Raw genomic sequence first — 112,031 nt, 5'->3', positions numbered from 1 at the left:
AGCCATCGACAAGCGCCGGATGGGGGAGCTGGCGGTGGCCGAGGTGCAGCGGCTGCTGGCGGGCGAGCCGGGCGGGCTCGCGCTGGTGGAGACCGAACTGCTCATCCGCGGGTCCGCCTGAGGCCGGTCCGCCGGTCTCAGTCGACGACCGTGACCAGGGTGCCGTGTCCGATGTGTTTCAGCAGGGTGCGCTGAGCCTCCCGCGGCATCCGTACGCACCCGTTCGACGCGCTCCGGCCGAACGCACCCTCGTCGTACCAGCCGTGGATGCCCGTGTGCGCGCCCCGCAGCGCCGCCGGCAGGGACCGGCGGTTCTCCGGCACCGAGCTCAGCGCCAGCGCGTCCACGTTCGCGTACGCGGAGCCGCTGGTCGGGGTGCGGCCGAGCACGAAGCTGCGGCCCAGCGGAGTGGGCGTCGCCGCCGCGCCCGTGGTCACGGTCCAGGCCGCCTTGCGGATGCCGTCGCGGCGCCACGTCAGTTTGTGGGTGCGGCGCTGGACGATGAGGTGGTCGCGCAGCGGCCGCGACGACCAGCCCTTCGGGGGCAGCCAGCCGATCCGGCGGTTCGCCGTGGGCAGCAGCACCGCGACCCAGCCCGAGCGCCGGTCGGTGATCGGCAGGATCAGGGGCATGCCGCTGATCTCCGGGGTGAGCCGGGCGCGGGGCCGGCCACCGGGCGCGTCGTAGACCGGGATCGACCGGGCCGGCTGCAGGCCCTCGGTGACGGCGGTCAGGGACATCGCCGCCGGGTCGGCCGGGAAGCCGCGCGGGGCCGTCCAGTAGTCGATCACCGGCAGGCCGGCCGGGGCCGGTGCCGCGGACAGGGTCGGCTCCGGGGTCCGGGCGGCGACGCTCGGGGCGGGCGCGGCGGGTGCCGGCGCTGCCGCCGGGTGGTCGTCGGTGCTGGTCAGGAAGCCGGCGCCGGCGGCGACGCAGGCGGCCAGACCGATCAGCCCTGCTCTGGTACGGGTGACACGCAGGGCTCGGAACACCCGCCCACCGTATGCGCAGCAACCGCTCGAGCCTCCGGATAGCGGGACCGTCCACCGGAACGGAGGAATCTCAGCCGAACGCCGGGCACCCGTAACCCGGTCGACCTCCGGGGTGTCCCCTTCTAGCATCGGCGACCATGAACACGAGCTGGATGGACGGAATCTCACGGATCGCGGTGCTGACCGGCGCCGGCGTCTCCACCGATTCCGGGATCCCGGACTACCGGGGGCCGGACGGCGTCTGGACCCGTGATCCGGCGCTGGTCGACGCCTTCACGTACGGGTCCTTCATGGCCGATCCGGGTGTCCGCGAGCGGTTCTGGCGCACGTACCTCGGGCACAGCGCGTGGCGCGCGGAGCCGAACGCCGCCCACCGGGCGCTCGCCGCACTGGAACGCACCCCGGTGGCCGTGCGGATCCTGACCCAGAACGTCGACGGGCTGCACCAGCGGGCCGGTTCCAGCGCGCGCAAGGTGCTGGAGCTGCACGGCAGTATGCACGAGGTCGTCTGCACCGGCTGCGGGCAGCGTTCGCCCAGCCGGCCGGTCCTCGACCGGGTGGCCGCCGGGGACGGCGATCCCCGGTGCCCGGCGTGCGGCGGGATCCTCAAGCTCGCGGTGGTGCTGTTCGGGGAAAACCTCGACCCGGGTACGGCGGGACTGGCCGAGCGGATCGCGGCGCACAGCGAGGTGCTGCTGGTGATCGGCAGCTCCCTGCTGGTCGAGCCGGTGGCGTCGTTGTGCGCGGTGGCCCTCAACGCCGGCCACCGGCTGGTGATCGTCAATCGGGACCCGACGCCGTACGACGAACTGGCCGCCGAGGTGATCCGTGAGCCGATCGGCGTCGCGGTGCCCCGGCTCTGCGCCGCCCTCACCGAAGCTGCCGGCTCCCCGGTCCGCGGCTGATCAGTCGTCTCAGTCGTCTCAGTCCTCGAGGGGTTCGACGACCATCGTGCGGGCGTGCTGGTAGATCACCGAGCTGCGGAAGCCGAGGATCTCCCGGCGCTTGCTGAACTTGTCCATCAGGAACGCGTGCAGCGCGTCGACGCTGGGCACCGCCACGTGCACCAGGAAGTCGTCGGCGCCGGCCACCACGAACACCGACAGCACCTCGGGCAGCGAGGTGATCGAGGTCTTGAAGCTCTCGATCACCTCGCGGCTCAGCGGGCGTACCTGGACGTGCAGCAGCGCCTGCACGGTCCGGTTCAGGGCGGCCAGGCTGATCTCCGCGTGGTAGCCGGTGATCACGCCCCGGGCGCGCAACAGCCGGACGCGTTCGAGACAGGTCGAAGGTGCGATGCCGACCGCCCGGGCCAGCTCCCGGTTGGTCTGCCGGGCGTCCTGCTGCAGATGCCGGATGATCGCCGCATCAAGTTCGTCCACGGTCGCCGCCTTGCTTCATCTGCCGAATATAGTTCGGAGGTCGGGCCGGCGGACGGAACGAGCTCCTATGGTCCGGGCATGACCACCGCAGCAAATTTCGACGAGTTCGAACGGGTCGTGGCCCGCCGGGGTGTCCGCAGCGGGCTGCCGGTGATTGTGGCTGTGCATGCGAGTGCCCTCGGTCAGGCGATCGGCGGGTGCCGGCTGGCCCCGTACCCGGATTGGCGCGACGGCCTCACCGACGCGCTGCGGCTCTCCGCCGCGATGACCGCCAAATGCGCGGTCGCGGGCCTGCCGCACGGCGGCGCCAAGACCGTGGTGGCTCTGCCACCGGGAACGACGCTCGACGCCGGGCTGCGCCGGGCCGTCCTGCACGACGTCGGCGACACCATCGAGTCGCTCGGCGGCGACTACGCGACCGGACCCGACGTCGGCACCGGCCCGGACGACATGGCCGTCATCGGCGAACGCACCGACCACGTCTTCTGCCGCCCGCTCGGCGCCGGTGGCAGCGGCGACTCGTCCGGACCGACCGCCGAGGGCGTGCTGGCCGCACTGGCCGCGCTCGCCCCGGTGGCCGGACGGCGGTTCGCCATCATGGGCCTGGGCCGGGTCGGCGCGCACGTGGCCCGCGAACTGGCCGCGTCCGGCGCCGAGCTGGTGGTCACCGACGTGGACGACAGCCGCCGGCAGCTCGCGGCCGAGCTCGGTGCGACCTGGACCGACGACATCCTGACCGCGGAGGCGGACGTGCTGGTGCCGGCGGCCCTCGGCGGGGTCCTGACCGCGGCGACGGTGGCCCGGCTGCGCTGCGCCGAGATCTGCGGGCCGGCCAACAACCAGCTGGACCGGGCGGCGACGGCGGACCTGCTGCACGAGCGGGGCATTCTGTGGGCGCCCGACTTCGTCGTGAGTGCGGGCGGCGTCATCCACGCGACCGGGGTGGAGCTGCGCGGGGAGACGGAGACGCAGGCCACGGCCCGGGTACGCGGCATCGCCGTCACGTTGACCACGGTGCTGGACTCGGCCCGGCGTCGCGGCATCACTCCGCTGGCGGCGGCGCACGAGCTGGCCCGGGCACGCATCACCGGCGCCCGGCAGGCGACGATGGCCGCATGAGCAAGCCTTTCCCCGACGCCGGCCCCCGCCCGAGCGACGACGGACTGCGCGACACCTATGACAGGGTCGCCCGCGCCTACGACGCCGAGCTGGCCGACGAGCTCGACCACAAACCCCTGGACCGGGCGCTGCTGGTCGCGTTCCTGGAACTGGCCGGTCCCGGCCGGGTCGCGGACGTCGGCTGCGGTCCTGGGCACGTCACCCGTTTCCTGGCGGCCCGGCACCCCGACGTGACGGGCCTGGACCTGTCGCCCGAGATGATCGCGATAGCCCGGGAACGCGCGCCGGAGATCCCGTTCACGGTGGCGTCGATGCTGTCTCTGCCGGTCGCCGACGGTACGTGGGCGGGGGCCGTGGCGATGTACTCGATCATCCACCTGAGCCCGCCGGACCGCGCGGCGGCGTTCGGTGAGCTGGCCCGGGCCATCCGCGGCGACGGCCGGCTGCTGGTGTCCTTCCACGTCGAGGGCCCGGACGTGCCGGCCGGCGGTACCAGCCATCTGACCAGCTGGTTCGGCGCGCAGGTGGACGTGGACGTGCACTTCCTGGACCCCGACGCGGTGCGCGGCGACCTGGTGGCGGCCGGGTTCCGGATCGAGTCGGTGATGCTGCGGGAGCCGCTGGACCCGGCCGAGTTCCCGAGCCGCCGGGCCTACCTGCTGGCCAGCCGCGTCCGGTGATCCGCATAGGGTGAGCGGGTGGTGGCGGCGATCGAGCTTTATCTGGACGTCGACGCGTCCCGCCGGGTACGCAAGCTGTGGCAGGCCCTCGAGGAAGAGGGAGTGCAGACACTGGCGTCCCTGCTCGACGAACGCCACCGCCCGCACGTGTCACTGGCGGCCGCCCGGCGGCTGGAGCCGAAGGCGGTGACCGCGGCGCTGGCCGGGCACGCGGTGGGGCGCGGGCTGACGGTGGAGCTCGACTTCGTCGGCCAGTTCATCGGACGGGTGCTGTGGCTGGGGGTCACCCCGACCTTGGAGCTGCTCGAACTGCACCGCGCGGTGCATGACCGGCTGGCCGGGCACGGCATCGAGGTCTGGGAGCACTACCGGCCGGGGCGGTGGGTGCCGCACTGCACGATCTCGATGCGGGTGCCGAACCCGCTGATGGGCGCGGCCGTCCGCCGCTGCCTGGAATTCCTGCCGATCCGGGCCACCGTGACCGGCGCGGCCGTCACCGACCACGCCAACGACGTCGCCCAGACCCTCACCCCCTGAGCCCGCCGCGTGCTCCGGCCCGGCACCGTGCTTCGGCGCGGCCGTGGTGAAGCCTGGCGGTGGTTGGGCGTCGGTGCGGTGGCCGGGTCGTGGTCCGGCCCGGACGTGGTCCGGCCCGGACGTGGTCCGGCCCGGACGTGGTCGAACCTGGTGGCGGTTGGGCGCCCGTGCGGTGGTCGGGCTGTGGCCGCGTTCCGGAGCTGGGCTATGTCTGGCTGTGCACCGCCTCCGGTGCTGCCGGGGCCGGACCGCGGCGGGACGGCCGCCACCAGTTGGCCGGGCCCAGCGCCGCCACCAGGGCCGGGGCCAGCACCCCTCGGACGATCGTCGCGTCGATCACGATGCCCAGGGCCAGGGCTGTGGCGAGGATCTTCACCTCTGTCGTGGGGACCTGGGCCAGGGAGATGAAGGCCAGGAACAGGATCAGCGCCGCCGAGGTGACCAGGCGGCCGGTGCGCGCCACACCGTGCACGGTTGCGGCGTCGGTGTCGTGGCCCTGGTCGTACTCCTCGCGGATGCGGGCCAGCAGGAACACCTCGTAGTCCATCGACAGGCCGAACAGGAACGCGAACACCGCGATCGGGATCCACACGGTGATCGCGCCCGAGGCGGTGCGGTCGAACAGCAGCTCGGTGAGGTGGCCGTCCTGCCAGATCCAGACCGTGATCCCGTACGCGGCCCCGAGCGAGATCACGTTCAGCAGCAGCGCCTTGAGCGGGAGCACCACCGAGCGCAGCGCCCGCAGCAACAGCAGGAACGTGACCACCACGATGGCCAGCACCACCCACCACGCGTTGCCGTAGACCGCGGCGATGAAGTCCGCGTCCTGCGCCGGTGTGCCGCCCACCCGCGCACCGGCCCGCTCGGCCGCCTCCCGGACCGTGGCGGCAGCGTCCGCGCCCTCCGCGGAGGAACTGTCCGCGCGGGTCCACACGTCCACCACCGACAGGCCGTCGCGGGTCCACGTCGCCGGTGTCACCACGGCGGCCACCCCGTCGATGTCCTGCACCGCGGCGCGCACCCGGGCCGGGTCCGGGGTCAGGATCTCGATCGGCGTGGTGAGGCCCGAGCCGATGCCGGAGGCGTCGAGCCGCGTGACCGCGGCCGCCGCCGTGCCGCCCTGTGAGGCCAGCGACTCGTTGGTCGGCCGGCCCAGCCGCAGCCCGAGCACCGGCGCGGCCAGCACCAGCAGGGCGAGCGTGGCGAGGGCGATCGACACCCAGCGGCGCCGGACCACCGCCGCGCCGATCCGCCGCCACAGCCGGCTCTCCGGGTCGGTCGAGCGGCGGTGCGGCCAGTCCAGCCGGGGGCCGATGACCAGGAGCAACGCCGGCAGCAGGGTGAGCGCGGCCAGCACGCTGACCACGGGGATGAGCAGGCCGGTGAAGCCGACGCTGCGCAGGAACGGCACCGGCAACGCGATCAGTGCCGCGAGGCTGACAGCGACGGTCACCCCGGAGAAGAACACCGACCGGCCCGCCGTGCCCATCGCCCGGCTGACCGCGTCGGCGTTGCTGTGGCCGTGACCGCGCTCCTCCCGCCAGCGGGTGACGATCAGCAGCGCGTAGTCGATGGCCACGCCCAGGCCGATCAGCGCCAGCAGGTACTGCACGATGAAGGACACGTCGGTGACCCCGGTGAGGCCCCAGACGATCAGGAACGTGGTCAGGATCGAGGCGGCGGCGATCAGCAGTGGCATCAGCGCCAGCACCGAGCCGAAGACCAGCAGCAGCACGAGCAGCGCACCCGTGCCGCCCGCGATCGTCTCGACCAGCACGTCGGCGCCGCCGCTGTCGCCGTCCTCGCCCGACTCCAGCACGTCCTTGCCGGTCACGGTCACCGGCACGGCGGCGGACGCGGCGACCTGGCGCAGGGCCGGCAGGGCGGCCAGATAAGGCTCCGGGCCGGGCACGGGCGCGGGGTAGACGACGACCACGCTGGTGCGCCCGTCCGGCGCCCGCAGTGCCGGCTCATCGGCGGGGGACAGGATCCGGGCGCCCGGCACGGCCGCGGTCGCCGCCCGCACCACCGGCGCCGGATCGCCGGCGTCGGCGACGACCAGCAGGACCGGCGACAAGTCGCCGCCCGAGCCGAACCGCTCGGTTATCACTTTGTTGGTCTCGTAGCCGTCCTGGCCGGGCAGGGAGAAGTCGTAGCTCAGCGCGGCGGTCGCCTTGGGCGCGGCGAATCCGCCCACGGCGGCGAGGAGCAACCAGGACACCAGCACCCACCAGCGGTGCGCGACGACGAACCGCGACAGAGCGTTCATCCCAGGCACGCTAGTCACTCACCCCGGCCGTCGCTGACCGGCTGTGGAAAACCCGCGCTCGGCCACCGGCTGTGGACAAAGGAAGGAGCGGACGGCGGCGAGGAGCTCAGACCGCGCGGAGGGCAGCCCGTACGTCGGTCCAGCTCCGCAGCTCGTCCCGCACCTCGGGCCGGCGCTCGTCCCGGACGGCCTGCTCGTGCGCCCGCGCCAGCACGTCGTCGATCAGCACCGGCCGTCCCCGCGCCGCCGAGTCGACCGCGGCCTCCACCATGGCCAGACTCAGCACGTTGCCGTGCACCTCACCCATCGGTGTGACCCCGCTCTGCAGGGCCTCCGTGAACACCCGCAGCGCCCCGCCGATGCCCGAGTACCGGTCGTCCGGCGCGTCGACCGGCGGCCCGGCCGGATCGTGGTCGCCGTCCCAGCGGGCCGTACCCTCCTGCGCGCTGACCCGCCACTCGCCGTTCCAGGAGGTCTCCGCGCCCGGGCTGCACCAGCTGCCGTGATAGACGTAGCGGGCGCCGCCGGTCATCTCGAAGACCGCGGCGGCGCAGGCGTCGCCGGCGTACCAGCTCCAGGGCGGGTTCCAGGTCTGGCACGAGACCGACAGCGGGTCGTCGCCGAGCAGGAACCGGGCCGCGTCGAAGGCGTGGATCGCCATGTCGACCAGCAGCGGCTGCGCCATCTGCTCGCGGAAGCCGCCGAAGCGCGGCGCCCGGTGGAAGCCGGTGCTGAGCGAGCCGACCGGGCCGAGTTTCCCGGTCATCGCCCGCAGCGCGAACAGCTGCGGGTTCCAGGTGCGGGACTGGCTGACCATGAACAGCCGGCCGCTCACGTCCGCCGCCGCCACCAGCGACAGCGCCTGGGCCACCGTGTCCGCGACCGGCTTCTCGCCGAGCACCGGCAGCCCGGCGAACAGCGCGGCCGTGGTGACCTCGTGGTGGGCCACCGGTACGGTCACATCGATCACCGCCTCAGCTCCGGTCTCGGCGGCCAGCGCGGCGACGTCGGTGCCGACCGGCAGTCCGGGCGCCGCCCGCCGGGCGGCCGCCAGGTTCAGGTCGACCACCCCGGCCAGTTCGACGCCGGGGTCGGCGTCGATCGCCGCCAGCCAGGCCTGGCCCATCGCGCCGGCGCCGGCCAGCAACACCCGGGTCACGCGGCCGGGCCCTGGTGCGTGGGCGCCGAGAAGGTGTCGTAGCGCCGCAGCTCGGGCGGCTCCCGCCGGGGCCGGTCGGTACGGGCCCAGCGCACCCCGTTGGCGATCACCCGCCGGATGTCCGGGTGGTGGTAGACCGGGTAGTCCTGGTCGCCGGGCTTGAAATAGAAGATCCGGCCGTGCCCGCGGCGCCACGTGCAGCCGCTGCGGAACACCTCGCCACCGCTGAACGAGCTGATGAAGACGAGCTCGTCCGGGGGCGGGACGTCGAAGTACTCGCCGTACATCTCGTCCTCGGGGAGCACGATCGGGTGCGGCACACCCCGGGCGATCGGGTGGGTCGGGTCGACGGTCCAGATCAGCTCGCGGTCGTGCTCGTTGCGCCAGCGCAGGGTGCACGTCGTACCCATGAGCTTGGTGAAGATCTTGGACCAGTGCCCGGAGTGCAGCACGACCAGGCCCATCCCGGACAGCACGTGCCGGTGCACCCGCTCGACCACCTCGTCGGCCACCTCGCCGTGCGCGGCGTGCCCCCACCAGGTCAGTACGTCGGTGCCGGCCAGCACCTGCTCGGTCAGGCCGTGCTCGGGCTCGTCCAGGGTGGCCGTCCGGACCACCGCGGCGTCGCCGAGGTGCTCCCGGATGCCGGCGGCGATCGTCTCGTGCATACCGTCCGGGTAGAGCTTCGCGACGTGTTCCTCGGTGCGCTCGTGGCGGTTCTCGCCCCACACGGTCACGCGGATCTGGTCCATGCTGCGTCCCTCCTGAGCGGATGCGGTGCCGGCGGGTCAGCCGGGCAGTGTGGTGCGGCGCCGGATGGGGCGCGGCGTGATCAGCTCGACGGCCTCGGCCGCGTGGGGGTCCCGGTCGAGCAGCCGGAACAGGGTGCCCATGGCCGGCCGGGACACGTCCCGCGGTTCGAGCGGGACGTCGGTGACCGGGGGAGCCTCTCGAGGGCGCGGGCGCCGGTGTCGGGCTGGAAGGCGAGCTCCGCGATGGCCGCCTCCACGTATCGACTGCCTGCGGTGAGCCTAGCCGGGGCCGGTCCGGGCGCTCAAGAGCACACCGTCGCCCGCCGGGTCATCACGGCGCTCAGGTCGTTGTGCAACTGAGCCTGGTCGTCGCCGGGCGACGACGCTGCCACCGCCGGCCCACCTGCGCCGACGGTACGCACGTCGTTGCTGACCGTCAGAGTCGCTTCGATCGGCAGTGATCCGACTCGCCTGCGGATCCCGCGACACCCGGCGGCGCGACAGGACGGATTACCGTGCAGCGATCGGGTACACCCGGACCCGATGCGAACCGAAGGGAAGTGCGGGCATGAAGGTGTGCGTCGTAGGAACCGGCTACGTGGGTCTCACCACCGGCGTCAGCCTGGCGTTTCTCGGGCACGACGTCACCTGCGTGGACCTCGACCAGGCCAAGGTCGACCTGCTCAGCGGGGGCCGCTCGCCGATCTACGAGCCGCACATGGACGCCCTGCTGGCCGACTCGGCCGAGCGGATGACCTTCACCACCGACTACAGCGCGGCCGTGCCCGGCGCCGACGTGGTGTTCATCGCCGTGCAGACCCCGTCGCTGCCGGACGGCAACCCCGACCTGCAGTACCTGCGCTCGGCCGCGGAGAGCGTGGGGCAGCACATCGACGGCGAGTTCACCGTCGTGATCAACAAATCGACCGTGCCGATCGGCAGCAGCAACTGGGTCGACTCGATCCTGCGCGAGTCGTTCGAGCGCACCCACGAGCGGCGCAGCGACGGTGAGTTCTCGGTCGCGTCGAACCCGGAGTTCCTGCGCCAGGGCGCGGCGATCCAGGACACCCTCTACCCGGACCGGATCGTGGTCGGCTCGGACAACCCGCGCAGCCTCGACGTGCTCAACCGGCTCTACCGCACGATCCTGAACCAGACGTTCACGCCGCCGACCTACCTGCCGCGCCCGGCCGAGCTCGGCGCGGTGCCGATGGTCTCGACCGACCTGGCCTCGGCCGAGCTGATCAAGTACGCCGCCAACGCCTTCCTGGCCCTCAAGATCAGCTTTGCCAACGAGATCGGCCAGCTGGCCGGCAAGGTCGGCGCGGACATCTCCCAGGTCACCCGGGGCATCGGCCTGGACACCCGGATCGGGCCGCGCTTCCTCCAGCCGGGCATCGGCTGGGGCGGCTCCTGCTTCGGCAAGGACACCGCCGCGCTGATCGCCACCAGCGCCGAGTACCACCACGCCATGCCGATCGTCACGGCCGCCCGCGAGGTCAACCAGATGCAGCGCCGGCTGGTCGTGGACCGGCTGCTGGACGAACTGCGCATCCTCAAGGGCCGCAAGATCGGGCTGCTCGGGCTCGCGTTCAAGCCGAACACCGACGACATGCGCGACGCGCCGGCCCTGGACATCGCGCGGATGCTGCTCGACCGCGGCGCCCGGATCCGGCTGCACGACCCGGTCGCCGCCGAGCGGTTCCGCCGCGAGCAGCCCGACCTGGTGCCGTACCTGGCCGGCGAGGTCGAGGAGATCTTCGACGACAGCGACGCGGTCGTGCTGGTCACCGAGTGGTCGGAGTACCTCGACCTGGACTGGGCGAAGTTCGCGTCGCTGATGCGGACCCCGGTCGTGCTGGACGGCCGGCACTGCCTGGACCCGGAGCGCCTGGCCAAGCTCGGCTACCGCTACCTGTCGGTCACCGGCCGCTGATCGGCGGCGCAGGGCAGCTCAGGGCAGGGCGGCGCGCCAGGCCTCGACGAGCGCGGCGTCCACCGGTGCGTCCCAGCGGCCGCCGGGACGCACCGCGCTGCCGGTGTGGAAGGCGTCCACCCCGGCGGCCAGCAGCGGCGCGAGGTGGTGCCGGCGCAGGCCGCCACCGGCCAGCACCCGCGGCGGTGAGGCCGCTTCCGCGGTGAGCGTGGCCAGGCCCTCCTCGACGGTCGCCGGGCTGCCGGCGGTGAGCACACAATCCAGGCCGGGCAGCCCGGCCAGCGCGCGGCGGGCGGCCGGTCGGTCGGTGGTGTGGTCCAGTGCGCGGTGGAACGTCCACCGGCAGCCCTCGATGGCGCCGAGCACCGCCTCGACGGCGGCCAGGTCCACCGCGGCGCGGGCGTCGAGGAAACCCAGGACGAACTCGTCGGCACCGGCGGCGCGCAGGCCGGTGGCCGCCTCGACCAGGGCGCCGGGGTCGCTCAGCGCGTACCCGTCCTCGGCCCGCAGCATGACCCGGACCGGGAGGTCGACCGCCGCCCGGACCGCCGCGAAGGTCGCGACCGGCGGGGTGAGACCCTGCCGGCGCATGTCGGCGACCAGCTCGATCCGGTCGGCGCCGCCGGCCTTCGCCGCCCGCGCGTCCGCGGCGTCCAGCGCGATCACTTCCAAGATCGATTGAGGCACCGCGGCATCGTCGCACATCAGTCTGAACGGGTTGCCCCAGCGGGCACGACCATCGAGCTTCTTCCATCCAAGCCTTGACGGACTCTGAGCAATCTTGTTGAACTGTGTTTACTACTGGGTGGTCCCGCCAAGCGCTTGCCGTATGTCCGAACGCGACGGCCGAGTGCGGATCGGTGCTGCCCGTGTTCTTTCCCACCGAGAGGACCACAGCGCATGACCACACCCCGGACAGCGCGGCGGGCCGTCACCGCCGCCGCCGTCACCCTTCTCGCCATCGGCACCGCGGGTGCCGCCGGCGCCGGCCCCGCCGCAGCCGCCGAACCGCAGTGGCACAAGGGCATCCCGCCGATCGCCACCCCGTGGACCGCCCAGGTCGGCCCGCAGAACGCCCTGCCCGAATACCCCCGCCCGCAACTGGTCCGCAGCAAGTGGCAGAACCTCAACGGCGTCTGGCAGTTCGGCAAGGCGGCGCCCGGCCAGGCCCCGCCGGTCGGCCAGGAGCTGGGGGAGCGGGTGCTGGTGCCGTACCCGATCGAGTCCGCGCTGTCCGGCATCCAGCGCCACGAGGACCGGATGTTCTACCGCCGCACGTTCACCGTGCCCGCCGGCTGGCAGGTCGGGCGGGGGCAGCGGCTGGTGCTGCACTTCGGCGCGGTCGACTACGACGCCAAGGTGTGGGTGAACGGCACCGAGGTGGCCACCCACCGCGGCGGCTACGACAAATTCGACGTGGACGTCACCGCCGCGCTCAAGGGGACCGGCCCGCAGGAGCTCATCGTCTGGGCCGAGGACCTCACCGACGCCACCGGCCAGCCCATCGGCAAGCAGCGCCGGGTCTCCGACCGCGGCATCTTCTACCAGGGCAGCTCGGGCATCTGGCGCACGGTCTGGATGGAGCCGGTCGCCGACTCCAGCATCTCCGGGCTGGTCACCACGCCGGATCTGGCGGCCTCGGCGCTCAAGCTGACCGCCGAGACCGTGCGCGGTGAGGGACTGACGGTCCAGGCCGTCGCCAAGGCCGGCGGCAAGGTGGTCGGCAAGGTCACCGGAGCCACCGGTACGGAGCTGAGCCTGCCCGTCCCCAAGGCCAAGCTGTGGTCGCCCGACAACCCGTACCTGTACGACCTCGAGGTCACGCTGCTGAACGGGCGCCGGACCGTCGACACCGTCAAGTCGTACTTCGGCATGCGGGCCATCGGCACGAAGAAGGGCACCGACGGCAAGCTGCGGATCGCCCTCAACGGCAAGATCCTGTTCAACATGGCCACCCTCGACCAGGGCTTCTGGCCCGACGGCCTGAACACCGCGCCCACCGACGCCGGGCTCAAGTTCGACCTCCAGCAGCACAAGGAGATGGGCTTCAACGCCGTCCGCAAGCACATCAAGGTCGAGCCCGACCGCTGGTTCTACTGGGCCGACAAGCTGGGCCTGCTGGTCTGGCAGGACATGCCGGCGGCCAACACCGGCCCGATCCCGCCGGAGTGGCGCGACCAGTTCGAGGCCGAGCTGCACGAGATGGTCCGCGAGCACCGCAGCTGGACCTCGGTGATCGCCTGGGTGCCGTTCAACGAGGGCTGGGGCGAGTGGGACCGCACCGCCACCGGCCGCATCGCCGACGACGTCAAGAAGCAGGACCCGAGCCGGCTGGTCAACGCGCACAGCGGCGTGAACTGCTGCAACTCCAAGGGCGACTCCGGCCGCGGCGACGTCATCGACTTCCACCAGTACCTCGGCCCGGCCTCCCCGGCGCCGGACGACGACCGGGTGTCGATCGACGGCGAGCACGGCGGTTTCGGGCTGAAGACCTCCAACCACATGTGGTTCGGCGACGGTCAGGCGTACGAGATGGAGCCGGACTCGGCCACGCTGACCCGCAAGTACGTCGAGAACCAGCGGGCCGTGCTCACCTCGGCGCGCTCGTGCGGGATCAGCGCCGCGATCTACACCCAGATCACCGACGTCGAGGGGGAGCTCAACGGCTTCTGGACCTACGACCGGCAGGTCGCCAAGATGGACTTCCGGCAGGTCCGCGCGATCAACCGGGAGATCATCGCCAAGGCCGACGGCACCCCGGGTGACACCCCGCAGCCTGCGCCGGGCACGCCCGGGCTGACCGGCGTCGCGTTCTACCCGCTGGACGGCAACGCCGAGGACGCCGCGGGCGACCACGACGCCACTCTGGTCGGTGGCCCCGGCTATGTGGACGCCAAGAAGGGTCAGGGCGTCGAGCTCAACGGCTCCAGCCAGTTCATCGACACCGGTGCGTCGGTGCTCGACACCGCGTCGGACTACACCGCCTCCGCGTGGGTGAAGCTCGACAAGGCCGACGGCGCGTTCCAGACCATCGTCAGCCAGGACGGCGCGAGCGTCAGCGACTTCTTCCTGCAGTACTCCGGGGCCGACCAGCGGTTCGCGATGAGCTTCGCGGGCGTCCGGGCGCTCGGACCGGTCAAGCCGGAGGTCGGCCGCTGGTACCACCTGACCGGAGTCCGCGACACCGTACGCGGTGAGCTGCGGCTCTACGTCGACGGTGAGCTCGCCGGCCGGGTCGGGGCCTGCCTGCCGCAGGCGGCGCCCACCGGCAACACGGTGATCGGCCGCGGCAAGTACGGCGGCAACCCGGTCGACTACCTGGACGGCACCGTCGACCAGGTGCACCTGTACGACCGGGCCCTGTCCGCGGCGGAGATCAAGGAGCTCTACGCCTCGGGCAACTAGCGACAGTGCCGGCGGCGGGCTCCCACGGGAGCCCGCCGCCTGTTATCCGGTCCAGGGATCGGCCGGCCGGCACGGGCCCGGTCCGTCGTAGATCACCTTGCCGGCCGGGTCGGTGTAGCAGTGCGGGAACTGGCCGAGGTAATCCAGCAGTCGCCGCCGGTCGATCTCCCGGCCGGTCGCGTCGTAACTGACCAGCTCCGCGTCCTCGCCCACGTCGTCCGTGCGGGAGATCAGCCCGAACGCCCCGCCGTGCAGCCGGGCCGTCGTGGTCCGTCCGTTGCCGTGCTCGAGGATCAGGCGGGCGACCCGGGCGCTCACCCGTCCCAGCACCGAGACCGAGCCGCCATCAACGTCCGTCGAGGACAGGCTCAGGCGCTGGACCGGGCCCGGCAGCCAGCCGCGGTGCGGCCAGGCCTCGCCGCCGACGCTGCCCGACGACAGCCGGCCGGACTTCAGCTGCAGCTCGCACGCCATGTACCCGGTCCGGTTGAGGAACAGCACCTGGATCCACGAGCCCCGCCGGGCCGCGATCGCGACGTCCGCCGCGGACACGGGCACGAACTCGGGCTCCGGCGCCCCGTCGTGGCGCGGTGCCATCAACTCCAGGCAGCGCTGCACGGACCGGCGCAGCGACAGATCCAGCTCGCCCGGACTCATCGCCAGGATGCGGGTGCGGTCCTCCTGCCGTACCTCCAGGGTCACGGCGACGGCCGCGACCAGGGTGAGCACCGCCGCGGCCGTGACCAGCAGCCGCCGGGAGATCCGCGGGCGCGGGCCGCGGGCCGCCGCGAGCAGCTCCGCGCGCATCCGCGCGGCCCGGGCCGGCGGCAGGTCGCGCTCGGCCGGGGGTTCGATCAGGTCGGTCATCGCTGGTCCTCCTTGACTGCGGGGCCGAGCAGGGCGGCGAGCCGGGCCCTGGCCCGGCTCACCCGGGAGCGGACCGCGACCTCGGTGACGCCCAGGGCGGCGGCGGCCTCGGCGTAACCGACGCCGGACCACAGGCACAGCGCGACGGCCTCGCGTTCCGCCCGCGGCAGCCGCCGCACGGCGGCGAGGATCCGGCCCATCGCGCGCTCGTCGTCGAGCCGGCCGGCGACGTCGTCGGCCGGATCGGGATCGTGCTCCACCGGTACGCGCCCGAGCAGCGCCCGCCGCCGCCGGGCCGAGCGCCACTCGGTCCGCACGTGGTTGCCGGCCACCACCAGCAGCCATGGCAGGACCGTCCCGTGGGTGAGCCGGACCGACCCGCGTCTGCGCCACGCGACCACGAACGTCGCCTGGGTGACGTCCTCGGCGACACTCCACGAGCCGCTGAGCCGGAACGCGTGGTTGTAGACGGCCCGCGAGTGCCGGTCGAACAGCGTCCCGAAGGCGGCCTCGTCGCCGGCGGCCACCGCGGCCCAGAGGTCCTGGTCGGTCGGCCCGGTCTGCGTCATCACATCCTGCTGTGTCCGGCGGGCCGCTATTTGTTGCAGCAATTTTCCCGCGGGTCGATGATGAGCCTCGATAGATCATCACCAGGTCAGGGAGGCGCCGCATGCTGTCCGCGCTCGACCGTCAACACTCCGTGGCGCCGCCCGGGTTCAGCCGCTGGCTGATCCCACCGGCCGCGCTCTCCGTGCACCTGTGCATCGGCCAGGTGTACGCGACCAGCGTCTACAAGAATTCGTTCGTCGCCCACTTCGACGCCAGTGCGACGTCGGTGGGCATCATCTTCAGTATCGCCATCGTCATGCTCGGCCTGTCCGCGGCCGTCGGCGGCACCTGGGTCGAGGCGAACGGCCCGCGCAAGGCGATGTTCGTCTCGGCCTGCTTCTGGGCCGCCGGCTTCCTCGTCGGCGCGCTCGGCATCAGCACGAAACAGCTGTGGCTGGTCTACCTCGGGTACGGCTTCCTCGGCGGCATCGGGCTCGGCATCGGCTACATCTCGCCGGTCTCGACGCTGATCAAGTGGTTCCCGGACCGTCCCGGCCTGGCCACCGGCCTGGCCATCATGGGCTTCGGCGGTGGCGCGCTGATCGCCAGCCCGCTGTCGCGGCAGTTGCTGTCGTTCTACGACTCCGGTTACGACCCGAACGTGTCGACCTCGGTGGCCGGCGGTGGTGCGCTCGTGGCGCTGTTCCTGACCCTGGGCATCGGCTACTTCGTGGTGATGATGTTCGGCGTCGTGAACATGCGCGTACCGGCCGAGGGCTGGGTGCCCGACGGCTGGGATCCGGCCTCGGTCAAGGAGAAGCCGCTGGTCACCACGGCCAGCGTGTCGGCGGCCAACTCGATCCGGACCCGGGCCTTCTGGCTGCTCTGGATCGTGCTGTTCTGCAACGTGACGGCCGGCATCGGCATCCTGGAGCAGGCCAGCCCGATGATCCAGGACTTCTTCCGGGACTCCGGCGGCAAGTCCGCGGTCGCCGTGGCCGCGGCGGCCGGCTTCGTCGGGGTGCTCTCGCTGTTCAACATGGCCGGCCGCTTCGTCTGGTCGTCGACCTCCGACCTCATCGGGCGCAAGCGGATCTACATGGTCTATCTGGGCGTCGGCATGATCCTGTACGCGCTGCTGGCCTCGGTCGGGCACGTCGCCGTGGGCCTGTTCGTGCTGCTGGCCGGCGTGATCCTGTCGTTCTACGGCGGCGGTTTCGCCACGGTGCCGGCCTACCTGCGGGACCTGTTCGGCACCTACCAGGTCGGCGCCATCCACGGCCGGTTGCTGACCGCCTGGTCGGCCGCCGGTGTGGCCGGCCCGCTGATCGTCAACGGCTTCCTGGACGCCCAGGGCAAGCCGGGCACGCTGACGGCGTCGGCGTACCAGCCGGCGCTGTTCACCATGGTCGGGGTGCTGGCCGTCGGCTTCATCGCCAACCTGCTGGTGCAGCCCGTGCCGGAGCGGTTCCACGAGCCGCGCAGCGAGGAGAAGGAGGCGGTGGCATGAAGACGTCGACCGTACGGCTGGCCCTGTCCTGGGCGCTGGTCGTGGTGCTGCTGGGCTACGGCGTGATCCAGACGGCGATCACCGCGGCGAAGCTGTTCCAGTAGGGAGCACGGGTGGCCGCCGCCGCGCGGCGGTCACCCACCGGCGGTCCAGGACCGGTTCCACGGCCAGGGCCGCGATGACCGCCGCCGTGGCCGCGGCGAGCACTGTGCAGCCGGCACCGGCCCGGGCGGCGAGCACAACGCCGCCCACCGCGACGAACGGCCGGGCGAAGGTGAACGGGCCGAGGATGACCGCGCTGGCCAGAAACCTGCGGCGCCAGCCCAGCACGGCGTAACCAGCCAGGGCGGCCAGCACGGTGGCCCCGAACGGCAGATAGAGCGCGAGCATCGCCCGGCCCGCCACCACGTAGTCGTCCCATCGCGGCGGGTGGGCGAGCACGTCGGCCAGCACGACCGCGGCCACCGGGCTGAGCAGCAGCGCCGCCGTGGCCAGGCCGCGCAGGTGCGCCCGGACGTCCTCGCGGCGGTGCCGGATCAGGCCGGTGCGCCCGCACGAGGACCGGAAGCCGGCGAACGCGCCGTCCAGTGCGGCGAGCACGACCAGTGCGACCGGCACCCACCACCCCGGGGTCACGGCGCTGTTCCGGTGACCGGCCGCAGCACCTGCGACAGGCGCGGCCACCAGCGCGGTCCGTCGGCGCAGACCGGCCGGTGGTCCGGTGCGCCGGCCCGGGCCGCGGCCAGCAGCACGGACGCCGGATGAGCGCGCCGGGCCGACAGCACACCGTCGTGGCGGGACACCGGCTCGCGCATCCGGGCCCGGTGGAAGATCCACGCGCCGGCCGTCGTCCAGGGGCCGGGGTCGATGTCCCAGTGTGCGAATGCTGCGACTCGGAGGTCGCGCTGGGCGGCGAAAAAACCCGGCAATGCGGTCGCCGGCAGGTGGTGCAGCAGGCCCGAGGAGATGACGACGGTGGTCATGCCGTCGTCCCCGGCAACCCCGGGGGCGAGCGCGTCGCCGGCGATGAACCGGCAGTGCAGACCCTCGGCGGCGGCCAGCTCGGCGGCCCGGGCGACCAGTGCCCGGTTGAGGTCGACACCCACCAGGTCGGCGCCCGGGCCCAGCGCGTCGTACGCCGCCAGCCAGCGCACCACGTGCCCCAGCCCGCACCCCACGTCGACCACCCGGATCGGCTCCCCAGGCCGCGTGGCGCGCCACCGCAGCAGCCACTCGGCGATCCGGCGGGGCAGTTGCAGCTCCTCGCCCAGCCGCTGAAGTTCACAGTGCACCCGGATCTGCAACGCGTCGATCTCCTCGGCGATCAGGACGCCGTCGTGGACCGGCAGCCGCCGCGCCAGCCGGGCCGCCCGATTCTGCCCACCGGCTCTGAGCTGGGCGATCATCGCGTCCAGGCGGACCGGTAGGCGGGCGCCGGAGACCGGGTCGGTGGCCACCATCAGGTCCGTCAGCTCATCCACGGAGATCATCATCGGCAACGCTCCGGGAAATCCACAAAAAGTTTCGCGGCCATTACGTATTGATGTCATGGGAGCGCTCCCATAGTGTGGGCCTCACGCGGTGGTCAGCGACAGCGATCGATCCCCGCGCCGGAAGTTCGTTCCCCTCGGCACGCCTGCCCCGGGCGTCGCCATGTCTTCCAGGAGCGCTTGCGCATGAGTCCACGTCCCCACTCGCTGGTGCGAGGCCTGACGGCCGCCACCGCGATCACCCTCCTCACCGGCGCCGGCATAGCCGTCGCGGCGCAGCAGGCCAGCGCCGCCGCGGGTTGCCGGGTCACCTACTCGGTAAATCAGTGGAGCACGGGCTTCACCGGCAATGTCTCGGTGACCAACCTCGGCGACCCGATCTCCGGCGGCTGGAACCTGACCTGGGACTTCGCGGGCAACCAGCGGATCACCCAGGGGTGGAGCGCCACCATCACCCAGAGCGGGCAGCGGGTCACCGCGGCCAGCCCGTCCTGGGCCGGCAGCCTGGGCTCGAACGCGTCGGCGACATTCGGCTTCAACGCCGACTACTCCGGCACGAACGCGACCCCGGCCTCGTTCTCGCTCAACGGCACCGCCTGCACGGGCAACCCGACCACCCCGGGCAGCCCGTCGGCCACTCCGTCGACGCCGGGCAGCCCGTCCGCGACCCCGTCGACGCCGACCAGCCCCAGCACCCCGCCGCCGCCCGGCACCAAGGTCGACAACCCGTACGCGGGGGCCAAGGGCTACGTGAACCCGGAGTGGAAGGCCAAGGCCGACGCCGAGCCCGGTGGCAGCCGCGTCTCCAGCAACCCGACCGCCGTCTGGCTGGACCGCATCGCGGCCATCGAGGGCACCGCGGACAGCAGCTCCAACGGCGCCATGGGCCTGCGCGACCATCTGGACGAGGCACTGGCCCAGGGCGCCGGCTACATCCAGTTCGTCATCTACAACCTGCCCGGCCGGGACTGCTCGGCGCTCGCCTCCAACGGTGAGCTCGGCGTCAACGACCTGCCGAAGTACAAGAGCGACTACATCGACCCGATCGCGGCGATCCAGTCCGACCCGAAGTACGCGAGCCTGCGGATCATCGACATCATCGAGATCGACTCGCTGCCCAACCTGGTGACCAACACCAACGTCGCGACCTGCGCCACCATGAAGTCCAACGGTGGTTACGTGCAGGGCGTCGGCTACGCGCTGAACAAGCTCGGCGCGATCGGCAACGTCTACAACTACGTGGACGCCGCGCACCACGGCTGGATCGGCTGGGACACCAACTCCGGCCCGACCGCGCAGATCCTGCTCGAGGCCGCCCGCGCCTCCGGCAACGTCAACAACGTCACCGGCTTCATCGTCAACACGGCGAACTACTCGGCCCTGCGTGAGCCGTTCTTCCAGGCCAACTCGACGGTGGGCGGCCAGTCCGTGCGCCAGTCGAAGTGGGTCGACTGGAACTTCTACGTCGACGAGCTGAGCTTCGCCCAGGCGTTCCGCCAGCAGCTGGTCTCGGCCGGTTTCAACTCGAACATCGGCATGCTGATCGACACCTCCCGCAACGGCTGGGGCGGCGCCAACCGGCCCGCCGCGGCGAGCACGTCCACCGACGTGAACACCTTCGTCAACCAGTCGCGCATCGACCGCCGGATCCACGCCGGCAACTGGTGCAACCAGTCCGGTGCCGGTCTGGGCGAGCGCCCGAAGGCGGCCCCGGAGACGGGCATCGACGCCTACGTCTGGGTCAAGCCCCCGGGCGAGTCGGACGGCTCCAGCTCTCTGATCCCGAACAACGAGGGCAAGGGCTTCGACCGGATGTGCGACCCGACCTACACCGGTAACGAGCGCAACGGCAACAGCATGACGGGCGCCCTGTCCGGCGCTCCGATCTCCGGCGCGTGGTTCTCCGCTCAGTTCCGTGAGCTGATGGCCAACGCGTACCCCGCACTCTGACCCTCTCCCAACACGGACGGCCCGGTTGTCACAACCGGGCCGTCCGGCTCGTCCTGGGGTCATGACAGCGAAAGTGCGCCGTACGCTCCTGCTCCTGCAAGCCGCCACCGCTCTGTTCGTGGGGGCCTGGGCGGCCGCGGCGCCGGCCTTCTGGTGGCGGTCCTTCCCCGGCGCCGGCCACCACTGGCTGCCGATGCTCGGCACCTACAACGAACACCTGGCCCGCGACGTCGGCGCCCTCTACCTGGCCCTGGCGGTGATCACCCTGGGCGCGGCGGCCCGGCCCGCCGACGACTTCCTGGTCCGGCTGACCGCGCTGGCCTGGCTCGCCTTCTCCGTGCCGCACCTGATCTACCACCTCGGCCACCTCGCCCACTACGCCCCGATCGACCAGGTCGGCAACGTGGTGACCCTGAGCCTGGTGACCCTCGTGCCGGCCGTGTTGCTGGCCCCCCGCCGAGCACCCCGCGGGGCTAGCGTGTCCCGGTGACGACCGACAGATGGGCGAACTGGCTGCTGCGGCACCGCGACGGCGGCTCGGCCGGCCTGCGTTCCCAGTTCGCCCCCCGGCTGACCGCCTACCGCGACGGCGTCCTGGACCGCGCGGCGATCGCCCCCGGGGACACGGTCCTCGACGTCGGCACCGGCACCGGGCTGATCGGCCTCGGCGCCCTCGACCGGGTCGGACCGGCCGGCCGGGTCGTCTTCAGCGACATCTCCGAGGCCCTGCTGGACGAATGCCGCCGGCAGGCCGACCCGGCCCGCTCATCGTTCGTACGGGCGGCCGCCGACGACCTGAGCCCGATCCCGGACGCCTCGGTGGACGTGGTGACGACCCGGTCGGTGCTGATCTACGTGACCCGCAAGCCGGCGGCCTTCGCCGAGCTGCACCGGGTGCTACGCCCCGGCGGCCGGCTGTCCGTCTTCGAGCCGATCAACAACTTCCCGGCCCGGATGGGCCGCGACACCCTCCTCGGCCTGGACCCGGCACCGATCGCCGAGCTGATCGACAAGATCCGCACGGCCTACCTGACGGCCGCGCCGGCCACCGTCGCCATGCTCGACTTCGACGAGCGGGACCTGGTGCGCTGGGCGGCGGAGGCGGGCTTCGCCGGGGTACGGCTGGACTACCACGCGGAGGTCGACATGCCGGGCCCGCCGATCGAGGACTGGCCCGCCGTCCGCCGCACGGCGCCGAATCCGTTGGTGCCGACCTACGGCGAGGTGCTCGACTCGGTGCTGACCCCGGCCGAGCGGGATCGCTTCGACGCGCACGTCCGGTCGCTGGCCGACGTCCCGACCCGGCACACGGCGGCCACGGCCTACCTGAGCGCGACCCGGGCCTGACCCGCCCGCCCCGGCGGGACGAATAGCACTTTCGGGGTGTCCGGCGCGATTCGGTGTGATTCGCTGAGCCGCATGTGGATCTTCACCCGGCGGCTCGCCGGGGTCGTCGCGGCGGCTGCCCTGGTACCACTGTGGCCCGCGGCCGGGGCGGAAGCCGACCCCGGACCGGACGCCGTCCGTGCGGCCCAGGCCGAGGTGCTCCGGCTGGCCGGCCTGGCCCTCCGCCCGCTGCCCGGGCCGCTCACCGGCTCGCCGGCAGCACGCAGCGTGGGTCCGCGCGGCGAGCGGGCGGTCGGCCCGAGGGGTGGGTCCGCGGTTGCTGCGCAGGACGAGCGGGCGGTTGGTCCGAGGGGTGGGTCCGCGGTTGCTGCGCAGGACGAGCGGGCGGTCGGCTCGGAGGCCGGCTCGGCGGCCGGCAAGGAGGCCGGCAAGGGGACCGGCTCGGCGGGTGAGCCAGAGGCCGGCTCATCGAGTGAGTCGCCGGTCGATCCAGCGGTCGGGGCGGTGACCGGCTGGGCTCCCGGCCCGTCCGCCGCCGAGGCCGGCCCCGGCGCCGGCCTCACCGCCGTCGGCGGCCGGCACACCTGTGCCGTCGTGCAGTACTCCGATCTCTGGTGCTGGGGCGGCAACGACCACGGCCAGCTCGGCGACGGCACCACCCGCGACTCCGCCCGGCCGGTGCGGGTCACCGCGTCCGGCAAGCTGACCGAGGCCGCCCGCATCCTCGCTGTGCATTCCGGCCGGGTGCACACGTGCGCCCTCACCCTGGAGTACGCCGCCATGGGCCTGGTCGTCTACTGCTGGGGCGGCAACGACGAGGGCCAGCTGGGCGACGGCAGTTTCGCCGACCGGCCCCGGCCCGCGCAGGTCGCCGGGAACGCCGTGCAGGTCGTCACCGGGGCCGAGCACACCTGCGTGCTCGATATCGAGCTGACCGTCTCCTGCTGGGGGCGTAACGACGCCGGCCAGCTCGGCTTCGGCACCCTCGGCACCAGTGAGGCCAATCCGCAGCAGGTACCCGGCCTGACCGGGGTCATCGATCTGGCCGCCGGGGAGGAGAGCACCTGCGCGCTGGAGCAGAGTGGCAAGGTCTGGTGCTGGGGTTCCGACTCGGACGGTCAGCTCGGGGACGGCGGCGGCGCCGGTGACCCCGCGCCGAGTCCGGTTGCGGTCGGCGGCGGGCCGTACACGGAGATCAGTGTCGGGCGGCGGCATGCCTGCGCGCTCGGGCCGAAGGGGGCCGCCTACTGCTGGGGCGCCGGTGACCGTGGGCAGCTCGGCCGGGGTGGTGATCGCTCGGCACCGCGACGGGCCGGCTCGCGGGTCTATTCCGGTCTGCGGGCCGGTGGGGATTCCACCTGCGGGCTCACCGGTGGCGGGGCCGCGTACTGCTGGGGCGCCAATGATCATGGGCAGCTGGCGGTCGGTGGCAGCACCGACCGGGCTTCGGCGGCGCCGGTGGACCGTAGTGGGATCCGGACGTCGACGTTGGTGCGGCTGTTGCTCGGGCGTCCCGCTCCGATCGTCACCGATCTGTCGGTCGGGGCCGATCGCAGTTGTGCCGTGGACGTCTCGCAGGCCGTCTACTGCACCCGTGAAGGTGTGCTCCGGGCCGTACCGCTGGCTCCGGGTGCTGTCACCGGGGTGCGGGCCTTGGCCCGGCCCGGTGGTCTGCAGGTCAGCTGGGCCGCGCCGGCCGCGCCGGGGGCCGACCGGATCGCGGCGTACGTCGCCGTCGCGTTCACCGGCCGGACCCTCGACGGTGGCCGGTCCTGCACCGCCCGGCCCGCCCGGACCTGCACCGTCACCGGCCTGACCGGCGGCCGGCGGTACACCGTGGTGGTCGCCGCGGTCAGCCACGGCGGGGTCTCCTTCAGCGCTCTGGGGCACGGCACGCCGCAGGCCGCCGGGGCGGGGTTGCCGGTCACCGGGCCGGGCCCGCTCGCCGCGGCCGGGGTCGTCCTGCTCGCCGCCGGCTGGACAGTGCGCAGGGCCGGTCGTTCGGTAGGCTGCCGCCACCGGATCCCAGGTGCGGTGGTGACCGGGCCCGGCGGCGACGACGCGACGGCGCGGTGATCCGGGCCGGGACAGGAGCGACGGATGGCGGAGATCGGCCTGCGCGCGGTGCGCGACGACGATCTGGACCTGATCTACGACCAGATGCGTGATCCCGTCGCGGTGCGGATGGCCGCGTTCACCGCCGACGATCCCGACGACCGGGCCGCCTTCGACGCGCACTTCACCCGGATTCGCACCGATCCGGAGATCCTGCTGTTCGCGATCACCGTCGACGGCGGCCTGGCCGGCACGGTGGCCAGTTTCCCGGTCGGTGACGACACCGAGATCACGTACTGGCTGGACCGGGCCCGGTGGGGGCAGGGCATCGCCACCCGGGCCGTGGAGCTGCTGCTCGACCTGGTGCCGGTGCGGCCGATCACGGCCCGGGCGGCCAGCGACAACGCCGGCTCGCTGGCGGTGCTGCGCAAGGTGGGCTTCCGGCCGGTCGGCAAGGAGGTCGCGTACGCGACCGCCCGCGGCGCGGAGATCGAGGAGACGGTCCTGCGCCTCGACGAGCCCTGACCGAGAGATGCCGGTGCACCGCCGCGTCGGCGGGGCACCGGCATCCGGCCCCTCGGAAAGGTCAGTGTTTGGCGGCGGTCAGCTCTTCTTGAAGAAGCGGTAGACCGCCTGGTACGACACCGAGGCTGTCGCGCCGGTGGTGCAGGCCGTGGCCGGGGCGACGCCGCCGACCGTGGCCAGGCGCTGGATGAAGGTGACGTCGCCGAAGACGCCGGGGCCGCGGCTGGCCTTGGCGGTGATGAGCAGCTGCGGGATGCTGTTCGGGGTCGCCGACGGGGCCGAGACCGGACCGGTGCCCTCGACCAGCGAGCCGTCGTCGGGCGACTGCCAGCTCGGGCCGCGATAGTGCAGCGCGGAGGCCATCTTGACCGGGTTCAGAGCGATGCCGGTCAGCGACGCGGCCGGCTCGATCAGGGTCCACTTGGTGTCCGTACAGCCGTAGATCTGCACGCCCTTGGCCCGGAAGACCGAGGTCAGGGTGTTGCCCGTCGGCGGGACGAGGTTGGCCGGCACGGTGGTGGCGCCGCCGAGGAAACGGTCCGCCGCGCTCGCCGCGGAGACGGGGGCGGGCTTGTCGTCGGCGAAGGAGACACCGGCGGAGATTCCGACGAGCGCCAGAGCGGCCGCGCCGACCCCGGCCGAGATACGGACAGACTTGGTCTTCAAGGATCCTCCACAGTAGGGCGTAGCGCCCGACCCACCCTAGGGCTACTGTCCGCGACGGTGTCTTAACTGCGGTTGAAGTCTTCCGCAGGTTTACCCCAGAAAGTTGTGGAGGAAGATCAGTTGGTGGGGTAGAAGCCGGTCGGCAGTTCGGTGCCGTGTTTCGGCGCCCGGCCCCGCATGCGCAGCCGCAGCAGCAGGCCGACCCCGAGGAAGACCAGGATCCCGCCGACGATCAGGCCGGCCCCCAGCAGGCTGGGGGTGCCACTGTCGCTGCCGGTCGGCACCGCGGCGACGTCCACGTCCGGGTCGGTGGGTTCCGGCTCGGCGGTGGCCTCGTCGCCCGCCTCTTCCGCTTCGGCTGACTCGCTCGGTGACGGGCTGGCCGAGGGGCTGGGCGACTCGCTCTCCTCCGGTTCCTCCCGCTCGCCCTTGACCTCGCTGCGCGAGCTCGTCTCCTGCAGCAGGGTGCGGCCCGCGTTGAAGGCCTGCGCGCGGAAGGTGACCCGGCCGGGCTCGGCCTCGTCGTCGAAGGCGATCTGGTAGCGGGCGGTCACCGTACGGCCCCGGCAGAGCAGGCCCGGGTCGAGCTGCACGTCGGTGATCCGGGCGGTGCCGGCGGCCACGTTCTGCACCTGTACGGGGAAGTCGCCGTCCTCGTCGCGGGCCACCTCCACCTCGTCCAGGCCCGGCCCGTCCACCTCGAGCAGCAGCGACCAGCGCACCTTCACACACCGGTTCCGCTCGCTGGTGGCGACCACGGTGACCTGTCGCGCGCCGGCCCCGGCGGTGAAGGTGCGGGGCAGCTCGGTGATCTCGACCTGGAAGCCCGGCTCGACCGCGGAGGCCCGGCCGGGCATGATCAGGGTCGCGGCCGTGGCGGCCAGGAGGGCGCACAGCAGAGCAGCGCGATGCCGCACAGCAATCATCTCCTCACGCTATGGCGTCAACTTGCACGCACGTGAGGTAGTTCGGCGGGGCCGGGCGAAAGGTTCACCCCGGACCGGTGATTCCCACCTCGATAACACTTTATTTTTGTCTCAGCCTCGGGTTTCCGGGCAGTGTCCTGCCTGGTCAGAGCACTTCCGGGCGAGATCGCTAGCATGCTCGCGCAAACTTCGCCGCAAAGAACTTCCCGAACGTTCATCCGAACCCCGGCCGCACACGTAGATGGGGGAGGGCAGGAGACCGGCTTTCACTCAGGGTGAGGAAGGGCAGGCCGCCGGTAGACCGGCCCGACAGTAACGAGCGCGGGGCACCCCCCACGGATGCCGGCGTCCCGACCGCCCAGGACGGACGCCGTACCGCTGCGGAGAACGAGGAGTTATGGCCCGGACGAAGATGAACCAGCGATCCGCCAGTCGTGTGGACGTCCCGATGAGCGCTACCGGCGGCCGGACACCGCCGTCGATGATCACCTACGCGGTGCTCGGCGTCTCCGTCCTCGCCGCGCTCTGGGCCGCCGCGATGCTGACCCGCGCCGGTCAGAAGGCATACGTGTACGTCTTCGCGTACACCGAGTTCTACGTGGGTGTCGTCTCGCTCGTCTCGCTCTCGATCACCATCATGGTGGGACTGGTCGCCACCGACCGGCTGGTCCTGTCGATCCGCCAGCGGGTGCTGCTGCAGTCCGCGCACCGCACCACCGGCGTGATCGCGGTCGTGGCCCTCTTCTTCCACGTGTGGACGAAGGTGGCGATGAACTACATCAGCGTGGTCGACGTTTTCGTCCCGTTCCTGGCGCCGTACAAGACGATGCTCATCGGCTTCGGCACCCTCTCCGGTTACATCATGGTGATGGTGATGTGGACCGGTATCGCCCGGTCCCGCTTCGTCGGCAAGGGCAAGCCCTGGATGTGGCGGGGCATCCACGCGATCTCGTACCTGATGTGGCCGATCGCCCTGCTGCACGGCCTCGGCGCCGGGCGCGCGGCCAAGCCGTGGGTCATCGTCTCCTACATCATCTGCATCCTGCTGGTGCTGGTCGGCCTGGCCGTGCGCCTCTCGGTGCGGCTGAACCGCCGCAAGGACTTCGCGTCGCAGGCCGGCACCGGCACCGGCAAGATCCAGCCGGTCGGCAAGCTGGTCCCGACGACGACCCCGAGCGTCAAGGGCCGGGGCAAGAGCCGCCGCGACGACGCGGTCGTCGTCGACGGTTCCGCCGCCCTGGCGACCTGGTCGCCGGCCGCCCGGGCGACCGGCGCGCCGCCGCTGACCGAGACCGCCGCCAAGCCCGTCAGTGCCCCCGCGAGCGCGCCGACCAGCGTGCCGCCGGAGCCGGCGCGCCGGCCGCGCCGCGGCGTCGACGACGAGGAGCGGGTCCGCCGCCGCCGTGACTTCGACGACGCCCCCACCCAGCGGTGGGAGTTCGAGGAGGACGACCTGCCGGCGCCGCGCTCGCGCGGCTATGCCGAGGAGGACGCCCCGGCGCCCCGTCAGCGCCGCGCCGCCGAGCGCTTCGACGAGCCGACCAGCGCCATGTCGCGCCGGGCGCTCGACGAGGGGCTGCGCGGCTACGCCGACGAGGACGAGGTGCCCGCGCCGCGCGGCCGCCGGCGGGCGGCCGGTGACCCGTACGCCGAGGAGCCCCCGGCCCGCTCGCGCCGCTACGCCGGCACCGAGTTCGAGGACGAGGCCCCGGCGCGGTCCCGGCGCTACGCCGGCACCGAGTTCGAGGACGAGGCCCCGGTCCGCGGCCGGCGTTACGCCGACGAGGACGAGATGCCCGCGCCGCGTTCCCGGCGCGTCGTCGAGGAGGAAGCGCCGCGCTCCCGGCGTTACGCCGACGACGACGACGTCCCGGCACCGCGGCAGCGGCGCTACGTCGAGGACGACCGGTACGAGGAGGCGCCGCCCCCGCGGCGGCGGTCCGCCCGCTACCCGGACGACGAGCCGCCGCGGCCGTCGCGCTCGTCGCGCTACGCCGACGATGGCGAGACTGCGCCCCGGACCCGGCGCGACCGGGGCGCCGACGTCGACAGCGCCGACTCGGGACGACACAGTCGCAGTGAGTTCGTGGACCTGGCCGGGGCGCCGCGCGCCGTGGCCGGTCCGGACCTGGAACCCGACGAGACGCCGACCCTGGTCGACATGGCGTCGCGCCGGGCCCGCCGGGCCACCCAGCAGGAACCCGCCCGGGCAGCGAGCCGGGGGGCTCGCCGCGGCAGCCGGGGCAGAACGGACGAATCGGCTGACGACGTGTACTGGCGTCAGCTGCGAGGGGAAGCACAGTGACTGAGCGCGCCATCGACCGGATCGCCCGCCGCGGCGCTGCCACCCGTAGCGGGGCATCGTCTTGAGCGCCGATCTGGTCCCTCCGGTCACCAGCATCGGGACACCGCGGATCACCGCGGGCTTCGACGAGTACGGCCGCCTGGACCTGATCGCGCACCAGGAGGTGCACGGCGGCTTCGCGGCGCTGTCCAGCGGTGAGCTGATCGGGCTGGCCGACCGGATCGAGCTGCGCGGCCGCGGCGGTGCCGGGTTCCCGTTCGCCCGCAAGGTGCGCGCGGTGCTCGACTCCTGCCAGCGTCAGGACCTGCCGCCGGTGATCGTGGTCAACGCCACCGAGGGCGAGCCGCCGTCCTGGAAGGACAAGGCCGTGCTGACCCGCGGCCCGCACCTGATCCTGGACGGCGCGGCCCTGGCCGCCGCCGCGCTGGACGCCGAGGAGATCGTGATCGGCATCGCCGACGACGGCATCGGGCAGGAGTCGCTGGCCGCGGCCCTGGCCGAGCGCCGGATGCCGGTGCCGACCCGGATCGTCACCGTCCCGCACCGGTTCATCTCCGGCGAGGGCGGCGCGCTGGTCCGCGGGATCAACGGCGAGGCGCACATCCCGCCCGGCCGCAAGGTCCGTTCCAGCGACAACGGCGTCGGCGGGCTGCCCACCCTGCTCTCCAACGCAGAGACGTACTCGCAGCTGGCCATCGCGGCCCGGCTGGGCCCGTGGGAGTACAACGCGGTCGGCATCCCCGAGGAGCCCGGCACGGTCATGCTGACCGTCGGCGGCTCGGCCACCGCGCCCGCCGTGGTCGAGGCACCGACCGGCACGCCGCTGATGGACGTGCTCACCATGTGCGGGGCCGACATCGGTCCGGGCCTGCTGGTCGGCGGCTACCACGGCAAGTGGATCACCGCCGAGGCGGCGAAGACGGTGACCATCTCCCGCAAGGGCTTCGCCAAGGTCGGCGGCACGCTGGGCGCCGGCATGCTGATCCCGATCGGCTCGACGACCTGCCCGCTGGGCGAGGTCGCCCAGGTCACGCAGTACCTGGCCGGGGAGTCGGCGGGTCAGTGCGGCCCGTGCCGGCTCGGCCTGCCCGACCTGGCCCGCGCGGTGACCCTGGTGGCGCTGGGCGGCAGCGCGCTGGAGAACGTCCGGCAGGCGGCCGGTGTGGTGAAGGGCCGTGGTGCCTGCAGCCACCCCGACGGCACGGCCCGGTTCGCGCTGTCAGCGCTCGAGGTCTTCGCCCGTGACGTGGAGCTGCACGCCAACGGGGAGGGCTGCGGCAAGCAGGTGCGGGGCATCCTGCCGCTGCCGTACCACACGGATCAGGGGGCGCGGAAGCTCGCGGTGGACTGGTCGCGGTGCGACGGTCACGGTCTCTGCTCGGCGGTCGCCCCGGAGATCATCCGGCTGGACGCGAACGGCTTCCCGGCGTTCCCGCAGACGCCGCTGCCGCCGTGGCTGGAGAACGGTGCCCGCAAGGCGGTCAACGTGTGCCCGGCGCTGGCGCTGCGGCTGACGGAAGCGGTGAAGAAGTGACCCGGCTGCTGTCCGGGCTGGTCGCCGGGGTCTGCCTCGGGCTCCTCGCGGGGTGCGGCCCAGCGGCCTCCGAGCCGGTCGCGGCGTCGCAGCCGGCGCCGGCCGCACCACCGGCGAGCGCTGCCGCGGAGCCGGCCGCGCCCGTGCCGGTGCCGGCGTCGCTGAAGTTCACGGGTAGGACCCTGGACGGCAAGGCGTTCGACGCGGCGACCATGGCCGGCAAGCCGACCATCCTGTGGTTCTGGGCGCCCTGGTGCGCGACCTGCGCGAGCGAGGCCATGTCGATCGCCGACCTGCAGCAGGAGTACGCGGGCCGGCTCAACATCCTCGGCATCGCGGGCCTGGGCAACAACAAGGACATGCACGAGTTCGTCGCCGACCTGGAGGTGGGCGCGGTGCCGCACCTGGACGACGAGCCGGGCAAGCTGTGGAAGAAGTTCGGCATCACGCAGCAGAGCACCTACGTGATCCTCGACCGGGCGGGCAAGATCGTCACCACCGACTATCTGGACGACCTGCAGCTGACCACCAAGGTCAAGTCGCTGGTGGCGTGAGCCGTGCGGGCCCCGCTGCTGCTCGCGCTGACCGCCGGGATGCTCGGTGCGGTGAATCCGTGCGGCTTCGCGTTGCTGCCGGCGTACCTGTCGGTCCTGGTGGCCGGCGACGAGCCGCGGGCCGCGGGCGGAGGTCCGGCCGCGGTGGGCCGGGCGTTGCGCTGCACGGCCGCCCTGACCACCGGTTACGTCCTGGTCTTCGGGGTGTTCGGGCTGCTGCTGGCCCCGCTGACCGGGTGGCTGATGCCCCGGCTGCCGTGGCTCACCGTGGTCTTCGGGGCCGGGCTGGTGGTGCTCGGCGGCTGGCTGCTCGCCGGGCGGTCCCTGCCGACCCCCGGCCGGGGGCTGCGCGCGCCGCGCCTGACCGGGACGGCCGCGTCGATGGTCCTGTTCGGCATGGCGTACGCGATCGCGTCGCTCGGCTGCGCGATCGGGCCGTTCCTCGCGATCGTCGTCTCCAGCCTGCGCGCCGGCTCCACCGTCGAGGGTGTGGCCCTGTTCGTCAGTTACGCGGCCGGGATGGGTCTCGTGATCGGCGTGACCGCCCTCGCCGTCGCTCTGGTCCGGGTCTCCGCGGTGTCGCGCCTGCGCCGGGCGGCGGCCTTCGTGCCCCGGATCGGCGGCGCGGTGCTGGTCGTCGCCGGAGCGTACGTGGCCTACTACGGATGGTATGAGCTGCGCCTTGTCAAGGATCTGAGGACTTCCGGGCAGGATCCGATCGTAAATCTTGCCTCGAATCTCCAGCGCGAGTTGAGTGGTGTGGTCGGCCGGCTCGGCGCGGGATGGTTCGTGCTCCTGCTCGCCGCGCTGGTCCTGACGGCGCTCCTGCTGTCGCGGCGCCGTCGTACCTCTGTGGGGAGTTGACCGTGGACACCGCGTACCGCGTGACTCCGCTGCGCCGTGGGGACCCGGAGCAGCTGGGCGAGTACTGGCTCACCGGCCGGCTCGGCTCGGGCGGCATGGGCGTGGTCTACCTGGCGACCGACCGCGACGACAACTACGTGGCCATCAAGCTGGTGCACGCCGCCCTGGTCCACGACCCGGAGTTCCGCGGGCGCTTCCGCAGCGAGGTGGAACGGGCCCGGCAGGTGCCGTCGTTCTGCACCGCCGAGGTGCTCGACGCGGACCTGGACCACAACCCGCCGTACCTGGTGGTCGAGTACGTCGACGGCCCGAGCCTGGGCGAGGTGGTGGAGGAACGGGGCCCGCTGCGCGCGGCGGCCCTGCACTCGCTGGCGGTGGGGGTGGCGACCGCGCTGACCGGCATCCACGGCGCCGGGGTCATCCACCGCGACCTGAAGCCGGACAACGTGCTGCTGGCGCCGGGCAGCCCCAAGGTCATCGACTTCGGCATCGCCCGGGCCTTCGAGGCGACCAGCCAGCACACCCGTACGGACCAGATGGTCGGCACAGTCGCCTACATGGCCCCCGAGCGCTTCTCCTCCGAGCCGGGCACGCCCCTGACAGCCGCCGCGGACATCTTCGCCTGGGGCTGTGTCGTGGCCTACGCCGGCACCGGGCGCACGCCGTTCCACGGTGACTCGCCGCCGGCGACCGCGGCCCGGATCCTCACCCAGCCGCCGCACCTGAACGGGCTGCCCGAGTCGCTGCGGGAGGTCGTCGCCCTGTCGCTGTCGAAGGACCCGCAGGACCGGCCGACCGCCCGCGAACTGCTCGACATGCTGCTGGGCGACGACCAGAACGGCCCGCGCCCGCCGGCCCGGCAACGCACCACGGTGTTCAGCGCTCCCGTCGTCCCGGCCCCGCCGGTCGTGCGGCAGTACGCCGGGTCCGACGACAACTACCCGCCCCGCCCCTACGCCACCGACCACTACTCCCGCGGTGAGGTGCCCGTGGGCAGGGGCCGGCCGCGGGGCCATCGGCTGCTCGCCGTACTGGCCGTCCTGCTGGTCGTTGCGGGCGTGGCCACGGTGGCGCTGGTCCTGAACGCGCAGCGCGGCACCGGCGATCCGTCGGTCACCGGAGGATCCCCGCGCGGTGGCGCCGCCGCGGGCGTCGAGCAGTCCACCGGCCAGGACGGGGCAGCCGCTCCGGAGAGCCCGCCACCCACCGAACCGGCCGATTACGAGGACGACGACGGCGCGGACCAGACCCCGGTGGAGCCGGACGGCGGCGAGCCGATCATCCAGGACGCGCTGAACCGGCCCGGCCAGTGGCTGGACAGCGAGATCCGGGAACAGAACGCCAACTGCTCCACCCGGGGCGTGATGCGCGCCGCCCGGGTGGACCGAGGCACGTACCAGTGCGTCGGCCCGGACGAGTCGATCGCGGACGACTTCGGCGTGGAGGTGACCACCGCGCTGCAGTCGGCGGGCAGCTGCGCGGCGATCTGGTTCCACTGGGACCCGCGACGCGGCGGGCAGGTGCTGCGCGTCTGCCAGAACGAGATGTCGGTGGCGGCGGACCGGCCGGACGAGCGCCGGGTCTACGGGCGGATCCCGCTCGAGCAACGGATCGACCTGCGCGAGTCGGTCCGCGTGCACCTGGTGGTCCGCGAGGGGGAGGCCCAGGTCTTCCGCGGCGGGGACTTCGCGGGCTCGGTGCGGCTGCCCGAGGACGGGCCGGAGCAGGGCCAGGTGCTGCTGGGCCTGAGCGTCGAGGCCGTCGACACCGACCCGCCGTACGCGGTGACCTTCGCCGACGTGGACATCCGGTCCTTCTGACGGTCGCCCGCTCATCGGGCCGCCGATGGTGATCTGTGTCGGTTGTGCGCCAACCGGCGGACAGGTATTCGCAGCCGATGACAAGGCCCTATAGGGTGACCTTTCCTGTCGGGGGTGGGGCGGCGTCATGCCGCGGGGGCGTAGGAGTAAACGGCATGCCGGACGAGCGGACCAGCCCGCTGCGCCCGCGTGACCCTCGTCGGCTCGGGTCGTACGAACTGCTCGGCCGGCTCGGTGAGGGCGGCATGGGCACGGTCTATCTGGCCCGCAGTGCCGCCGGTGTGCTCGTCGCGGTCAAGATGGTCCGGGCCGACCTCGCGCCGGACGACGCGTTCCGGCGCCGGTTCCGCAGCGAGGTCAACCGGGTCCGCCAGGTGCCGCCGTTCTGCACCGCCGAGGTGCTCGACGCCGATCCCGACCACGAGCAGCCCTACCTGGTCGTCGAGTACGTCGACGGGCCGAGCCTGGCCGAGGTGGTCGAGGAGCGCGGCCCGCTCACCGCGTCCAATCTGCACAGTGTGGCGATCGGGGTGGCGACCGCGCTGACCGCCATCCACGGCGCCGGGGTCATCCACCGCGATCTCAAGCCGCGCAACGTCCTGCTCGCCCCGGGCAGCCCCAAGGTCATCGACTTCGGCATCGCCCGGGCGATGGAGGCGACCAGCGCGCACACCAGCACCGACCAGATGGTCGGCACGGTGGCGTACATGGCGCCCGAGCGGTTCGGCCCCGACCTGGACGTGCCGCTCACCCCGGCCGCCGACGTGTTCGCCTGGGGCGGCGTCGTGGCGTACGCGGGCACCGGCCGCACCCCGTTCAGCGCCGACTCCCCGCCGGCGACCGCGGCCCGGATCCTGACCCAGCCGCCGGACCTGTCCGGGCTCAGCGGCCCCCTGCGCGACCTCATCGGGCACGCGCTGGAGAAGGACCCGGCCAACCGGCCCAGCGCCCGTGAGCTGCTGGATCTGCTGGTCGACGGCCCGCAGCGACCGGCCGCCTCCGGTGCCGCGCTCGACCATCAGCCCGGCCTGCGCTTCGCCGCGCAGGAGGCGCAGGCGGTCACCGGCGTGCACCCCGCGGCGCTGCTCACCGAGGTCACGGCCGCGCCCACCCTGGTCGGCTACTCGGAGAACTCGATCGTCACCCAGCCGGTGCCGACCTCACCGGCCGCGCCGGACACGCCGTTCTCCCACGACCCCACGCCGCGCCGGCCGTGGGTGCTGCCCGCCGCGGTGTTCCTGCTGGTCCTGGCGATGCTGGCGGTCGGCGGCGTGGTGGCGACGCTGTGGCCGGGCGGCACCGGCACCGGCGCCTCGATCGACCCGCGCGTCGAGGAGCCCGAGCAGCCGGTGCTGCTCTCCGACCCGCTCACCGGGCAGCGCCTCTGGCAGGCCACGTCGCTGGAGGACGAGCAGGCCGGGTGCGCGTTCGACGGGGGCCTGGTGGTCAGCCGCGCGACCCGCGGCGTCTTCCGCTGCCGCGGGCCGGAGGACTACGAACCCCCGGACGTGCAGGCCGAGGTCAAGGTCCGGCTGCTGACCCCGGACAGCTGCGCGTCCATCTGGATGCGCTTCGCGCAGTATCGCGGCTATCAGGTACGCGTCTGCGAACGCAACGTGTACGTCGGCACCCACAAGTCGACCGCCACCGAGGTCTACAAGACGTTCCCGCTCGACGACCGCCCGATCGACGTCGGCGCCCCGGCGACCGTGATCACGGTGAGCATCGTCGGCGAGACCCTCGAGGTGCTGCGCGACGGCGAGCTGCTCGGCGCCGTACCGGTGCAGGACAAGGACATCCGCGGCGGGCGGGTCGTGCTCGGCATCTTCACCGAGCGGAGCGCGCCGGTGAAAGGGCCGTACCAGGTCGCCTTCAACGACATCAAGATCTGGCCGATCGACCGCTGAGCGGAGGCCCGGCGCGGTGGAAGCGCGCCGGGCCCTCGTCGCGGGGTCAGTCCTTGGCGAGGCCGGCGCGGCGCAGGGCGTCGGCCATCGCGCTGTTGCCGAAGCTGTTGCCGCCGGCGGGCGCCTGGCCGCCGGAGCGCTGACCCCCGCCGCCCGGCCGCTGACCGCCCTGACCTCGACCGCCCTGACCGCCCTGACCGCCTTGCCGGGGCTGACCGCCCTGGCGGGGCTGACCGCCCTGCCCGCCCTGCCGCGGCTGGCCACCCTGCCGGGGCTGACCGCCACCCGGCCGGGCCTCCCGCGGCTCTCGCGGCGCGCGCTGCTCCGGCTTGTCCTCGAGTTTCATGGTCAGCGAGATCCGCTTGCGCGCCTCGTCGACCTCCACCACCCGCACCTTCACGACGTCGCCGGACTTGACCACCTCGCGCGGGTCCTTCACGTACGTGTTGGACAGCGCCGACACGTGCACCAGACCGTCCTGGTGCACGCCGACATCGACGAACGCGCCGAAGGCCGCCACGTTGGTCACCACGCCCTCCAGGATCATGCCCGGGCGCAGGTCGGCGATCTTCTCGACGCCGTCGGCGAACGTCGCCGTGGTGAACGCCGGGCGCGGGTCCCGGCCCGGCTTCTCCAGCTCGCGCAGGATGTCCGTGACGGTCGGCAGGCCGACGGTGTCGGTGACGAACTTCTCCGGGCGCAGGGCGCGCAGCAGCGGGCTGTTGCCGATCACCGTCTTCAGGTCGCCGCCGGCGGTGGCCAGGATGGTCCGGACCACCGGGTACGACTCGGGGTGCACACTGGACGCGTCCAGCGGGTCGTCGCCGTCCGGGATGCGCAGGAAGCCCGCGCACTGCTCGAACGCCTTCGGGCCGAGCCGGGCCACCTTCTTGATCTGGGAGCGGTTCCGGAACGGGCCGTTGGCGTCGCGGTGCATGACGATGTTCTCCGCCAGCCCGGCGCCGATGCCCGACACCCGGGTCAGCAGCGGGGCCGAGGCCGTGTTGACGTCCACCCCGACGGCGTTCACACAGTCCTCGACCACCGCGTCCAGCGACTTCGACAGCTTCACCTCGGACAGGTCGTGCTGGTACTGCCCGACGCCGATCGACCGGGGGTCGATCTTGACCAACTCGGCCAGCGGATCCTGCAGGCGGCGGGCGATGGAGACCGCGCCGCGCAGCGAGACGTCCATCCCGGGCAGCTCCTGCGACGCGTACGCCGAAGCGGAGTAAACAGACGCACCGGCCTCGGAGACCATCACCTTGGTCAGCTTGAGCTCCGGGTGCAGCTTGATCAGGTCCGCCGCCAGCCGGTCGGTCTCCCGCGAGGCGGTGCCGTTGCCGATCGCCACCAGGTCGACCTGGTGCTCTCTGGCCAGCGTGGCCAGGGTGTGCAGCGACTGGTCCCACTTGTTCTGCGGGACGTGCGGGTAGATCGTCGAGGTGGCCACGCACTTGCCGGTCGAGTCGACGACGGCCACCTTGACGCCGGTGCGGAAGCCGGGGTCGAGACCCATCGTCGTACGGCTGCCGGCCGGGGCCGCCAGCAGCAGGTCGCGCAGGTTCGCCGCGAAGACGCGTACCGCCTCGTCCTCGGCCGCCTGCCAGAGCCGGACCCGCAGGTCCGCGCCCAGGTGGATGAGGATCCTGGTCCGCCACGCCCACCGCACGGTGTCGAGCAGCCAGCGGTCGCCGGGGCGGCCGTGGTCGGAGATGCCGAACCGGCCGGCCACCGAAGCCTCGAAGCTGGACCGCTCGCCCTCCTCGGCGCCCTCCTCGGGCTCCATGGTCAGGTCGAGCACGTCCTCCTTCTCGCCGCGGAACATGGCGAGGATGCGGTGCGAGGGCAGCTTGGTGAACGGCTCGGCGAAGTCGAAGTAGTCCGCGAACTTGGCGCCCTCGGTCTCCTTGCCCTCGCGCACCTTGGCGCTCAGCCGGCCCTTGGTCCACATGCGTTCGCGCAGCTCACCGATGAGGTCGGGATCCTCGGCGAAGCGTTCGATCAGGATCGCCCGGGCACCGTCGAGCGCCGCGGTCACGTCCGCGACGCCCTTGTCAGCGTCCACGTAGGCCGCTGCCTCGGCCTTGGGGTCCCGGGTCGCGTCGCCGAGCAGCAGGTCGGCCAGCGGTTCCAGGCCGGCCTCGCGGGCGATCTGGGCCCGGGTCCGGCGCTTGGGCTTGAACGGCAGGTAGATGTCCTCGAGCCGGGCCTTGGACTCCGCGGCGAGGATCTGCGCCTCGAGGGCGTCGTCGAGCTTGCCCTGCGAGCGGATCGACTCGAGCACGGCCGCGCGCCGGTCCTCGAGCTCCCGCAGATAGCCGAGCCGCTCCTCGAGCGTGCGCAGCTGCTGGTCGTCGAGGGTGCCGGTGACCTCCTTGCGGTAACGGGCGATGAACGGCACGGTTGCTCCGCCGTCCAGCAGGTCGACCGCCGCGGTCACCTGTCCCTCGCGGACCCCGAGCTCCTGGGCAATGCGCTGATGGATGCTGGTCGTCACGCCGACGATTGTGACCGAGGCGCCCGGTGCTTGTCGCGCCGCCCCGCGAATCCCGCGCGGATGATCACCCGGCCCTTGCGCGGGTAAGGTCGGGGGAATGCACGCCGCGATGTGGTACGCGCCCCGTGACATCCGCTGGGAGCAGCGTCCGGACCCGACCATCCAGCTGCCCACGGACGCGATCGTGCGGGTGGTCGCCGCCTGCGTCTGCGGCTCCGACCTGTGGACGTTCCGGGGTGCGCGGCCGCCGGCCGACCCGCACCCGATCGGCCACGAGTTCGTCGGCGTGGTCGAGGAGACCGGCGCCGGCGTCACCACCCTGCGGGCCGGTGACTTCGTCATCTCCCCGTTCTCGATCAGCGACGGCACCTGCGTGCCCTGCCGGCAGGGCGTCACCACCTCGTGCGTCCAGGCCCAGTGGTACGGCGGCACCGACCGCGACGGCCGCACCCTCGACGGCGGCCAGGGGCAGTACGTGCGCGTACCGCTGGCCGACGGCACCCTGGTCGCCACGCCGGAGCATCCGGACCGCGCGCGGATCCCGGCGCTGCTGGCCCTCTCCGACGTCCTGGTCACCGGCCACCACGCCGCTGTCTCCGCGGGTGTGGGCCCGGGCAGCACGGTCGCGGTGGTCGGTGACGGCGCGGTCGGCCTGTGCGCGGTCCGGGCGGCCGTCCGCCTCGGGGCCGACCGGGTGATCGCCTTCTCGTCGTACACCGACCGGCAGAACGTCGCGACCGGCTTCGGCGCCTCCGACGTCATCTCCGCACGCGGCGACGACGGCGCCGCGGCCCTGCGCGACCTGCTCGCCGACCAGGGCGCGGACGCCGTGCTCGAATGCGTCGGCAACAAGGAGTCGATGGCCCAGGCGATGGCGTCGGTGCGCCCCGGCGGCCGGATCGGCTACGTGGGGGTGCCGCTGGGCGGGGCCGAGCTGCCGATCAGGAAGATGTTCGCCGACAACATCGCGGTGGCCGGTGGCGTCGCGCCCGTGCGGCCGTACCTGCCGGAGCTGCTCGCCGACGTGCTGGGCGGCACGCTGGACGCCAGTGCGGTGTTCGACCTGCAGCTGCCGATGGAGAAGGTGGCCGAGGCCTATGCGGCGATGGACGAGCGCCGCTCGATCAAGACGCTGCTGTGGCCTTGAGATCACGCTGAACGGCCCACAGCGCGGCCTCGGTGCGCGAGGCGGCGCCGGTCTTGCGCAGCAGATTCGACACGTGCACGGTGACCGTGCGCACCGAGATGCCCAGCGCGCGGGCGATCTGCTTGTTGGACATGCCCTCGGCCAGGCAACCGATCACCTCCCGCTCCCGGGCGGTCAGCTCGGGCTGCTCCTGGAGGTGGGCGGGCAGCGGCGCGTCGGCCAGCGCCTCCGGTCCCCCCGCCATGGCCAGCAGCTCACTCAACCGGTACGGGTTACCACCGGTGCGGCGCCACACCGCCTCGGCGACCTGCGGGGACGGGCAGCTGGCCCCGTACACGTGGGCCAGGATGCGGCTCACCTGCCCGGCGGTCAGCGCACCCAGATGCTGGCGCACCGCGCCGGGCGCACCCGACAGCCGGGCCAGGACCCGGGCCGTGAGCAGCGGGGAGACGGCCGCCTCGGGCGGCCGGCTGGTCACGACCAGCAGGGCCGGAAGATCCGCGGCGGCGAGCTCACCGATCAGGTTCAGGCTGGCCGGGTCCAGCGCGTGCAGATCCTCGACCACGAGTACGGCGGGACGACCGCCCACCAGCGTCCGCACGGTCGTGACGGCCAGCCGCAGCAGCGCGTCCGGCGTGTACCGCTCCCGGGGGACATCGGGATCCTGGGCGAGCCAGGCCAGGGCGTCCGGCGGCACCGGCAGCCCGGGGCGCGGCCCCAGCCCGGCCAGCACGGCGGCGAGCCAGTCGTAGGGGGCGGGCGAATGCAGCCGCGCGGAGCCGGACAGGATGACCTGAGGGGTCGTGAGCTGCAATGCGGCCGAGACCAGGGTGCTCTTGCCGGTGCCGGGCAGCCCGGTGATCACGGCGGGCACGCACCTGCGGGTGGCGCCGACACGCTCCCAGGCGCGCCGGAGCTCGTCCAACGCGTCCGTTCGTCCCACCATCGGTACCGGCATCACCACCCAACACTACGTACTACGTACTACAGACACCGCCGCAGCCCTTTGGCAGTCTTGTGCCATGAGTGTCGTGCTTCGTGCGGTCGCCGCCTCCGATCAGGGCCTGGTCCGGTCGAACAACGAGGACGCGGTCTTCGTCGGCGACCGGTTGCTGGTCGTGGCGGACGGCATGGGCGGCCTGCCGGCCGGAGAGCTGGCCAGCGACATCCTGGTCACCGCCCTGGCCGACGTGGACGCGAAACCGGACACGGGTGAACCGCTGCAGGACCTGATCGCCGCGCTGGAGACAGCCAACAAGCGCATCGAGGAAGCCGTCGCCGACGACGAGGCCCGCGACGGCATGGGCACCACGGTGACGACTCTCATGCTGTCCGGCGACCGGGTGGCGGCCCTGAACGTGGGCGACTCCCGGTGCTACCTGAGTCGTGACGGTGAGTTGACGCAGATCACGCGGGATGACACTTATGTGCAGGCGCTGGTGGATCAGGGGGTGCTGACCCCGGACGACGCGCGACGGCATCCGCAGCGGGCGCTGGTGACCCAGGCGGTGCAGGGTGGGCCGTTCCGGCCGGCGGGGCGGATGGTGCCGGTGCGGGTGGGGGACAGGTTCCTGCTCTGCAGCGACGGGCTGAGTGACTACGTCGAGGACGAGGTGATCGCCACCACGCTGCGGTCGTACGCGGACCGGCAGGTGTGCGCGGCGGAGTTGATCGCGCGGACGTTGGAAGCGGGGGCGCCGGACAACGTCACGGTGATCGTCGCGGACGTGGCGGAGGAGTAGGCCGCTCCGGGCCGGCTGCGATCTCGCGGCTGGCTGTTGTGCCTGGTCGAGGGTCCGCCTGGCTGGCTGTTGCGCCTGGTCGAGGGTCCGCCTGGCTGGCTGTTGTGCCTGGTCGAGGGTCCGGCCAGCGGGCCGTTGTGCCTGGTCGAGGGTCCGGCCGGCGGGTTCCCGGCCGTGGCCGGCCGTCGACGGCTGTGCAGATGCCGTAGACCCGCGCGTAGCCGGTCCATCCGTTGATCCGGCCGCGGTTGTTGCTGATCTGCACGCGGCCCTTGACCGGGTCGACCGCGGAGACGAGATGTAGATAAACGGCGCCGGCCACGCGGGCCAGCACGATGTCCCCGACGACAACCTCCGCGGGATCGACGGGCGCGACCGTGACGAGCTGCCGGCTGCGGATCAGCGGCACCATCGACGAGCCGGTCGGCCGGAAGTCGACGGTGGCGCCGGCGGCCACCCGGGCGGCGATGGACGTGAGATTGCTCATGCCGGCTCATCATCGGCCGCTCGGCCCGGCCCGGCCACTCCATTTCGCGCGGCTGGAGCGGGGCCCGTGACTTGATCTCGCGCGGCCGGAGCAGGTCCGGCCACTCCATTCGCGCGGCCGGGGCAGGTCCGGCCACTCCATTCGCGCGGCCGGGGCAGGTCCGGCCACTCCATTTCGCGCGGGCGGAGCGGGGCCTGTGACTTGATCTCGCGCGGCCGGAGCTGGCCCGGCCACCCCATTTCGCGCGGCCGGAGCGCGGCCGGCCACTTGATCTCGCGCGGCCGGCCCGGCCCCGGAGTATGTCGAGCTCGCGACGGGCCGGCCGCCGCCCGGCAGGATCCCGCGTCAGGGTCCCTCACGGGTTCGGGCCGTCCAGACCGGCTGCTGGGGATCGTCGTTGTGCACGATGATGTCGGCCAGATCGGTCGGCCGGGCCGTCGTGAAGTAGAGCCTCTGCGACGGGATGTAGCGTTCGCGCCAGCGCCGCTCGACGTCGGCCCGGGATGACCCCCGGCCCTCTCGGATCACCGCACGGTGCACGGTCTGCTCGAGCGCGGTCGACACGAAAATGCGTACGTCCCACTGACCGATCAGTTCCGGGCGCAGGAGGAAGACGCCGTCGAAGACCAGCACGGTGTCGGCGGGGGCGGTCGTGGCCGGTGGAGACAGCACAGCATCCGTCGGGTGGTCGTAGACCGCGGGCCGGAAGCGTCGGTCTCCGGCCGGGCCGAGCGGATCGAGCAGAACCCGGTTCAGTGCTTCGTAGTCGTGGGTGTCGTAGTAACAGCCTTCGGCGGAGAACTCACCGCGTCGGTAGCGCTGGGCGCGAGGGAGCAGGAAGTCGTCGATCGTCGCGCGGACGACCTCCCGGCCCTGGTCCCGCAGGACTCCGGCCAGCTCATCGGCGAGGGTGGTCTTGCCGGCGGCGGGCGGCCCGTCGACGGCCACCCGAACCGGATGGGTGACGGAGACTGCCCCGACTGCCTCAGCCAGGTGGCGGAGCAGCGCGGCGCGGTCGCCCAGGCCCATATTCCGTCCTCCTGATCCCTGCGTACGCTCGAACCCGTGCTCCTCACGTCCGAACGGCTGGTGCTCCGCCGCTTCCGCCCAGCCGACGCCGAGACCCTGGCCGCCTACCGGACGGATCCCGCGGTCGCGCGCTACCAGTCCTGGAATTCGCCGTACCCGGTGGAGAAGGCCCGCTACGCCATCGAGTCCATGGCCGCCGCGGATCCCGATCAGCCGGGCTGGTTCCAGTACGCCGTGGAGCTCACCGCCGAGCGGGCGCACATCGGTGACGTCGCCGTCAATCTGCACGACAACCGGATGCAGGCCCAGCTCGGCTACAGCCTGGCCCCCGCCCGGCAGGGGCACGGCTACGCCACCGAGGCCGTCCGGACCGTGCTGGAGCATCTGTTCCGGGTCAAAGGGCTGCACAAGGTGTCGGCCGAGTGCGACGCCCGCAACGTCGCTTCCTACCGGTTGCTGGAGCGGACCGGCTTCCAGCGCGAAGGGCTGTTGCGCCAGCACACCTGGAGCAAGGGCGAGTGGACGGACGACCTCCTTTACGGCCTCCTGGCAGCTGACTTCTTCGGCGTCGCGACGGTTTCGTAGGCGTCCTGGCACAGCTCGGCCATCTCGGCCCAGTCGACGTCGCCGTCCAGGCGGACGCCGAGCCAGCCGCGGTGTCCCACGTACGGCGGGCGGAAGAAGCGCTCCGGAGCCGCGGCGATCAGCTCCTGCTGGGCCCCGGGCGGCGCCGCACACCACAGGTGCGCGAACTCGTTGTCATGATGGCCGTGCTCCCACAGCGTCACGAAGGTCCGGCGGTCACGCACGAACCACGTGGGCGCGCCGTGGCTGGGCCGCTCGGTGACCTCGGGCAGGGCCATGCAGATGCCACGAAGCTCGTCCAGCATCAGGACTGCGGCGCGGCGATGTTGACCATCCATTCCACGCCGAAGCGGTCCGTGCAGGTGCCGAACTCGTCGCCCCACATCTGCTTCTCCAGCGGGGTGCTGACCGCGCCGCCGTCGGCCAGCTTGGCCCACCACTCGCGCATCACGTCGGCCTCGTCGCCGCTGAGGCTGATCGCGATGTCGTTGCCCGGCACGTGCTCCAGGCCGGGCGGTGCGTCGGCGCCCATCAGGACCATGCCGGTGTCGGTGACCAGCGTGGCGTGCATGACCTTGTCGGCCAGCGTCGGGTCGTCGGCGCCGAAGTCACCGAAGGTGTTGACGGTGAGGTCGCCGCCGAGGACGGAGTGGTAGAACTCCATCGCGGCGCGGGCCTTGCCGTCGGTGAACGCGATGTACGGATTGAGGCGCACTGCCATGGCCGGCTCCTTCGCCGAGAATGAACAACTTCTCGCACCTTAGACCCGGCCACCGACAGTTTCGCCGCCTCCCCGCAAAGAGCGGCTCAGCCCTCGAGATGCAGCCAGACCGCGCCCAGCGGCGGCACGCGCAGCGACGCCGACGCGTTGAGCCCGTGCCACGGCATCTCCTCCGCGTGCACCTCGCCGAGGTTGCCCACGCCCGAGCCGCCGTACAGGGTGCTGTCGGTGTTGACGACCTCGCGCCAGACGCCGGCCCGGGGCAGGCCGATGCGGTAGTTGTCGTGCGGGACCGCGGCGAAGTTGACGACGCAGGCCAGCGTGTCGCCGTTCGGGGCCAGCCGCAGGAACGAGAACGTGTTGTGCTGCGAGTCCTCGCTGGTGATCCACCGGAAGCCGCTGGCTGTGGTGTCCTGCGTCCACAGCGCCGGGATGTCCCGGTACGCCTTGTTCAGGTCCTTGACCAGCTTGTGGATGCCGCCACCGCGGCTCTCGTCGGCCAGCAGGTCCCAGTCGAGGCCGCGTTCCTCGCTCCACTCCCGCTCGTCGCCCATCTCCGCGCCCATGAACAGCAGCTGCTTGCCGGTGAAGGCCCACATGAAGCCCAGCAGCGCCCGGGTGTTGGCCAGCTTCTGCCACTGGTCGCCGGGCATCTTGCCGGTCAGCGAACCCTTGCCGTGCACGACCTCGTCATGGCTGATCGGCAGGATGTAGTTCTCGCTCCAGGCGTACACCGTGGCGAAGGTCATCTGGTGGTGGTGCCACTGCCGGTAGATCGGCTCCTTCTCCATGTACGAGAGGGTGTCGTTCATCCAGCCCATGTTCCATTTGAAGCCGAAGCCCAGCCCGCCCAGGTGGGTGGGGCGGGTGACGCCCGGCCACGCCGTCGACTCCTCGGCGATGGTGACCACGCCGGGGTTGTTGCGGTAGACGGTCGCGTTCATCTCCTGCAGGAAGCTGATCGCGTCCAGGTTCTCCCGGCCGCCGTACTGGTTCGGGGTCCACTCGCCGTCCTTGCGCGAGTAGTCCAGATAGAGCATCGAGGCGACCGCGTCGACCCGCAGGCCGTCGGCGTGGAACTCCTCGCACCAGTAGTTGGCGTTGGCGACCAGGAAGTTGCGGACCTCGCGCCGGCCGAAGTCGAAGACGTACGTGCCCCAGTCCGGGTGCTCGCCGCGCCGCCAGTCGCCGTGCTCGTAGAGCGGGGTGCCGTCGAAGCGGGCCAGGGCCCATTCGTCCTTGGGGAAGTGCGCGGGCACCCAGTCGAGGATGACGCCGATGCCGGCCTGGTGCAGCTTGTCGACCAGGTGACGGAACTCGTCGGGGGAGCCGAAGCGCGAGGTCGGTGCGAAGTAGCCGGTGACCTGGTAGCCCCAGGAGCCGCCGAACGGGTGCTCCATCACGGGCATCAGCTCGACGTGGGTGAAGCCGGTCTCCACCACGTACTCGACCAGCTGCTCGGCCAGCTCGGTGTAGGACAGGCCGGGGCGCCACGAGCCGAGGTGCACCTCGTACGCGCTCATCGGCTCCTGGTGCCACTGCTTGGTCGCGCGCTGGGCCATCCAGTCGGCGTCCTGCCACTCGTACGAGGACTCGTAGACGACCGACGCCGTGCGCGGCGGCACCTCGGTGTGCTGCGCCAGCGGGTCGGCCTTCTCGCGCCAGACGCCGTCGCGGCCGAGGATCTTGAACTTGTACTTGGTGCCGGAGGACGCGCCGGGCACGTACAGCTCCCAGACGCCGCTGCTGCCCAGCGAGCGCATCGGCAGGCCGTCGAACGGACCCCAGCCGGCGAAGTCGCCGATCAGCTGCACGCCGCGGGCGCTGGGCGCCCACACGGCGAAGGCCACGCCGTCGCCCTTGGCCTGGGCGCCGAGCACCTTCCAGAGCTTCTCGTGCCGGCCCTCACCGATCAGGTGCAGGTCGAGCTCACCCAGGCTGGGCAGGTGCCGGTACGGGTCGTCGCAGACGGTGCCCTCGACGTCGATCCGGTAGTCGAGCACCGTGCCGGGCACCGAGGCGGCGAAGATGCCGTCGGGGTGCACCGCCGTCATCGGGACGCGTTCGTCACCGATGACCAGGGTGACCTCCTTGGCGCCCTTGCGCAGCGTGCGGATCACCGTGTGGTGGCCGCTCGGGTGCGTGCCGAGCAGGCTGTGCGGGTCGTGCGTGTCGCCGGCCATCACGGCGTTCATCGCGCGCTGATCGCCGGCCAGGGACGGCGACGGGGTGGTCTGCATCGGTACTCCTAGAAGAAAATCTTCAGTCCGGTCAAGGGCGGTGGCGGGGCGGTCGGATGGGGGCCGGACGGGGGCATCAGCCGACGAGCCGCGCGATCGACCGCAATGGGATGCGCAGCCAGCCGGGCCGGTGCCGGGATTCGTACGCGGCCTCGTAGACCGCCTTGTCGAGCTCGTACGCCGCCAGCAGCGCACCCTGCTCCCGCGGGTCGTGGCCGGAGGCGGCCGCGTACCCGTCGCAGAAGGCGGTGCGGTTGCGGTCGACCCATTCGCGGGCCCGGGCGGCCAGGTGCTCGTTGTCGTCCTGGTCCACCAGCAGCTGGTAGGCGGCGTACTCGTAGCTGCGCAGCACGCCGGCGATGTCGCGCAGCGGCGAGTCGGGCAGCCGCCGCTCGTCGAGCGGCTGACCGGGCTCGCCCTCGAAGTCGATGAGCAGCCAGGCCTCCGGCACCCGCAGCACCTGGCCCAGGTGCAGGTCACCGTGCACCCGCTGGACGGTGACCTGCTCGCCGGTGAGCTTGCGGAAGCGTTCCTCGATGGCCGGCACGTACTCGGCCAGCTCGGGCACGGCCGCGGTCGCGCTGCCCAGCCGGGCGATGACCGCGTCCACCGGGAACGGCGACGGGCCCGCGCCCAGCTCGTCGGCGAGTGTCTTGTGCACCGAGGCCACCGCTTCACCGAGGCGGTAGGACTCACCCGCGAAGTCGCCGCCCACCTCGTCGGCGCCCATCTCGGCGTCGGCGAACAGGTCCCGGGCGCTGGCGGTGGCCATCGCCCAGCCCTCGGCGGAGTTCAGTGCGTACGCCGTCACCATGCCCAGCGGGCACGGCTCGCCGCCCTCGGTGGTCTCGAACGAGCCGAGCAGCTTGGCCACGTGCGGGTTGCCGGCCCGGCCGAGCACCCGGTTGAGCTCGATGTCGGGGTTGATGCCGCAGTCGACCCGGCGGAAGACCTTGAGGATGGCCTCCTGCTCGAAGATCACGCTGGTGTTGCTCTGCTCGGCGTCGAAGACCCGCGACGCGTGCTCCAGCGGGAAGGTCGCCCCGGGCTCGGAGGAGAACACGATGTCCCCGGCCGTGGCGTCGGAGGAGATCAGCGAGAGCAGGTAGGTCGCGGCGTCCGGGTCGTACAGGCCGTCGTAGCCGGTGCGGTCGCCGTCCGTGCCGATGGTCGCCACGGTGCTGTATTCCGAGATCGGGCCGGAGTCCCAGGCCACCAGCACCTGATAGCGCTCGGTGCTGCCGTCGGTGTACGAGACGTCCAGCAGCACCAGGTCCAGGTCGTCCTTCAACGGCGTGGACGACGCCTGCTTGACGTCGGCGAGGGTGCGGCTGCGACCCGCGTACCAGCGTTGCTGGGGCAGCCATTCGGCGTAGGGCAGCGTCATTGCTTCTCCTCGGACCCGCACAGCTGGAACCAGTAGAACCCGTGTCCCGGCAGGGTCAGCAGGTACGGCAGCTGGCCGATGCGCGGGAAGTTCACGTGCCCGGTCAGCTCGACCGGCGTGTACCCGTTCCAGTGCTGCAGGTTCAGCTCGATGGGCTGGGGGAACCGCGAGAGGTTGTTGACGCAGAGGACCACGTCGTCGCCGTCCTCGCGCAGGAAGGCGAGCACCGACGGGTTGGAGCCGCCGAGCTCACGGAACGTGCCGGTGGCGAACGCCTCGTGGCGGCGGCGGACCGCCAGCATGGTGCGGGTCCAGTTGAGCAGCGACGTCGAACTGTCCCGCTGGGCCTCCACGTTGACCGACTGGTAGCCGTAGATCGGATCCTGGTTGGCCGGCAGGTAGAGCCGGCCCGGGTTCGCGGTGGAGAAGCCCGCGTTGCGGTCGGGCGTCCACTGCATCGGGGTGCGGACGCCGTCGCGGTCACCGAGCCAGATGTTGTCGCCCATGCCGATCTCGTCGCCGTAGTACAGCACCGGCGAGCCGGGCAGCGACAGCAGCAGGGCGGTGAACAGCTCGATCTGGTTGCGGTCGTTCTCCAGCAGCGGGGCGAGCCGCCGGCGGATGCCGACGTTGGCCTTCATCCGCGGATCCTTGGCGTATTCGGTGAACATGTAGTCGCGCTCTTCGTCGGTGACCATCTCGAGCGTCAGCTCGTCGTGGTTGCGCAGGAAGATGCCCCACTGGGCCATGTCCGGGATGGCCGGCGTCTGGGCCAGGATCTCGGAGATGGGGAAGCGCGACTCCCGGCGCACCGCCATGAAGATGCGCGGCATCAGCGGGAAGTGGAACGCCATGTGGCACTCGTCGCCGCCGGTGTCGGCGTCACCGAAGTACTCGACCACGTCGGCCGGCCACTGGTTGGCCTCGGCCAGCAGCACCCGGCCGGGGAACTCGTCGTCGATGACCTTGCGGCAGTGCTTGAGGAACGCGTGCGTCTCGGGCAGATTCTCGCAGTTGGTGCCCTCCCGCTCGAACAGGTACGGCACCGCGTCCAGCCGGAAGCCGTCGATGCCGAGGTCCAGCCAGAAGCGCAGGACGTCGATCATCGCTTCCTGCACGGCCGGGTTGTCGTAGTTCAGGTCGGGCTGGTGCGAGAAGAACCGGTGCCAGTAGAACTGCCGGCGCACCGGGTCGAACGTCCAGTTCGACTCCTCGGTGTCGACGAAGATGATCCGGGCGTCGGAGTACGGCTCGCTGGTGTCGCTCCACACGTAGTAGTCGCCGTACGGGCCGTCCGGGTCCCGGCGCGACTCCTGGAACCACGCGTGCGAGTCCGAGGTGTGGTTCATGACCAGGTCGGTGATGACCCGGATGCCGCGTTTGTGGGCCGCGTCGAGCAGGGCCACGAAGTCCTCGACCGTGCCGAACTCCGGCAGCACCCGGTAGAAGTCGCGGATGTCGTAGCCGCCGTCGCGCAGCGGTGAATCGTAGAACGGCGGCAGCCACAGGCAGTCGACGCCGAGCCACTGCAGGTAGTCCAGGCGCTCGATCAGCCCGCGCAGGTCGCCGGAGCCGTCCGAGCTGGAGTCGTAGAAGGCCCGGACCAGCACCTCGTAGAAGACGGCGCGTTTGAACCAGGTCCGGTCGGCGGGCAATGCGCGGGCATGCCCGAAGTCGTCGGCGGTCGGATGCTCGACCACACCGTCCTCGACGTGGCTGCCCTCCGCGGGATCGTGCTCGACGTTCTCGTCGAGTTCGCTCGTCAGGTCCATCAGACGTTCACCTACCCCACCCCGCAGGAACTGAATCGCTTGTACTGCCTATCGGCGCGGGTGCACCACGAACACGTGTGCGGGCTCGACGTACGGGTCGATCCGGACCGGGTTGTGCTGTCCCCACTCGTACGTCGCCCCGGTGAGCTGGTCGGTCACGGTGAACTGCTCGTGCCAGTCCAGGCCCAGCGCGGGCATGTCGAGTGTCGTGTTGCCCCACTGCACGTTCGCCGAGTCGAACGAGCAGATCACCAGAACGGTGTTGCCCGACTCCGGATCCCGCTTCGACCAGCACAGCAGAGCGGCGTTGTCGATCTCGTGGAATTCCAGGTTCCGCAGCCAGTGCAGCGCCGGGTTCTCCCGCCGGATCGTGTTCAGCTTGGTGATGTACGGCGCCAGGCTGCGCCCGGCCCGCTCCGCCGCCGCCCAGTCCCGCGGCTTCAGCTCGAACTTCTCGTTGTCGATGTACTCCTCCGCGCCCGGCCGGGCCACGTGCTCGAAGAGCTCCAGCCCTGAGTACATGCCCCAGGACGGCGAGAGCATGCTGGCCAGCACGGTACGGATCTTGAACATCGGCGGGCCACCGTGCTGCAGCGACTCGTGCAGGATGTCCGGGGTGTTGGGCCAGAAATTGGGCCGCATCCAGTCGATCGAGGCCTTGAGCTGGCCGAGGTACTCCCGCATCTCCCAGGCCGTGGTGCGCCAGGTGAAGTACGTGTACGACTGGGTGAAGCCGATCTTGCCGAGCCCGTTCATCATGGCCGGCCGGGTGAACGCCTCGGCCAGGAACAGCACGTCCGGGTCGACGTCCTTGATCTTGGCGATGACCCACTGCCAGAAGTTCAGCGTCTTGGTGTGCGGGTTGTCGACCCGGAAGATCTTGACCCCGTTGGACACCCAGTGCAGGACGACGCGCAGGACCTCCTCGCGCAGTCCCTTGGGGTCGTTGTCGAAGTTCAGCGGGTAGATGTCCTGGTATTTCTTGGGCGGGTTCTCCGCGTACGCGATCGTGCCGTCGGCGCGGGTGGTGAACCACTCCGGGTGCTCGGTGACCCACGGGTGGTCCGGCGCGCACTGCAGCGCCAGGTCCATCGCGACCTCGAGGCCGTGCTCGTGGGCCGTGCCGATGAACGCGCGGAAGTCCTCCAGCGTGCCCAGCTGCGGGTGGATCGCGTCGTGGCCGCCCTCATCGGAGCCGATCGCCCAGGGCGAACCCACGTCGATGCCCTCGCGGGCCACCAGCGTGTTGTTGCGGCCCTTACGGTTGATCTTGCCGATCGGGTGGATCGGGGGCAGGTAGAGCACGTCGAAGCCCATCGCGGCGACGGCCGGGATGCGCTCGGCGGCGGTCGCGAAGGTGCCGTGTCTGACCGGGGTCGCGTCGGGGCCGATCTCGGCGCCCTCGGAGCGCGGGAAGAACTCGTACCACGACGAGAACAGCGCGCGCTGACGGTCGACCCAGATCGCGTACGAGCGGGTGGTGGTGACCAGCTGGCGGACCGGGTGCTGCCAGAGCAGCTCCTCCAGCTCCAGGCCGGGGGAGACCCGGGAGAACAGCGAGCGCTGCGGGTCGCGCAGGGCGGCGGCCGCGTCGCGGACCCGCTCCTCCTCCTCGTGCGGCACGATCTTGGCCGCCAGGTCCAGCAGCTCGGCGCCCTCGGCGAGGTCGTTGGCCAGGTCCTCGAGCCCCTGGCCGGCGCCGATCTTCTTGGTCACGGCGTTGCGCCAGGTCTGGTACGGGTCGTCGAACGCCTCGATGGTGAACGTCCACCGGCCCACCCGGTCCGGCTTGATCACCCCGTGCCACTTGTCCAGGCCGGGCTCGCCCGGGGTGAGCCGGGTGAACGGCTCGGCCTCGCCCTCCGGCCCCTGCCATACCACGTTCACGCCGAGGGCGTGGTGGCCTTCCCGATAGGACACCGCCGAGATGGGGACGAGCTCGCCGACCACCGCTTTCGCGGGGTAGCGGCCACAGGACACCGATGGCGTCACATCTTCGATGGGAAAGCGACCGGTCATGATCTCCACCGTAATCTTCGAGCGCGGGGGCGGGCACGGCGACGGGCGAATTGGGCAGCCGTCAGGACAGGTTTCTCCGCTATGGAGCAACCGCAAACAGCCGCGCACCCGGTGCGTCCAACCTACCGGAGAGCGGTCAGCGCGGCCCGTCGAGGCGCGCCATTGCACCGGCCAGGAAACCGGTCAATTCCGCGCCGTGCCAGACCCGGGCCGGCTCGGGGTCGCGGGCCACGGAACGGGTGAGCCGCTCGACGTCCAGCACGTCCGGCCCGTGGGTCGCGGCGAGCACCACGTTGCCCGCCTTGCGGCCACGCAGCATGCCCGGCGGCGCGATCAGGGCCACGTCGCCGAACGCCGCGCGCAGAGTCGCGGCCTGGATGCGCGAGTACGACAACGGCGGCACGTCGGTGAGGTTCATCGCCAGCACCCCGGCCGGGCGCAGCAGGCGGGCGGCGGCCGTGGCGAAGCCCACCCCGGCCACGCTCGCCGGCATCGCCGCGCCGGAGAACACGTCGACCACGATCACGTCGTACCCCCGGTCCGGGCCGCCCTCCACGAACTCCCGGGCATCACCCACCACGACCTCCATGGCGCTGGGCCAGGGCAGCGACCGGGACACCAGCGCGAGCAGCAGGCCGTCGCGCTCCACCACCGTCTGCGCGGACCCGGGCCGCGTCGCGGCCACCCAGCGGGGCAGCGTGAGTGCACCGCCGCCGAGATGCAGAACCGTCAACGGTACGGCCGCAGGGGCCGCCAACCGCAGCACCGTGGCCAGCCGGCGCACGTATTCGAAGGCCAGGTAGGTGGGATCGGCCAGATCGACGTACGACTGCGGCACCCCGTCGACCAGCAGCGTCCAGCCCCGCTCCCGGCGGCGGTCGGGCTCCAGCGAGGCCGTGCCGGAGGCCACCCGCGTGAAGGTCGTTGCACGTCGGTTGCGGTGGGTTGCCATCGGGGCGAGGCTACTCAAGCGGGACGGCCCCCCGCCGAGAGGTAGCGTGACGCACCCCGCGACGGGGTGTGCGCCAACTCTTGGGGGCACACATGGCCGGACCGTCCACCGCGCTGTCGCCGGTCATCGCGGCGAGCACGCACTGGCTGGTCCGGGCGTACCCGTCCAGTGGCGCCGACCGGGCCGCGGACACCCTGGCCGAGCTCCAGGCCCGCCAGGCCGTGACGGTCGCCGCGTGGCTGCGCTATCCGACCCCGGTGGACGCCGAGCTGGTCGCCATGGCCGGCCCGGGCGGCTCGGCCGTGCTGGACTGGCGGACCGGCAGCGAGCCCGACGACGAGCTGGCCGAGGACGAGGGCTGGCGCACCTGGGTCGACGAGGTCGTGGTCAGCTGGGCCGCCTGCCTGCTGGCCGACCCGGTGCTGGCCGCCCGGGCGGTGGACTCGGTGGCCGCGGCGGTGCCGGTCGCGGACGGCCGGCCCCGGCCGCGGCCGCGCAAGGCGGGCGACCTGCCCAGCGAGTTCCGCCGGCTGACCGCCCCGGACCCCCGCGACCTGGAGGCCGCGGCCCTGCTGCGCCACCCGGACCTGCTCGAACCGGTCGCCGACCTGCACCGCGAGACCCTGATCTACCTGCTCCCGGCGCCCGTTATGAACGGATAACCTGCGCGGATCGCGCCGAGCGGAGCGAGGCCATCAAGCCAAGCGGGCCGGGAAACCGCCGGTGGCGATCGGCCCCCACCGCTCGACGGTGATCCGGATCAGGGACTTGCCCTGGTCGCGCATGGCCTGGCGGTACTCGTCCCAGTCCGGGTGCTCGCCGGAGATGCTCCGGAAGTACTCGACCAGCGGCTCGACCGACTCCGGCAGGTCGATGACCTCGGCCGTGCCGTCGACCTGCACCCACGGGCCGCCGAAGTCGTCGGAGAGCACGCAAACGCTGACCCGGGAGTCGCGGCGGATGTTCATCGCCTTGGCCCGCTCCGGGTACGTCGAGATCACGATGCGGCCCTCGGCGTCGACCCCGCAGGTGTTCGGTGACGCCTGCGGGCGCCCGTCCCGGCGGGTGGTCATCAGGATCGCGTGGTGCCGGGGCCGGAGGAACTCGAGGAGCTCCTCGCGGCCGACCTTGGTGTTGGTGGCGACAGTGCGGGGCATGGGACTCCTCAGCTCGGCTGGTCGGCGTCGACGGGGAACGCGCCGGGGTGCCCGTCGGCCTGCTCGGCGGTGACCGCGGCGCCGATGATGCCGGCGTTGTTCAGCAGCGTGGCCGGCACGATCGGGGTACGGATCTCGATCAGCGGCAGCCACTTGTCGGCCTTCTTGCTCACGCCGCCACCGACGATGAACAGCCGCGGCGACAGCAGCATCTCCACGTGCCGCAGATACTCCTGGACCCGGCCGGCCCACTTCTCCCAGCTCAGGTCGTCCTGCTCGCGGGCCCGGTCGGAGGCGCGCAGCTCGGCGTCCTTGCCGTCCAGCTCCAGGTGGCCGAACTCGGTGTTCGGGATCAGCGTGCCGTCCAGGAACAGGGCGCTGCCGATGCCCGTACCGAAGGTGAGCATCATCGTCAGGCCGCGCTGGTCGTGCCCGGCGCCGAAGGCGACCTCGGCGACGCCCGCGGCGTCGGCGTCGTTGAGCACGGAGACCGGCTTGCCGAGCCGCTCGGTGAACAGCTGGGCGGCGGGCGCGTCGAGCCACGACTTGTCGACGTTGGCGGCGGTCCGGGTGACCCCGTCGACCACCACGCCGGGAAAGGTGATCCCGACCCGGTCGTAACCGGAGAACGTCGCGGCGACCTCGGCGACCGCCTCCACGACGCTGCCGACGTCCGAGGGCTGCGGGGTGGGGACCCGGAACCGCTCCTCGAGCAGCTCGCCCCGCGCGGTGTCGACCGGCGCCCCCTTCACGCCGGAACCGCCGATGTCGATACCCAGAATGGCCATGCCAGTACTCCGTCTCCGGTGCGTTTGACGTCTGTGTACCCACGCACACCCGGTGTCGAATCGTGCCATCCGACGATCTGCCCGCTCGTGACGGGTGCCACGCGCGTTCCGTTCAAGTCCGGCCGGTTGTGGCCGATAGGGCGGCTGTACCGGCACTGCGCCCGTGGGCGACTCCCCGACCCGTGGGCCGTGGTGCCACCGAAGGAGCATCCATGCGGAAACTAGCGGCTCTGGCCGTCACCGCTGTCACCGTGACCGGCACCCTCGGTGTCGGCGCCCCCGCCCACGCGGCCGCGGACACCCCCTGGCTGAGCCAGAACTGGCTGGTGCAGACCGGCACGACCAAACTGAGCACCGTCATCAAGGGCGCCGGCGCCGACAAGGCCGACAAGGACAATCCGGACGACGGCGACACCGCCACCGGGGTCGCGCTGACCGGCGCCGGGGTGGGCGTCGCGCTCATCGACTCCGGGGTCTCGCCGGTCAAGGGCCTCGACGGGGCCGGGAAGGTCATCAACGGGCCGGACCTGTCCTTCGAGTCGCAGGCTCCCAACCTGCGCCACCTCGACACGTTCGGGCACGGCACCCACATGGCCGGCGTCATCGCCGGGCAGGACCCCACCCTCACGGTCAGCACCCGCTTCACCGGCGTGGCCCCGGGCGCGCACATCGTCAGCGTCAAGGTCGCCTCCGCCGACGGGGCCAGCGACGTCTCGCAGGTCATCGCCGGCATCGACTGGGTCGTCGCGCACCGCAACGACCCCGGGCTCAACATCAAGGTCCTGAACCTGTCGTACGGCACCCAGTCCACCCAGCCCGCGTCGCTGGACCCGCTGGCCTTCGCCGTCGAGAAGGCCTGGGAGGCCGGGATCGTCGTCGTGGTCGCCGCCGGCAACGACGGCTTCACGGCCAACACCCTGACCATGCCGGCCGCCGACCCGGACGTCATCGCCGTCGGCGGGGCCGACCCCCGCGGTACGGACGCGCGGGCCGACGACGTCGTGGCGGACTTCAGCAACCGGGGCAACGCGGCCCGCCACCCCGACGTGCTCGCCGCCGGGCGTTCGGTGGTGTCGCTGCGCAGCCCCGGCTCGTACATCGACCGGACCTACCCCGCGGCCCGGCTGAGCCTGCTGGACGACCCGGAGCAGCGGTTCCTGCGCGGCAGCGGCACGTCCCAGGCGGCCGCGGTGGTCTCCGGCTCGGTGGCTCTGCTGCTCCAGCAGCGTCCCGGCCTGCGCCCCGACGACGTCAAGAAGCTGCTGACCAGCACCGCCGACCCGATCATCGGCGGCGACCCGTACGCGGCCGGGGCCGGCCAGATCAACGTGGCTCGCGCCGCCCGGGCCCGGACCACCAACACCCGGCAGGTCAACGTCGCCGCCACCGGCCTGGGTTCCCTGGAGGCCTCCCGGGGCGGCGCCTACGTCTACGACTCCGTCACCGGCACCCCGTTGACCGGCGAGCGCGACATCTTCGGCGCGGCCTGGAACGCTCCGGTCTGGACCAAGGCCTCGGCCACCCAGCGCAGCTGGGTCGGCGGCACCTTCAACGGCTCGGTCTGGACCGGTGCCGCCTGGGGCACCGCCTACACCGGCACGAAGGCCTGGTCCCCGGTCACCTGGACCGGCCGGTCCTGGTCGGGCGCCCTGTGGTCGGGGCGCAGCTGGTCGAGCGCCCTCTGGAGCGGGCGGAGCTGGTCGTCACAGACCTGGACAGGCCGGTCCTGGAGCGGGCGCAGCTGGTCGGCGGCCGGCTGGACCGGGGAGCCATGGCACTAGAGCGGCGCAGGTGGCGGCCGCGTCCTCAGCTCCTGGTGGGTCTGCTCACCGCGAGCATGGGCGCGGCCTCCGCCGCCGTGGCGCTGATCCTCGCCGCGGACGGCATCGCCGCACCCGCGCTGCCCGGCGGGCTGTGGTGGCTGGCCGGGCTCGCGGTGCTGTTCTTCCTCACCGAGGGCTTCACCGTGCACGTCCGCGTCCGGCGCGGCGCGCACGGCATCAACGTCTCCGAGTTCCCGATGGTGTTCGGGCTGCTCGGCTTCGACCCGGTCACCGTGATCCTGGTCCGGTCCCTGGCCGGCGGGGCCGGGCTGGTCGCCGTACGCGGCCAGCGCGGCACCAAGCTGGCCTTCAACGTCGCCCTGCTCGCCGTCCAGGCGAGCGTCGGCGTCCTGGTCTTCCACGCCGTCACGCCGCACGTACTCGGCATCTCCGCCGAGGGTGTCGGCCTGCGGACCGTGCTGGCCGCCTATCTGGCCATGATCGCCGCCGACGTGGTGGCGGCCGTGCTGGTCACCGCCGTGATCGCGATGCACGACGACCCGGGGGAGTGGCGCCGGTTGCCGGCCGCGCTGCGCAGCACCGGGCTCGTCGTCGTCACCACGACCGGGGCCCTGATCAGCTTCCTGGCCGCGACGGAACCGCAGTGGGCGCCGGCGCTGATCGGCATCGTGGCCGTCGTGCTGCTGCTGGCCTACCGCGCCTACATCGCGCTGGGCGACGGCAACGCCGAGGTGGAACAGCTCTACGGCTTCACCCGGGCGCTCGACGGCGCCCGCGGCATCGACGAACTGGTCGCCGTGGTGCTGGACCGGGCCCGCGACGTGTTGCGGGCGGGCACCGCGGAACTGGTCGTCGCGCACGGTGACGAGCTGCGGCACACCCGGCTGGCCGGGCAGTCCGGCCGCCCCGCGGTGAGCCTGGGCAGCCCCGGCGCCGACGACTGGCTGCGACCGGCGCTGTTCGGCACCCCGGTGCTGCGCGCGGCCGGCCCGGCGGGCGACGCGATGGCCGTACCACTGGTCTTCGGTGAGCGCCGGGCCGTCCTGCTGGTCGCGGACAGTCTCATCGACGCCGGCGGCTTCACCGACGCCAAGCTGCGGTTGCTCGGCGCGCTGGCCAACCACGCCGGTGCGGCGCTGGGCCGGGCCGACCTGGTCGACCGGCTGCGCCGCGAGGCCGAGGAGAAGCAGCACCTGGCCCTGCACGACCCGCTCTCCGGGCTGCCCAACCGCCGGCACTTCCACGACCTGCTCGACGCCGGGCTGCGGGCCGTGCGCGCCGGCGGACCGGGGCTGGCGGTGCTGGTGCTCGACCTGGACCGGTTCAAGGAGATCAACGACGCGCTGGGTCACGAGACCGGTGACGCGCTGCTGTGCGAGGTCGGCGAGCGGCTGCGCGCCCACCTCGGCGGACGCGGCCGGGTGGCCCGCTTCGGCGGCGACGAGTTCGCCGTGCTGCTGCCCACCGACGGCAGCCCGGAGGCGGGACTGGCCGCCGCCGCGGAACTGGCCGCGGTGGTGGACCAGCCGATCCGGATCGGTCCGCTGGTGCTGTCTCCGCGCGCCAGCGTCGGCATCGCGGTGGCCCCGCTGCACGGCGACGACCCCGAGATCCTGATCCGGCACGCCGACGTCGCCATGTACGCCGCCAAGGAGAGCCACGGCCTGCGGCTCTACGACAGCGAGCTGGACCGCAACAGCCCGCAGCGGCTGGCGCTCATCGCCGACCTGCGCCGGGCCGTGGAGCGCGGGGAGCTGGCGGTCGCGTACCAGCCCAAGGTCGACCCGCGGACCGGCCGGGTGGTCGGCGCCGAGGCGCTGGCCCGCTGGCACCACCCCGAGCAGGGGCCGATCCCGCCGGACGTGTTCATCCCGCTGGCCGAGCACAGCGGCCTGGTCTGGCCGCTGACCCTGCACGTGCTGGACCGGGCGCTGCGCAGCCGGGCCGAGTGGGCCCGGGCCGGGCACGACCTGCACGTCGCGGTCAACCTGTCGCCGAACAGCCTGCTCGACGCCGCGCTGCCCGACCTGGTGGCCCGGCTGCTGGAGGCGACCGGCAACCCGGCGCGGGCGCTGACGCTGGAGATCACCGAGAGCACCATCCTGACCGACCCGGCCGGCAGCCTGGCCACCCTCGAACGGCTGCACGCGCTGGGGGTGGAGATCTCGATCGACGACTTCGGTACCGGCTACTCGTCGCTGGGCCGGCTGCGCGAGCTGCCGCTGCACGAGGTGAAGATCGACAAGTCGTTCGTGCAGCGGGTCGCCGCGGACCACCGGGACCGGGCGGTCGTGCGGTCCGCGGTGCAGCTCGGCCACGCGCTCGACCTGCGGGTGGTCGCCGAGGGGGTGGAGGACGCCGACACGTACGCCTACCTGGCCGCTGAGGGCTGTGACGTGGTTCAGGGCTACCTGCTGTCGCGCCCGTTGCCGGCCGGGGAGTTCACCGCCTGGCTTCATATTCACTCACGCAACGTCACTCATACTTTCGGCTAGTCAGGGCTCGTCCGAGCAGCTAGCGTAAGGAGAAATGAACGGTCGCCGCGTGCGGGCACGGCTCTCTGCCCGCTTGATGGAGGACCTCCTCGATGACCGCTGTCACGATCCCATCGACCACAGTCAGTGACGCACCCCCCGCCGCCGCCCCCGCCGAACCCTCGGGTGCCGAGACCGCCGCCGAGCTCCTGATCCGGCTGGCCGCGACCCCGTCCGGCGACCGCCGCCGGGCCCGCCTGCGCGACCGGGCCATCGAGGCCTGGCTGCCGCTGGCCCGCCACCTCGCCCACCGCTACTCCGGCCGCGGCGAACCCACCGACGACCTGATCCAGACCGCCACCGTCGGCCTGATCAAAGCCGTCGACAAGTTCGACCCCGAACGCGGCGTCGACTTCGCCGGCTACGCCATCCCCACCATCATCGGTGAGATCAAGCGCCACTTCCGCGACCGCACCTGGTCGGTCCGCGTGCCCCGCCGCCTGCAGGAACTGCGCCTGGCCATCACCGAGGCCAACGCCACCCTGACCCACACCCTCGGCCGCTCCCCACAGGTCAGCGACATCGCCGTGCACCTCGGCGTCACCGAGGAAGAAGTCCTGGAAGGCCTCGAAGGCGCCCGCGCCTACAACGCCACCAGCCTGTCCACCCCGATCAGCGCCGACGGCACCACCGAGCTCGGCGACACCATCGGCGGCGAGGACCACGAGTTCGAACTCGCCGAGACCCGCGTCGCCCTCGGCCCCGCCCTGGCCATGCTCGACGAGCGCGAGCAGAAGATCCTCACCCTGCGCTTCTACGGCAACCTGACCCAGTCGCAGATCGCCGAGGCCGTCGGCATCTCGCAGATGCACGTCAGCCGCCTGCTGGCCCGGGCGCTGACCAAGCTGCGCGGCGAGCTCGAGCCCATGCTGTAACCGGTCCCGGACCACGAAAAAGCGCCGTCCCGGCCGGGACGGCGCTTTTTTCGTGCGCTCAGGAAGCGCCGCTGTTCTGCCAGTTGAGCCGGGTGAGCAGCTGACGGGCGCCGTCGGCGACCTCGGCCTCCACCACCACCGCGTACTGGCTCGCCTGCAGCGAGCTGCGCGAGGTGAAGTCGCGGCGCCCACCGGTCATCGCCTGGGCGATGGCGCCGAAGATCGCCCCCCAGGCCGCGCCGATGAGCAGGCCGACGAAGATCAGCCCGAACCAGTTGGAGTCGCTGAAGATGCCGAGGAACAGGCCGATGAACAGGCCGAACCAGGCACCGCTGGCCGCGCCCGCGAGCGCCGCCCGCACGGTGGTCATCCGGCCCAGCACGTTCTCCACCAGGCGCAGGTCAGTGCCCACGATGCTGGTCCTCTCGACCGGGAACTGGTTGTCGGACAGGTAGTCGACGGCCTGCTGGGCCAGCGCGTAGTCCGGGTAGGTGGCCACCGACACGGTCGGCCCGGCCGCGGCTCCGGCAGCCGGATCAGCGGCGGGCACGGCCGGGACGCCGGCCGGACCCGGCGGAACAGCACCGCCGGTGGAAAGTGGGGTGGTGGGCGGGTTCTCGGGGGTGGTCATGGCTGGTTACCTCCTCAGTCGGCGGCCGGCGCGGAGTGCGCGGACGCCACGGTGGGCGCGGCCCCCACCGGCCGGTCACCGGCGGCGAGGCGTACCCAGATCGCGAAGACCCCGGCGACCGCGGCCGTGATGGCCGCCGCACCGGCGAAGAACGCGAACCGGCCGGAGACCAGGTCCGGCACGACCCGCTCGGAGAGCAGGACGGCGCCGATGCCGAGCAGGCCGGCCGTCGCGGAGAGCGCGCCGATGCCCCCGAAGAGCAGCATCGCGAGCCGGTTCGGCCGGGCGGTCACGCCGGTGATCCGCGCCCGGCGGGCCCGGACCAGCGCCGAGGCGCCCGCGCCCCAGGCCAGGACGACCAGCAGCGCCGCGACGGTGTCGCTGGGCCGGTGCCATTCGGCCCAGACGGTGGCGATCGCGATGATCGTCACGTAGGCGGCGCCGATCAGCGCCACCGTGCCGCGGATGGCGAACGGCAGCACCAGGATCAGGGCGAACGCCACCGAGGCGGCCGCGGTGGTGTGGCCGCTCGGGAACGAGTTCGGCGCGGGGAAGCCGTCCAGGTCGGGGCGGGGCAGGCGGTTCTTGAACAACCGGGTGCTGGCGTTGGCCCCGATCACCAGCAGGCCGGCGGCCAGCGCCAGGTCGACCCGGCGGCGGATGAAGCCGATCGCGGCCGCGGCCACGCAGACCAGCACGAGGCTGGCCAGTGTCGTGCCGTTCAGGGCGCGGTCCAGCACCTGCACCACGCGCTCGTGCCGGACGTCGGCGCCCTGCATCATCATCGTGTCCACGGTCTGCCCGAGCGGGGTGCGCACGCAGGCCAGGTAGACCCCGGCCACGCCGGCCGCGGCGAGCAGCGCGACGCACGCGTGCCCGACCACGTGCCAGAAACCCCGGCCCGGCCGGTCGACCGGTGCGGGTTCCGCGCTTTCTGCGGGGCGGGATGCCAGGGCCGTCATCGGCGGTGTCCTCCAGTACGTCACGAGTGGGCGGTTCCGCTTTGCCCAGACGAGGCACATCTCAAGCACGTCCGCGCCGCGGATCATAGCCCCCTCCCGTGACGTCCGCCCCACGCAGCACGTTTCCGCCCCCGGCAACCCGGATGCACCCGCTCGCAGCCTGGACCCGCAACGCCGCCCCGCGACCTTCAGACCAACGCCGAAACGCACGGCCGCGATGAAGGGGATGTTCATGCTGCACACCGCCCGCCGACTGCTCACCGCGCCGCTGCTGCTGGCCGCGCTCGGAGCCGGGCTGATCGTGGCGCCCGGCGCCGCCGAAGCGGCCGGGGTGTCCGCCACCATCCACGTCGGGAGCACGCTCAAGGTGCGCTCCGGGCCCTCGCTGACCGCCAAGGTGGTCGGCACGGTCCGCAACAAGCAGAAGGTCACCGTCGCCTGCTACGTGCCCGGCCAGAAGGTCAAGGGCTCGCTGCGGACCACCACCTCGTGGGACCGGCTGGGCGCGGGCCGCTACGTCTCGCACGGCTACGTGAAGGCGGCCCGCTCGCTGCCGCGCTGCGCCGTGAGCTCGCCGACGGCCGTACCGACCAAGAGCAAGACCTCCGGCACCGCCCGGTACGTCATCGGCACGGTCAAGAGCACCGACGGCAGCGTGAACCTGCGCTCCGGCTCGGCCACCACCGAGTCCGTCACCGGTACGGTCGCCAGCGGCGCGAAGATCGACCTGACCTGCGCCGTCACCGGTCAGTACGTGGCCGGCACGGTCCGCTCGACGAACCAGTGGGACCGTACGCCCACCGGCTCGTACATCTCGCACGCCTACATCTACTCCGGCCCGCTGCCGGTGTGCGCCGGCTCGCCGGTGCCGGCCCCGTCGGTGACGCTGACCCCGGCCGAGTTCATCGCGGCCTCGGTGTCCGGCGCGCAGCGCGGCTGGCGTGACTACGGTGTCCCGCCGTCGGTGACCATCGCGCAGGCCATCCTCGAGTCCGGCTGGGGCCGCAGCGGCCTGGCCTCGGTGGACCGCAACTACTTCGGCATCAAGTGCCAGAACGGCAGCTACGGCAAGCTCGCCAACGGCTGCCACGTGTACCGGACCAACGAGTGCACCAAGGCCGGCAGCTGCTTCGCCACCTCGGCCAGCTTCCGGACGTACGCCACCCAGTCGCACTCGTTCCGCGACCACGGCAGCTTCCTGCGGGTCAACAGCCGGTACGCCGGAGCGTTCGCGCACACCAAGGACGCCAACAAGTTCATCTGGGCGGTGTGGAAGGCCGGTTACGCCACCGACCCGAACTACTACACCAAGGTCACCGGCATCATGGCCGCCTACGACCTGTACAAGTACGACACCTGGAAGTGAATCCTGCTCACCCCCGTCGGCGGAACCTCGTCGGCGGGGGTGATTCGCGTCTTATGCTCCCTTCGGTGGGGAGTCGCGGGGCCAGGGTGCGAGACGGCGCGACCGGAGCGTGGTCAGGACGCTTCGTCGGCCCGCTGCTCGCCGCCACCGTGCTCGTCATCGGGCTCGCCGCCACCCTGCTCACCGCCGGCACTCTGCGCTCCGACCAGCGCGAGAGCGCGGACCGGGTGATGGACCAGCGCACCTCGGTGGCCCGGGTGGCCGTCGCGGGCGAGGCCGGGCGCTACCGCAGCCTGCTGCAGGCGGTCGCCGCCGGACTGGGCACCAACAGCCGGATCACCGCGACCGACTTCGCCGCCGCTTCGGCCCCGCTGGAGAGCGCCGGCCTGCTCGGCGTCAGCACCGTCGCCTTCGTCGTGCCGGCCCGGACCGAGGCTGTCGCCCGGACCGAGGCGTTCTGGCGTGCCCGCGGATCCACCGAGCTGCGGCTGGCGCCCAGCGGCACCCATGCGGAGCACTACTTCTCGATCTTCCAGCGCACCCTGAACAACGGCACCCCGGCCACGGCCGGCATCGACGTGGCGCCGTCGGCCGAGGGTACCGCCGCGCTCGTCGAGTCCCGCCGCACCGGCCGGCCCGCCGTCTCCGACACCTATGTGCTGCTGCGCGACCGGGGCATCCCGCCGGACCGCCAGCAGCTGTCGTTCCTGTTCGCCGCCCCTGTCTTCGCCTCGGCCACGCAACCCGGGCGGTTCCCCGAGTTCCAGGGCTGGGTGGCGCTGGGCCTGCGCGGTCAGGACTTCCTCGGCAGCGTGCTGGGCGCGGCCAGCCAGGGGCTGATCGACGGCGAGTTGTACGCCACCAACGGGGACGGGCGGCGGGTGCGGGTGGCCGCGTACGACGCGCCGGGCGGGCGGGACCTGGTCCGGCAGGCGAGCTTCCCGGTGGCCGACCGGCAGTGGACGCTGCTCACCGCGGCCGACTCGCGCAACCTGCCCGGCGCGCACACCAGCATGCCGCTGATCGTGCTGGCCGGCGGCCTGTCGATCACGTCCATGCTGGCCTGCCTGGTGTGGATCCTGGCCACCGGCCGGTCCCGGGCGCGGGCCCAGGTGCTGGTGGCGACCGAGGAACTGCGGACCGCCGAGGCCGAGAGCCGCCGCCAGGCCGGCCTGCTCGGCGCGATCATGGCCAGTCTCGGCGACGGGGTCGGGGTGGTCGACGAGTCCGGGGCGTTCCTGCTGCACAACCCGGCGGCCAAGGCGCTGCTCGGCGTCCCCGACGACGTCGACGGGCCGGGGGAGTGGCAGCAGCACTACGGCCTGTTCCGCCCCGACGGGCACACCCCGTTCCCGGTCGAGGAGATGCCGCTGGTCCGGGCCCTGCGCGGGGAGTCCTCCGACGACGTCGAGATGATCATCCGCAACCCGCACCGCCCGGACGGCATCCTGGTCAGCGTGGACGGCCGGCCGCTGGACGCCAACGCCGCCGGCCGCCACGGTGCCGTCGCCGTCTTCCACGACATCACCGAGCTGCGCCGCTACGAGACCGACCTGGCCGTGTTCGCCGGGGTGGTCGCGCACGACCTCAAGGCGCCGCTGGCGGTCATCCGCGGGCACTGCGAGGTCGCGGCGGACGAGCTGGCCGACGCCCCCGAGGGCCCGGAGGTCTTCGAGGCCCGCGCCGCCCTGGACCGGATCGCCAACAACGCCGACCGGATGGCGGCACTGATCGACACCCTGCTGGCCTACACGACCTCCCGCGACGCGCCGCTCAAGCTCGGGGCCGTGCGGCTCGGCCCGCTGGTGGCGGACGTGATCGAGCAGCGCCTGGCCGGCCCGCGCCCCGGTGGGCCGCCGCCCGACTGCTACGTCGGGCCGCTGCCCGACGTGCACGCGGACCCGGCGATGCTGCGCCACGTGCTGGACAACCTGATCGGCAACGCGCTCAAGTACGTCCCGGCGGGCCGGCCCGCCCGGATCGACGTCACGGCCCAGCCGGGGCCACCGGGCTGGACCCGGATCGAGATCGCCGACCGCGGCATCGGCATCCCGGACGAGGACAAGCCGAACATCTTCGAATCCTTCCACCGGGCCGGCACCGCCGCCGGCTACGCCGGTACGGGCCTCGGACTGGCCATCTGCCGGCGGATCGTGGAGCGCCACGGCGGCACGATCGGCGTCACCGACAACCCCGGCGGGGGTACGCGTTTCCACTTCACTCTGCCGCTGGCCGTCACTACCCCCGCGCCCGACCGGACTGCCGGAGGTCAGCCCGCCGGCGAGCTGGCCGCGCTCGATCGCGCGCTGGCCGAGCGCGCGGTCGTCGAGGGATCGACACCGGCGCCGCTGTCCGGGATCAGGCCGGCCGCGGCGGCAGCAGCGCCGCCACGCAGGCCAGGAGCTGAGCGGGCAGGAACGGCTTGAGCAGCGTCGCGTTCGCCCCCACCTCGGCCGCCCGCTCGTCCCCCGGCAGCATGGAGCCGCTGGCCAGCACCACCGGGATGTGCTTGAGCCCGGCGTCGGCGCGGATCGCCCGGCACAGGTCGAGCCCGGTCATCCGGGGCATGTCGACGTCGGTCACCACGATGTCCGGGCGATGCTTGCGGACCGCCTCCAGGGCCGCGGCGCCGTCGCTGGCGACGACGACCTGATGGCCGGCCCGCTCCAGAGCGCGCTGGAGCACGAACCGGATGTCCTCGTGGTCCTCTGCGACGACGATCATGGCACCCTCGGTCTCTCATGGCCGGACACCCGGCCGGAAGCTGTCGGAGAGATACCGAATGAGACGCCTGCCGGGAAACGGGCACCCGTGGCCCCTCTTTGCCTTGAGGCAAACATCGTGGTCTGATCCGGCGCGACGTGGGCAAGATGAGGGACATGACGATTCCCTCCGTACCGCTGGGTGGCCCGGTCGACATGCCGCTGCTCGGCTTCGGGACCTGGCAGATCCGCGGGAGTGCCGCGTACGACGCGGTGCGCGAGGCGCTGGAGGCCGGCTACCGCCACCTCGACACCGCCACCATGTACGGCAACGAGGCCGAGGTCGGCCGGGCGCTGCGCGACAGCGGTGTGCCCCGCGACGAGGTCTTCGTCACCACCAAGCTGCCGCCGGACCGGGCCGGCCAGGAACGCGGCACCCTGGACGCCAGCCTCACCGCGCTCGGCCTGGACGCCGTCGACCTGTGGCTGATCCACTGGCCGCCGCGCCGGGGGAAGTCGGTGCAGGTGTAGCGTGAGCTGCTGACCGCCCGCGACGAGGGCCGGGCCCGGGCCGTCGGGGTCAGCAACTACGGCACCGAGGACATCGACGAGCTGATCGCTGCCACCGGCCAGAAGCCGGCGGTCAACCAGATCCGCTGGGGTCCCAAGCTGTACGACGCCAAGCTGGTCGCCGAGCACCGCGAGCGTGGTGTGGTGGTCGAGGGCTATTCGCCGTTCAAGACCACCGACCTGCACGACCCGGTGCTGACCCGGATCGCCACCGCGCACGGCGTCGACCCGGCCCGGGTGGTGCTGCGCTGGCACGTGCAGCACGAGATCGTGGTGATCCCCAAGAGCGCCACTCCGGAGCGGATCGCCCGCAACGCACAGATCGACGGCTTCGTGCTCAGCGAGGAGGAGATGACGCAGATCGACGGGCTGTCCCGGGTGTGAGCCCGACGCGGCGATAATCACCAGGCGTTTCGCGCCGGATCTGCCTATTGTTGACGCGCCATGTCTGTCACACCCGTCAGCCCGGACCTCGCCGAGCTCCGCCGCCGCCTGTCCGAGCTGCTGCCGCGCGACGAGCGCCGGCTCCAGCGCCGCATCGAGGGCACCCGCCGGATCCGCGACGAGGTCGCGCGGGCCGCCGTGCTCACCGAGATCGCCGCCGAGGTGACCGAGGCCGAGCAGCGGCGCGCGGCCCGCCTGGCCGCCGTCCCGCCGATCACCTATCCCGATGAGCTGCCGGTCAGCCAGCGCTGCGACGACATCCTGGCCGCCATCCGCGACCACCAGGTCGTGGTGATCGCCGGCGAGACCGGTTCGGGTAAGACCACCCAGCTGCCCAAGATCTGCCTGGAGCTGGGCCGGGGCGTCCGCGGCCAGATCGGGCACACCCAGCCCCGCCGGATCGCCGCGCGCACGGTCGCCGAGCGGATCGCCGAGGAGCTGGGCACGCCGCTGGGCTCGACGGTCGGTTACAAGGTCCGCTTCACCGATCAGGTCACCGACGAGACCATGGTCAAGGTGATGACCGACGGCATCCTGCTCGCCGAGATCCAGAACGACCGCATGCTGCGCCGCTACGACACGCTGATCATCGACGAGGCGCACGAGCGCAGCCTCAACATCGACTTCATCCTCGGCTACCTGGCCCAGCTGCTGCCCAAACGCCCCGACCTCAAGCTGATCATCACCTCGGCCACCATCGAGACGCAGCGCTTCGCCGAGCACTTCGCCGGCCCGGGCGGGCCGGCTCCGGTGATCGAGGTCTCGGGGCGCACCTACCCGGTCGAGGTCCGCTACCGGCCGCTGGTGGAGGAGGCCGACGAGGACGGCGAGCAGTCCCGCGAGGAGCCGGTCGACCAGGTGGACGGCATCGCCGCCGCGGTCGACGAGCTGGGCCGGGAGAGCAGCGGCGACATCCTGGTCTTCCTCAGCGGCGAGCGCGAGATCCGCGACACCGCCGACGCGCTCAACAAACGCGACCTGAAGAGCACCGAGATCGTCCCGCTCTACGGCCGGCTGTCCGCCGCCGAGCAGCACAAGGTCTTCCAGCGGCACACCGGGCGCCGGGTCGTGCTGGCCACCAACGTCGCCGAGACCTCGCTGACCGTGCCGGGCATCCGGTACGTCATCGACCCCGGCACCGCGCGCATCTCCCGCTACAGCAGCCGGCTCAAGGTGCAGCGGCTGCCCATCGAGGCGGTCTCGCAGGCCAGCGCCAACCAGCGCAAGGGCCGCTGCGGGCGCACCTCGGACGGCATCTGCATCCGGCTGTACTCCGAGGAGGACTTCGAGTCCCGGCCGGCCTTCACCGAGCCGGAGATCCTGCGCACCAACCTGGCCTCGGTCATCCTGCAGATGACCGCGCTGGGGCTCGGCGACCTGGCCGCGTTCCCGTTCATCGACCCGCCGGACAAGCGCAACGTCACCGACGGCGTCAAGCTGCTGGAAGAGCTCGGCGCACTGGAGCAGCGCAAGCTGACCCCGATGGGCCGCCAGCTGGCCCAGCTGCCGGTCGACCCGCGGCTGGCCCGCATGGTCATCGAGGCCGACCAGCAGGACTGCCTGGCCGAGGTCATGGTGATCACCGCCGCGCTGTCCATCCAGGACCCGCGAGAGCGCCCGGTCGACAAGCAGCAGCAGGCCGACGAGAAGCACGCCCGGTTCGCCGACAAGGAATCCGACTTCTTCAGCTACCTCAACCTCTGGCGGTACCTGCGTGAGCAGCAGCGGGAGCTGTCCGGCAACCAGTTCCGCCGGCTGTGCCGCGGCGAGTTCCTCAACTACCTGCGGGTCCGCGAGTGGCAGGACATCTACTCGCAGCTGCGGCAGGTCGTCCGTACCCTCGGGCTCACCCTCACCGAGCGCGACGAGCTCGCCGGGGCCCAGCCCGTGCACACGGCCCTGCTCGCCGGTCTGCTCTCGCACATCGGCCTCAAGGACACCGACAAGCGGGAGTATCTGGGCGCCCGCGGCGCCAAGTTCGCGATCTTCCCCGGGTCGGCGCTGTTCAAGAAGCAGCCGCGCTGGGTGATGTCGGCCGAGCTGGTCGAGACCTCGCGGCTGTGGGGCCGGGTGAACGCGCGGATCGAGCCCGAGTGGGCCGAGAAGCTGGCGCCGCACCTGGTCAAGCGCAGTTACAGCGAGCCGCACTGGGAGAAGAAGCTGGGCGCCGTGATGGCGTACGAGAAGGTGACCCTCTACGGGCTGCCGATCGTGCCGCGCCGCAAGGTCGGCTATGCCCGGGTCGACCCGGCGCTGTGCCGTGAGCTGTTCATCCGCCACGCGCTGGTCGAGGGCGACTGGGAAACCCACCACAAGTTCTTCGCGGAGAACGCCAAGCTGCTGGCCCGCATCGAGGAGATCGAGAACAGGGCCCGCCGCCGGGACATCGCGGTGGACGACGAGACCGTCTTCGCCCTCTACGACGCTCGGATCCCGGCCGACGTGGTCTCCGCCCGGCACTTCGACGCCTGGTGGAAGAAGGCCCGTCACGAAAACCCCGAGCTGCTCACGTTCACCCGGGAGCTGCTGGTCAACGCGGGCCGGGACGCCGTCGACCCGGGCGCGTACCCCGATGCCTGGCTGGTCGACGGGGTCCGGCTGCCGCTGACCTACCAGTTCGAGCCCGGCGCGGCCGCCGACGGCGTGACCGTGCGGGTGCCGCTGCCGCTGCTCAACAAGCTCGACGCCGACGACTTCGGCTGGTCGGTGCCGGGGCTGCGCCGTGAGGTCGTGATCGCGCTGATCCGGGCCCTGCCCAAGCAGCTGCGGACCAGCTTCGTGCCGGTGCCCGACTGGGCGGAGGCGGTGCTCAGCCGCATCCCGGCCCGCCGCGGCGCGCTGCCCGACGCGGTCGGCGACGAGCTGCGCCGGCTGACCGGCACGGTCGTGCCGCGCGACGCCTGGCGGCCCGACCAGGTCCCCGAGCACCTCCGGATCAACTTCCGGGTGGTCAACGAGGACGGTGCCGTGGTGGGCGAGGGCCGTGACCTCGACGTGCTGCGCGCGAGCCTGGCGCCCAAGGTGCAAGCGACCATCTCCGCCGCCGCCGGGGCCATCGAGCGCCGCGGCATCACCACCAACGACTTCGGCAAGCTGCCCCGCTCGATCGCCCAGGTCCGCGGCGGCTACGAGGTAACGGTCTATCCGGCGCTGGCCGACGAGGGCGACAGCGTGGCGGTGCGCGTCTTCGAGACCGAGGAGGAGCAGCGGGAGGCGATGCGGGCGGGCACCCGCCGGCTGTTGCTGCTCACTCTGCCGCCGGCCGCCCGCTTCCTGCAGGGCCGGCTGGACAACCGGGCCAAGCTGGAGCTGTCGCGGGGCAACCCGTACCGCTCGATCGCCGACCTGCTCGACGACTGCGCCGGCGCGGCCGTCGACAAGCTGGTCGCCGACGCCGGTGGGCCGGCCTGGGACAAGGAGTCCTTCACGAAGCTGCGCGAGGAGGTCCGCGCCGACCTGGTGGACGCGGTCGCCAACGTGGTGACCCAGGTCCGGGCCGTGCTCGCCAGCGCGTACGACGTCGAGCAGCGCCTCGGCAGCACCCGCGACCCGGCCCTGGTGCCGGCCCTGGCCGACATCCGGCAGCAGCTCAAGGGCCTCGTGCATCCCGGCTTCGTGACCGGGACCGGCTGGCGGCAGCTGCACCATCTGCCCCGCTACCTGCGCGGCATCACGCACCGCCTGGACCGCCTGGCCGGCAACCTGCCGCGGGACCGGCAGCTGATGGCCCAGGTGCACGAGATCGAGCGGGAGTACCGCGAGCTGCGCGCCGAGCTGCCGGTGGGCGGCCCGGCCGACGAGGGGCTGCGGGAGATCCGCTGGATGATCGAGGAGCTGCGGATCAACTTCTTCGCCCAGGCCCTCGGCACCGCCTATCCGGTGTCGGACAAGCGGATCTACAAGGCCATGGATCAGCTCCCCGGATAGGTCTGCTGTACCTTTCGCGGTGGTTTCTCCGGCTGCGGGGTGCGTCCGGGGCAGCGGTCGGGTGCCGTTCGGTTACCCGGCTGTCAACCGGTGGTGCGAGGCCCTAGCGTCCTTCCCATGACGAACGAATTCCTGGCCTTCGCCCCGGTTTCCACCGCTCCCGCCGCCGACCCGGCCCGCGCGCTGCTGGACGAGATGATGGCGCGGGTGGGCGTCGACGGCCTCGCCGCCGCGCTCGGTGACGCCGGCCTGCTGGCCCAGGTCGACCAGCACGCCGCCGCGGTGCGCGACGCCCTGCGGGACGCCGGCCGCGCCGTCGACGCCGAGGGGCTGGCCGCGTACGCCAAGTCGATCCTCGCCGCCGCCGTGCGGATGGGCCGGCCGGTGCCGGAGCCGGGTCACGCGTACGTGTCGGGCACTGCCTGGCTGGCGGCCGAGTGGCACCTGATGCGCCTGGTGGCCGTCTGCATGATCGCCGAGTCGGCCGGTCTGCTGTAGAGATCACCCGAAACGCTGACCCTCCGATGATCGCGGCGTAAAGAGTATTCCGTACCTTTTGTCCTATGCGTTTCGCCGCCTCACTAGCCCTCGCGATGACGGCCCTGCCGGGCATCGCCGCCTCCTCGCCCGCGCTCGCCGCCGCGCCGGCCGCGCCCGCACCGGTCACCGTCGCCCGGTACACCTTCGACGCGGGCGCCGGCACCACCGGCCGCGTCGCTGAGAACTCCGGCCGCGGGACCGCCCTCACTGTCCGCACCGCGGACCAGGGCCGGGTCACCTTCACCGGCGCCACCGCCGACAAGGACGCGTCCTTCCCCACCGCCTGCGCCGCCACGGCCAAGACCTGCCCGCGCGCCCTGCTCGAAGGCACCGACGACCCCGACCTCGACCCGGGCACCCGCACGTTCCGCTGGGGCGCCTCGGTCCGCCTCACCCGGGCCCAGGTCACCGGCTCGTCCAACGTCGTCCAGAAGGGCGTCGTGGACACCGACAGCCAGTGGAAGATGCAGATCGGCGCCACCCGGGGCCGGGCCCAGTGCGTCGTCGTCGGCCGCGGATCGAGCAAGGTCTACCTGGTACGCAGCAGCGTCGGTGTCGCCGACGCCAAGTGGCACACCGTCATGTGCCAGCGCGCGGGCGCCACCCTCAGCGTGTACGTCGACGGTCAGCAGCGCGGCCGGCTCGCCGTCCCCGCGACCCTGTCGATCTCCAACAACCTGCCGCTGCGCATCGGCGGCCCCAATTTCAACGCCAAGAGCGACATGTACCACGGCCTGCTCGACGACGTGTACGCCCGCCTGGGCTGACCCGGACCCGCGGCGGTCAGGCCGGCCACTGGCTGGGTCAGCCTGACCAGCACCGCGCGGCGCAGGGGCCGGACCCGGCAAGGTCCGGCCCCTGTCGCCCTGGACTGTCGCACCGCTCTGCCATCATGCCGGGCATGGATCTGGAGTTCACCGGTGACATCTGGTACTGGCGGGGGCCGGCCCCGTGGTACTTCGTGACCGTGCCGGAGCCGGAGTGCGTCACGCTGCGCTCCTGGTCGTACGCCAGCTACGGCTGGGGCATGATCCCGGTGGTCGCGCGGATCGGCGGCACCGCGTGGGAGACCTCGCTGTGGCCCAAGGACGGCCGGTACGTCGTACCGGTGAAGGCCCATGTCCGGCGGGCCGAGGAGCTCGACGAAGGGGTCACCGTCGCGGTGCGGCTCGCCGTCCGCGACCAGCCGTGAGCGTCACGACGGTGCCCGCCACCCGCGCGGCGTGCTCGCGTCGCGCCGCATGACCACGGGAAAGACACTCGAGTAGGCCTGCCAGGACGGCTGCGCGCGGGGCCGCGGGGCCGCCGCCGAACGGACCAGCGCCGCCAGGATGTCCTGCCCGGCCCGGTGCAGCTGCGAATCGGTGACCAGGCCCTGAGCGTCGACGGCGGCCGGATCGAGCGGCACCCGGATGCACGCCGGGCGCAGCAGCCGGGCATTGCCGTAGCTCAGGGCGGTCTCCAGCGCGGTGAGTGCGCTCTCGTCCTGCCCGGGCGCGGCCACCGAGAGCCACGCGGCCGGCCGCCCGTTGAGGTCCCCGCCGTCCACCAGCCAGTCCAGCAGGTTCTTCAGGCTGCCCGGCAGGGATCCGGCGTACTCCGGGGTGCTGAACAGCAGGGCCTGCGCGGCGTCGACCTCGGCGCGCAACCGGGCCACCGCCTCGGGCACCGGCTGTTCCCCGGGCACGAACGCCGGCAACGTCCGCAGACCGTCGTAGAGCGTGGCGGTGAGATCCGCCGGAGCGGACCGCGCCACCGTGCGCAGGGCGGCAGTGTGCAACGAACCCGCACTGGTGCCGCCCGTGATCAGCAGGATGCGCGTCATGCCGAGACGATAAGGCCGCGCGCTCACGTTCCGGGCGCGACGCGGCGGGGTCGGCGGCCGTCGATCATGTGGTCCGCTTCACCCTGCCGGCTCACTCCCGCAGCGCGGCGAGCGCCCGGCGGACCTGATCGAGCGGTGCCTCCCCCAGCGGACGCAGCACGATCGTGCTCGCACCGGCGGCCCGCAACGCCGCCACCCGCTCCGGCACGATGGAGGCCGGCCCGATCAGGGTGAACAGCTCGGCCGGCTCGGTGCCCAGCCAGGCCGCCTGGGTCGCCAGCATGTCCCGGGTCGCCGCGGCGGCCCGTCCGGCGTCCTCCTCCACGTGCAGGTAGACGAAGACGATCAGCTCGTGCGCCGGGCGGTCACCGGCGGCGCGGCCCCGCTCGATGTGCTCCCGGGACGCGGCGATCCGGTCCGGGCCGATGCCCTCGGCGATGATCGTGCCGTCGGCGACCCGGCCGGACAGCTCCAGGGACTTCGCCTTGACCACCCCGGTGACCAGCGGCGGCACCTCGGCCGGCGGGTGCACCAGCCGGACGCCGTCGATGGTCACCTCGCGGCCGCGCATCGTGACCGTCGCCCCGCCGAGCAGGGCGCGTACCCCGGCGATCGTCTCCTCCAGCAGCGCCAGCTTGCTGGCGGGCTCCGCACCCACCTGCCGCATCCATTCCGCGACCCCGTGCCCCAGACCGGGAACCAGACGGCCCGGGTACGCCCGGGCGAGCATCGCCAGCTCCATGGCCAGCAGCGCCGGGTTGCGCAGCGCCACCGGGGCGATGCCGATGCCCACCCGCAGGGTGTCGGTGGCGGCCAGGGCGACGCCCGCGGAGCTGATCGAGCCGGCCCAGCCGAGATCCTCGACCACCCACAGATCGTCGGCGCCCGCCTCCTGCACCGCCGCGGCGAAGGCGGCCAGCTCCTCCGGTGCCCGATCGCGGTCGAACATGACACCGATCCGTGGCCGGGACGGGAATTGATTGGCAGACATCGCGCGAGTCTATGCAGTGCGGCCGCTTCTACGCTGGACCGATGCCGCAGCCTGAGCCGCGTCGGGACCCGATCGTCGTCGTGCCCTACCGCGAGAAGTGGCCCGCCTCGTTCGCCGATCAGCAGGTCCGGGTGGAGGTGGCGCTGCGGCCCTGGCTCGTGGGCCGGGTCGAGCACATCGGCAGCACCGCCGTTCCCGGGCTCGCCGCCAAGCCCATCATCGACATGCTGGCCCGCATCGAGGACCACGGACGCAGCCACGGCCTGGTCGACGCGCTGGCCCGGATCGGCTGGGTGCACGCGCCCGAGCCCGGCGACGCCGAACGCCGGAAGTGGTCCTGCTGCTTGCCGTCGATCGCGTGGCGCACCCACCACCTGCACATCGTCGAGGACCGGGCGCCGGACTGGCCGCACCTGCTCGCGTTCCGTGACCACCTGCGCGCCCATCCGGCGGACGCCGCCGAGTACGCCCGCCGCAAAGCCGCCCTGGCCGCGGCCGACGACCAGGACCGGCCGCGGTACCGGGCCGGTAAGGCGCCCTTCATCACGGAGCTGCTCGGGCGCCTTGACCTGAAGCCGCGTTGAGGTTGGACCCTCGGCCCGGACGGCTGTCGAGCAGAGGTGGTCAGGGTGCGGGTGGTCGAGGTGGCCCGGTTCGGTGGGCCCGAGGTGCTGGTCGCGGTGGACGCGCCGGATCCTGGGCCCGGTCCGGGTGAGGTCGTCGTCGAGGTGGCCGCCGCGGACGTGCTCTGGGTCGAGACGCGGATTCGCCAGGGGCAGGGTGGGGACCACTTCCCGGTGCGGCCGCCGTACCGGCCCGGTTGCGGGGTCGCCGGCACGGTGGCGCTGGTCGGCGAGGGTGTCGACCCGGCCCGGGCCGGGCGCCGGGTGATGACGCGGACCGGGCCGCACGGTGGATACGCCGAGCGTGCCCTCGAGCCGGCCGAGGGGCTGATCCCGGTGCCGGACGCGGTCTCGCTCACCGACGCGGCCGCGCTGCTGCACGACGGGGTCACCGCGCTGGGACTCATGGACCTCGTCGCCGTCAAGCCGGGGGATCGGGTGCTCGTCACCGCGGCCGCGGGCGGGCTGGGCGCGCTGCTGGTCCAGCTGGCCCACGCGGCCGGTGCCCAGGTCGTCGCGGCGGCCCGGGGCGGGCGCAAACTCGAGCGGCTCGGGCCGCTGGGCGCCGATCTGGTCGTGGACTACTCCGCTCCGGACTGGACCGGGCAGGTGCGGGCCGCCGGCGGGGGCGTGGACGTGGTGCTCGACGGCGCGGGCGGCGCCTACGGGCGGGCCGCCCTGGGCCTCGTGTCGCCCGGTGGCCGCTTCTCCGGGCACGGCATGCCCGCGGGTTCGTTCGTGGGGCACGGTGATCCGGTCGCGGCGGGTGTCACGCTGACCGGCATCGAGAGCGTGCAGTTCGGGCCGGAGCAGTTCCGCCACTACGCCGCCGCCGCGCTCGACGCGGCGGCGGCCGGGCGGCTGAGGCCGCTGATCGGGCAGACGTTCCCGCTGGAACGGGCCGCCGACGCGCACGCCGCCATCGAGGCGCGGACCACGATCGGCAAGACGCTGCTGACCCGTCGATAGGAGGCGGCGGGCCGGGACCGCAGGGTCCCGGCCCGTCGCGGGCCGGTCAGCTGCGGCGGAACGCGTAGCTGCGGGCCGATCCGCCGGTGGCCCGTCCCGCGTGGTCGCGGTCGGAGCGCAGGCGGGCCGCCACCCGGGCGTCGCGCAGGCCGTGCCGCGCTGCGGTGCCGCCGGTGGCGGTCGGCTGGTCCGCCGGGCCGGTGACGGTGTCCGGCAGGGACACCGCCGCCGTCAGGTGCCGGCGGGCCAGGTCGTCAGGATCGACGTGTACGGAAAAGGGTTGGTCAGGCATGGAGTTACCTCCTCGATGGACGAGGCGAAACGGTGCGAGTGGTGAAGTGGCACAGTGGCACGCGCCGGAGAAGGCACGGCGGGCCCGAGTCGTCAGGGCCGGGATCCACGCGGTCAGCGTCAGGAGATCATGCCCGTACGCTAGCGCCGGGCCGGGCGGCGGTCCACCGATTTACCGGCGCAGCGTGGCCACACCCGCGTCGATGATCCTGATCGCCGCCGGATAGTCGCGGAGCTGGTCGCGCATCAGCGTCAGCCCGATCTGCAGGGCCACCGGCGGCACCTCGCGGGCCTCCAGCACCGCCGCGGTCCACGTCACGAAGTCGGTGAAGACCTGCTCGTCGGCCACGTACAGCGCCGCTGCCAGGAAGTCGACCACGTGGCCGAGGTCGTCGAGCGTCGAGTCGTACTGCCGCCGGCTGTACGCGCCGATCGGCGGGTACGCCGCCGTCAGCCGGGTCATCGCGGTCTGCACCAGCTCACCGCGGTGCCGCGCCAGGTGGGTGTATTCGTCGTCGCCGAGGAACGCCGTCTGGTACGGGTCGTCGATCGGCGGCGGCCACTCGTGCGCCAGCCGCCGCACCGCGCTCTCGGCGTCGGCCGCCCACGCGTCCGCACCCAGGCGCTGCGCCCAGCGGCCCTCGGGACCGAAGCCGGGACCGCCGGCGATCACCGGGACACCGACCGAGCGGCAGGCCGTGATCGCCGCGTGGGCCCGCGGCAGCCGGGTCGCCAGCATGCAGCTCAGCGCCACCGCGTCCGGGCCGGTCTGGTGCAGGTGGGTGACCAGGTGCGGGCCCGGTACGTTGGCGCCGAGGAAGTCGACCCGCCAGCCGTCCAGCCGCAGCATCTCGCCGAGGATGCGGACCGGCAGGGCGTGCCATTCGCCGTCGACGCAGGCGACCGTGATCCGGCCGCGGGTCGGGCGCACCGCGCTGCGGGCCGAGACGGCGGCCAGGGCCCGCTCGCTGATCGCGGTGGCCGCGTGCTCGCGGGCGATCGACCACTCGTTGGCCGCCCACAGGGCGCCGACCCGGCTCTGGGTGCGGGCGATCAGGTCCAGCATCACGCGGGCCGGGGCAACGCCGTTGTCGAGCAGCGCGGTGACGATCTCGACGGCGCCGTACTCGTCACCGTCGCCCACCAGCCGCAGATACTGCTCACCCACACCGGGGTCGTCCAGGGAACGCGGGGGAGTGGTGGTGGAGACGGTCATCAGCGGCTCCGGCCCCGGCGGTCACCCCGCCGGGCATCGATCGCGAACGGCGACACGGGGGCGGCGCCGGTGTCCATCAGGCTCAGCTTGGTGCGCGCCGGCGCTCGCACGGCCAGCATCGCGATGTCGTCGCGGACCCCGCCGTGCACCCAGTCGGAGACGAGCTGGCGGACGCGTTCCACGGTGGCCGCGCCGGGCATGCCGGCGCAGCTCGCGAGGGCGTCGTGGAGTCTGCTCTCGCCGTACTGCTCCGTGCCGCTCGGGCCGCCGCGGGCCTCGGTGAGACCGTCGCTGTACATCAGGCAGAGCTCTCCCGGGGCCAGCTCGACCACGGCCGGGCCCACGGTGATGTGCGGGACGACCCCGATCAGCGTGCCGGAGACGGGAACCGGCTCGACCGTGCCGTCGGCGCGCAGCACCAGCGGCGCGGGATGCCCGCCGGTGGCCAGGCACATGCGCACCCGGCCGTGCTCGGCCCGGCTGATCGCGGCGACGACCAGGGTGACGAAGCGGTGCTGGCGGCCGGAGCCCAGCAGCGCGCGGTTCAGCACCGTCAGCATCGCGGCCGGGTCGGCGTCGACCAGCCGCAGCGCGCGCAGCGTCTGGCGCACCTTGCCGGTCAGCACGGCCGCCTCGGGACCCTTGCCGCAGACGTCGCCCAGCGCGACCACCGTCTCGGGGCTGTCCTCGACCGGACCGAAGACGTCGTAGAAGTCGCCGCCGATCCGCAGCGCGTCCTTCGCCGCCTGGTAGGAGCCGATCAGCTCGACGCCCTCGGGCTGCGGCAGCTCCGGCGGCAGCAGGTCGGCCTGCAGGATGGCGGTGGTGTCGACCTGGTCGCGGTAGAGCGCGGCGGCGGAGATCGCACCGCCCGCCCGGGCGGCGAAGATCCGGGCCAGCATCTCGTCCTCGGCCGAGAACACCGCGTCGGGGCCGCGCCGGGCCAGGATCAGCGCACCGGCCGGCTCCGCGTTGCCCGGCAGCGGGGTCACCAGCAGGGCGCCGACCGGGCCGAAGCTCTCGGGCAGCAGCCACGCCGGGACCTGCGAGGCGTCCAGCCAGCGGCTCGGGATCGGCGGGAAGCCGCCCAGTGCCTCTTCCAGGCCGGGGACCTCGCCGAGCACGCTCTCGCGGAGCATGCCCTCCGCCACGGACTCGCCGTTGATCAGCCGCATCCACTCGTTCTGCCGGCGGCGGGCCGGCAACACCACGACCGCGGCGTCGGCCAGGTGGGCCGCCGCCAGCTCGACGGTGGTACGCAGACAGCGCCGCTGGTGCAGCGAGGCGGACAACCGGCGGCTCGCCTCGGCCAGGAACAGCGTGCGGTCCCGCTCGGCCTGGAACTCCTGGGCGCGGGCGATCTCCTCGGTGATGTCCTGCAGATACCACCCGTAGTGCTCGTCGCCGAGCGGGCGGCGGTGGCCGAGCAGGTGCCGGCCCTGGTGGTCGTCGGTGAACGTGCTGGTGCCCTCGGCGATCGCGCGGGCGAGCCCGGCCAGGGGGCTGTGCGCGGCCGTGACCCCCGGCCGCACGTCGGGCAGCATGGCCTGGGCCGCGGCGTTGACCAGCACGATCGTGTGATCGACGGCGGTGCACAGCAGCACCGCCTCGCCGGCGGCGTCCAGCGCCGCGCGCAGCAGGGCGGGCGCGGGTGCGAGGACCGGAGCTGCCGGTACCCGGGTGTCCATGTCCGTTGCCCCTCCTGTCCCCGCCGGATGGTTGCGATCCCGCCCAGCCTACGCGGTGGGGCGGGATCCGGCTCCGCTCGGACGGGCGACTACGCGTCGCCGGCGGCGTCCCCGTCCAGGTCGATCAGCACCGGAGCATGGTCGGAAGGGCCCTTGCCCTTGCGGGCCTCCCGGTCGATCACCGCGTCGGTGACCCGGGCCGCCACGTCGGCGGTCGCATAGACCAGGTCGATCCGCATGCCCTTGTTCTGGTGGAACATACCGGCCCGGTAGTCCCAGTAGGTGAACGGGCGGTCGCCCTTCATCGGCCGCGGCACGACGTCGGTGAGACCCAGCGCCCGCAGCGCGGCCAGAGCCTCGCGCTCGGGCGGGGTGACGTGGGTGGAGCCGGCGAAGACCTTGATGTCCCAGACGTCGTCGTCGCCCGGGGCGACGTTGAAGTCCCCGGCCACCACGGCCGGCCCGGACGTCGCCGCGAGCGCGTCCCGCAGCGCGGCGAACCACGCCAGCTTGTACGCGTAGTGCGGATCGTCCGGGGTGCGCCCGTTGGGCACGTACACCGAGGTGAAGCGGATGCCGGCACAGGTGGCGCTGATCGCGCGGGCCTCCGGCTCGGGGAAGCCGGGCTCGCCGTCGAAGCCGTGCCGCACGTCGGCCAGGCCGACCCGGGAGAGCAGGGCGACGCCGTTCCAGCGGCCCTGGCCGTACGCGGCGGTCTCGTAGCCCAGCGCGGCGACCTCCTGCTCGGGGAAACCGTCGGCGGCGACCTTGGTCTCCTGGAGGCAGAGCACGTCGGGCCGGGCCTGCTCGAGCCACTCCAGCAGCCGGGGCAGCCGGGCCTTGACCGAGTTCACGTTCCACGTGGCGAAGCGCATCCACCCAGCCTGCCAGCGGCCGACGCAGTCGATGTCGCCGGGTCAGTGCTCCGGGGTGCGGTGCTCGGCGCGCATCGGCGCGGAGCTGCTCCGGACGGCCAGGAGCAGGGCGGCGGTCAGGCCCGAGGCCAGCAAGAGCAGCACGGCCACCAGCCAGAGCACGGACCCCTCGGATCCGATCAAACTCGTCATCATGTCGCCTCCTCCGGTCCCCATGTCATCGGCCCGGTGCCGCCGAAGGCAAGGATCCGGGCGAGCGAATAATGCCGGACCTGTCGGCGGGACGCCAGGGGCTGAGGAGACGTTTGTCACCTCATGGGGAAGACGGTACCCGCTGTGCCGCGGGTTCACCCGGGAGGAGCGGGGGCGTACCGGCGGGCGCCCCAGTGGGTGGCGAAGTCGCCGGCCCCCACCCCCGGGCCCCACAGCCAGCCCTGGCCCTGGGTGACGCCGACCGCGGCGAGCGCGTCGCGCTGGATCCGGGTCTCCACCCCCTCGGCCACGATGCTCAGGCCCAGCGCCCGGCTCATCGCCACCACGGCCCGGACGATCTCCTCGTCCTCGCCGCTCTCGCCGAGCCCGGACACGAACGATCGATCGATCTTGACCCCGGTGACCGGGAACCGGCGCAGGTAGCCCAGCGCCGAGAAGCCGGTGCCGAAGTCGTCGACGAGCAGCTTGAGGCCGAGCTCGCGCAGCTCGTACAGCACCCGGGCGGTGACGCTGCCGCCGTCGGCCATCACCGACTCGGTCATCTCCAGCGCCACGGCCGCGGCCGGCACCCCGTGCTGGAGCAGCTCACCGGCCACGATCAGAGGCAGCTCGGCGTTGCTGAGCTGGCGCGGCGAGACGTTGATGGACAGGTAGAAGTCGGGTCCGACCGTGCCGTCCGCCCGCCAGGTGGCCAGCTGGCTGAGCGCCTCGTTGCGGACCCAGGTGCCGAGCGTGCCGATCAGGCCGGCGTCCTCGGCGACCGGGATGAAGGTCATCGGCGGGATCGGCCCGCGCTGCGGGTGGTTCCACCGCACCAGGGCCTCGGCGCCGATCGGGCGGCCGGTCTCCAGCCGCACGATCGGCTGGTAGACGACGCTGAGCTGGCCCTCCACCAGGGCCGTGCGCAGCGCGCCCTCCAGCTCGATGCGCTCACGGACCCGGTCGTGCATGGAGGTGTCGAAGATCGTGGCCCGGCCGGGGCCCTCGGCCTTCGAGCGGTACATCGCGGTGTCGGCGTCGCGCAGCAGGGCCTGGGCGGTCACCTCGGGGGTGTCGTCGCCCGGCGCGTGCGCGATGCCGATCGACGCGCTGATCACCACCTCGGTGTCGCGGACCCGCAGCGAGCCGGCGAAGCAGCCCTGGATGACGTCGACCAGCCGCAGCGCGCCCTGCTCGTCGCCGAGGTAGGCGACCAGGAACTCGTCCCCGCCGACCCGGGCGAGCATCGTGCCGGCCGGGATCGCCGCGCGCAGCCGGGCCGCCACCTCGATGACCAGCTGGTCACCCGTGTCGTGGCCCCAGGAGTCGTTGACCCACTTGAAGCCGTCCAGGTCGAGCAGGCACACCCAGATCCGCCGGGTGTCCGGCGGGGGCACCGTGCCCAGCAGCCGTTCGATCTCGTGCGAGATCATCCGGCGGTTGGGCAGGCCGGTCAGCGGGTCGTGCATCGCCTGGTGCTCGGAGTGCAGCTGCGCCGCGACCTGCGCCTGCACCGCGGAGACGGCCCGCAGCAGCAGCAACGCGACGATGGCCAGGCCGCAGGCGCCGATCAGCGCGCGGTATTCCGGCGAGTCGCCGCCGACCAGCACCAGCAGCACGAACGGGGTGGACACCGCCGGCACCAGCAGGGTCATCCGGCGCCACGACCAGGCCTGCACCGGGTGCCGGGTGGCGCGGCCCAGCCCCACCACCGACGGGTGCAGCGCGCTCACCCCGAGCAGCACGTACGCCAGCAGGAACGGCACGTCCAGCAGCGGGGACGTGTAGGTCTTGCCCTCCACCCCGATGATCCCGTACGCCACGTCGCCCGCGACCATCAGCGCCATCCCGCCCAGCAGCGCCGTCAGGCTCACCGGCCAGGTGCGCGCCGTGAACGTCAGGTTGATGCCCAGGGCCAGCAGCACCACGTCGAACAGCGGGTAGAGCCCGGCCAGCACCGACTCGATCGCCGGCCGGTCGGCGATCGCCGCGGCCGGCGCCGCGAGCAGCAGCGCGCCGGCCAGCCCGCCGGCCAGGCACACCATGAGCCCGTCGAGGACCGAGTGCCGGGCGATGCCGCCCCGCGAGCGCAGCAGCATGGTGAAGAACGTGCCGATCAGGACGTAGCCCGGCACGGTGAACGCGTCCGCGATCAGCGGCCGGCCGACCACCAGCGGCCGGACCACCACGCCGACCAGGAACAACAGGGCCGCGGCGGCCATGAACAACCAGGCCGCGCGGGGCTCGGCGCCGAGGCGGCGCGGGGCGGAGAAGCACGCCCAGACCGTGCCGGCGCCGATCGCGGCGAAACAGGCCACGCTCACCGGTTCGGCCAGATTGAGGGTGTACAGGGCCGTGGCGAGCACGCCGGCGATGCCGAAGAGCTTCCACCATCGCCGACCCCGTGTCGACGGAGCTGCGGTCAGCACCCGTCATCGCCCCCTGGCCAGTCAGCTCATCAGCGCTCCCGCCGATGGCACCGTACCCGCCGGCGACCTGTCCCCGGCAGGGGTTCCGTGGACAAACACTGTCGGACAGGCACACCTGCGCAGCAACTGCTGAGCCACCGCGCCCAGCAGCGAGCCGTCGCTGATGCCCCGCGGACCCACGATCATCATCCGGGCTCGGCGCGACGCGCGGATGAGAATCGGCGCAGCTTCGCCGACCAGGATCCGGCGCCGGGCGTCCTCGAGGCCCTCGACGCCGGCCACGGCGGCCTCCAGCAGGCGCCGGCCGGCCTCCCGCTCGCCCTCGTGGCTCACCACGTGCGTGACGTCCACCGGGGCGTGCCGGCGGCGAGCCTCCGCCGCGGCCAGGCGCAGGGCCAGCAGCGAGCTGGGCGAGCCGTCGACGGCGGTCAGCAGCGGGCCGGCCGGCGGGCGGTTGCCCCGGGACACCACGACCGGGCAGCGGGCCCGGGCGACGGTCTGCACGAGCACGGAGTCGGCCGGCAGGCGCGGGCTGAGGGCGAGGTCGTCGTCGCCGAGCACGATCAGATCCGCGGTGCGGCTCTGCCGCAGCAGCTCACGGACCGGCCGGCCGTCGGCGAGCAGGCCCTCGACGGGCACGCCGGGCGCCGTACGGGTGGCGGTGGCGACCGCCTCGGCCACGATCCGCCCGGCCTCGTGCCGCGCCGTGGCCCAGTCGGGTGCATCATCGAAGGAGCGCGGGCCGGGCCACGAGAACACGTGCACGATCCGCAGCGGTCGGCCCCGGGCCACGGCCTCCCGCGCACCCAGCCGCGCGGCGGCCAGCCCCGAGGAAGTGCCGTTGACGCCCACCACGACTGGAGCAGGGCCCGGTATCCGCATCGGTTCACCACCTCCGCACCGCGACGACGCGGTCCACAGACCATTATCTATGGTGTTCCTGGGAAGGCGGTCGTGATCAATCCCTCAGCGGTCGACCGTCTGATGACCCGTTCAGGTTGAGGGTTTACGGTGAACGGCAGGTTATTGGCGACATCTGCCGGTGAAGTGAGGGAAATACATGACGGATGTCAAGCTCGACCACCCCGGTGGCCAGTTGTCCATGCCGGTCCGCCCGGCGGTCGAGGGTCCAGGCGGCATCGACGTCAGCGCGCTGCTGAAGGAGACCGGATACGTCACCCTGGACCAGGGCTTCGTCAACACGGCCTCCTGCGCGTCGGCGATCACCTACATCGACGGTGACGCCGGCATCCTGCGCTATCGGGGCTTCCCGATCGAGCAGCTCGCGGGCAAGGCCTCGTTCCTCGAGGTGTCGTACCTGCTGATCCACGACGCGCTGCCGACGCCGGCCCAGCTGGCCGAGTTCGGCGACAAGATCCGCGTGCACACGCTGCTGCAGGAGGAGATGCGCGCCTTCTTCTCCGGTTTCCCGCGCGACGCGCACCCGATGGCCGTGCTCTCCTCGGCCGTCACCGCGCTGTCGACGTTCTACCAGGACGCGCTCGACCCGACCGATCCGGAGCAGGTCGAGATCTCCGGGATCCGGCTGATGGCGAAGCTTCCGACGATCGCGGCGTACGCGTACAAGAAGTCCATCGGCCACCCGCTGCCGTACCCGGACAACTCCCTGGACTACGTCGAGAACTTCCTGCGCATGACGTTCGGGCTGCCCACCGTGAACTACGAGGTGGACCCGACGATCGCCAAGGTGCTCGACATGCTCTTCGTGCTGCACGCCGACCACGAGCAGAACTGCTCCACGTCGACCGTGCGGCTGGTGGGCTCGGCGCAGGCCAACCTGTTCGCGTCGGTGTCGTCGGGCATCAACGCGCTCTCCGGCCCGCTGCACGGCGGGGCCAACTCCGCGGTGCTGGAGATGCTCGAGGGCATCCGCGCCGACGGCGGCGACGTGGACGCCTTCGTGCGCCGCGTCAAGGCCAAGGAGAAGGGCGTGAAGCTCATGGGCTTCGGGCACCGGGTCTACAAGAACTACGACCCGCGCGCCGCCATCGTCAAGAAGGCCGTCCAGGACGTCATCTCCACGATGGACAAGCCCGACCCGCTGCTCGACATCGCGCTCAAGCTCGAGGAGATCGCCCTCGCGGACGACTACTTCGTCTCCCGCAAGCTGTACCCGAACGTCGACTTCTACACCGGCCTGATCTACAAGGCCATGGGCTTCCCGACCAAGATGTTCACGGTGCTGTTCGCCCTCGGCCGGCTGCCCGGCTGGATCGCCCAGTGGGCCGAGCAGAACGCCGACCCGGCCACCAAGATCGGTCGCCCGCGCCAGCTCTACATCGGCGAGACCGAGCGGCAGTTCATCCCGATCACCGAGCGCTGACCGGTCGTTTCGTGTCCCAGCCGCCCTCCTGGTCAGGAGGGCGGCTGCGGCTTCTCCAGCCATCGGGCGATCCGCGTCGTGCCGTCCTCGTCCGCCAGCCGGGCCGCGACGGCCGCGGCCCGGGCCGCATAGCGCGGCTCGGTCGTGACCGACCGCAGAGCCCGGGCCAGGCGGTCCGCCGTCAGCGCGGGCAGCGGTACGGGCGGCGGCGCCACTCCCAGCTCGTGCAGCCGCCGGGCCCAGAACGGCTGATCGGCCAGCACCGGTACGCCCACCGCCGGCACTCCCGCGCGTAACCCGGCCGCGGTCGTCCCCGCCCCGCAGTGGTGCACCACGGCGGCCATCCGCGGGAAGAGCCAGTCGTGCGGCAGCGCACCGACACTCAGCACGTCCGGTCCGTCCTCGACGCGCAGTCCCGACCAGCCCGCCTGCACGACCGCCCGCACCCCGGCGGCGCGCACCGCGGCCAGCACGGGCACGGCGAGCCGCTCCCCGTGACCCGGGGCCATGCTGCCGAAGCCCACGAACACCGGCGGCGGCCCGGCCGCGAGGAACCGCTCGACCGCGGCCGGGGGGCTCCAGCCTCGCGGGCGTTCAGGCCACCAGTAGCCGACCACTTCCTGCGAGTCCGGCCAGTCCGCGGGCCGGGGCACCACGCTCGGGCTGAAGCCGTGGAAGGTCGGCCACCGGTGCTGCTGGGCCCGTTGCAGCGCGGCCATGCTCCGGCGGGGCAGGCCGAGGCGCCGGCGCAGATCGCGGACCGGCCCGGCGTAGAGCGGGTGCGCCGCGGACTCCAGGAAGCGGCCGGTGAGCCGGTTGCCCGTCCGGCCCAGGGAACGGCCGCCGACCAGGACCGGCCCGAAGTCACCGGTCGGGAAGACCGGCTGCAGGAAGACCCCGGCCCAGGGGATGCCGGCGGCTTCGGCCACCTGATAGCCCAATGGCGCGACGACCGTGGAGAGCAGCACCGCTTCGGCGCCGGTCTGCTCGACCGCCCGCACGATGCCGTCGCCCAGCTCGGCGACCAGCGGCCGGGCGATGTGCAGCAGCCGCAGCAGGGCCCGTGGCCCCGTGCCCGAGCCGGTGCCGTCCTGGCCGCGCGCCCGCGGCAGGATCTGCCGCAGATCGCCGGGCAGAGCCACGAAGGGCAGGTCGACGAGCTCCCGGAACGGCTCGTGGGAGGCCAGCGTGACCTCGTGGCCGGCGTCGCGCAGCCGGGCGCCGAGTCCCGTGTACGGGGCCACATCACCGGTCGAGCCGGACGTCACGATCAGCACCCGCATCCTCCGAGGATAGCTGCATGCCTTGACGGTTATATAACCGCGATGGAATAGTCGGCGCTGTGCCCGTGGACGCCATCTCCGTACTCGCCGAGCCGACCCGCCGCCGGATCCTCGACGAGTTGCGACTGGCCGACAGCAGCGTCGGCCAGCTGGTCGAGAAGCTCGCGATGAGCCAGCCGGCCGTGTCCAAACACCTGAAAGTGCTGCGCGAGGCCGGGTTCGTCGCCAGTCGCACCGCCGCCCAGCAACGCATCTACTCCCTCGAGCCCGGACCGTTCCGTGCGCTCGACGCCTGGCTGGCGCCGTACCGCCGGTTGTGGACCCGGCACCTGGACGCCCTGGAACGCCACCTGGAGGACTCATGACGGCCGACTTCGACCCCGGCCCGCTCGCCGACGCGACCGTCGTCGCCGACGGCGGATCCTGGACCCTGATCTTCGTGCGGTCCCTGCCGCACCCGCCGGAGAAGGTGTGGGCCGCCCTCACCGACCCCGGGCGCCTCGACCAGTGGGCGCCGTTCGCCGCCGCCCGCGACCTGTCGCACCCCGGCGAGACCACCCTGACGATGGTCGACGGTCCCGATCGGACGGACCTGCCCGCCACCGTGCTGCGCGCGGAGGCACCCACCCTGCTCGAATACACGTGGGGCGAGGATCTGCTGCGCTGGGAGCTGACCCCGGCCGACGGCGGCACGACACTCACCCTGCGGCACACGTTCGCCGAGCGCGACGAGGCACCGATGTACGCCGCCGGCTGGCACCTGTGCGTCGCCGTCCTGGCGCGGCTGCTGGCCGGTGACCCGGTCGGTGTCATCCGCGGCCGGGACGCCGCCGCTCACGGCTGGGAGGACCTGCGCGCCGCGTACGCCCGGAAACTGCCGGGCTGACCGGCAACCTTTCCCCGCCCGCCGGTGTCAGGCAGGGTGACGGACGGGGAGAGGCAGGCCATGCGCGACGGGTTCGACGACTTCGTACGCAGCCGCAGCACCGGCCTGCTGCGGATCGCGTACCTGCTCACCGGGGACCGGCACAGTGCCGAGGACCTGGTGCAGGAGGTGCTCGAGCAGATGTACGTGAAGTGGCGCCGGATCCACAGCATGCCGGAGGCGTACGCCCGCCGGGCCCTGGTCAACCGGGCCGCCAACCGCTGGCGCCGCCGGGGCCGCCGCCCGGAGGCACCCCTGGGCAGCCACGACGTCGCCGCGCCGGATCACAGCGAGCACGTCGTGGTCCGCGACACCGTCGTGGAGGCGCTACGGGCGCTGCCGCCGCGGCAACGGGCGGCGGTGGTGCTGCGCTACCTGGAGGACCTGCCGGTCGCCGAGGTCGCGCGGGCGCTGGACTGCTCCGAGGGCAACGTCAAGAGCAGCGTGTCCCGGGGCCTGACCCGGCTGCGGGCCGCCCTCGACCCCGTCACCACGACCACCGAACGGGGACGGGCATGACCGACACCGACATCCGTACCGCGCTGGAGCAGGCCACCGGTGACCTGCGGACCCCGCCCGACCTGCTGGACCGGGTCCGGGCCGGTGGCCGGCGCCGGGTGGTGCGACGCCGTACCGTGCTCGCCGCGGGCCTGGCCACGATCGCCGCCGGCGGCACCGCCGGCGCCCTGATCTCCGGCGGCGACGGCGGCGGAACGCCGGTCGCCTCGCCGCTGCTCGACCACCCGACCCGGGGCGACCTCAAGCGCGACACCGCCTTCCTCGACGACGTCCGCACCGCCTGGCGGCACCACCTCGGCGGCCTGCCGGTACGCGGTGAGCCGCACGTCGCGTGGGCCGGCCTGGCCCCGCTCTACGCCGGGATCGCGGTCGTCGCTCAGCGGACGCCGCAGCGGGTCTCGTCCCCGATCGGCCAGATCAGCTACGGTCTGACCGGCTTCGTCGAGCAGACCCGGGACGGGCTGCGAGTCATGTCGCTGGAGGAGATGCTCACCGGCGCCACCAACTCCGCGGCAGTCCTGCTCGGCCCGGACCACAACGTGCTGATGGTCCTCGACGACGGCCGCGGCATCGGGTACTCGCCGGCCCTCGCCTACACCGAGCAGGGCAGGATCAGCCGTACTTTCACGCCGTTCGACTTCCGGCTGCACGACGGCGTGGCCTTCGGGGCCACCCCGCAGTCGCAGACCCTGGTCCGGGTGGCGCTGCGCGCGGGCCGGCCCGATTCCCGGGGCGACCGCTCGGTCGGCCTGGCCAACCTCTCCCAGCTGGTGGCGGACACCGGTCGCGGGGCGCCACCGGCCGGCACCGCACGCCGGGCACGGTTGCTGGCCGGGCCCGCGTTCGAGGCGGACGACAAGTGGGACCTGTCCGGGCGCGACGGCTACGACGACCCGTACGGCTACCGGATCACGCCGCCGCCCGCCGGCACCTGGATCCTGCGGGGCACCACCGCCGACGGCCGCCGGTTCGTCGTGCAGACCCTGACCAGCACCGACGACCGCGTACGCCTGTTCCTGTCGCTGGGCACCCCGGAGCCGGTGCTGCGCGGCTTCCCGGACCCCGCGGCGCCCCTGCCGGTGCAGGTGCGGCTGCCCGACGGCCAGGGCGTCGTGGTCGCCGCCCCGGGCCGATTGCGTTACCGCGTGGCCGGGCGCACGTGGCTACCGATCAGCGGCGACGCGGCGCTGCTGCCCGCCGCGGCCGACGAGGTCGAGGTGACCACCGCGCGCGGACAGGCAGTCCGGGTGCGACTCGCCTAAGGTCGGGGACAGATGTCCGGTCTCGCCGCCGCTCGGCTCTGCCGCGGGCTTGAGGTGCGTGGTGATCGGGCATGTCTGTCGGCGATCAGGGAGGCTGCATGGACGTCGTCATCGGTGTCGACACCGGGACCACCGCGACCAAGGCCATCGCCGCCGGGCCGACGGGTGAGGTGCGCGCGATGGCCAGCGTGCACTACCCGCTGTCGGTGCCCGGCCCGGGCCAGGCCGAACTCGACCCCGCGAAGCTGCGCGACGCCGCGATCGAAGCTCTGACCACCGTGGCCAAGGAGTCCCAGGAGCGCGGTGACCGGGTCATCGCCGTGAGCCTCAGCGCCTTCCTGCACGCGCTGGTCCCGATGAACGCCGACGGCACGGCCCGCGGTCCGCTGATCACCTGGGCGGACAACCGGGCCGCCGGGCAGAGCGAGCGGATCGTGGCGTCCGGCCGGGCGAAGGACCTCCAGGCCCGCACCGGTACGCCGGTGCACCCGATGTCCCCGCTGACCAAACTCGCCTGGTGGGGCGCCACCGACCCGGCCGTCCTCCGGGACACCCCGCGCTGGGGCGGCGTCAAGGAGATCGTCCTGGCCGGCCTCGCGGACGAGGGCTTCCTGCTGGACCTGTCGGTCGCCTCCGGCACCGGCATGTACGACATCCACCAGCGGCGCTGGGACCCCGAGGCCCTGGAGCTGGCCGGGATCCCGGAGAGCCGGCTGGCCGAGGTCGTGCCGACGACCCGGCAGCTGCGGCTCAAGCGGGAGGTGGCGGTCGCCGCCGGGCTCCCGCCGGAGCTGCCCCTGATCATCGGGGCCGCCGACGGACCGCTGGCCAACCTGGGCGTGGGCGCGACGCCGGTCGGCGTGGCGGCCGTGTCCCTGGGCACCAGCGGCGCCCTGCGCACCGTCGTGCACGGCCCGACCGCGGACAAGGCGGGCCGGCTGTTCTGCTACGCGCTGACCGAGGACCGCTGGGTGGTCGGCGGCGCGATCAACAACGCCGGATCCGTGGTCCGCTGGGCCGGCCAGACCTTCGCGGGCGGCTTCGACCGGCCGACCGCCGAGGGCGAGGACGCCGACGTCCGCGACGCGGCCCTGCTGACCGAGGCGGCCGGGGTGGCGCCGGGCAGCGAGGGGCTGCTCTGCCTGCCGTACCTGCTGGGCGAGCGGGCGCCGTGGTGGCGCGGGGGGATGCGCGGGGCGTACATCGGCCTGCGCCGCGAGCACGGCCGGGCCCACCTGGTCCGGGCCGCGGTCGAGGGGGTGTGCCAGCAGCTGGCGCTGGTCCGCGACACGTTCGCCGACGAGGGCATCGCGATGACCGAGGTCCGGGCCACCGGCGGGGCGGTCGCCTCGGAGCTGTGGGTCGGCATCCTGGCCGCGGCGCTGGACCTGCCGGTGGCGATCGCCGACACGCCGGAGGGGACGGCGCTGGGCGCCTGCCTGCTGGCCCGGCACGCGCTGGGCGAGCTGCCCGACCTGGACGAGGCGGCGGCGCTGGTGGCGATCACCGAGCACGAACGGCCGGACCCGAAGAACGCCGACCTGTACCGGCGGATGCGGCCGCTGGTGGAGCAGTCGGCTCTGGCGGTCACCGATGTGCTCAAGGAGCTGGACAAGCTGGCTCCCGAGCCGCTGCCCGACACGGAGAAGGCCCTGCCGGGCGTCGGCTGAGCGGCTCGCGCCCCGGCCGTTCTCGCCGTGCTCGGCCGGCCGCGGCCTTGTCGCCGCTCGCCGTTCGGCCCGGTGGCGGCCCGGACCGGGGTGAGGATGCCCACGCGGCCCCGCGTTGACGGCGTGCCGGGCCGTGAGAAAGAGTGGCTCGCGAGCGGCAGTGGAGGAACCCGGTGGGAGACCGGGACGGTCCCGCCACTGTGACCGGGGTTCGTCCCCGGAAGTCAGGAGACTCCGGCCGCTCGTACCTTCCACACGCGGGCGCGGACCCGCGGAAAGGACCGGGCGTGACGCCGTACCCGTTCTCTGCCGTCGTCGGCCTCGACGACCTGCGGCTCGCGCTGCTGCTGACCGCTGTGTCCCCGGCCGTCGGCGGGGTCCTGGTCCGCGGCGAGAAGGGCACGGCCAAGTCGACGGTCGTCCGTGCCCTCGCCACCCTGCTGCCCGAGGTCGACGTGGTCCGCGGCTGCCGCTTCGCCTGTGATCCCGCGGCGCCCGACCCCGGCTGCCCCGACGGGCCGCACGAGCCCGGCGCGCCGCACGGCCACCGCCCCGCCACGCTGGTCGAGCTGCCCGTCGGGGCCACCGAGGACCGGGTCGTCGGCACCCTGGACATCCAGCGTGCGCTCGCCGACGGCGTCAAGGCGTACGAGCCGGGTCTGCTCGCTGCGGCCCACCGCGGCGCCCTCTATGTCGACGAGGTCAACCTGCTGCCGGACCACCTGGTGGATCTGCTGCTCGACGCGGCGGCGATGGGCCGCGCCCACGTCGAGCGCGACGGGGTGTCGGTCAAGCACGCGGCCCGGTTCCTGCTGGTCGGCACGATGAACCCCGAGGAGGGCGAACCGCGCCCGCAGCTGGTCGACCGGTTCGGCCTGGTCGTGACGGTTGCCGCCCCGCGCGAGGCGAAGCTGCGGGCCGAGGTGGTCCGGCGCCGGCTGGCGTACGAGGCCGGCCCGGAGGCGTTCGCGGCCCGGTTCGCGGCCGACGAGAAAGCCCTGGCCGAGCGGATCCTGACGGCTCGGGAGCGGGTGCCGTTCGTGCGGCTGCCGGACGCCGAGCTGGACCGGATCGCCCGGGTGTGCCTGGCCTACGGTGTCGACGGGATGCGTGCGGACATCGTCGTGGCGCGGTGTGCGGTGGCTTTGGCGGCGTGGCACGGTCGCGATCGGGTGACGGCTGAGGACATTCGGGACGCGGCGCGGCTCGCGTTGCCGCATCGCCGTCGCAAGGACCCGCTCGATCCGCCGGGCACTGATGAGGAACGGCTGGAAGAGGCGCTGGACCAGGCTGCTCAGGATGACCCGGACGAGGATCCGCCGCCCGGTGACGGTCCTGACGGGCCGGATGCCGGTGGCCCCGATTCTGGCGGGCCTGATTCTGGTGGTCCGGATTCCGGCGGTTCCGGCGCCGGCGCGCCGGACTCCGGCGCTCCCAGCTCCGGCGGACCCGGCTCCGGTGGCCCGGAGGGTTCCGGTGGGCCTCGGCGGACTGCCGAGCCTTCCGGCCCGGTTGAGCAGGCTCCGGGGGATGCCGGCGCTGAGGCGCCGGCCGATGAGCAGCGCAAGGTGAGCGGGGGTGCGGCGGCCCAGTCGGGTGCCGCCTACCGGCCGCGGACGTTGCGGATCTCTGCTCGTGGAGAGGGCGGGCATGCCGGGCGGCGGTCGCCGGCGTTCGCGCGGCGTGGGCGGGTGGTCGGCTCGCGGATCCCGCGCGGCAAGCTCGCCGGAGCGCCGCATCTGCCGGCTACTTTGCGGGCTGCCATCCACCGCGGTGCCGCCGCCGTGCCGCTACCAGGCCCTCGGCTCACCGCGCCGGGTGCGCAGGACGGCCGGGCACTTGACCACACGCTTGTTCCCAGTCCCGCCGGCTCCGCTCATCCGGCGGGCAGGCGGGCCGCGGCCGAGCGGCGGATCGGGTTGGTGCAGCCGCGTGACCTGAGGGAGGCCGTGCACGTCGGGCGTGAGGCCAACCTGGTGCTGTTCGTCGTGGACGCGTCCGGGTCGATGGCCGCGAGGAAGAGGATGACCGTCGTCAAGACCGCGGTGCTGTCACTGCTGCGGGACGCGTACCAACGGCGGGACCGGATCGGCATGATCACCTTCCGGGGGTCGGCCGCGGATCAGGTGCTGCCGCCCACGTCGAGCCACGAGGTCGGGGTGCTGCGGCTCGCCGGGTTGCGTACCGGTGGGCGTACCCCGCTGGCCGCCGGCCTGCGCGCCGCGGCCGCGACCATCGCCACCGAGCGCCGCCGCGACCCGCGCCGGCGGCCGCTGCTGATCATCGTCACCGACGGGCGCGCGACCAGCGGGCCGGATCCCGTGCTGGTCGCGCCGGCGTTGGCCGGCGTGGCGGCGGTGGTCGTCGACTGCGAGGCCGGGCCGATCCGGCTGGGTCTGGCCCGGCGGCTGGCCGCCGCCCTCGGCGCCGACATCATGCCGCTCGATGCGCTGGCCGCCGACCCGACCTCGACCCCGCTGGGGAGGGCCGCGTGATGCTCCCTCCCGCAGCTGCCCCGGTTTCTGCGGGCGTCCCGTTGGTTTCTGCGGGCGTCCCGTCGGTTTCCGTGGGCGTCCCGTCGGTCTTTGCGGGCGTCCCGTCGGTCTTTGCGGGCGTCCCGTCGGTTTCCGTGGTCGCCCGGCGGGTGCCCGCGATGGTCTCGCGGGTTTCCGCCCCGGCCTTGTGGCCGGGACGTCGTCGCGTGTCGTTCATCTCGCTGAGGAAGGCTGCCTGATGCCGCAGGGACAGGTCACCACCGTGCCGCAGGACGGACTCACCACGCGGCAGCGGCGCCGGCAGGCTGTGCTCGCCGTCCACACCGGACACGGCAAGGGGAAGTCGACCGCCGCGTTCGGGATGGCTCTGCGGGCGTGGAGTGCCGGCTGGTCCATCGGTGTCTTCCAGTTCGTGAAGTCCGAGAAGTGGCGGGTCGGCGAGGAGGCCGCGCTCAAGGCTCTGGGGCAGACCGGCGGGCCGAGCGTGGCCTGGCACAAGATGGGTGAGGGCTGGTCCTGGATCCAGCGGGCCGGCACCGAACGCGATCACGCCGCCGAGGCAGCCGAGGGCTGGGCGCAGATCAAGCGGGACCTGGCTGCCGAGACCCACAAGTTCTATGTGCTCGACGAGTTCACGTACCCGATGAAGTGGGGTTGGGTCGATGTCGCCGACGTCGTCGCGACCCTCGCGGAGCGGCCCGGCACCCAGCACGTGGTGATCACCGGCCGGGACGCGCACCCGGACCTGCTCGCCGCGGCCGACCTGGTCACCGAGATGACGAAGGTCAAGCATCCGATGGACGCCGGCCGCAAGGGACAGCAGGGCATCGAATGGTGAACATCCCGCGCGTGGTCATCGCCGCGCCGGCCTCCGGGCACGGCAAGACGACGGTGGCCACCGGGCTGCTCGCCGCGTTCGCCGCGCGGGGCCTGAGCGTGGCGCCGTTCAAGGTCGGCCCGGACTACATCGATCCCGGCTATCACGCGCTCGCGGCGGGCCGGCCCGGACGCAACCTCGACCCGGTGATGGTCGGCGAGGACCTGATCGGGCCCCTGTTCGCGCACGGTTCGGCGGGCACCGACCTGGCCGTCGTCGAGGGCGTGATGGGGCTCTACGACGGGCGTACCGGTGCGGGCGACACCGGATCGACCGCGCACGTCGCCGGCCTGCTCGACGCGCCGGTCATCCTGGTCGTCGACGCCGCCGCGCAGGGCCGGTCGGTGGCCGCGCTGGTGCACGGCTTCCGCAGCTTCGGCAACGTCCGCCTGGCCGGCGTGATCCTGAACCGGGTGGGCTCGGACCGGCACGAGTCGATCCTGCGCGAGGCATGCGAGGAGGTGGGCACGCCGGTCCTGGGCGCGATGCGCCGGGCGGATGCCGTCGCGGCGCCGTCCCGCCACCTCGGCCTGGTGCCCGCGGCCGAGCGCCGCACCGAGGCCACCACATCGGTCGCCGCCCTGGCGTCGCTGGTCACGGCGTCGGTCGACCTCGACGCGGTGCTGGCCGTCGCCCGCACCGCACCGCCGCTGACGGCGACGCCGTGGACCCCGCAGGCCGCGGACCCGGTGCCGGGCCGCCCGGTGGTCGCCATCGCGGGCGGACCGGCGTTCACTTTCGCGTACGCGGAAACAGCCGAACTCCTGGCCGGCGCGGGCGCGGAGGTCGTGACGGTCGACCCGCTCCGCGACGAAGCCCTGCCGGAGGGAACGCGCGCGCTGGTCGTCGGCGGCGGTTTCCCGGAGGTGTACGCGGCGGAACTGTCCGCGAACGAACCCCTGCGCCTGGCCGTGGCGTCACTGGCGGCGGTGGGCATGCCGATCGCGGCGGAATGCGCCGGGTTGCTGTGGCTGTGCCGAACTTTGGACGGCGCGCCGATGTGCGGGGTGCTGGACGCTGACGCTTCGATGACGCCGTCGTTGACACTCGGGTACCGGGACGCGGTTGCGCTCACGGACAGTCCGTTGTTCCCGGCGGGGTCGCGGATCACGGGTCATGAATTCCACCGGACGATGGTGCATCCGCGGTCGGGGTTGTTGCTGGAGCCGGCTGGGGGAGCGGCTTGGGCCTGGCGGGGGGCTGATCCGGAGGGGTTCGCCACGGGGAACCTGCATGCCTCGTATCTGCATCTGCATTGGGCCGCGGCGCCGGCTGTCGCACGGCGGGTGGTGGCACAGGCGGCTGCAGTCGGGTCGATCACGGTGTCGTGATTCCTGCGCGGTGGTTGGTGGCGCAGGCGGCTGCGGCCAGGTCGATCGTGGTGTTGTGATTTCTGCGCGGTGGGTGGTTGTGCAGGCGGCTGCGGCCAGGTCGATCGTGGTGTTGTGATTTCTGCGCGGTGGGTGGTTGTGCAGGCGGCCGTGGTCAGGTGGACCGCGGTGCCGTGATTTCTGCGCGGGTGTTGGGCTCGGCACCGGCAGGTAGGGAAATCTTCGGGCCGGCGCACCGCCTGCCGGCGATCTGCTGATCCGCGCTGGGCCAGGATCCTAGGAAGTTCAGCGCGATGTGGCGGAAGTCCTGGGCCGCGATGCCGCCGGCGCTACAGCGGTGTTGTCAGGATCGCCCCGGCTACGGTGTCGACGTACCACCGCTGGAACTCGTCGCTCGTCCAGCCGCGTTCGCGGACCAGCCGGTCGTAGTTGCGGACGTCCTGGGCCAGCCACAACACGTCGGCGACCTGGTCAGGGTGCAGGTCGTCCCGCAGCTCGCCGGTCGCGGCCAGGTCCGCGGCGAACATTGTCATGCCGCGCTGCCGGTCCTCGAGGTTCTTTCGCCACACCGCGGCCGCGTCCGGGTCCGCGGTGGCGGCTCCGGCCAGCGCCAGCATCACCTGCGCCTGGCGCTCGTGGGTCTCGGCGAGGTGGCGGGCGAAGCGAACGAGCCGGGCCCGTGCCCCGCTGAGCGCACGGATCTCCGCGACGAACGCCCGGTCCGGCAGGGCCACCGGCGCGTCGTCACCGGCGATCGTGACGTCGACCAGCTCCGAGAGCAGCTGCCGCTTGCTGCCGAACACCGCATAGAGCGTCTGGACAGCCACCCCGGCTTCGGTGGCCACGGTGGTGAGCCGGGTCGCCGCATAGCCGGGGTCGACGAACAACTTGGCCGCAGCATCCAAGATCGCCCGTCGTGTCTGCCGCGCTTGTTCCTGTCGTCGAGCTGACGTGTAAGTCCTGCCGCCGGTCACCGGTTCAGTGTAGTAATCTATTCGATAGAGCTTCACTCTATTCAACGGTCGAGAGGGTGTACGCGATGCCGTTCGGTGTGGTGCAGGAGATGCCGGGAGTCAGCGAAGCGGAGTACCGCCAGGTCGAGAAGCACCTGGGTCCGGACCGGCCGCCGGGCCTGCTGGCCCACGTCGCCGGGCCGAGCGACGTCGGCTGGCGCATCATCAACATCTGGGCGGATGAGGCGGCGTTCCGCGCGTTCCAGTCGCAACGCCTGGTCCGCGCCGCGGGTCTCGCCGCGCAGGAGGACGGTTTCGATCCTACGAAAGCCGCCTCGTTCAGCTCGCTGAGCGTCGACGGCGCCGAGATGCCGTTCTGATGGCAGGCGCGGCGCAGCTGCGGGCCCGCAATGCGAGCTTCTGGGAACAGGCCGCGCCCGGCTGGATCCGGCATGCCGAGCGGCAGGACGAATTCGGCCGTCCGCTGGGCGCGGCGGCGATCGAGCGACTGCGCGCGGCCCCCGGTGAGCGGGTGCTGGACGTCGGTTGCGGCTGCGGCGGTACGACGGCTGAGCTCGCGGCGGCAGTCGGGCCTACCGGCGTCGCCGTAGGCGTCGATCTGTCCGAGGCGATGGTGGCGGCCGCGCGACACCGGTTCTCGCAGCCGCGCTTCCTGGCGGGCGACATCGAGACGATGGGTGCGGTGCCGGGAGCGCCGTTCGACGCGGCGTACTCCCGGATGACCGTGATGGTCCTGGCCGATCCGGTCGCCGGCCTCACCACGATCGCGCAGTCCCTGCGTCCTGGTGGTCGGTTCGCCGCAACGGTCTTCCGGGACGCCGGGACCGTCCCGTGGCTGCCGGCTGCCGTGCTGGGTGCTGCTCCGCATGTGGGAGATCTGCCGCCGCTGCCGCTCGGGAACGAGCCGGGGCCGTTCGCCTTCGCGGATCCCGCACGGATCGAGCGCCTGCTCACGGCCGCAGGCTTCGGCACTGTGGTGATCGAGCCGCGCGACGTCACGCTGAACCCGCCGGACGAGCCGGACGCGGTCGCTGAGTGGTTGATCGAGATCGGGCCGGCCGGTGCCGCCTACCGGGAGGCCGCTGCTCCGGCGCAGGCGTCGGCCAGGTCGGGTGCGGCGCGAATGCTCGAACGCTTCCGTACTCATGGTGTCGGCTACCGTCTCCCGGCTGGTATCTGGCTCGTGTCCGCGGAGCTCGGCGGTTGACCCCCGTCCCCGTCGGGACTGTGGCCGTGCCTCGATCGGCTGTCGGGAGGAGTCCGGCGACCGGTCCGCAGGACTCCTCCTCTGGAACGCCGGACCGTCGTTTGCGTGGGCCATACGGCCGTCGATCGGGGCGGCGGTATCCGTCGTCCGGTCGTCCGGTCGTCCGGTCGTCCGGTCGTCCGGTCGTACTGACGTGTGGACCGGCGTGCCGGCATCGATGCGGACCTGAGAGCCGCCGGGTCATGCGGCCACTCGAACCCCCACGCTGTCCCACGAACAGGATGGCGCTGGCGTACGGTCCGGAGGTGAGCGTGACGGGCAGCCTGGTCCTCGGCCTCGGGGCACGAGCCGGCGTATCCGAAGAAGAGCTGGCTGCGGCGATCGACGCCGCGCTGCGGCAAGCCGGTCTGGGACCCGCCCGGATCAACGCCCTGGCCACGCTGGATCGGCGGGCCGCTGAGGTCGGCATCCGAGCCGTCGCCCAGAGATACGGCTGGCCGATCACCGGATTCGCCGCGGCTGCGCTGGCCGACGTCGACGTGCCGCACGGCTCCGGAATCGTGGCCGAGGCGACCGGGACCCCGAGCGTCGCGGAAGCAGCCGCGCTGTTGGCCGCCGGCCCCGACGCCGTTCTCGTCCTGCCCAAGACGGTTTTCCCCCGGTCGACTGTGGCGATCGCTCGGGGAAGCAACGATCCCCACACCTAACGCCACCATTGCGGTTCGTCGAGCAGGTGCGGTGTCAAGCCGTGCCGTTCCGCGAACCACCGGCTGAGCTGGGTGCGCAGTACGAGCTGCTCGCTGGCCGCGTGGGACACGCCGATCATCGTCATCGTCGTGCCGGCCGCGAAGGCCCGGACATCGGAGTACTTGCGACGGCCGTGGTCGCCTTCGATCCGTACGTGGATCTCACCGGTCAGCCAGGCCTGGGCGCCTCGTTCCTCCGCCGCCGTCATCTCGGCCACCCGGTCGCCGATGCCGCCGACCACCGCGATCCGCTCGATGACCGGTCGTTGCCGGCCGGCGACCTCCACGAGATCGACCTTGAAGATCCGCCGCGCCGTGGCGATGAACTCAGTGCTGGACAGCGGCGGCACCCGGCACAGAAGGCCCGCGAACCCGTTGCCGTAAGGCCAGAAGTCGCCCTCCACGGTGCCACCGAGCGCTTCCACGATCGCGGCCGCCGTGCCGACCTCGCGTGACGTGTCCAGCGGAGCGTGGACGGCGTACATGCTCAGCCCGCGTCCGGTGATCGCGGCGAGGTGGCGGCTGCCGATCGGCACGAAGCCCTCGGCCCAGCGTCCGTCGGGATGCCCGTTGCGCACGTCGATCGGATGGTGGGTGATCAGCAGGTCACCGGGACGGGCGAGCGCCAGCCACTGCTCCAGGACCTCCACGGACGGGAAGCAGGCGGCGAAGACCTGCCCGACCTGCGCCCGGCCACGGATCATCAGGCCGTTGAACTTCTCGGCGAATTCCGGCGTGGCCCAGCGCCGCCAGTCGACGCCGACCTCGGCATAGACGCGGGGGAGATGCCGGCTCATGGCGACGTCGGGCGCGGCGGTGGCGAGCTCGAACAACCGGTCGAGATCGTCGACGACGGTCTGCAACTGCGCCATGGCGGTGACGGTAGCTCGGTCCGTCACGGCCGCGGATCCCAGCGAACCGCCCGGACAGCCAACGGCGCCACCGCGGCCGCGGCGATGACCAGGGCTGCCGCCGCGGCGAGGCCCCCAGCCGTGCCGATGCCGGGCTCGTCCCAACCGAGCCGGGTCAGTTGGGTCACCGCAACGCCCGGCAGCGCGAGCATCCACCACTCCACCTCGGACGCCGGAGTTCCGGCGGCCCAGAAGGCGCCGCCCAGAAAGGCCAACGCCAGCGGGGCGGTGGTGAGCTGCGCCAGCTCCGGGGCCGGCGTCCAGGCGGAGGTCACCACCGCGAATACTCCGGCCACGAGAAGACCCGCGGCGACGGCGATGACCAGCGCCCAGGCACGGCCCGGCAACTGTCCACCGCCTGCGACGACCATGACGGCACCCTGCATCAGCATCAGCAACGCGGACGGGAGCAGAACCCCGGTCAGCACAGCCGTGTCGGACGCGCCGGAGAGACGTAGCCGCTTGAGAACCGACTGCGAACGCCGAGCCACCAGGGTGGTTGTCCCTGCCGTGTACGTCGTCAACGCCAGCAGCACAGCCAGTTGCAGGCCGGTCGCGGTACCCCGGCCGGCCCGTCCGGTGTCGTGCTCGGCCCACACGATCAGCAGCCCCAGCGCCGCCGGCAGCATCGCCCCCATCACGAGCGCCGGCACGCTGCGGCACAGCATCCGCACCTCCGCCCCGGTGATCAGCGCCCACGCCGGCGCCCTCATCGGTGCGTGCTCCCGTGCACCAGGTGCCTGACCAACCCGGGCACCCGCGGATTGGCCATTGTGACCACCCCGCGGTGCAGCACGGCCACCCGGTCGGCAAGCGTCTCCGCCTCCTCCAGGTGGTGCGTCGTCATCACCACCGTCGCGCCTCGCAGCAGTCGGCATCGCAGGAGGTCCCAGGTGTGCAATCGGGCCTCGGGGTCCAGCCCGGACGTCGGTTCGTCCAGCAACAAGAGCTTCGGTTCGCTGCACAGCGCGACGGCCAGGTCGAGGCGGCGCCGTTCGCCACCGGACAGCCGGCGCACCCGCACGCCGGCGCGATGCTTCAGGTGCACCTCTTCGATGAGGGCGTCCGCGTGCGTCAGCGGAAGGCGCCGGTGCAGGCCCAGCCACAGCCGTACGGTCTCGGCGACGGTGAGGTCCGGGGCGCACCCGCCCTCCTGCAGCACCACACCGACATCGGGCGCCAGACGACGGCGCGACCGGTACGGATCCAGGCTCAAAACCCGCACCGTTCCGGCGTCGGGCCGGCGCAACCCGAGCATCGCGTCGAGCAGGGTGCTCTTGCCCGCACCGTTCGTGCCGATCAGCGCGACCAACTCGCCCGGACCCACCTCAAGATCCGCGCCCCGCACCGCTTGGTACGAGCCGTACGACAGATGCACGTCACGGCAGATGACTGGATTCATGACGTCGACTCTCGCCGGCCCGGCCCGGGCGCTGTAGTGCCGTTCGCCCACCAGTCCCGATGACAGATGTCATCAATACCTCCGCAGGTGTGGGCGGTCTCGATTCCGACCCGCAAGATGAACCGGTGACCGCATCCCTGCCCGAGCACCCGAGGCCGGGTCTGCTGGCCCTGCGCCGGCTGACCTGGTGGGTGACCGTCGCCTGCCTGGTGGTCTTCGCCGTGCTGGTCACCGCGGAGTCCGGCACGGTGGTCGTCGGGGTGCTCGCGTTCGCGGTCTGCGCTGCAGCAGGCGTGTTCTTCGCCGCGCCCGTCCTCGGCCGTCCACTCCTGCATCCGGCCTATCGGCGCGGACTGGTGGTCATCACGGCGGTGGCTGCCGACGCGGTGCTGGTGGTCTCCCGAGCCGTTACGGACGGCGGCTTTCCCTGGCCGCTTCCGCTGGCTGCGCTGCTCGCCGGCGCCCACGCCGGAAGCCGTCACCCGTGGCGGATCGTCTGGCCCGCCGGTCTCGGCCTGGCCCTGGCCGCATCACTGCTGGGTTCATGGTTGGGCGGCCAGCTGTCATGGTCGGGTGCGGTCCAGGATGCGGCGATGGTGGCGCTGGGCGCCTGGGGCCTGCTGGCCCAGGTGTGGATGTTGCGAGTGGCTGAACGCCTGGACCGGGCCCGTCGGCTCGAGAGCGTGGCCGCCGTGACGGGGGAGCGGTTGCGCTTTGCGGCGGATCTGCACGACATCCAAGGGCACAACCTGGAGGTCATCGCGTTCAAGAGCGAGCTCGCCGAGCGGCTGGCCGTCGTCGACCCGGAGCGGGCGGTTGCCGAGATGCGCGAGGTGCAGAATCTGGCCCGGCAGGCGCTGGGGGACACCCGTGCGGTGGTGCAGGGATATCGCCGGGTGACGCTGGAGACTGAGATGGGCAACGCGGCGCGGGTGCTGACATCGGCCGGCATCGACTGCCGCATCGAGCGCGACGCCGGGCTGCCCGACCTGCCGGACGAGGCGGCGATGTTGATCGGTCTCGTCGTTCGGGAGGGCACCACGAACGTGCTCCGGCACAGTGCGGCCCGCCGGTGCACGATCGCCTTGACCGCCGGGGCCGGCTCGGTTCGCCTGCAGATGGGCAACGATGCGCCGCTGGGCGATCGACCCGGCCCGGCGGGAGGCTTGGCGGCCCTGGCCGAGCGGCTGGCCTCGGCCGGGGGCGCGCTGCACTGGCACACGGCCCCGGGGGAGTTCACGATCGAGGCGACGGTGAAGCGATGATCAGAGTGCTGCTGGCGGACGACGAGGACCTCATCCGGGGCGCCGTGGCGGCCCTCCTCGGCCTCGAGCCCGATCTGGCCGTCGTCGGAGAGGCCGCCGACAGCGTCGCTGCGGTTGCCGTCGCACGGGAAACGCAGCCCGAGGTGGCCGTGCTGGATCTGGAGATGCCGCCCGGCGACGGATTGCAGGCGGCGGCCGAGATCCGCGAACTGCTGGCGATCCCCGTCATCCTGGTCACCCGACATGCCCGCCCGGCCGTGTTGCGCCGCGCGCTGGCAGCCGGCGTCGCCGGGTTCGTGCCGAAGACAACCCCGGCCGCCCGGCTCGCCGTCATCATCCGGGCGGTGCACGGCGGGCGCCGCTACATCGACCCGGACATCGCGGCTTCGGCGCTCACCGAGGACGAATGCCCGCTGACCACCCGCGAGCTCGACATCCTGCGCGTCGTGCGCAGCGGTGCCCCCATCACGGAGATCGCCGCGGCGGTGCACCTGGCTCCCGGGACCGTGCGCAACTATCTGTCCACCGCGATGGCCAAGGTGGGCGCAGCGACGCGACACGCGGCAGCCCATCACGCCTGGGAGCAAGGATGGATCTAGACCACGAGGCGCGACGCGCCCGACGAGCAGAGCCGTGGTCAACCCCGACCGGGGGCGTCGGCCGGCCCCTCATCCACGAGGCTCTTCGTCATGACGTGCTCACGGCGGACTCCGTCAGGCATGAGGTCCCCGAGCTCCCCGGTGTCACGGAAGCCGTTCCGCCGATAGAGCGCCCAGGCATTGCGGTTCCCCTCCACCACGGCCAACCGCAACGTCACCGCGCCGGCCTGCCTGGCCCACTGCTCCACCTCGCGCACGAGCTGGTCGCCGACGCCGCGGCCGCGCCCCGGCGATGCCACGTACATCGAGATCAGTTCGACAACTCGGTCCCGCTCGGCCGGCACCCCGCTGGCCATTCCGACCGGCCTGCCATCGATCATCGCCACGATGTTGCACGAGCCCGGGATGCCCAGCCGTGCACGCCAGCGTTCCTCGCGGTCGCCGTCGCCTTGCCAGTCCGCCAGCTGGGAGCCGAAGGCATAACCCGCCTCGCGCAGCGCCTCGAGTCGCAGCTCCCGCCAGATCAGCCAGTCGTCCGGAACCAGCACACGCGTCTCGACCATCTCGTGCACGTTGCCGCAGCCGGCGCGAGCAGACAACCGAGTATCCGGCGACCACGGAGCGGACACCAAATGCCCCTAGACTGGGGTCTCGCCAGAGGGGGAGGGTGCGATGTCACTCCTGCGGTCAGCCATCGGCACGGTGCTGCGGCGCCTGCGCCACCAGCAGGGTCGCACCTTGCAGGACGTCGCGGACGCGGCCGGTGTGTCGCTGCCGTACCTGTCGGAGATCGAGCGTGGCCGCAAGGAGGCCTCCTCCGAGATCCTCGCCAGCATCTGCGCCGCCCTCGGCCTGCCGCTGACCGACCTGCTCGAGCAGGTACGCGCCGAGCTGCTCCGCACCACCCCGGTGACCACCCCCGTACGGGCCCCAAGAATGCGCGTGAGCTGCGGCTATGCCCAGGGCAGATCTGCCCAGGGCAGAGATCGTCGCCGGCCTCCGAGGCGCGCCGCAGGATGGGCCGTATGCAGACCGACCAGGCTCCCTTCGGCGCCCAGCTCCACGACGCGCTTCTAGCCGAACGCATCGTCTTCCTCGGCACCGAGGTCACCGACGCGAGCGCCAACCTGGTGTGCGGGCAGTTGCTCCTGCTCGCCGCCGCTGACCCGCGCCGTGACATCCAGCTCTACATCAACTCGCCGGGCGGCTCGGTCAGTGCCGGGCTCGCGATCTACGACACCATGCGCTTCATCAAGAACGACGTGGCCACCATCGCCATGGGCATGGCCGGCTCGATGGGGCAGTTCCTGCTGACCGCGGGCACCGCCGGCAAGCGGTTCGCGTTGCCGCACGCGCGGATCATGATGCATCAGCCGTCGGGCGGCTTCGGCGGCACGGTCGCGGACATCACCATCCAGGCCGAGAACATGCTGTACGTGAAGCGCAAGGTCCAGGAGCTGATCGCCCGCCACAGCGGTCGCACGATGGCCGAGATCGAAGCCGACTCCGACCGCGACCGCTGGTTCACCGCCGATCAGGCCGTGGCCTACGGCCTGATCGACGAGGTCATCAGCGAAGCAACCACGGTGGCCGCGTGACCCAGCAAGGCGAGGCAGCAGCGGCCGCAGTGGCCGCCATGTAGCGAGGCGGTGCGACGGCGGTGGTCGCGTGGCCCCGGTGAGGCGGCAGCGGCCGTGATGTAGCGAGGTGGTGCGACGGCGGTGGCCGGGTGGCTCCAGTGAGGCGGCAGCGGCCGTGATGTAGCGAGGTGGTGCGACGGCGGTGGTCGCGTGGCGCCGGTGAGGCGGCAGCGGCCGCGGTCACCCGGATTCAGCGGAAGGTGGTGCGACGGCGGTGGCCGGGTGGCTCCAGTAAGGCGGGAACGGCTGCGGTCACCCGGGATTCAGCGAGAGGTGGTGCGACGGCGGTGGCCGCGTGGCCCCAGCGAGGCGGCAACGGCCGCGGTCACCTGTGATTCGGAGAGGCAACCGCGGCCGCGGCGGCGGAGACCGCGTGACTCAGCGGCGCACCGTGGCCCGGCGGATCTCGGTGCGCAGCGCGGGCGGTCCATCCAACGGAGCCGGATCCTCAGCCGTCGGTGTCACCCCTCCGGCAGCAACGCGGTCCAGGGTCCGCAGTCCGCTCCGCTCGACACTGCCGAAGATCGTGTAGTTCGGCCGCAGCGCCGAGTTGCCGTAGACCAGGAAGAACTGGCTGCCGTTGGTGTCCGGGCCGGCGTTGGCCATGGCCAGCACGCCGCGGGCGTACACCTTGCGCTCTCCGGTCGGGTCGGTCGGCGCGGGCGGCAGGTCCGTGGGCAGTTCGTCGCCGTAGCGGTAGCCGGGGCCGCCGGAGCCGGTCCCGCTCGGGTCGCCGCACTGCAGGACCAGGAGCGTCGGGTACGCGGTCAGCCGGTGACAGATGGTCCGGTCGTAGAACCGGTGCCGGACCAGGTGCACGAAGCTCTGCACCGTGCACGGCGCCTGGGCGCGGTCCAGCTCCAGCGGGATCGGCCCGAGGTTGGTCTTCAGCAGCACGTCCACGGTGCCGCGATCGGGGGTGTGCCGCGGATCGCGGGGCAGCGGCACCGGCCGCACAGCGGGATCGTCGGGCGTGGGCGTGTACGCACAGGGCCCCTTGGTGGGCGCGGTGGGGTCGGTGCCGTGCGCGGCAGCGGGGGCGGCACCGACCACACCAGCCGCGAACACCGAGACCAGGACGAACGCCAGACGTCGCTTCATCATTCTCCCGGTCTAATCGATCCACTTGGATACGTCAAGCCACCCCGGCCGGCCCGGACCAGATGAGGTCCCGCCTGTCCCACAGTGGGATCCTGGGCAATCGCCGGTACCGGCCGCTCACGCGAATCCACCCCGGCCGGCTTGGCCCGGGACGGACCGGCCCGGGCCGGGACCGGCCCGGATGAGGGCGCGTCTGTCCCACAGTGGGTCCTGGGCAATCGCCGGTACCGGCCGCTCAAGCGAATCCACCCCGGCCGGCTTGGCCCGGCTTGGCCCGGCTTGGCCCGGCTTGGCCCGGGACCGGACCGGACCGGAAGAGGGCGCGCCTGTCACGCGGAGGGATCCCGGGCAATCGCCGGTACCGGCCGCTCAAGCCAAGCCATGCTACTCCGTCCATCCGCCCGGCCCGGCCCGGCTCGGGACTGGACCGGCCGGGACTGGACCGGACCGGGACCGGGATTGGACCGGACCGAACCGGACCGGGACTGGACCGGACCGGATGGGAGTTCGCCTGTTCCCCAGCGGGATCCCGGGCGACCGCCAACGCCGGCCGCTCAAGCCAAGCCAAGCCAACCCGCCGGCACCGACCACAGGCGACACCAACCAACGACAGACGACGCCAAGCCGAGGGCCTGGCAACGCCAAGTCGAGGGCCTCGCGAGATCAAGCTGAGGGCCGGGCAAGGCCAAGCCGAGGGCCAGGCGAGATCAAGCTGAGGGCCGGGCGAGGCCAAGCCAACGGCCTGGCAAGACCAAGCCGAGGGCCAGACGACACCAAGCCGAGGGCCAGACGAGGCCAAACGAGGCGAGACAAAAGACGAGACAAAAGGCGAGACGAGACAAGAAACGAGGGAAACACAGCGCCGATCAGGAAATCGGCCACTCGTGGACCGGAATGTTCTCGTGCATCGGTGGGAGATACCGCCGCAACATTTCATGCAGCGCCGCCTGCCGGTCCATCCCTTCCCCCTCCAGCGAATGCAGAGTCTCCACCTGCCAAGTAGCTCCATTACGCCCGGTCAAACAGCGCTGTTCAATGATCCCCAGCAGCCTGTCCCGCTCACCCGCCGAAACCCCCCACTTGTCCAGCCCCTCCTTCGCCAACGGCAGCAGACGACGCAGCACCAGCTCGGACACCGGCACATATCCCAACCCGGGCCAGAACACCGACGCCGCGATGCCGTGCCGCGCGCAGGAGTGGAAGTTCTCCTCCGCCGCGCTGAACGACATCTGGGTCCAGATCGGACGCTCGGCCTCGGCCAGCATCCGGACCAGGCCGTAATAGAACGCACCGTTGGCCACCGTGTCGACGACCGTCGGGCCGGCCGGCAGCACCCTGTTCTCCACGCGCAGGTGCGGCCGGCCCTTGACCACCGCGTAGATCGGCCTGTTCCACCTGTACACCGTGCCGTTGTGCAGGCGCAGTTCGCTCAGTTCCGGGGTGTCGCCGCTCTGCAGGATCTGCTCCGGGTCGTCCTCGTCGCAGATCGGCAGCAGCGCCGGGAAGTAACGGACGTTTTCCTCGAACAGGTCGAAGACCGAGGTGATCCAGCGCTCGCCGAACCACACCCGGGGGCGTACGCCCTGGGCCCGGATCTCCTCCGAGCGGGTGTCGGTGGCCTGTTCGAACAGCGGGATCCGGGTCTCGCGCCACAGCTCGCGGCCGAACAGCAGCGGCGAGTTCGCGCCCAGCGCCACCTGGATGCCGGAGATCACCTGGGCCGCGTTCCAGTACGCCGCGAACTGGTCGGGGCTCACCTGTAGGTGGAACTGGGTGCTGGTGCAGGCCGCCTCGGGCGCGATGGTGTCCGTGGTGACGGCCAGCCGGTCGATGCCGTCGATGCGGATGTCCAGGTCCTCGCCGCGGGCCGCGAAGATCTGCTCGTTGAGCAGCTTGTAGCGCGGGTTCGCCGACAGCGAGTCGGCGGTCATGTGTTCCTTGCGCAGCGTCGGCAGGATGCCGATCATCACCATGTGCGCGCCGACGCTGCGGGCGTGCTGCTCCGCGTTGTTCAGGCTGGCCCGCAGCTCGCGTTCCAGGTCCGCGTTCTCCTCGCCGGCCAGCCGCCGCGGCGCCACGTTGATCTCGACGTTGAACTGGCCCAGCTCGGTCTGGAAGTCCGGGTCGGCGATGGCCCGCAGCACCTCGGCGTTGCGCATCGCCGGGTCGGCGTTGTCGTCGACCAGGTTGAGCTCCACCTCCATGCCGGTCAGCGGTCGTTCGAAATCGAAGCGCGAGTCGCGCAGCATGGCGGCGAAGACGTCGAGACTGCGCCTGATCTTCTGCCGGTACTGCGATCTGTCCTCGCGGGTGAATGTCCTCTGGTCGACCTCTTCGCCCACCGCGCACCGCCCCTCTGCCTGCATCTATGATCTCGTGGACAACCCGTCGGCGCATCAGAAGAACGCGTCGAACCACTCCGGAGGTTTCCGCGTGCGTCGCATACCTGCCCTTTTCGTCGCCGTGGCAATCGCGGAGGCGTGCAGCTGGGCAGCGCTGCTGATCGGGATGTTCTTCAAGTACGTCGTCGTGCGCAACGAGATCGGCGTGCAGATCGCCGGGCCGATCCACGGCGCCTTCTTCATGGCGTACCTGGCCGTCACCGTGGTGCAGGCCCGGGTGGCCGGCTGGAAGTGGTGGGTCACGCTGGTCGCCCTGGTCTGCTCGATCCCGCCGTTCGCGACCGTGGTGTTCGAGCGCTGGGCCCGTTCGCGGGGTCTGCTCACCGCCGCAGCAGAGCCCGCAGCGCAGTCGTGAGCGCCTGCGGGTTCTCCTCGGCCATGTGGTGGCCGCTCTCGATCGGCACCCCCTGCACGTCGTCGGCCCAGTCCCGCCAGATCGCCAGCGGGTCGCCGTAGAGTTCCGCCATGTCGTCGCGGGTCGACCAGGCGAACAGTGTCGGGCAGGCGATCCGCCGGCCGGCGGCCCGGTCCGCGTCGTCGGCGGCGCGGTCCCCGCGCAGGCCCGCGCGGTAGTCGCAGCACATCGCGTGCACCGTCGCCGGGTCGTGGATCGCCTCGCGTTCCTCCGGCGGCACGGTGTCGCCGAGGCCGTACCAGGCGTGCGGGTCGGCGTTGATGACCCGTTCCGCCGGCTTCGCCGTCTGGCCCAGGAAGAACCAGTGCCACCACCGGGCCGCGAAACGGGCGTCGGCCCGGGCGAGGGCTTCGCCGATGGGTACGCCGTCGAGCACCGCCAGATGACTCACCACCTCCGGATGGTCCAGGGCGAGCCGCATGGCCACGTAACAGCCACGGTCGTGCCCGGCCACGGCGAAGCGCTCGTGTCCGAGCTGGGCCATGAGCGCCACGATGTCGGCCGCCATGGCCCGTTTGCCGTACCAGGAGAAGTCGTCGCCCGCCGGCGGTTTCGACGACCGGCCGTAGCCGCGCAGGTCCGGGCAGACCACGGTGTGCTCCGTGGCCAGGGCGGGTGCGACCTGCTGCCAGGTGACATGCGTACGCGGATGTCCGTGCAGCAGGACGACCGGCGGGCCGCTGCCGCCGTGGCGCACCCGCAGGGTCGCCGCCCCGACGTCGATGTGGTCCAGAGCGAAGCCGTCGAACATGATCCTGGCGTTACCCGGCCTTTACAGAACGAAGCATCACATCGAGACTTATCGTTGTCTTGAGGCCCTCAGGGAGGCAACGATGCGCAGATTCGGCACCATCGTCGCAGTGTCGGCCCTGCTCGCGGCGGGCCTCGCGGCCCCTGCCGCGGCGCAGCGGCCCGCGACGGGATGGAGCACCGCCTGGGCCACCGCGCCGGCGGCCGCGGTCGCCGGTGTCGAGCAGGGGTACGCGGGCTTCACGATCCGCAACGTCGTCCACACCACGATCGGCGGGGCCACCGTACGGGTCCACCTGTCGAACCGCTTCGGCACCCGGCCCGTGCTGATGGGGCACGTCACCGTCGCCCTGTCCGCGCACACCGGCGGGCGCCGCGACGGGACCATCGACCGCAGTGACGGTACGGCGCAGCCCGGCACCCTGCGCGACGTGCTGTTCCACGGCCGCGGCGCGATCACCGTCCCGGCCCGCGCCGAGGTGGTCAGCGACCCGGTGCCGTTGCGGGTCGCCGCCGACCGCGACCTGCTCGTCACCACGTGGACGCCGCAGCCCTCCGGCACGGTCACCTACCACCCGGCCGCGATGCAGGACTCGTTCTTCACCCGGGGTCCGGCCGACCACGCCGGGGACGAGGCCGCCGCCGCGTTCACCGAGACCACCCGGGTCTGGCACTACGTGAGCGGGGTGGACGTGCGGGGCGGCCCCGGCACGGTGGTCGCGCTCGGCGACTCCATCACCGACGGCGTCACCTCCACCTGGGGTGCGAACCGGCGCTGGACCGACTACCTGGCGGCCCGGCTGGCCGGCAGCCCGGTGCCGGACTACGGCGTGGCCAACTCCGGCATCAGCGGCAACCGCGTCCTGCTGGACAGCAACGCGCCGGACTACACGATCTACAGCAGCTTCGGCCCCAGCGCGCTGACCCGGCTCGACTACGACGTGCTGGAACGGGCCGGCGCCCGCTCGGTCATCGTCTTCGAGGGCATCAACGACATCCAGCAGACCCCGCACCAGGAGGACCCGGAGCAGATCATCGCCGGGCTGGCCCAGATCGCGGCCCAGGCGCACGACCGCGGGCTGCGGGTCGTCGGCGCCACGATCATGGCCTGGAAGGGCTGGGGATCCTGGACCCCCGAGCTGGAGAAGACCCGGGTCGCGGTGAACGAGTGGATCCGCGCCGGCGGCGACGGCACCCTGGACGGGCTGGCCGACTTCGACGTGGCCACCCGGGACCCGGCCGACCCCGAGCAGCTGCTGCCCGCCTTCGACAGCGGCGACCACCTGCACCCCAACGACGCCGGGGACAAGGCGATGGCCGCCGTCGTGCCGCTCGCCCGGCTCTGAGCCGATCAGCTGATCCAGGCCGCCACGAGCACGGCGGTCAGCGTCAGGCCCAGCACGGCCTGGATCAGCAGCCCGGGACCGAAGTGCGACCACAGCGTCGGGATGCGCGGGGTCAGCGGCTGCATCGTGGTCAGGTTCAGGACCTGCTCCAGCTTCACCGGCAGATCCGGGTCCTTCTGCGCCCGGGTCCGCAACTGCACCAGGTCGCCGCGGTGCAGCGCCGACTGCGGCAGCTGGCCGTGCATCTCCACCTCGTACGTCTGGCCCAGGTCGTCGCGCAGCCGTACGGGGGTGACCAGGTACTCGGGGCCTTTCTTGAGGTCCTTGAACTTGCGCCGCGCGCCTCCGCCGCCGCTGCGCAGCAGGGCGAGGAGCAGCGCGCCGAACGCCTGGGTGATGGTGGCCGCGACGAACACGGCGACCAGCAGCGGCTGGGCGACCTTGACCTCGCGGGTGTAGGAGGGCCGGAACCCGAGGAACCGGCCGGTGATGACGGGACCGGAGTGCCGGAGGACCCGCTCGCGGTAGAGCTCGGTGTCGTCCATGGGGATATCTCCTGGGAGGGGGAGATGCATGTCCCTCAATCGTACGGAGAGCTACCTGCACAACACAGTGAGTGAATGTTGGATCACGGCCGGCCGGTGGCTGATCTCTCCGTTTGGCGCGGATCTCACCGGGCATCTCTCAATCCCGCTTGCCCATTAGGACGTGCCGCATGAAGATGCCCTCTGCCCGCGGACCGGTTTCGGCCGCCGTCATCGACGCCCTCGCGCGCTCGCCGTACGACTTCACCCTCGACCCGGGCGACGTCGGCCACGAGGACCTGCACCTGACGCTCTTCGTGCTCTACGAACTGCACTACCGTGGCTGGGACGGCGTCGACGACCAGTGGGAATGGTACCCCGGGCTGCTGGCGCTGCGGGCCCGCCTGGAGGCCCGCTTCGAGGCCGACCTGCGCGAGCTCGTCGGCGACCCGGCGCCCGCCGAGGATGTGCCCCACCAGCTCATCGTCCTGACCTCCGACAACAGCGGCCCGTCGCTTTCGGGCTACCTCCGCGGCCGGGCGACCCTGGAACAGTTCAAGGAGTTCGCCACCCACCGCTCGATCTACCACCTGCGCGAGGCCGACCCGCACACCTTCGCGATCCCCCGGCTGGGCGGCAAGGCCAAGGCCGCACTCATCGAGATCCAGATCGACGAGTACGGCGGAGGCGTCGCCGACCGCATGCACCAGGAGATGTTCCGCAGCACGATGACCGCGCTCGGCCTCGACACCGAGTACGGCGCCTACGTGGACGTGGTGCCGGCGACGACCCTGGCCAACAACAACCTCATGTCGCTGTTCGGGCTGCACCGCCGGTGGCGCGGGGCGCTGCTGGGCCACCTGGCCGCGTACGAGATGACCTCGACCGGCCCGAACCGCGCGTACGGCAACGGCCTGCGCCGGCTGGGCGGCGACGCGGACGGCACCCGCTTCTACGACGAGCACGTGGAGGCGGACGCGGTGCACGAGCAGATCGCCGCGTACGACATGTGCGGCTCGTTCGCCAAGGCCGAACCGGAATCGGCGGGCGACGTGCTCTTCGGCGCCCGGTGCGTGCTCAAGCTGGAAGAGAAATGGGCGGAGTACATCCTCGAGCGCTGGGCGGCGGGGGAGAGCTCCCTGCGCGGCTGAGCGGTCAGGCGTCGTCGGAGGTGCCGCGCGGGGCGGCACTCTCGCGGCCGACGCCGGCCCGGAAGCCGATGGCCTTGTGCGTGCCGTCGCAGAACGGCTTGATCGCGGACTTGCCGCAACGGCAGAGCGCGACGGTGCCGCGGCCGGGATCGATGACCTCGCCGTCGGGGGTGCTGAGCGTGAAGTTGCCCCGCAGCAGCAGCGGCCCGTCCTCGTACGGGATCACGGTCGCGCCGCGATCATCCACCGATCCAGTCATGGCGGGAGAGATGCCCCGGGGTGCCCGCCCGAAACACCGCGGACCACGGGGCTGTCCGCCGTCCGTCTACCGATTGGCCGAAACGGTCACGGCGCGGTCCAGGACACGGTGAACTTGGAGCTGAACGCCTGTCGCGGGCGATCTACGGGGGTGGGACAGCATGGCGCTGATCGGCATGAAGTACGTGAATCCTGACAGTGTGCTCGCGCGTACGGCGTGGGAGATGGTCCAGACCCACGCGGGCGGCCTGGGCCCGCACGAGGGCATGACCGTCTGCCCGGTCTGCGGCGAACCCCTGCCCTGCACGGCAGGCCGCGCGGCGGCGGAGGTCGTGGCGGCGGCCGGTCTGGCCGAATCGTCCGGGCTGGTCGAGGCGGCCCGGCAGCAGGGCCGCGAATCGGGATCACCGCTGGGTCTGAGCAGTACGCCCGAGCGTCCGGCGCCCGCGGTGGGGGTGGCGCACCCGCCGATGGCGTTCGCCCCGCCGGAGGAGTCGCTGCCGGAGCCGGCCTACCGCCCGTTCGATGCGGCTGGCCCGCAGCCGGTCGCTGAAGCCGGCGGGTCTGCTGCGCCGAAATCCGGACCGAAGTCGTCCGGACTTACTCCGCCCGGTCCTGAGGCGTTCGGTTCGGCCTCGGCGGCCAGGTCTGCTGCCGGGTCGGCCTACTCGCAGGCTCCTTCGGGGCAGTCGGCTTCCGACGAGGCGTCTGCCGGCCGGGCAACGTCCGGCCAAGGCTCAACTGGACAGTTCGCCTTGGGCGATCAGGCGGCCGGCCGTTCGGAGCAGAGTCGCGACGGCGATCCCAGCGGCCTGGGCGCCGGGCGTCCGGGCGCTGAGCGCGCGCCCATCGATCGTCCGGAGGCCGGCTGCTCGGAGGTCGGGCATTCGGAGGCCGGGCGTTCGGAGGTCGGCCGCTCGGAGGTCGGCCGCTCGGAGGTCGGCCGCTCGGAGGTCGGCCGCTCGGAGGTCGGCGGTGATGACTTTGGGCGGGCGGATGTGGGCCGCGCTGAGGCCGGTCGCGTGGACGCCGGCCGGATGGATGTCGGTCGTGCGGAAGTCGGCGCTCCGGACCTCGGCCGCCTTCAGGGCGGCGGCCCGGACGCTGGTCGTCCGGGTGCTGGTCGTCCGGATGCCGGTGGTCCAGGTGCTGGCGGTCGGGATTCCGGCGGTCCGGGTGCTGATCTTCCGAATGCTGGGCACCCGGGCGACAGCCGCCCGGAAGGCAGCCGGACCACGCCCGCCGAGCAGAACGCCGGGCCGGCAGATGCTGGGCGGCCCGCCCCGACGCCTGAGAGCGCGCGCCCGGCTCCGGACGTGGACCCGCTGCTGCTCGGCCCGCCGCTGTTCGTCCAGCAGAACCGCCCGCTGGATGCTCCCCGTTTCACCCCGTCGGCACGCACTCCGGAACCGGCAAGCGCCCCGCAGAGCGCCCTGCCGTCGACCGCCGCCAACGGCACGGTCCGGCACCCTTCCGGCGCGGACACCACCTCGCAGTCGGCCGTCCAGGAGCCCGACGGCAAACCCGACCCGAGCCCAACCCAGCAGCCCGCCGGACAGCAGTCCACCGGGCAG

At 72.5% G+C, this 112,031-nt stretch carries 101 protein-coding genes, 2 pseudogenes and 1 riboswitch (1 of these 104 cut by a window edge); of the genes and pseudogenes, 55 read left to right on the top strand and 48 right to left on the bottom strand.

Annotated features, from left to right (window positions below):
- On the top strand, nucleotides 1-121 hold the 3' portion of the coding sequence (locus AB0C12_RS04950; RefSeq protein WP_360544235.1) for a LacI family DNA-binding transcriptional regulator. The gene continues 893 nt to the left of window position 1, outside the view; only the last 121 of its 1,014 coding nucleotides appear in the window; the start codon falls outside the window, past its left edge; the stop codon is at nucleotides 119-121.
- A 16-nt stretch (nucleotides 122-137) separates the two neighbouring features.
- Here AB0C12_RS04950 and AB0C12_RS04945 read toward each other — a convergent pair whose 3' ends face one another.
- A complete protein-coding gene (locus AB0C12_RS04945) occupies nucleotides 138-992 on the bottom strand; it encodes a L,D-transpeptidase (RefSeq protein ID WP_360544233.1) in 855 nt (284 codons plus the stop codon).
- Between the two features lie 137 nt (nucleotides 993-1,129).
- On the opposite strand from AB0C12_RS04945, the gene AB0C12_RS04940 reads away from it, so the two are divergent.
- Complete coding sequence (locus tag AB0C12_RS04940; protein WP_360544231.1) at nucleotides 1,130-1,897, top strand: Sir2 family NAD-dependent protein deacetylase; 768 nt, start codon at nucleotides 1,130-1,132, stop codon at nucleotides 1,895-1,897.
- 18 nt (nucleotides 1,898-1,915) lie between these two features.
- Here AB0C12_RS04940 and AB0C12_RS04935 read toward each other — a convergent pair whose 3' ends face one another.
- A complete protein-coding gene (locus tag AB0C12_RS04935; protein ID WP_360544229.1) occupies nucleotides 1,916-2,374 on the bottom strand; it encodes an Lrp/AsnC family transcriptional regulator in 459 nt (152 codons plus the stop codon).
- Between the two features lie 78 nt (nucleotides 2,375-2,452).
- Between AB0C12_RS04935 and AB0C12_RS04930 the strand changes: the two genes are divergently transcribed.
- The 3 genes from AB0C12_RS04930 to AB0C12_RS04920 are packed head-to-tail and all read left to right on the top strand — an operon-like array spanning nucleotide 2,453 to nucleotide 4,710.
- Entirely contained in the window at nucleotides 2,453-3,493 is a 1,041-nt protein-coding gene (locus AB0C12_RS04930; RefSeq protein ID WP_360544227.1) for a Glu/Leu/Phe/Val dehydrogenase dimerization domain-containing protein, read from the top strand.
- Nucleotides 3,490-4,173, top strand: a complete 684-nt coding sequence (locus tag AB0C12_RS04925) for a class I SAM-dependent methyltransferase (RefSeq protein WP_360544225.1) — start codon at nucleotides 3,490-3,492, stop codon at nucleotides 4,171-4,173. Before AB0C12_RS04930 ends, AB0C12_RS04925 begins: the two co-directional genes overlap by 4 nt.
- Before the next feature lie 18 nt (nucleotides 4,174-4,191).
- Entirely contained in the window at nucleotides 4,192-4,710 is a 519-nt protein-coding gene (locus AB0C12_RS04920; RefSeq protein ID WP_360544223.1) for a 2'-5' RNA ligase family protein, read from the top strand.
- Nucleotides 4,711-4,915: 205 nt separating this feature from the next.
- Here AB0C12_RS04920 and AB0C12_RS04915 read toward each other — a convergent pair whose 3' ends face one another.
- The 3 genes from AB0C12_RS04915 to AB0C12_RS04905 form a co-directional block, all read right to left on the bottom strand.
- Complete coding sequence (locus AB0C12_RS04915; RefSeq protein ID WP_360544221.1) at nucleotides 4,916-6,979, bottom strand: MMPL family transporter; 2,064 nt, start codon at nucleotides 6,977-6,979, stop codon at nucleotides 4,916-4,918.
- A 106-nt stretch (nucleotides 6,980-7,085) separates the two neighbouring features.
- Complete coding sequence (locus tag AB0C12_RS04910; RefSeq protein ID WP_360544219.1) at nucleotides 7,086-8,138, bottom strand: Gfo/Idh/MocA family oxidoreductase; 1,053 nt, start codon at nucleotides 8,136-8,138, stop codon at nucleotides 7,086-7,088.
- A complete protein-coding gene (locus tag AB0C12_RS04905) occupies nucleotides 8,135-8,890 on the bottom strand; it encodes a ThuA domain-containing protein (protein ID WP_360544217.1) in 756 nt (251 codons plus the stop codon). Before AB0C12_RS04905 ends, AB0C12_RS04910 begins: the two co-directional genes overlap by 4 nt.
- A 568-nt stretch (nucleotides 8,891-9,458) precedes the next feature.
- On the opposite strand from AB0C12_RS04905, the gene AB0C12_RS04900 reads away from it, so the two are divergent.
- Nucleotides 9,459-10,826: a UDP-glucose/GDP-mannose dehydrogenase family protein gene (locus tag AB0C12_RS04900; RefSeq protein ID WP_360544215.1), complete on the top strand. Its 1,368-nt coding sequence runs from the start codon at nucleotides 9,459-9,461 to the stop codon at nucleotides 10,824-10,826.
- Between the two features lie 18 nt (nucleotides 10,827-10,844).
- Here AB0C12_RS04900 and AB0C12_RS04895 read toward each other — a convergent pair whose 3' ends face one another.
- Complete coding sequence (locus AB0C12_RS04895; RefSeq protein WP_360544213.1) at nucleotides 10,845-11,513, bottom strand: copper homeostasis protein CutC; 669 nt, start codon at nucleotides 11,511-11,513, stop codon at nucleotides 10,845-10,847.
- A 213-nt stretch (nucleotides 11,514-11,726) separates the two neighbouring features.
- Here AB0C12_RS04895 and AB0C12_RS04890 point away from each other — a divergent pair, with 213 nt between their 5' ends.
- Nucleotides 11,727-14,231 carry a LamG-like jellyroll fold domain-containing protein gene (locus AB0C12_RS04890; RefSeq protein ID WP_360544211.1) on the top strand — a complete coding sequence of 835 codons (2,505 nt, stop codon included), beginning with the start codon at nucleotides 11,727-11,729 and terminating at the stop codon, nucleotides 14,229-14,231.
- 42 nt (nucleotides 14,232-14,273) lie between these two features.
- On the opposite strand, the gene AB0C12_RS04885 is transcribed toward AB0C12_RS04890, so the two are convergent.
- The gene (locus AB0C12_RS04885; RefSeq protein ID WP_360544209.1) at nucleotides 14,274-15,098 is read right to left on the bottom strand and encodes a hypothetical protein; all 825 of its coding nucleotides are present in this window, start codon (nucleotides 15,096-15,098) and stop codon (nucleotides 14,274-14,276) included.
- On the bottom strand, nucleotides 15,095-15,670 hold the full coding sequence (locus AB0C12_RS04880) for an RNA polymerase sigma factor (RefSeq protein ID WP_360544207.1): 576 nt from the start codon (nucleotides 15,668-15,670) through the stop codon (nucleotides 15,095-15,097). The genes AB0C12_RS04885 and AB0C12_RS04880 overlap by 4 nt, the downstream gene beginning before the upstream one ends.
- A 98-nt stretch (nucleotides 15,671-15,768) precedes the next feature.
- Here AB0C12_RS04880 and AB0C12_RS04875 point away from each other — a divergent pair, with 98 nt between their 5' ends.
- Entirely contained in the window at nucleotides 15,769-17,157 is a 1,389-nt protein-coding gene (locus AB0C12_RS04875; protein WP_360544205.1) for an OFA family MFS transporter, read from the top strand.
- A 78-nt stretch (nucleotides 17,158-17,235) separates the two neighbouring features.
- On the opposite strand, the gene AB0C12_RS04870 is transcribed toward AB0C12_RS04875, so the two are convergent.
- Complete coding sequence (locus AB0C12_RS04870) at nucleotides 17,236-17,775, bottom strand: hypothetical protein (protein WP_360544203.1); 540 nt, start codon at nucleotides 17,773-17,775, stop codon at nucleotides 17,236-17,238.
- Nucleotides 17,776-17,789: 14 nt separating this feature from the next.
- A complete protein-coding gene (locus tag AB0C12_RS04865; protein ID WP_360544201.1) occupies nucleotides 17,790-18,638 on the bottom strand; it encodes a methyltransferase domain-containing protein in 849 nt (282 codons plus the stop codon).
- 195 nt (nucleotides 18,639-18,833) lie between these two features.
- Here AB0C12_RS04865 and AB0C12_RS04860 point away from each other — a divergent pair, with 195 nt between their 5' ends.
- The 5 genes from AB0C12_RS04860 (at nucleotide 18,834) to AB0C12_RS04840 (ending at nucleotide 24,524) form a co-directional block, all read left to right on the top strand.
- Nucleotides 18,834-20,597 (top strand): glycoside hydrolase family 6 protein, encoded by a 1,764-nt coding sequence (locus AB0C12_RS04860; protein ID WP_360544199.1) that lies wholly within the window; start codon nucleotides 18,834-18,836, stop codon nucleotides 20,595-20,597.
- Nucleotides 20,598-20,658: 61 nt separating this feature from the next.
- Nucleotides 20,659-21,087: a hypothetical protein gene (locus AB0C12_RS04855; protein WP_360544197.1), complete on the top strand. Its 429-nt coding sequence runs from the start codon at nucleotides 20,659-20,661 to the stop codon at nucleotides 21,085-21,087.
- On the top strand, nucleotides 21,084-21,944 hold the full coding sequence (locus AB0C12_RS04850) for a methyltransferase domain-containing protein (protein ID WP_360544195.1): 861 nt from the start codon (nucleotides 21,084-21,086) through the stop codon (nucleotides 21,942-21,944). The genes AB0C12_RS04855 and AB0C12_RS04850 overlap by 4 nt, the downstream gene beginning before the upstream one ends.
- A 72-nt stretch (nucleotides 21,945-22,016) precedes the next feature.
- Nucleotides 22,017-24,020, top strand: coding sequence for a fibronectin type III domain-containing protein (locus AB0C12_RS04845; protein WP_360544194.1), 2,004 nt, complete (start codon nucleotides 22,017-22,019; stop codon nucleotides 24,018-24,020).
- Nucleotides 24,021-24,044: 24 nt separating this feature from the next.
- Entirely contained in the window at nucleotides 24,045-24,524 is a 480-nt protein-coding gene (locus tag AB0C12_RS04840; protein WP_360544192.1) for a GNAT family protein, read from the top strand.
- Between the two features lie 78 nt (nucleotides 24,525-24,602).
- Here AB0C12_RS04840 and AB0C12_RS04835 read toward each other — a convergent pair whose 3' ends face one another.
- Together AB0C12_RS04835 and AB0C12_RS04830 are read right to left on the bottom strand one after the other, a co-directional pair.
- A complete protein-coding gene (locus AB0C12_RS04835) occupies nucleotides 24,603-25,190 on the bottom strand; it encodes a DUF3455 domain-containing protein (protein WP_360544190.1) in 588 nt (195 codons plus the stop codon).
- Nucleotides 25,191-25,306: 116 nt separating this feature from the next.
- Nucleotides 25,307-26,116, bottom strand: a complete 810-nt coding sequence (locus AB0C12_RS04830; protein ID WP_360544188.1) for a hypothetical protein — start codon at nucleotides 26,114-26,116, stop codon at nucleotides 25,307-25,309.
- Nucleotides 26,117-26,564: 448 nt separating this feature from the next.
- On the opposite strand from AB0C12_RS04830, the gene AB0C12_RS04825 reads away from it, so the two are divergent.
- From AB0C12_RS04825 to AB0C12_RS04800, 6 genes are all read left to right on the top strand, one after another.
- Entirely contained in the window at nucleotides 26,565-28,421 is a 1,857-nt protein-coding gene (locus AB0C12_RS04825; protein WP_360544186.1) for a translation initiation factor III, read from the top strand.
- Nucleotides 28,422-28,482: 61 nt separating this feature from the next.
- On the top strand, nucleotides 28,483-29,955 hold the full coding sequence (locus AB0C12_RS04820; RefSeq protein ID WP_360544184.1) for an NADH-ubiquinone oxidoreductase-F iron-sulfur binding region domain-containing protein: 1,473 nt from the start codon (nucleotides 28,483-28,485) through the stop codon (nucleotides 29,953-29,955).
- Complete coding sequence (locus tag AB0C12_RS04815) at nucleotides 29,952-30,509, top strand: redoxin domain-containing protein (protein WP_360544182.1); 558 nt, start codon at nucleotides 29,952-29,954, stop codon at nucleotides 30,507-30,509. Before AB0C12_RS04820 ends, AB0C12_RS04815 begins: the two co-directional genes overlap by 4 nt.
- Nucleotides 30,510-30,512: 3 nt before the next feature.
- The gene (locus tag AB0C12_RS04810; protein WP_360544180.1) at nucleotides 30,513-31,373 is read left to right on the top strand and encodes a cytochrome c biogenesis CcdA family protein; all 861 of its coding nucleotides are present in this window, start codon (nucleotides 30,513-30,515) and stop codon (nucleotides 31,371-31,373) included.
- A 2-nt stretch (nucleotides 31,374-31,375) separates the two neighbouring features.
- Nucleotides 31,376-33,193, top strand: coding sequence for a serine/threonine-protein kinase (locus AB0C12_RS04805; protein WP_360544178.1), 1,818 nt, complete (start codon nucleotides 31,376-31,378; stop codon nucleotides 33,191-33,193).
- A 155-nt stretch (nucleotides 33,194-33,348) separates the two neighbouring features.
- Nucleotides 33,349-35,100, top strand: coding sequence for a serine/threonine-protein kinase (locus tag AB0C12_RS04800; protein ID WP_360544176.1), 1,752 nt, complete (start codon nucleotides 33,349-33,351; stop codon nucleotides 35,098-35,100).
- A gap of 46 nt (nucleotides 35,101-35,146) precedes the next feature.
- Here AB0C12_RS04800 and AB0C12_RS04795 read toward each other — a convergent pair whose 3' ends face one another.
- Nucleotides 35,147-37,600 (bottom strand): Tex family protein, encoded by a 2,454-nt coding sequence (locus AB0C12_RS04795; RefSeq protein WP_360544174.1) that lies wholly within the window; start codon nucleotides 37,598-37,600, stop codon nucleotides 35,147-35,149.
- Nucleotides 37,601-37,697: 97 nt separating this feature from the next.
- On the opposite strand from AB0C12_RS04795, the gene AB0C12_RS04790 reads away from it, so the two are divergent.
- Nucleotides 37,698-38,747: a zinc-dependent alcohol dehydrogenase family protein gene (locus AB0C12_RS04790; protein ID WP_360544172.1), complete on the top strand. Its 1,050-nt coding sequence runs from the start codon at nucleotides 37,698-37,700 to the stop codon at nucleotides 38,745-38,747.
- On the opposite strand, the gene AB0C12_RS04785 is transcribed toward AB0C12_RS04790, so the two are convergent.
- Nucleotides 38,725-39,693: a LuxR C-terminal-related transcriptional regulator gene (locus AB0C12_RS04785; RefSeq protein WP_360544170.1), complete on the bottom strand. Its 969-nt coding sequence runs from the start codon at nucleotides 39,691-39,693 to the stop codon at nucleotides 38,725-38,727. The genes AB0C12_RS04790 and AB0C12_RS04785 overlap by 23 nt on opposite strands.
- A gap of 76 nt (nucleotides 39,694-39,769) precedes the next feature.
- Here AB0C12_RS04785 and AB0C12_RS04780 point away from each other — a divergent pair, with 76 nt between their 5' ends.
- Entirely contained in the window at nucleotides 39,770-40,489 is a 720-nt protein-coding gene (locus tag AB0C12_RS04780; protein WP_360544168.1) for a protein phosphatase 2C domain-containing protein, read from the top strand.
- On the opposite strand, the gene AB0C12_RS04775 is transcribed toward AB0C12_RS04780, so the two are convergent.
- Entirely contained in the window at nucleotides 40,455-40,976 is a 522-nt protein-coding gene (locus AB0C12_RS04775) for a hypothetical protein (RefSeq protein WP_360544166.1), read from the bottom strand. The two genes, AB0C12_RS04780 and AB0C12_RS04775, sit on opposite strands and share 35 nt — an antisense overlap.
- Before the next feature lie 345 nt (nucleotides 40,977-41,321).
- The gene (locus tag AB0C12_RS04770; RefSeq protein ID WP_360544164.1) at nucleotides 41,322-42,005 is read right to left on the bottom strand and encodes a uridylate kinase; all 684 of its coding nucleotides are present in this window, start codon (nucleotides 42,003-42,005) and stop codon (nucleotides 41,322-41,324) included.
- A 36-nt stretch (nucleotides 42,006-42,041) separates the two neighbouring features.
- Between AB0C12_RS04770 and AB0C12_RS04765 the strand changes: the two genes are divergently transcribed.
- A complete protein-coding gene (locus tag AB0C12_RS04765; protein ID WP_360544162.1) occupies nucleotides 42,042-42,590 on the top strand; it encodes a GNAT family protein in 549 nt (182 codons plus the stop codon).
- Here AB0C12_RS04765 and AB0C12_RS04760 read toward each other — a convergent pair.
- From AB0C12_RS04760 to AB0C12_RS04730, 7 genes are all read right to left on the bottom strand, one after another.
- The gene (locus AB0C12_RS04760) at nucleotides 42,542-42,895 is read right to left on the bottom strand and encodes an MmcQ/YjbR family DNA-binding protein (protein ID WP_360544161.1); all 354 of its coding nucleotides are present in this window, start codon (nucleotides 42,893-42,895) and stop codon (nucleotides 42,542-42,544) included. The two genes, AB0C12_RS04765 and AB0C12_RS04760, sit on opposite strands and share 49 nt — an antisense overlap.
- Nucleotides 42,895-43,311, bottom strand: coding sequence for a VOC family protein (locus AB0C12_RS04755; protein WP_360544159.1), 417 nt, complete (start codon nucleotides 43,309-43,311; stop codon nucleotides 42,895-42,897). Before AB0C12_RS04755 ends, AB0C12_RS04760 begins: the two co-directional genes overlap by 1 nt.
- Nucleotides 43,312-43,397: 86 nt before the next feature.
- The gene (gene glgB, locus AB0C12_RS04750; RefSeq protein ID WP_360544942.1) at nucleotides 43,398-45,506 is read right to left on the bottom strand and encodes a 1,4-alpha-glucan branching protein GlgB; all 2,109 of its coding nucleotides are present in this window, start codon (nucleotides 45,504-45,506) and stop codon (nucleotides 43,398-43,400) included.
- Between the two features lie 121 nt (nucleotides 45,507-45,627).
- Nucleotides 45,628-46,938, bottom strand: a complete 1,311-nt coding sequence (locus AB0C12_RS04745) for a maltokinase (RefSeq protein ID WP_360544157.1) — start codon at nucleotides 46,936-46,938, stop codon at nucleotides 45,628-45,630.
- Nucleotides 46,935-48,710: a maltose alpha-D-glucosyltransferase gene (gene treS / locus AB0C12_RS04740; RefSeq protein ID WP_360544155.1), complete on the bottom strand. Its 1,776-nt coding sequence runs from the start codon at nucleotides 48,708-48,710 to the stop codon at nucleotides 46,935-46,937. Before treS ends, AB0C12_RS04745 begins: the two co-directional genes overlap by 4 nt.
- Before the next feature lie 48 nt (nucleotides 48,711-48,758).
- On the bottom strand, nucleotides 48,759-50,729 hold the full coding sequence (locus tag AB0C12_RS04735) for an alpha-1,4-glucan--maltose-1-phosphate maltosyltransferase (protein WP_360544153.1): 1,971 nt from the start codon (nucleotides 50,727-50,729) through the stop codon (nucleotides 48,759-48,761).
- 136 nt (nucleotides 50,730-50,865) lie between these two features.
- Nucleotides 50,866-51,681, bottom strand: a complete 816-nt coding sequence (locus tag AB0C12_RS04730; protein WP_360544151.1) for a fused MFS/spermidine synthase — start codon at nucleotides 51,679-51,681, stop codon at nucleotides 50,866-50,868.
- A 92-nt stretch (nucleotides 51,682-51,773) separates the two neighbouring features.
- Between AB0C12_RS04730 and AB0C12_RS04725 the strand changes: the two genes are divergently transcribed.
- Nucleotides 51,774-52,343 (top strand): hypothetical protein, encoded by a 570-nt coding sequence (locus tag AB0C12_RS04725; protein ID WP_360544149.1) that lies wholly within the window; start codon nucleotides 51,774-51,776, stop codon nucleotides 52,341-52,343.
- Nucleotides 52,344-52,376: 33 nt separating this feature from the next.
- Here the strand turns inward: AB0C12_RS04725 and AB0C12_RS04720 are convergent, their stop codons facing one another.
- A complete protein-coding gene (locus tag AB0C12_RS04720; protein WP_360544147.1) occupies nucleotides 52,377-52,838 on the bottom strand; it encodes a PPOX class F420-dependent oxidoreductase in 462 nt (153 codons plus the stop codon).
- Between the two features lie 8 nt (nucleotides 52,839-52,846).
- Entirely contained in the window at nucleotides 52,847-53,626 is a 780-nt protein-coding gene (gene ppgK / locus AB0C12_RS04715) for a polyphosphate--glucose phosphotransferase (protein WP_360544145.1), read from the bottom strand.
- 212 nt (nucleotides 53,627-53,838) lie between these two features.
- Between ppgK and AB0C12_RS04710 the strand changes: the two genes are divergently transcribed.
- The 3 genes from AB0C12_RS04710 to AB0C12_RS04700 all read left to right on the top strand — a co-directional run bounded on the left by AB0C12_RS04710 (nucleotide 53,839) and on the right by AB0C12_RS04700 (nucleotide 58,819).
- Entirely contained in the window at nucleotides 53,839-55,407 is a 1,569-nt protein-coding gene (locus AB0C12_RS04710; protein WP_360544143.1) for a S8 family serine peptidase, read from the top strand.
- Nucleotides 55,398-57,905, top strand: a complete 2,508-nt coding sequence (locus AB0C12_RS04705) for an EAL domain-containing protein (protein WP_360544940.1) — start codon at nucleotides 55,398-55,400, stop codon at nucleotides 57,903-57,905. Before AB0C12_RS04710 ends, AB0C12_RS04705 begins: the two co-directional genes overlap by 10 nt.
- Before the next feature lie 92 nt (nucleotides 57,906-57,997).
- A complete protein-coding gene (locus AB0C12_RS04700; RefSeq protein ID WP_360544141.1) occupies nucleotides 57,998-58,819 on the top strand; it encodes a SigB/SigF/SigG family RNA polymerase sigma factor in 822 nt (273 codons plus the stop codon).
- Between the two features lie 58 nt (nucleotides 58,820-58,877).
- On the opposite strand, the gene AB0C12_RS04695 is transcribed toward AB0C12_RS04700, so the two are convergent.
- Nucleotides 58,878-59,450, bottom strand: coding sequence for a general stress protein (locus AB0C12_RS04695; protein WP_360544139.1), 573 nt, complete (start codon nucleotides 59,448-59,450; stop codon nucleotides 58,878-58,880).
- 14 nt (nucleotides 59,451-59,464) lie between these two features.
- Entirely contained in the window at nucleotides 59,465-60,412 is a 948-nt protein-coding gene (locus AB0C12_RS04690; RefSeq protein WP_360544137.1) for a phosphatase PAP2 family protein, read from the bottom strand.
- Between the two features lie 232 nt (nucleotides 60,413-60,644).
- On the opposite strand from AB0C12_RS04690, the gene gsmA reads away from it, so the two are divergent.
- Together gsmA and AB0C12_RS04680 are read left to right on the top strand one after the other, a co-directional pair.
- Nucleotides 60,645-61,778: a sporangiospore maturation cell wall hydrolase GsmA gene (gene gsmA, locus AB0C12_RS04685; protein ID WP_360544135.1), complete on the top strand. Its 1,134-nt coding sequence runs from the start codon at nucleotides 60,645-60,647 to the stop codon at nucleotides 61,776-61,778.
- An 86-nt stretch (nucleotides 61,779-61,864) separates the two neighbouring features.
- Entirely contained in the window at nucleotides 61,865-64,204 is a 2,340-nt protein-coding gene (locus tag AB0C12_RS04680) for an ATP-binding protein (RefSeq protein ID WP_360544133.1), read from the top strand.
- On the opposite strand, the gene AB0C12_RS04675 is transcribed toward AB0C12_RS04680, so the two are convergent.
- Nucleotides 64,137-64,502, bottom strand: a complete 366-nt coding sequence (locus AB0C12_RS04675; protein WP_360544131.1) for a response regulator — start codon at nucleotides 64,500-64,502, stop codon at nucleotides 64,137-64,139. The genes AB0C12_RS04680 and AB0C12_RS04675 overlap by 68 nt on opposite strands.
- A gap of 146 nt (nucleotides 64,503-64,648) precedes the next feature.
- Here AB0C12_RS04675 and AB0C12_RS04670 point away from each other — a divergent pair.
- The 5 genes and pseudogenes from AB0C12_RS04670 (at nucleotide 64,649) to AB0C12_RS04650 (ending at nucleotide 71,153) form a co-directional block, all read left to right on the top strand.
- Nucleotides 64,649-65,434: pseudogene (locus tag AB0C12_RS04670) on the top strand (aldo/keto reductase).
- A gap of 60 nt (nucleotides 65,435-65,494) precedes the next feature.
- Nucleotides 65,495-69,421 carry an ATP-dependent RNA helicase HrpA gene (gene hrpA, locus AB0C12_RS04665; protein WP_360544129.1) on the top strand — a complete coding sequence of 1,309 codons (3,927 nt, stop codon included), beginning with the start codon at nucleotides 65,495-65,497 and terminating at the stop codon, nucleotides 69,419-69,421.
- Nucleotides 69,422-69,538: 117 nt separating this feature from the next.
- Entirely contained in the window at nucleotides 69,539-69,919 is a 381-nt protein-coding gene (locus AB0C12_RS04660) for a DUF6401 family natural product biosynthesis protein (protein ID WP_360544127.1), read from the top strand.
- 65 nt (nucleotides 69,920-69,984) lie between these two features.
- The gene (locus tag AB0C12_RS04655; RefSeq protein ID WP_360544125.1) at nucleotides 69,985-70,728 is read left to right on the top strand and encodes a LamG-like jellyroll fold domain-containing protein; all 744 of its coding nucleotides are present in this window, start codon (nucleotides 69,985-69,987) and stop codon (nucleotides 70,726-70,728) included.
- A 134-nt stretch (nucleotides 70,729-70,862) separates the two neighbouring features.
- A complete protein-coding gene (locus AB0C12_RS04650; protein WP_360544123.1) occupies nucleotides 70,863-71,153 on the top strand; it encodes a DUF1905 domain-containing protein in 291 nt (96 codons plus the stop codon).
- Nucleotides 71,154-71,156: 3 nt separating this feature from the next.
- Here the strand turns inward: AB0C12_RS04650 and AB0C12_RS04645 are convergent, their stop codons facing one another.
- Nucleotides 71,157-71,786 carry an NADPH-dependent FMN reductase gene (locus tag AB0C12_RS04645; protein ID WP_360544121.1) on the bottom strand — a complete coding sequence of 210 codons (630 nt, stop codon included), beginning with the start codon at nucleotides 71,784-71,786 and terminating at the stop codon, nucleotides 71,157-71,159.
- Between the two features lie 91 nt (nucleotides 71,787-71,877).
- A complete protein-coding gene (locus AB0C12_RS04640; protein ID WP_360544119.1) occupies nucleotides 71,878-72,777 on the bottom strand; it encodes an LLM class flavin-dependent oxidoreductase in 900 nt (299 codons plus the stop codon).
- Nucleotides 72,778-72,818: 41 nt separating this feature from the next.
- Between AB0C12_RS04640 and AB0C12_RS04635 the strand changes: the two genes are divergently transcribed.
- Both AB0C12_RS04635 and AB0C12_RS04630 read left to right on the top strand, forming a co-directional pair.
- Complete coding sequence (locus AB0C12_RS04635; RefSeq protein ID WP_360544117.1) at nucleotides 72,819-73,361, top strand: GrpB family protein; 543 nt, start codon at nucleotides 72,819-72,821, stop codon at nucleotides 73,359-73,361.
- Nucleotides 73,362-73,406: 45 nt separating this feature from the next.
- The gene (locus AB0C12_RS04630) at nucleotides 73,407-74,369 is read left to right on the top strand and encodes a zinc-binding dehydrogenase (RefSeq protein ID WP_360544115.1); all 963 of its coding nucleotides are present in this window, start codon (nucleotides 73,407-73,409) and stop codon (nucleotides 74,367-74,369) included.
- A gap of 46 nt (nucleotides 74,370-74,415) precedes the next feature.
- Here the strand turns inward: AB0C12_RS04630 and AB0C12_RS04625 are convergent, their stop codons facing one another.
- The 7 genes from AB0C12_RS04625 to AB0C12_RS04595 form a co-directional block, all read right to left on the bottom strand.
- On the bottom strand, nucleotides 74,416-74,661 hold the full coding sequence (locus AB0C12_RS04625) for a hypothetical protein (RefSeq protein ID WP_360544113.1): 246 nt from the start codon (nucleotides 74,659-74,661) through the stop codon (nucleotides 74,416-74,418).
- Nucleotides 74,662-74,832: 171 nt separating this feature from the next.
- On the bottom strand, nucleotides 74,833-75,876 hold the full coding sequence (locus tag AB0C12_RS04620) for a cobalamin-dependent protein (protein ID WP_360544111.1): 1,044 nt from the start codon (nucleotides 75,874-75,876) through the stop codon (nucleotides 74,833-74,835).
- Nucleotides 75,876-77,564, bottom strand: coding sequence for a SpoIIE family protein phosphatase (locus AB0C12_RS04615; protein ID WP_360544109.1), 1,689 nt, complete (start codon nucleotides 77,562-77,564; stop codon nucleotides 75,876-75,878). Before AB0C12_RS04615 ends, AB0C12_RS04620 begins: the two co-directional genes overlap by 1 nt.
- Before the next feature lie 89 nt (nucleotides 77,565-77,653).
- Nucleotides 77,654-78,439 (bottom strand): exodeoxyribonuclease III, encoded by a 786-nt coding sequence (locus AB0C12_RS04610; protein ID WP_360544107.1) that lies wholly within the window; start codon nucleotides 78,437-78,439, stop codon nucleotides 77,654-77,656.
- Between the two features lie 42 nt (nucleotides 78,440-78,481).
- A complete protein-coding gene (locus tag AB0C12_RS04605) occupies nucleotides 78,482-78,634 on the bottom strand; it encodes a hypothetical protein (protein WP_360544105.1) in 153 nt (50 codons plus the stop codon).
- A 152-nt stretch (nucleotides 78,635-78,786) separates the two neighbouring features.
- Nucleotides 78,787-81,060, bottom strand: a complete 2,274-nt coding sequence (locus AB0C12_RS04600) for an EAL domain-containing protein (RefSeq protein WP_360544103.1) — start codon at nucleotides 81,058-81,060, stop codon at nucleotides 78,787-78,789.
- A 21-nt stretch (nucleotides 81,061-81,081) separates the two neighbouring features.
- Nucleotides 81,082-81,915, bottom strand: coding sequence for a universal stress protein (locus tag AB0C12_RS04595; protein ID WP_360544101.1), 834 nt, complete (start codon nucleotides 81,913-81,915; stop codon nucleotides 81,082-81,084).
- Nucleotides 81,916-82,120: 205 nt separating this feature from the next.
- Here AB0C12_RS04595 and AB0C12_RS04590 point away from each other — a divergent pair, with 205 nt between their 5' ends.
- The gene (locus AB0C12_RS04590) at nucleotides 82,121-83,404 is read left to right on the top strand and encodes a citrate synthase (protein WP_360544099.1); all 1,284 of its coding nucleotides are present in this window, start codon (nucleotides 82,121-82,123) and stop codon (nucleotides 83,402-83,404) included.
- Nucleotides 83,405-83,436: 32 nt separating this feature from the next.
- On the opposite strand, the gene AB0C12_RS04585 is transcribed toward AB0C12_RS04590, so the two are convergent.
- A complete protein-coding gene (locus AB0C12_RS04585) occupies nucleotides 83,437-84,687 on the bottom strand; it encodes a glycosyltransferase (protein ID WP_360544097.1) in 1,251 nt (416 codons plus the stop codon).
- Between the two features lie 59 nt (nucleotides 84,688-84,746).
- On the opposite strand from AB0C12_RS04585, the gene AB0C12_RS04580 reads away from it, so the two are divergent.
- The 8 genes from AB0C12_RS04580 (at nucleotide 84,747) to AB0C12_RS04545 (ending at nucleotide 93,766) form a co-directional block, all read left to right on the top strand.
- Entirely contained in the window at nucleotides 84,747-85,052 is a 306-nt protein-coding gene (locus AB0C12_RS04580; RefSeq protein ID WP_360544095.1) for a metalloregulator ArsR/SmtB family transcription factor, read from the top strand.
- Entirely contained in the window at nucleotides 85,049-85,573 is a 525-nt protein-coding gene (locus tag AB0C12_RS04575) for an SRPBCC family protein (protein WP_360544093.1), read from the top strand. Before AB0C12_RS04580 ends, AB0C12_RS04575 begins: the two co-directional genes overlap by 4 nt.
- Nucleotides 85,574-85,633: 60 nt before the next feature.
- On the top strand, nucleotides 85,634-86,131 hold the full coding sequence (locus tag AB0C12_RS04570) for a SigE family RNA polymerase sigma factor (protein ID WP_360544091.1): 498 nt from the start codon (nucleotides 85,634-85,636) through the stop codon (nucleotides 86,129-86,131).
- The gene (locus AB0C12_RS04565) at nucleotides 86,128-87,393 is read left to right on the top strand and encodes a hypothetical protein (RefSeq protein ID WP_360544089.1); all 1,266 of its coding nucleotides are present in this window, start codon (nucleotides 86,128-86,130) and stop codon (nucleotides 87,391-87,393) included. The genes AB0C12_RS04570 and AB0C12_RS04565 overlap by 4 nt, the downstream gene beginning before the upstream one ends.
- Before the next feature lie 98 nt (nucleotides 87,394-87,491).
- A complete protein-coding gene (locus AB0C12_RS04560) occupies nucleotides 87,492-89,063 on the top strand; it encodes a gluconokinase (protein WP_360544087.1) in 1,572 nt (523 codons plus the stop codon).
- Between the two features lie 128 nt (nucleotides 89,064-89,191).
- Nucleotides 89,192-89,320: riboswitch (cobalamin riboswitch) on the top strand.
- Between the two features lie 30 nt (nucleotides 89,321-89,350).
- Nucleotides 89,351-91,558, top strand: coding sequence for a VWA domain-containing protein (locus AB0C12_RS04555; RefSeq protein WP_360544085.1), 2,208 nt, complete (start codon nucleotides 89,351-89,353; stop codon nucleotides 91,556-91,558).
- A 238-nt stretch (nucleotides 91,559-91,796) separates the two neighbouring features.
- A complete protein-coding gene (gene cobO / locus AB0C12_RS04550) occupies nucleotides 91,797-92,396 on the top strand; it encodes a cob(I)yrinic acid a,c-diamide adenosyltransferase (RefSeq protein ID WP_360544083.1) in 600 nt (199 codons plus the stop codon).
- A complete protein-coding gene (locus AB0C12_RS04545; RefSeq protein WP_360544081.1) occupies nucleotides 92,390-93,766 on the top strand; it encodes a cobyrinate a,c-diamide synthase in 1,377 nt (458 codons plus the stop codon). Before cobO ends, AB0C12_RS04545 begins: the two co-directional genes overlap by 7 nt.
- Nucleotides 93,767-94,095: 329 nt before the next feature.
- Here the strand turns inward: AB0C12_RS04545 and AB0C12_RS04540 are convergent, their stop codons facing one another.
- On the bottom strand, nucleotides 94,096-94,671 hold the full coding sequence (locus AB0C12_RS04540; protein WP_360544079.1) for a helix-turn-helix domain-containing protein: 576 nt from the start codon (nucleotides 94,669-94,671) through the stop codon (nucleotides 94,096-94,098).
- Between the two features lie 134 nt (nucleotides 94,672-94,805).
- On the opposite strand from AB0C12_RS04540, the gene AB0C12_RS04535 reads away from it, so the two are divergent.
- The 3 genes from AB0C12_RS04535 to AB0C12_RS04525 all read left to right on the top strand — a co-directional run bounded on the left by AB0C12_RS04535 (nucleotide 94,806) and on the right by AB0C12_RS04525 (nucleotide 96,654).
- The gene (locus tag AB0C12_RS04535; protein ID WP_360544077.1) at nucleotides 94,806-95,099 is read left to right on the top strand and encodes a hypothetical protein; all 294 of its coding nucleotides are present in this window, start codon (nucleotides 94,806-94,808) and stop codon (nucleotides 95,097-95,099) included.
- Complete coding sequence (locus AB0C12_RS04530; RefSeq protein WP_360544075.1) at nucleotides 95,099-95,947, top strand: methyltransferase domain-containing protein; 849 nt, start codon at nucleotides 95,099-95,101, stop codon at nucleotides 95,945-95,947. Before AB0C12_RS04535 ends, AB0C12_RS04530 begins: the two co-directional genes overlap by 1 nt.
- Nucleotides 95,948-96,252: 305 nt before the next feature.
- Nucleotides 96,253-96,654 carry a cobalamin biosynthesis protein gene (locus AB0C12_RS04525; protein WP_360544073.1) on the top strand — a complete coding sequence of 134 codons (402 nt, stop codon included), beginning with the start codon at nucleotides 96,253-96,255 and terminating at the stop codon, nucleotides 96,652-96,654.
- Here AB0C12_RS04525 and AB0C12_RS04520 read toward each other — a convergent pair.
- From AB0C12_RS04520 to AB0C12_RS04510, 3 genes are read right to left on the bottom strand one after another with little or no spacing between them, the layout of a single operon-like run.
- The gene (locus tag AB0C12_RS04520; protein WP_360544071.1) at nucleotides 96,651-97,565 is read right to left on the bottom strand and encodes a Nif3-like dinuclear metal center hexameric protein; all 915 of its coding nucleotides are present in this window, start codon (nucleotides 97,563-97,565) and stop codon (nucleotides 96,651-96,653) included. The genes AB0C12_RS04525 and AB0C12_RS04520 overlap by 4 nt on opposite strands.
- Nucleotides 97,566-97,588: 23 nt before the next feature.
- Complete coding sequence (locus tag AB0C12_RS04515; protein WP_360544069.1) at nucleotides 97,589-98,317, bottom strand: ABC transporter permease; 729 nt, start codon at nucleotides 98,315-98,317, stop codon at nucleotides 97,589-97,591.
- Nucleotides 98,314-99,006, bottom strand: a complete 693-nt coding sequence (locus AB0C12_RS04510) for an ABC transporter ATP-binding protein (RefSeq protein WP_360544067.1) — start codon at nucleotides 99,004-99,006, stop codon at nucleotides 98,314-98,316. The genes AB0C12_RS04515 and AB0C12_RS04510 overlap by 4 nt, the downstream gene beginning before the upstream one ends.
- Before the next feature lie 125 nt (nucleotides 99,007-99,131).
- On the opposite strand from AB0C12_RS04510, the gene AB0C12_RS04505 reads away from it, so the two are divergent.
- Nucleotides 99,132-100,271 carry a histidine kinase gene (locus AB0C12_RS04505; RefSeq protein ID WP_360544065.1) on the top strand — a complete coding sequence of 380 codons (1,140 nt, stop codon included), beginning with the start codon at nucleotides 99,132-99,134 and terminating at the stop codon, nucleotides 100,269-100,271.
- Nucleotides 100,268-100,870: a response regulator transcription factor gene (locus tag AB0C12_RS04500; RefSeq protein WP_360544063.1), complete on the top strand. Its 603-nt coding sequence runs from the start codon at nucleotides 100,268-100,270 to the stop codon at nucleotides 100,868-100,870. The genes AB0C12_RS04505 and AB0C12_RS04500 overlap by 4 nt, the downstream gene beginning before the upstream one ends.
- 38 nt (nucleotides 100,871-100,908) lie before the next feature.
- On the opposite strand, the gene AB0C12_RS04495 is transcribed toward AB0C12_RS04500, so the two are convergent.
- Nucleotides 100,909-101,433, bottom strand: coding sequence for a GNAT family N-acetyltransferase (locus AB0C12_RS04495; RefSeq protein WP_360544061.1), 525 nt, complete (start codon nucleotides 101,431-101,433; stop codon nucleotides 100,909-100,911).
- Between the two features lie 109 nt (nucleotides 101,434-101,542).
- On the opposite strand from AB0C12_RS04495, the pseudogene AB0C12_RS04490 reads away from it, so the two are divergent.
- Nucleotides 101,543-101,770: pseudogene (locus tag AB0C12_RS04490) on the top strand (helix-turn-helix transcriptional regulator); the annotation flags it as partial.
- 116 nt (nucleotides 101,771-101,886) lie between these two features.
- Nucleotides 101,887-102,468 (top strand): ATP-dependent Clp protease proteolytic subunit, encoded by a 582-nt coding sequence (locus AB0C12_RS04485; RefSeq protein ID WP_360544059.1) that lies wholly within the window; start codon nucleotides 101,887-101,889, stop codon nucleotides 102,466-102,468.
- A 420-nt stretch (nucleotides 102,469-102,888) separates the two neighbouring features.
- Here AB0C12_RS04485 and AB0C12_RS04480 read toward each other — a convergent pair whose 3' ends face one another.
- Complete coding sequence (locus AB0C12_RS04480) at nucleotides 102,889-103,614, bottom strand: peptidylprolyl isomerase (protein WP_360544057.1); 726 nt, start codon at nucleotides 103,612-103,614, stop codon at nucleotides 102,889-102,891.
- 863 nt (nucleotides 103,615-104,477) lie between these two features.
- Nucleotides 104,478-105,953, bottom strand: coding sequence for a glutamate--cysteine ligase (locus tag AB0C12_RS04475; RefSeq protein ID WP_360544938.1), 1,476 nt, complete (start codon nucleotides 105,951-105,953; stop codon nucleotides 104,478-104,480).
- Nucleotides 105,954-106,044: 91 nt separating this feature from the next.
- On the opposite strand from AB0C12_RS04475, the gene AB0C12_RS04470 reads away from it, so the two are divergent.
- Entirely contained in the window at nucleotides 106,045-106,368 is a 324-nt protein-coding gene (locus AB0C12_RS04470; protein ID WP_360544056.1) for a DUF3817 domain-containing protein, read from the top strand.
- Here the strand turns inward: AB0C12_RS04470 and AB0C12_RS04465 are convergent.
- On the bottom strand, nucleotides 106,334-107,179 hold the full coding sequence (locus tag AB0C12_RS04465) for an alpha/beta hydrolase (RefSeq protein WP_360544054.1): 846 nt from the start codon (nucleotides 107,177-107,179) through the stop codon (nucleotides 106,334-106,336). The genes AB0C12_RS04470 and AB0C12_RS04465 overlap by 35 nt on opposite strands.
- 82 nt (nucleotides 107,180-107,261) lie before the next feature.
- On the opposite strand from AB0C12_RS04465, the gene AB0C12_RS04460 reads away from it, so the two are divergent.
- Nucleotides 107,262-108,524: an SGNH/GDSL hydrolase family protein gene (locus AB0C12_RS04460; RefSeq protein ID WP_360544052.1), complete on the top strand. Its 1,263-nt coding sequence runs from the start codon at nucleotides 107,262-107,264 to the stop codon at nucleotides 108,522-108,524.
- Nucleotides 108,525-108,529: 5 nt separating this feature from the next.
- Here the strand turns inward: AB0C12_RS04460 and AB0C12_RS04455 are convergent, their stop codons facing one another.
- Nucleotides 108,530-109,069 (bottom strand): hypothetical protein, encoded by a 540-nt coding sequence (locus tag AB0C12_RS04455; protein ID WP_360544050.1) that lies wholly within the window; start codon nucleotides 109,067-109,069, stop codon nucleotides 108,530-108,532.
- Nucleotides 109,070-109,239: 170 nt separating this feature from the next.
- Here AB0C12_RS04455 and AB0C12_RS04450 point away from each other — a divergent pair, with 170 nt between their 5' ends.
- The gene (locus tag AB0C12_RS04450; RefSeq protein ID WP_360544049.1) at nucleotides 109,240-110,199 is read left to right on the top strand and encodes an iron-containing redox enzyme family protein; all 960 of its coding nucleotides are present in this window, start codon (nucleotides 109,240-109,242) and stop codon (nucleotides 110,197-110,199) included.
- Between the two features lie 4 nt (nucleotides 110,200-110,203).
- Here the strand turns inward: AB0C12_RS04450 and AB0C12_RS04445 are convergent, their stop codons facing one another.
- A complete protein-coding gene (locus AB0C12_RS04445; protein WP_360544047.1) occupies nucleotides 110,204-110,458 on the bottom strand; it encodes a CDGSH iron-sulfur domain-containing protein in 255 nt (84 codons plus the stop codon).
- A gap of 160 nt (nucleotides 110,459-110,618) precedes the next feature.
- On the opposite strand from AB0C12_RS04445, the gene AB0C12_RS04440 reads away from it, so the two are divergent.
- A partial coding sequence (locus AB0C12_RS04440) for a hypothetical protein (RefSeq protein ID WP_360544045.1) occupies nucleotides 110,619-112,031 on the top strand: 1,413 nt, incomplete at its 3' end.

This window comes from Actinoplanes sp. NPDC048967 (assembly GCF_040649415.1).
Classification (GTDB): Bacteria; Actinomycetota; Actinomycetes; order Mycobacteriales; family Micromonosporaceae; genus Actinoplanes.
Note: the sequence above shows the minus strand (reverse complement) of the source record. Positions and strands in the feature narration are given on the sequence as shown.

What these genes read in the sequence shown, in the direction of transcription:
- glgB (WP_360544942.1), bottom strand. Translation starts at nt 45,506, where the DNA reads ATGAACGCCGTGATGGCCGGCGACACGCACGACCCGCACAGCCTGCTC.
- AB0C12_RS04710 (WP_360544143.1), top strand. Translation starts at nt 53,839, where the DNA reads ATGCGGAAACTAGCGGCTCTGGCCGTCACCGCTGTCACCGTGACCGGC.
- AB0C12_RS04775 (WP_360544166.1), bottom strand. Translation starts at nt 40,976, where the DNA reads ATGAGCAATCTCACGTCCATCGCCGCCCGGGTGGCCGCCGGCGCCACC.
- AB0C12_RS04725 (WP_360544149.1), top strand. Translation starts at nt 51,774, where the DNA reads ATGGCCGGACCGTCCACCGCGCTGTCGCCGGTCATCGCGGCGAGCACG.
- AB0C12_RS04940 (WP_360544231.1), top strand. Translation starts at nt 1,130, where the DNA reads ATGAACACGAGCTGGATGGACGGAATCTCACGGATCGCGGTGCTGACC.
- AB0C12_RS04800 (WP_360544176.1), top strand. Translation starts at nt 33,349, where the DNA reads ATGCCGGACGAGCGGACCAGCCCGCTGCGCCCGCGTGACCCTCGTCGG.
- AB0C12_RS04695 (WP_360544139.1), bottom strand. Translation starts at nt 59,450, where the DNA reads ATGACCACCCCCGAGAACCCGCCCACCACCCCACTTTCCACCGGCGGT.
- AB0C12_RS04455 (WP_360544050.1), bottom strand. Translation starts at nt 109,069, where the DNA reads ATGGACGACACCGAGCTCTACCGCGAGCGGGTCCTCCGGCACTCCGGT.
- AB0C12_RS04730 (WP_360544151.1), bottom strand. Translation starts at nt 51,681, where the DNA reads ATGGCAACCCACCGCAACCGACGTGCAACGACCTTCACGCGGGTGGCC.
- AB0C12_RS04900 (WP_360544215.1), top strand. Translation starts at nt 9,459, where the DNA reads ATGAAGGTGTGCGTCGTAGGAACCGGCTACGTGGGTCTCACCACCGGC.
- AB0C12_RS04770 (WP_360544164.1), bottom strand. Translation starts at nt 42,005, where the DNA reads ATGGGCCTGGGCGACCGCGCCGCGCTGCTCCGCCACCTGGCTGAGGCA.
- AB0C12_RS04485 (WP_360544059.1), top strand. Translation starts at nt 101,887, where the DNA reads ATGGGCCGTATGCAGACCGACCAGGCTCCCTTCGGCGCCCAGCTCCAC.
- AB0C12_RS04645 (WP_360544121.1), bottom strand. Translation starts at nt 71,786, where the DNA reads ATGACGCGCATCCTGCTGATCACGGGCGGCACCAGTGCGGGTTCGTTG.
- AB0C12_RS04890 (WP_360544211.1), top strand. Translation starts at nt 11,727, where the DNA reads ATGACCACACCCCGGACAGCGCGGCGGGCCGTCACCGCCGCCGCCGTC.
- AB0C12_RS04585 (WP_360544097.1), bottom strand. Translation starts at nt 84,687, where the DNA reads ATGCGGGTGCTGATCGTGACGTCCGGCTCGACCGGTGATGTGGCCCCG.
- gsmA (WP_360544135.1), top strand. Translation starts at nt 60,645, where the DNA reads ATGCTGCACACCGCCCGCCGACTGCTCACCGCGCCGCTGCTGCTGGCC.
- AB0C12_RS04745 (WP_360544157.1), bottom strand. Translation starts at nt 46,938, where the DNA reads ATGACGCTGCCCTACGCCGAATGGCTGCCCCAGCAACGCTGGTACGCG.
- AB0C12_RS04625 (WP_360544113.1), bottom strand. Translation starts at nt 74,661, where the DNA reads ATGCCTGACCAACCCTTTTCCGTACACGTCGATCCTGACGACCTGGCC.
- AB0C12_RS04790 (WP_360544172.1), top strand. Translation starts at nt 37,698, where the DNA reads ATGCACGCCGCGATGTGGTACGCGCCCCGTGACATCCGCTGGGAGCAG.
- AB0C12_RS04495 (WP_360544061.1), bottom strand. Translation starts at nt 101,433, where the DNA reads ATGGTCGAGACGCGTGTGCTGGTTCCGGACGACTGGCTGATCTGGCGG.
- AB0C12_RS04530 (WP_360544075.1), top strand. Translation starts at nt 95,099, where the DNA reads ATGGCAGGCGCGGCGCAGCTGCGGGCCCGCAATGCGAGCTTCTGGGAA.
- AB0C12_RS04875 (WP_360544205.1), top strand. Translation starts at nt 15,769, where the DNA reads ATGCTGTCCGCGCTCGACCGTCAACACTCCGTGGCGCCGCCCGGGTTC.
- AB0C12_RS04655 (WP_360544125.1), top strand. Translation starts at nt 69,985, where the DNA reads ATGCGTTTCGCCGCCTCACTAGCCCTCGCGATGACGGCCCTGCCGGGC.
- AB0C12_RS04570 (WP_360544091.1), top strand. Translation starts at nt 85,634, where the DNA reads ATGCGCGACGGGTTCGACGACTTCGTACGCAGCCGCAGCACCGGCCTG.
- AB0C12_RS04915 (WP_360544221.1), bottom strand. Translation starts at nt 6,979, where the DNA reads ATGAACGCTCTGTCGCGGTTCGTCGTCGCGCACCGCTGGTGGGTGCTG.
- AB0C12_RS04720 (WP_360544147.1), bottom strand. Translation starts at nt 52,838, where the DNA reads ATGCCCCGCACTGTCGCCACCAACACCAAGGTCGGCCGCGAGGAGCTC.
- AB0C12_RS04445 (WP_360544047.1), bottom strand. Translation starts at nt 110,458, where the DNA reads ATGACTGGATCGGTGGATGATCGCGGCGCGACCGTGATCCCGTACGAG.
- ppgK (WP_360544145.1), bottom strand. Translation starts at nt 53,626, where the DNA reads ATGGCCATTCTGGGTATCGACATCGGCGGTTCCGGCGTGAAGGGGGCG.
- AB0C12_RS04575 (WP_360544093.1), top strand. Translation starts at nt 85,049, where the DNA reads ATGACGGCCGACTTCGACCCCGGCCCGCTCGCCGACGCGACCGTCGTC.
- cobO (WP_360544083.1), top strand. Translation starts at nt 91,797, where the DNA reads ATGCCGCAGGGACAGGTCACCACCGTGCCGCAGGACGGACTCACCACG.
- AB0C12_RS04650 (WP_360544123.1), top strand. Translation starts at nt 70,863, where the DNA reads ATGGATCTGGAGTTCACCGGTGACATCTGGTACTGGCGGGGGCCGGCC.
- AB0C12_RS04780 (WP_360544168.1), top strand. Translation starts at nt 39,770, where the DNA reads ATGAGTGTCGTGCTTCGTGCGGTCGCCGCCTCCGATCAGGGCCTGGTC.
- AB0C12_RS04735 (WP_360544153.1), bottom strand. Translation starts at nt 50,729, where the DNA reads ATGACCGGTCGCTTTCCCATCGAAGATGTGACGCCATCGGTGTCCTGT.
- AB0C12_RS04615 (WP_360544109.1), bottom strand. Translation starts at nt 77,564, where the DNA reads ATGGACACCCGGGTACCGGCAGCTCCGGTCCTCGCACCCGCGCCCGCC.
- AB0C12_RS04610 (WP_360544107.1), bottom strand. Translation starts at nt 78,439, where the DNA reads ATGCGCTTCGCCACGTGGAACGTGAACTCGGTCAAGGCCCGGCTGCCC.
- AB0C12_RS04510 (WP_360544067.1), bottom strand. Translation starts at nt 99,006, where the DNA reads ATGAATCCAGTCATCTGCCGTGACGTGCATCTGTCGTACGGCTCGTAC.
- AB0C12_RS04760 (WP_360544161.1), bottom strand. Translation starts at nt 42,895, where the DNA reads ATGCTGGACGAGCTTCGTGGCATCTGCATGGCCCTGCCCGAGGTCACC.
- AB0C12_RS04560 (WP_360544087.1), top strand. Translation starts at nt 87,492, where the DNA reads ATGGACGTCGTCATCGGTGTCGACACCGGGACCACCGCGACCAAGGCC.
- AB0C12_RS04690 (WP_360544137.1), bottom strand. Translation starts at nt 60,412, where the DNA reads ATGACGGCCCTGGCATCCCGCCCCGCAGAAAGCGCGGAACCCGCACCG.
- AB0C12_RS04640 (WP_360544119.1), bottom strand. Translation starts at nt 72,777, where the DNA reads ATGTCTGCCAATCAATTCCCGTCCCGGCCACGGATCGGTGTCATGTTC.
- AB0C12_RS04785 (WP_360544170.1), bottom strand. Translation starts at nt 39,693, where the DNA reads ATGGTGGGACGAACGGACGCGTTGGACGAGCTCCGGCGCGCCTGGGAG.
- AB0C12_RS04515 (WP_360544069.1), bottom strand. Translation starts at nt 98,317, where the DNA reads ATGAGGGCGCCGGCGTGGGCGCTGATCACCGGGGCGGAGGTGCGGATG.
- AB0C12_RS04840 (WP_360544192.1), top strand. Translation starts at nt 24,045, where the DNA reads ATGGCGGAGATCGGCCTGCGCGCGGTGCGCGACGACGATCTGGACCTG.
- AB0C12_RS04590 (WP_360544099.1), top strand. Translation starts at nt 82,121, where the DNA reads ATGACGGATGTCAAGCTCGACCACCCCGGTGGCCAGTTGTCCATGCCG.
- AB0C12_RS04885 (WP_360544209.1), bottom strand. Translation starts at nt 15,098, where the DNA reads ATGACCGACCTGATCGAACCCCCGGCCGAGCGCGACCTGCCGCCGGCC.
- AB0C12_RS04755 (WP_360544159.1), bottom strand. Translation starts at nt 43,311, where the DNA reads ATGGCAGTGCGCCTCAATCCGTACATCGCGTTCACCGACGGCAAGGCC.
- AB0C12_RS04535 (WP_360544077.1), top strand. Translation starts at nt 94,806, where the DNA reads ATGCCGTTCGGTGTGGTGCAGGAGATGCCGGGAGTCAGCGAAGCGGAG.
- AB0C12_RS04925 (WP_360544225.1), top strand. Translation starts at nt 3,490, where the DNA reads ATGAGCAAGCCTTTCCCCGACGCCGGCCCCCGCCCGAGCGACGACGGA.
- AB0C12_RS04635 (WP_360544117.1), top strand. Translation starts at nt 72,819, where the DNA reads ATGCCGCAGCCTGAGCCGCGTCGGGACCCGATCGTCGTCGTGCCCTAC.
- AB0C12_RS04830 (WP_360544188.1), bottom strand. Translation starts at nt 26,116, where the DNA reads ATGATTGCTGTGCGGCATCGCGCTGCTCTGCTGTGCGCCCTCCTGGCC.
- AB0C12_RS04930 (WP_360544227.1), top strand. Translation starts at nt 2,453, where the DNA reads ATGACCACCGCAGCAAATTTCGACGAGTTCGAACGGGTCGTGGCCCGC.
- AB0C12_RS04605 (WP_360544105.1), bottom strand. Translation starts at nt 78,634, where the DNA reads ATGATGACGAGTTTGATCGGATCCGAGGGGTCCGTGCTCTGGCTGGTG.
- AB0C12_RS04460 (WP_360544052.1), top strand. Translation starts at nt 107,262, where the DNA reads ATGCGCAGATTCGGCACCATCGTCGCAGTGTCGGCCCTGCTCGCGGCG.
- AB0C12_RS04500 (WP_360544063.1), top strand. Translation starts at nt 100,268, where the DNA reads ATGATCAGAGTGCTGCTGGCGGACGACGAGGACCTCATCCGGGGCGCC.
- AB0C12_RS04860 (WP_360544199.1), top strand. Translation starts at nt 18,834, where the DNA reads ATGAGTCCACGTCCCCACTCGCTGGTGCGAGGCCTGACGGCCGCCACC.
- AB0C12_RS04565 (WP_360544089.1), top strand. Translation starts at nt 86,128, where the DNA reads ATGACCGACACCGACATCCGTACCGCGCTGGAGCAGGCCACCGGTGAC.
- AB0C12_RS04845 (WP_360544194.1), top strand. Translation starts at nt 22,017, where the DNA reads ATGTGGATCTTCACCCGGCGGCTCGCCGGGGTCGTCGCGGCGGCTGCC.
- AB0C12_RS04465 (WP_360544054.1), bottom strand. Translation starts at nt 107,179, where the DNA reads ATGTTCGACGGCTTCGCTCTGGACCACATCGACGTCGGGGCGGCGACC.
- AB0C12_RS04545 (WP_360544081.1), top strand. Translation starts at nt 92,390, where the DNA reads ATGGTGAACATCCCGCGCGTGGTCATCGCCGCGCCGGCCTCCGGGCAC.
- AB0C12_RS04520 (WP_360544071.1), bottom strand. Translation starts at nt 97,565, where the DNA reads ATGGCGCAGTTGCAGACCGTCGTCGACGATCTCGACCGGTTGTTCGAG.
- AB0C12_RS04620 (WP_360544111.1), bottom strand. Translation starts at nt 75,876, where the DNA reads ATGACCGTCTCCACCACCACTCCCCCGCGTTCCCTGGACGACCCCGGT.
- AB0C12_RS04450 (WP_360544049.1), top strand. Translation starts at nt 109,240, where the DNA reads ATGAAGATGCCCTCTGCCCGCGGACCGGTTTCGGCCGCCGTCATCGAC.
- AB0C12_RS04905 (WP_360544217.1), bottom strand. Translation starts at nt 8,890, where the DNA reads ATGGACCAGATCCGCGTGACCGTGTGGGGCGAGAACCGCCACGAGCGC.
- AB0C12_RS04480 (WP_360544057.1), bottom strand. Translation starts at nt 103,614, where the DNA reads ATGATGAAGCGACGTCTGGCGTTCGTCCTGGTCTCGGTGTTCGCGGCT.
- hrpA (WP_360544129.1), top strand. Translation starts at nt 65,495, where the DNA reads ATGTCTGTCACACCCGTCAGCCCGGACCTCGCCGAGCTCCGCCGCCGC.
- treS (WP_360544155.1), bottom strand. Translation starts at nt 48,710, where the DNA reads ATGGACCTGACGAGCGAACTCGACGAGAACGTCGAGCACGATCCCGCG.
- AB0C12_RS04855 (WP_360544197.1), top strand. Translation starts at nt 20,659, where the DNA reads ATGACAGCGAAAGTGCGCCGTACGCTCCTGCTCCTGCAAGCCGCCACC.
- AB0C12_RS04675 (WP_360544131.1), bottom strand. Translation starts at nt 64,502, where the DNA reads ATGATCGTCGTCGCAGAGGACCACGAGGACATCCGGTTCGTGCTCCAG.
- AB0C12_RS04700 (WP_360544141.1), top strand. Translation starts at nt 57,998, where the DNA reads ATGACCGCTGTCACGATCCCATCGACCACAGTCAGTGACGCACCCCCC.
- AB0C12_RS04660 (WP_360544127.1), top strand. Translation starts at nt 69,539, where the DNA reads ATGACGAACGAATTCCTGGCCTTCGCCCCGGTTTCCACCGCTCCCGCC.
- AB0C12_RS04825 (WP_360544186.1), top strand. Translation starts at nt 26,565, where the DNA reads ATGAGCGCTACCGGCGGCCGGACACCGCCGTCGATGATCACCTACGCG.
- AB0C12_RS04705 (WP_360544940.1), top strand. Translation starts at nt 55,398, where the DNA reads ATGGCACTAGAGCGGCGCAGGTGGCGGCCGCGTCCTCAGCTCCTGGTG.